General features: G+C 50.0%; 95 protein-coding genes, 1 tRNA gene and 2 pseudogenes (1 of these 98 running past the window's edge). 55 read left to right on the forward strand and 43 right to left on the reverse strand.

What is annotated here, in order from left to right; translation table 11 throughout:
- Positions 1–181: pseudogene (locus tag ABO04_RS00005) on the reverse strand (hypothetical protein); the annotation flags it as partial.
- A 1,145-nt stretch (positions 182–1,326) separates the two neighbouring features.
- Entirely contained in the window at positions 1,327–2,520 is a 1,194-nt protein-coding gene (locus ABO04_RS00015) for a pyridoxal phosphate-dependent aminotransferase (RefSeq protein WP_160808582.1), read from the reverse strand.
- Positions 2,521–2,598: 78 nt separating this feature from the next.
- Between ABO04_RS00015 and uvrB the strand changes: the two genes are divergently transcribed.
- Positions 2,599–4,698 (forward strand): excinuclease ABC subunit UvrB, encoded by a 2,100-nt coding sequence (gene uvrB, locus ABO04_RS00020; RefSeq protein ID WP_160808898.1) that lies wholly within the window; start codon positions 2,599–2,601, stop codon positions 4,696–4,698.
- Positions 4,699–4,918: 220 nt separating this feature from the next.
- Here the strand turns inward: uvrB and ABO04_RS00025 are convergent, their stop codons facing one another.
- The 12 genes from ABO04_RS00025 to ABO04_RS00075 all read right to left on the reverse strand — a co-directional run bounded on the left by ABO04_RS00025 (position 4,919) and on the right by ABO04_RS00075 (position 18,236).
- On the reverse strand, positions 4,919–6,196 hold the full coding sequence (locus ABO04_RS00025) for a cytochrome P450 (protein ID WP_160808583.1): 1,278 nt from the start codon (positions 6,194–6,196) through the stop codon (positions 4,919–4,921).
- 43 nt (positions 6,197–6,239) lie between these two features.
- Positions 6,240–8,246 (reverse strand): di-heme-cytochrome C peroxidase, encoded by a 2,007-nt coding sequence (locus ABO04_RS00030; RefSeq protein ID WP_345852731.1) that lies wholly within the window; start codon positions 8,244–8,246, stop codon positions 6,240–6,242.
- A gap of 306 nt (positions 8,247–8,552) precedes the next feature.
- The gene (locus ABO04_RS00035; protein WP_160808584.1) at positions 8,553–9,281 is read right to left on the reverse strand and encodes a lysophospholipid acyltransferase family protein; all 729 of its coding nucleotides are present in this window, start codon (positions 9,279–9,281) and stop codon (positions 8,553–8,555) included.
- A complete protein-coding gene (gene gmhB / locus ABO04_RS00040; RefSeq protein ID WP_160808585.1) occupies positions 9,281–9,823 on the reverse strand; it encodes a D-glycero-beta-D-manno-heptose 1,7-bisphosphate 7-phosphatase in 543 nt (180 codons plus the stop codon). Before gmhB ends, ABO04_RS00035 begins: the two co-directional genes overlap by 1 nt.
- An 11-nt stretch (positions 9,824–9,834) precedes the next feature.
- Entirely contained in the window at positions 9,835–11,982 is a 2,148-nt protein-coding gene (gene glyS / locus ABO04_RS00045) for a glycine--tRNA ligase subunit beta (protein ID WP_193565774.1), read from the reverse strand.
- Positions 11,979–12,902, reverse strand: coding sequence for a glycine--tRNA ligase subunit alpha (locus ABO04_RS00050; protein WP_160808586.1), 924 nt, complete (start codon positions 12,900–12,902; stop codon positions 11,979–11,981). The genes glyS and ABO04_RS00050 overlap by 4 nt, the downstream gene beginning before the upstream one ends.
- Before the next feature lie 55 nt (positions 12,903–12,957).
- Positions 12,958–14,451 (reverse strand): apolipoprotein N-acyltransferase, encoded by a 1,494-nt coding sequence (lnt, locus tag ABO04_RS00055; protein WP_160808587.1) that lies wholly within the window; start codon positions 14,449–14,451, stop codon positions 12,958–12,960.
- A gap of 44 nt (positions 14,452–14,495) precedes the next feature.
- On the reverse strand, positions 14,496–14,864 hold the full coding sequence (locus ABO04_RS00060; protein ID WP_160808588.1) for a DUF6164 family protein: 369 nt from the start codon (positions 14,862–14,864) through the stop codon (positions 14,496–14,498).
- 213 nt (positions 14,865–15,077) lie between these two features.
- Complete coding sequence (locus ABO04_RS00065; protein WP_160808589.1) at positions 15,078–16,136, reverse strand: PD40 domain-containing protein; 1,059 nt, start codon at positions 16,134–16,136, stop codon at positions 15,078–15,080.
- A gap of 39 nt (positions 16,137–16,175) precedes the next feature.
- Positions 16,176–16,304: a hypothetical protein gene (locus ABO04_RS12225; RefSeq protein ID WP_275689196.1), complete on the reverse strand. Its 129-nt coding sequence runs from the start codon at positions 16,302–16,304 to the stop codon at positions 16,176–16,178.
- A 77-nt stretch (positions 16,305–16,381) separates the two neighbouring features.
- A complete protein-coding gene (locus tag ABO04_RS00070; protein WP_240141346.1) occupies positions 16,382–16,951 on the reverse strand; it encodes a TetR/AcrR family transcriptional regulator in 570 nt (189 codons plus the stop codon).
- A gap of 82 nt (positions 16,952–17,033) precedes the next feature.
- Positions 17,034–18,236: an NAD(P)/FAD-dependent oxidoreductase gene (locus ABO04_RS00075; protein WP_160808590.1), complete on the reverse strand. Its 1,203-nt coding sequence runs from the start codon at positions 18,234–18,236 to the stop codon at positions 17,034–17,036.
- Between the two features lie 135 nt (positions 18,237–18,371).
- Between ABO04_RS00075 and ABO04_RS11830 the strand changes: the two genes are divergently transcribed.
- Positions 18,372–18,575, forward strand: coding sequence for a hypothetical protein (locus ABO04_RS11830; RefSeq protein ID WP_193565775.1), 204 nt, complete (start codon positions 18,372–18,374; stop codon positions 18,573–18,575).
- Positions 18,576–18,797: 222 nt separating this feature from the next.
- Entirely contained in the window at positions 18,798–21,170 is a 2,373-nt protein-coding gene (locus tag ABO04_RS00085; protein ID WP_160808591.1) for a phosphoketolase family protein, read from the forward strand.
- A gap of 36 nt (positions 21,171–21,206) precedes the next feature.
- On the opposite strand, the gene ABO04_RS00090 is transcribed toward ABO04_RS00085, so the two are convergent.
- From ABO04_RS00090 to metG, 4 genes are all read right to left on the reverse strand, one after another.
- The gene (locus ABO04_RS00090; protein WP_160808592.1) at positions 21,207–21,383 is read right to left on the reverse strand and encodes a hypothetical protein; all 177 of its coding nucleotides are present in this window, start codon (positions 21,381–21,383) and stop codon (positions 21,207–21,209) included.
- Positions 21,384–21,421: 38 nt separating this feature from the next.
- Entirely contained in the window at positions 21,422–22,747 is a 1,326-nt protein-coding gene (locus ABO04_RS00095) for an MFS transporter (RefSeq protein ID WP_240141347.1), read from the reverse strand.
- 54 nt (positions 22,748–22,801) lie between these two features.
- A complete protein-coding gene (gene lhpI, locus ABO04_RS00100; protein WP_160808593.1) occupies positions 22,802–23,758 on the reverse strand; it encodes a bifunctional Delta(1)-pyrroline-2-carboxylate/Delta(1)-piperideine-2-carboxylate reductase in 957 nt (318 codons plus the stop codon).
- Positions 23,759–24,062: 304 nt separating this feature from the next.
- Positions 24,063–26,174 carry a methionine--tRNA ligase gene (metG, locus tag ABO04_RS00105; RefSeq protein WP_160808594.1) on the reverse strand — a complete coding sequence of 704 codons (2,112 nt, stop codon included), beginning with the start codon at positions 26,172–26,174 and terminating at the stop codon, positions 24,063–24,065.
- A 103-nt stretch (positions 26,175–26,277) separates the two neighbouring features.
- Here metG and apbC point away from each other — a divergent pair, with 103 nt between their 5' ends.
- From apbC to ABO04_RS00160, 11 genes are all read left to right on the forward strand, one after another.
- A complete protein-coding gene (apbC, locus tag ABO04_RS00110) occupies positions 26,278–27,363 on the forward strand; it encodes an iron-sulfur cluster carrier protein ApbC (RefSeq protein WP_160808595.1) in 1,086 nt (361 codons plus the stop codon).
- A gap of 9 nt (positions 27,364–27,372) precedes the next feature.
- Positions 27,373–27,939, forward strand: coding sequence for a dCTP deaminase (dcd, locus tag ABO04_RS00115; protein WP_160808596.1), 567 nt, complete (start codon positions 27,373–27,375; stop codon positions 27,937–27,939).
- Positions 27,940–28,365: 426 nt separating this feature from the next.
- A complete protein-coding gene (locus ABO04_RS00120) occupies positions 28,366–30,735 on the forward strand; it encodes a penicillin acylase family protein (protein ID WP_160808597.1) in 2,370 nt (789 codons plus the stop codon).
- Positions 30,736–31,030: 295 nt separating this feature from the next.
- Positions 31,031–32,389, forward strand: coding sequence for a PEP-CTERM-box response regulator transcription factor (gene prsR / locus ABO04_RS00125; RefSeq protein WP_160808598.1), 1,359 nt, complete (start codon positions 31,031–31,033; stop codon positions 32,387–32,389).
- Between the two features lie 41 nt (positions 32,390–32,430).
- Entirely contained in the window at positions 32,431–34,020 is a 1,590-nt protein-coding gene (locus ABO04_RS00130) for an acyl-CoA ligase (AMP-forming), exosortase A system-associated (RefSeq protein ID WP_160808599.1), read from the forward strand.
- A complete protein-coding gene (locus tag ABO04_RS00135) occupies positions 34,017–35,252 on the forward strand; it encodes a pyridoxal-dependent decarboxylase, exosortase A system-associated (protein WP_345852743.1) in 1,236 nt (411 codons plus the stop codon). Before ABO04_RS00130 ends, ABO04_RS00135 begins: the two co-directional genes overlap by 4 nt.
- A gap of 159 nt (positions 35,253–35,411) precedes the next feature.
- Positions 35,412–37,268, forward strand: coding sequence for an asparagine synthase-related protein (locus tag ABO04_RS00140; protein ID WP_160808601.1), 1,857 nt, complete (start codon positions 35,412–35,414; stop codon positions 37,266–37,268).
- A 307-nt stretch (positions 37,269–37,575) separates the two neighbouring features.
- On the forward strand, positions 37,576–38,382 hold the full coding sequence (locus tag ABO04_RS00145; protein ID WP_160808602.1) for a PEP-CTERM/exosortase system-associated acyltransferase: 807 nt from the start codon (positions 37,576–37,578) through the stop codon (positions 38,380–38,382).
- Positions 38,383–38,457: 75 nt separating this feature from the next.
- On the forward strand, positions 38,458–38,859 hold the full coding sequence (locus ABO04_RS00150) for a substrate-binding domain-containing protein (protein WP_240141348.1): 402 nt from the start codon (positions 38,458–38,460) through the stop codon (positions 38,857–38,859).
- Positions 38,852–40,078, forward strand: a complete 1,227-nt coding sequence (locus ABO04_RS00155) for a hypothetical protein (protein ID WP_160808603.1) — start codon at positions 38,852–38,854, stop codon at positions 40,076–40,078. The genes ABO04_RS00150 and ABO04_RS00155 overlap by 8 nt, the downstream gene beginning before the upstream one ends.
- Before the next feature lie 11 nt (positions 40,079–40,089).
- A complete protein-coding gene (locus ABO04_RS00160) occupies positions 40,090–43,029 on the forward strand; it encodes an EAL domain-containing protein (RefSeq protein WP_345852735.1) in 2,940 nt (979 codons plus the stop codon).
- 62 nt (positions 43,030–43,091) lie between these two features.
- On the opposite strand, the gene ABO04_RS00165 is transcribed toward ABO04_RS00160, so the two are convergent.
- The 5 genes from ABO04_RS00165 to leuS all read right to left on the reverse strand — a co-directional run bounded on the left by ABO04_RS00165 (position 43,092) and on the right by leuS (position 48,142).
- The gene (locus ABO04_RS00165) at positions 43,092–43,271 is read right to left on the reverse strand and encodes a hypothetical protein (RefSeq protein WP_160808605.1); all 180 of its coding nucleotides are present in this window, start codon (positions 43,269–43,271) and stop codon (positions 43,092–43,094) included.
- Between the two features lie 248 nt (positions 43,272–43,519).
- Positions 43,520–43,936: an OsmC family protein gene (locus ABO04_RS00170; RefSeq protein WP_160808606.1), complete on the reverse strand. Its 417-nt coding sequence runs from the start codon at positions 43,934–43,936 to the stop codon at positions 43,520–43,522.
- Complete coding sequence (gene holA / locus ABO04_RS00175; protein ID WP_345852736.1) at positions 43,937–45,070, reverse strand: DNA polymerase III subunit delta; 1,134 nt, start codon at positions 45,068–45,070, stop codon at positions 43,937–43,939. It abuts the gene before it with no gap.
- Positions 45,021–45,515 carry an LPS assembly lipoprotein LptE gene (lptE, locus tag ABO04_RS00180; RefSeq protein ID WP_160808607.1) on the reverse strand — a complete coding sequence of 165 codons (495 nt, stop codon included), beginning with the start codon at positions 45,513–45,515 and terminating at the stop codon, positions 45,021–45,023. Before lptE ends, holA begins: the two co-directional genes overlap by 50 nt.
- Positions 45,516–45,535: 20 nt before the next feature.
- Positions 45,536–48,142 carry a leucine--tRNA ligase gene (leuS, locus tag ABO04_RS00185; RefSeq protein ID WP_160808608.1) on the reverse strand — a complete coding sequence of 869 codons (2,607 nt, stop codon included), beginning with the start codon at positions 48,140–48,142 and terminating at the stop codon, positions 45,536–45,538.
- Between the two features lie 244 nt (positions 48,143–48,386).
- Here leuS and queA point away from each other — a divergent pair, with 244 nt between their 5' ends.
- The 7 genes from queA (at position 48,387) to ubiE (ending at position 55,131) form a co-directional block, all read left to right on the forward strand.
- On the forward strand, positions 48,387–49,427 hold the full coding sequence (gene queA, locus ABO04_RS00190; protein WP_160808609.1) for a tRNA preQ1(34) S-adenosylmethionine ribosyltransferase-isomerase QueA: 1,041 nt from the start codon (positions 48,387–48,389) through the stop codon (positions 49,425–49,427).
- Positions 49,424–50,527, forward strand: a complete 1,104-nt coding sequence (gene tgt, locus ABO04_RS00195; RefSeq protein WP_160808610.1) for a tRNA guanosine(34) transglycosylase Tgt — start codon at positions 49,424–49,426, stop codon at positions 50,525–50,527. The genes queA and tgt overlap by 4 nt, the downstream gene beginning before the upstream one ends.
- 46 nt (positions 50,528–50,573) lie before the next feature.
- Positions 50,574–51,038: a preprotein translocase subunit YajC gene (gene yajC, locus ABO04_RS00200; RefSeq protein WP_160808611.1), complete on the forward strand. Its 465-nt coding sequence runs from the start codon at positions 50,574–50,576 to the stop codon at positions 51,036–51,038.
- A gap of 87 nt (positions 51,039–51,125) precedes the next feature.
- A complete protein-coding gene (secD, locus tag ABO04_RS00205; RefSeq protein WP_160808612.1) occupies positions 51,126–52,973 on the forward strand; it encodes a protein translocase subunit SecD in 1,848 nt (615 codons plus the stop codon).
- A 26-nt stretch (positions 52,974–52,999) separates the two neighbouring features.
- Entirely contained in the window at positions 53,000–53,932 is a 933-nt protein-coding gene (gene secF, locus ABO04_RS00210) for a protein translocase subunit SecF (protein WP_160808613.1), read from the forward strand.
- A 38-nt stretch (positions 53,933–53,970) separates the two neighbouring features.
- Positions 53,971–54,348: a DUF971 domain-containing protein gene (locus ABO04_RS00215; RefSeq protein ID WP_160808614.1), complete on the forward strand. Its 378-nt coding sequence runs from the start codon at positions 53,971–53,973 to the stop codon at positions 54,346–54,348.
- 51 nt (positions 54,349–54,399) lie between these two features.
- Positions 54,400–55,131, forward strand: coding sequence for a bifunctional demethylmenaquinone methyltransferase/2-methoxy-6-polyprenyl-1,4-benzoquinol methylase UbiE (gene ubiE, locus ABO04_RS00220; RefSeq protein WP_160808615.1), 732 nt, complete (start codon positions 54,400–54,402; stop codon positions 55,129–55,131).
- Between the two features lie 151 nt (positions 55,132–55,282).
- Here ubiE and speB read toward each other — a convergent pair whose 3' ends face one another.
- From speB to ABO04_RS00245, 5 genes are all read right to left on the reverse strand, one after another.
- Positions 55,283–56,251, reverse strand: a complete 969-nt coding sequence (speB, locus tag ABO04_RS00225; protein WP_160808616.1) for an agmatinase — start codon at positions 56,249–56,251, stop codon at positions 55,283–55,285.
- 201 nt (positions 56,252–56,452) lie between these two features.
- The gene (gene lspA / locus ABO04_RS00230; protein ID WP_160808617.1) at positions 56,453–56,935 is read right to left on the reverse strand and encodes a signal peptidase II; all 483 of its coding nucleotides are present in this window, start codon (positions 56,933–56,935) and stop codon (positions 56,453–56,455) included.
- Between the two features lie 40 nt (positions 56,936–56,975).
- Positions 56,976–59,789 (reverse strand): isoleucine--tRNA ligase, encoded by a 2,814-nt coding sequence (gene ileS, locus ABO04_RS00235; protein WP_160808618.1) that lies wholly within the window; start codon positions 59,787–59,789, stop codon positions 56,976–56,978.
- A 1-nt stretch (position 59,790) separates the two neighbouring features.
- Positions 59,791–60,768 (reverse strand): bifunctional riboflavin kinase/FAD synthetase, encoded by a 978-nt coding sequence (locus ABO04_RS00240; protein WP_160808619.1) that lies wholly within the window; start codon positions 60,766–60,768, stop codon positions 59,791–59,793.
- Positions 60,769–60,851: 83 nt separating this feature from the next.
- A complete protein-coding gene (locus ABO04_RS00245) occupies positions 60,852–61,283 on the reverse strand; it encodes a group III truncated hemoglobin (protein ID WP_160808620.1) in 432 nt (143 codons plus the stop codon).
- A gap of 160 nt (positions 61,284–61,443) precedes the next feature.
- Here ABO04_RS00245 and ABO04_RS00250 point away from each other — a divergent pair, with 160 nt between their 5' ends.
- The 19 genes from ABO04_RS00250 to cphA (ABO04_RS00340) all read left to right on the forward strand — a co-directional run bounded on the left by ABO04_RS00250 (position 61,444) and on the right by cphA (ABO04_RS00340) (position 83,514).
- A complete protein-coding gene (locus tag ABO04_RS00250) occupies positions 61,444–63,699 on the forward strand; it encodes an ABC transporter substrate-binding protein (protein WP_160808621.1) in 2,256 nt (751 codons plus the stop codon).
- A 17-nt stretch (positions 63,700–63,716) separates the two neighbouring features.
- On the forward strand, positions 63,717–64,694 hold the full coding sequence (locus ABO04_RS00255) for an ABC transporter permease (protein ID WP_160808622.1): 978 nt from the start codon (positions 63,717–63,719) through the stop codon (positions 64,692–64,694).
- Between the two features lie 140 nt (positions 64,695–64,834).
- On the forward strand, positions 64,835–66,487 hold the full coding sequence (locus ABO04_RS00260) for a diguanylate cyclase (protein ID WP_160808623.1): 1,653 nt from the start codon (positions 64,835–64,837) through the stop codon (positions 66,485–66,487).
- Between the two features lie 224 nt (positions 66,488–66,711).
- The gene (locus ABO04_RS00265) at positions 66,712–67,656 is read left to right on the forward strand and encodes a DnaJ C-terminal domain-containing protein (RefSeq protein ID WP_160808624.1); all 945 of its coding nucleotides are present in this window, start codon (positions 66,712–66,714) and stop codon (positions 67,654–67,656) included.
- A 14-nt stretch (positions 67,657–67,670) separates the two neighbouring features.
- On the forward strand, positions 67,671–67,967 hold the full coding sequence (locus ABO04_RS00270) for a chaperone modulator CbpM (RefSeq protein ID WP_160808625.1): 297 nt from the start codon (positions 67,671–67,673) through the stop codon (positions 67,965–67,967).
- A 63-nt stretch (positions 67,968–68,030) separates the two neighbouring features.
- Entirely contained in the window at positions 68,031–68,903 is an 873-nt protein-coding gene (locus ABO04_RS00275) for a DUF2914 domain-containing protein (protein WP_160808626.1), read from the forward strand.
- A 15-nt stretch (positions 68,904–68,918) separates the two neighbouring features.
- Positions 68,919–69,458 carry an NUDIX hydrolase gene (locus ABO04_RS00280; RefSeq protein ID WP_160808627.1) on the forward strand — a complete coding sequence of 180 codons (540 nt, stop codon included), beginning with the start codon at positions 68,919–68,921 and terminating at the stop codon, positions 69,456–69,458.
- Positions 69,459–69,515: 57 nt separating this feature from the next.
- Positions 69,516–69,592, forward strand: a tRNA-Met gene (locus ABO04_RS00285).
- A 938-nt stretch (positions 69,593–70,530) separates the two neighbouring features.
- Complete coding sequence (locus ABO04_RS00290) at positions 70,531–71,346, forward strand: PEP-CTERM sorting domain-containing protein (protein ID WP_160808628.1); 816 nt, start codon at positions 70,531–70,533, stop codon at positions 71,344–71,346.
- A gap of 227 nt (positions 71,347–71,573) precedes the next feature.
- Positions 71,574–71,915 (forward strand): BolA/IbaG family iron-sulfur metabolism protein, encoded by a 342-nt coding sequence (locus tag ABO04_RS00295; protein ID WP_160808629.1) that lies wholly within the window; start codon positions 71,574–71,576, stop codon positions 71,913–71,915.
- A 51-nt stretch (positions 71,916–71,966) separates the two neighbouring features.
- On the forward strand, positions 71,967–72,590 hold the full coding sequence (locus ABO04_RS00300) for a LemA family protein (protein ID WP_160808630.1): 624 nt from the start codon (positions 71,967–71,969) through the stop codon (positions 72,588–72,590).
- A gap of 19 nt (positions 72,591–72,609) precedes the next feature.
- Positions 72,610–73,491 carry a YgcG family protein gene (locus ABO04_RS00305; protein ID WP_160808631.1) on the forward strand — a complete coding sequence of 294 codons (882 nt, stop codon included), beginning with the start codon at positions 72,610–72,612 and terminating at the stop codon, positions 73,489–73,491.
- Between the two features lie 147 nt (positions 73,492–73,638).
- A complete protein-coding gene (locus ABO04_RS00310) occupies positions 73,639–74,139 on the forward strand; it encodes a TPM domain-containing protein (protein WP_160808632.1) in 501 nt (166 codons plus the stop codon).
- A gap of 213 nt (positions 74,140–74,352) precedes the next feature.
- On the forward strand, positions 74,353–74,928 hold the full coding sequence (locus tag ABO04_RS00315; RefSeq protein ID WP_160808905.1) for an RNA polymerase sigma factor: 576 nt from the start codon (positions 74,353–74,355) through the stop codon (positions 74,926–74,928).
- Entirely contained in the window at positions 74,925–75,623 is a 699-nt protein-coding gene (locus ABO04_RS00320) for a DUF3619 family protein (protein WP_160808633.1), read from the forward strand. Before ABO04_RS00315 ends, ABO04_RS00320 begins: the two co-directional genes overlap by 4 nt.
- A gap of 132 nt (positions 75,624–75,755) precedes the next feature.
- Positions 75,756–78,068: an ABC transporter ATP-binding protein gene (locus ABO04_RS00325; protein ID WP_160808634.1), complete on the forward strand. Its 2,313-nt coding sequence runs from the start codon at positions 75,756–75,758 to the stop codon at positions 78,066–78,068.
- A complete protein-coding gene (locus ABO04_RS00330) occupies positions 78,065–78,532 on the forward strand; it encodes a DUF1854 domain-containing protein (RefSeq protein WP_160808635.1) in 468 nt (155 codons plus the stop codon). Before ABO04_RS00325 ends, ABO04_RS00330 begins: the two co-directional genes overlap by 4 nt.
- A gap of 88 nt (positions 78,533–78,620) precedes the next feature.
- Positions 78,621–80,921 (forward strand): cyanophycin synthetase, encoded by a 2,301-nt coding sequence (gene cphA, locus ABO04_RS00335; protein ID WP_160808636.1) that lies wholly within the window; start codon positions 78,621–78,623, stop codon positions 80,919–80,921.
- A 16-nt stretch (positions 80,922–80,937) separates the two neighbouring features.
- On the forward strand, positions 80,938–83,514 hold the full coding sequence (gene cphA / locus ABO04_RS00340; RefSeq protein ID WP_160808637.1) for a cyanophycin synthetase: 2,577 nt from the start codon (positions 80,938–80,940) through the stop codon (positions 83,512–83,514).
- 106 nt (positions 83,515–83,620) lie between these two features.
- On the opposite strand, the gene ABO04_RS00345 is transcribed toward cphA (ABO04_RS00340), so the two are convergent.
- The 4 genes from ABO04_RS00345 to ABO04_RS00360 are packed head-to-tail and all read right to left on the reverse strand — an operon-like array spanning position 83,621 to position 86,791.
- The gene (locus ABO04_RS00345; RefSeq protein WP_160808638.1) at positions 83,621–84,565 is read right to left on the reverse strand and encodes a multicopper oxidase domain-containing protein; all 945 of its coding nucleotides are present in this window, start codon (positions 84,563–84,565) and stop codon (positions 83,621–83,623) included.
- Positions 84,566–84,607: 42 nt separating this feature from the next.
- Positions 84,608–84,997, reverse strand: a complete 390-nt coding sequence (locus tag ABO04_RS00350; RefSeq protein ID WP_240141349.1) for a cytochrome c — start codon at positions 84,995–84,997, stop codon at positions 84,608–84,610.
- A complete protein-coding gene (locus ABO04_RS00355) occupies positions 84,994–85,695 on the reverse strand; it encodes a cytochrome c (RefSeq protein ID WP_164504192.1) in 702 nt (233 codons plus the stop codon). The genes ABO04_RS00350 and ABO04_RS00355 overlap by 4 nt, the downstream gene beginning before the upstream one ends.
- Before the next feature lie 34 nt (positions 85,696–85,729).
- Positions 85,730–86,791, reverse strand: coding sequence for a multicopper oxidase domain-containing protein (locus tag ABO04_RS00360; RefSeq protein ID WP_160808639.1), 1,062 nt, complete (start codon positions 86,789–86,791; stop codon positions 85,730–85,732).
- A 300-nt stretch (positions 86,792–87,091) separates the two neighbouring features.
- On the opposite strand from ABO04_RS00360, the gene ABO04_RS00365 reads away from it, so the two are divergent.
- Positions 87,092–87,547: an Rrf2 family transcriptional regulator gene (locus ABO04_RS00365; protein ID WP_160808640.1), complete on the forward strand. Its 456-nt coding sequence runs from the start codon at positions 87,092–87,094 to the stop codon at positions 87,545–87,547.
- On the opposite strand, the gene ABO04_RS00370 is transcribed toward ABO04_RS00365, so the two are convergent.
- Positions 87,544–91,437 (reverse strand): translocation/assembly module TamB domain-containing protein, encoded by a 3,894-nt coding sequence (locus tag ABO04_RS00370; protein ID WP_160808641.1) that lies wholly within the window; start codon positions 91,435–91,437, stop codon positions 87,544–87,546. The two genes, ABO04_RS00365 and ABO04_RS00370, sit on opposite strands and share 4 nt — an antisense overlap.
- 1 nt (position 91,438) lies before the next feature.
- Positions 91,439–93,349, reverse strand: coding sequence for an autotransporter assembly complex family protein (locus ABO04_RS00375; RefSeq protein WP_240141350.1), 1,911 nt, complete (start codon positions 93,347–93,349; stop codon positions 91,439–91,441).
- Positions 93,350–93,398: 49 nt separating this feature from the next.
- Here ABO04_RS00375 and ABO04_RS00380 point away from each other — a divergent pair, with 49 nt between their 5' ends.
- Positions 93,399–94,079 (forward strand): uracil-DNA glycosylase, encoded by a 681-nt coding sequence (locus tag ABO04_RS00380; RefSeq protein ID WP_160808642.1) that lies wholly within the window; start codon positions 93,399–93,401, stop codon positions 94,077–94,079.
- 282 nt (positions 94,080–94,361) lie between these two features.
- On the opposite strand, the gene cls is transcribed toward ABO04_RS00380, so the two are convergent.
- Positions 94,362–95,834: a cardiolipin synthase gene (gene cls, locus ABO04_RS00385; RefSeq protein WP_160808643.1), complete on the reverse strand. Its 1,473-nt coding sequence runs from the start codon at positions 95,832–95,834 to the stop codon at positions 94,362–94,364.
- A gap of 506 nt (positions 95,835–96,340) precedes the next feature.
- Positions 96,341–96,823: a hypothetical protein gene (locus ABO04_RS00390; RefSeq protein WP_160808644.1), complete on the reverse strand. Its 483-nt coding sequence runs from the start codon at positions 96,821–96,823 to the stop codon at positions 96,341–96,343.
- A 104-nt stretch (positions 96,824–96,927) separates the two neighbouring features.
- Between ABO04_RS00390 and ABO04_RS11855 the strand changes: the two genes are divergently transcribed.
- From ABO04_RS11855 to ABO04_RS00420, 7 genes are all read left to right on the forward strand, one after another.
- The gene (locus ABO04_RS11855) at positions 96,928–97,434 is read left to right on the forward strand and encodes an FAD-dependent oxidoreductase (RefSeq protein WP_205012718.1); all 507 of its coding nucleotides are present in this window, start codon (positions 96,928–96,930) and stop codon (positions 97,432–97,434) included.
- The gene (locus tag ABO04_RS00395) at positions 97,435–98,574 is read left to right on the forward strand and encodes an FAD-binding oxidoreductase (RefSeq protein WP_205012719.1); all 1,140 of its coding nucleotides are present in this window, start codon (positions 97,435–97,437) and stop codon (positions 98,572–98,574) included.
- Positions 98,571–98,936, forward strand: coding sequence for a cytochrome c (locus ABO04_RS00400; RefSeq protein ID WP_205012720.1), 366 nt, complete (start codon positions 98,571–98,573; stop codon positions 98,934–98,936). The genes ABO04_RS00395 and ABO04_RS00400 overlap by 4 nt, the downstream gene beginning before the upstream one ends.
- Positions 98,905–99,714, forward strand: a complete 810-nt coding sequence (locus ABO04_RS00405; RefSeq protein WP_205012721.1) for an SDR family NAD(P)-dependent oxidoreductase — start codon at positions 98,905–98,907, stop codon at positions 99,712–99,714. The genes ABO04_RS00400 and ABO04_RS00405 overlap by 32 nt, the downstream gene beginning before the upstream one ends.
- 160 nt (positions 99,715–99,874) lie before the next feature.
- Positions 99,875–100,474 (forward strand): HdeD family acid-resistance protein, encoded by a 600-nt coding sequence (locus tag ABO04_RS00410; protein ID WP_160808645.1) that lies wholly within the window; start codon positions 99,875–99,877, stop codon positions 100,472–100,474.
- A 328-nt stretch (positions 100,475–100,802) separates the two neighbouring features.
- Positions 100,803–101,135: a YnfA family protein gene (locus ABO04_RS00415; RefSeq protein WP_160808646.1), complete on the forward strand. Its 333-nt coding sequence runs from the start codon at positions 100,803–100,805 to the stop codon at positions 101,133–101,135.
- 118 nt (positions 101,136–101,253) lie between these two features.
- Complete coding sequence (locus ABO04_RS00420; RefSeq protein ID WP_160808647.1) at positions 101,254–102,267, forward strand: NAD(P)-dependent alcohol dehydrogenase; 1,014 nt, start codon at positions 101,254–101,256, stop codon at positions 102,265–102,267.
- Positions 102,268–102,341: 74 nt separating this feature from the next.
- On the opposite strand, the gene ABO04_RS00425 is transcribed toward ABO04_RS00420, so the two are convergent.
- Entirely contained in the window at positions 102,342–103,241 is a 900-nt protein-coding gene (locus ABO04_RS00425) for a pirin family protein (protein WP_160808648.1), read from the reverse strand.
- A gap of 54 nt (positions 103,242–103,295) precedes the next feature.
- Positions 103,296–104,315, reverse strand: coding sequence for an aldo/keto reductase (locus ABO04_RS00430; RefSeq protein ID WP_205012722.1), 1,020 nt, complete (start codon positions 104,313–104,315; stop codon positions 103,296–103,298).
- Positions 104,316–104,808: 493 nt separating this feature from the next.
- Here ABO04_RS00430 and ABO04_RS00435 point away from each other — a divergent pair, with 493 nt between their 5' ends.
- Positions 104,809–105,423 (forward strand): NAD(P)H-binding protein, encoded by a 615-nt coding sequence (locus tag ABO04_RS00435; RefSeq protein WP_160808649.1) that lies wholly within the window; start codon positions 104,809–104,811, stop codon positions 105,421–105,423.
- 183 nt (positions 105,424–105,606) lie between these two features.
- Complete coding sequence (locus ABO04_RS00440) at positions 105,607–105,849, forward strand: DUF6868 family protein (protein WP_160808650.1); 243 nt, start codon at positions 105,607–105,609, stop codon at positions 105,847–105,849.
- 6 nt (positions 105,850–105,855) lie between these two features.
- Here the strand turns inward: ABO04_RS00440 and ABO04_RS00445 are convergent.
- Positions 105,856–105,990, reverse strand: a pseudogene (locus ABO04_RS00445) (IS5/IS1182 family transposase); the annotation flags it as partial.
- A gap of 411 nt (positions 105,991–106,401) precedes the next feature.
- Here ABO04_RS00445 and dksA point away from each other — a divergent pair.
- On the forward strand, positions 106,402–106,827 hold the full coding sequence (gene dksA / locus ABO04_RS00450; RefSeq protein ID WP_160808651.1) for an RNA polymerase-binding protein DksA: 426 nt from the start codon (positions 106,402–106,404) through the stop codon (positions 106,825–106,827).
- 163 nt (positions 106,828–106,990) lie between these two features.
- Here the strand turns inward: dksA and murA are convergent, their stop codons facing one another.
- On the reverse strand, positions 106,991–108,244 hold the full coding sequence (gene murA / locus ABO04_RS00455) for a UDP-N-acetylglucosamine 1-carboxyvinyltransferase (protein WP_160808652.1): 1,254 nt from the start codon (positions 108,242–108,244) through the stop codon (positions 106,991–106,993).
- An 88-nt stretch (positions 108,245–108,332) separates the two neighbouring features.
- On the opposite strand from murA, the gene ABO04_RS00460 reads away from it, so the two are divergent.
- Together ABO04_RS00460 and recG are read left to right on the forward strand one after the other, a co-directional pair.
- A complete protein-coding gene (locus ABO04_RS00460; protein ID WP_160808653.1) occupies positions 108,333–108,722 on the forward strand; it encodes a RidA family protein in 390 nt (129 codons plus the stop codon).
- 30 nt (positions 108,723–108,752) lie between these two features.
- On the forward strand, positions 108,753–110,810 hold the full coding sequence (gene recG, locus ABO04_RS00465; RefSeq protein WP_160808654.1) for an ATP-dependent DNA helicase RecG: 2,058 nt from the start codon (positions 108,753–108,755) through the stop codon (positions 110,808–110,810).
- Here recG and rapZ read toward each other — a convergent pair.
- Entirely contained in the window at positions 110,795–111,661 is an 867-nt protein-coding gene (gene rapZ / locus ABO04_RS00470; protein WP_160808655.1) for an RNase adapter RapZ, read from the reverse strand. The genes recG and rapZ overlap by 16 nt on opposite strands.
- A gap of 186 nt (positions 111,662–111,847) precedes the next feature.
- Between rapZ and greB the strand changes: the two genes are divergently transcribed.
- A complete protein-coding gene (gene greB, locus ABO04_RS00475; RefSeq protein WP_160808656.1) occupies positions 111,848–112,396 on the forward strand; it encodes a transcription elongation factor GreB in 549 nt (182 codons plus the stop codon).
- Positions 112,397–112,530: 134 nt separating this feature from the next.
- Here the strand turns inward: greB and ABO04_RS11860 are convergent, their stop codons facing one another.
- Both ABO04_RS11860 and ABO04_RS11865 read right to left on the reverse strand, forming a co-directional pair.
- Complete coding sequence (locus ABO04_RS11860) at positions 112,531–113,859, reverse strand: hypothetical protein (RefSeq protein WP_205012723.1); 1,329 nt, start codon at positions 113,857–113,859, stop codon at positions 112,531–112,533.
- Positions 113,834–115,343: the 3' portion of a DEAD/DEAH box helicase family protein gene (locus tag ABO04_RS11865; protein WP_205012724.1), read on the reverse strand. It continues 242 nt past the right edge of the window; 1,510 of the gene's 1,752 nt are visible here — the last part of the coding sequence; its start codon lies beyond the right edge, outside the window; its stop codon occupies positions 113,834–113,836. The genes ABO04_RS11860 and ABO04_RS11865 overlap by 26 nt, the downstream gene beginning before the upstream one ends.

Below are 115,343 nucleotides of genomic sequence, written 5' to 3' on the forward strand. Positions count from 1 at the left end.
TATTGCTGTCAGCAGTGTTGGTATTGCCATTAGCTGTGCTGGCTTGGCTTCCATCACCCTTGACAGCAGCGGAATCTGCTGCATTTGCCAATGGTACTGCATCAGCAGCCCAAGCATTACCAGCGAAACCAAAAGCCAGAACGATACTGGCAGCCAGAATTTTTTTAGAAAATTGATCCATGGTATTTTCCTTAATATCAATTATTTAATTAAAAAATATAGATATTACAAACATCTATTTTACAACTCCGACAAGGTCAGCGGTCAGCACCATCGCCAACCATACTCCTTGTGGAATTGGAATAGTAGAAGCATTCCAAGACAAGAACAATACTGCAATTGCATACAAGCCATACTGATTTAAAAATAAAGAGCCATGCAATTTGGCAGAGAACTTTTATGCGGATATGCAGTACACAATCCATGCTCAAGTAACCTCTGATCAAGTCTTTCATGAACCGCATTGCAGGAAAAATCGTAATAATCGCAAGAAGCGCGACACAGTGAGTGAGTGCATAATTTTTCCGTAACCCTTTGGGACACTATGGAATTGAATCAGAGGCCCCTTCACTATATTTTATATCTATTCAGGTGAATACATTTAGAAAGACATGTTTGCTCATCATGAAACTAATATCCTAACGTCGAAAAATTTTACAACCACCAACAAAATACGTTTCCCAGCAGAGAATTATGATTAAAAATCATTGAGTTGCATTTATTGGCATAAATTCTGCTTGTTATAAGATATGCATTGATAGCACGCATCAAGATGTTCTTATTGCCTTGGCTCACATGGCATTCACAACAGCCCAAATGGCCATAGCAAGAGTAAAGCTTTGACAAAACTGGAGTGGAATTTATGGACTATAAAAAACATGAGCGCTTACCTCGATCGCATTACACTCTGCTTGAGGCCAGCCATGAAATAAAAACAACCAGTACAAAAATCCTCGCACAGTATCTCAACCGATCTCCAGCAACCATTCGGACTCAATTCCAGAGAATTATGGCGCTTCTTGGAGTTCATTCCAGATACGAGGCACTGCGCAAAGCAGAGGAAGCAGGTCTAATCAGACAAAATATACGTTCTGCCCCTGCCTGGGAAGAAAGAAGAAAGAAATTCACCACAAGTTTGGCAGTTAACTCCAGACCATAGAGCATTTGTATACAGCCAATTTTTCAGCAGCATCTTATTTCTAAGTGTTCTGACAGAGAATCATATTTTTTATGGCAGCCTGCACGGGTGTGTCACACACGACTTCTGCCCATATTGCGATGATCTGATAAAAACAGGCATCACTTGCATATGATTCAGTAGGCTGATCAGCCCAACAAACTGGCAATACGCTTGACAGCTTCCCGGAGATTTTCCATGGAGGTTGCAAATGATAGCCGTATATATCCTTCGCAACCAAAGGCTGACCCTGGCACAACAGCTACTTCGGCTTGTTCCAGTAAATAACCACAAAATGCTACATCATTGCTATCCCGCAAAATCTGCTGCGACTGTAACCGGCTGATTGCCTGTCTTGCATCCACAAAAGCGTAAAAAGCGCCTTCGGATAGCAAACAATGAATACCTGTTATGGAATTCAGGGCATCTGTCAGAAACCGGTTACGTTCCTTGAAAGCTTCCACCATTGGAATCATGCAGGATTGATCGCCATTTAATGCAGCTTCGGCCGCCATCTGGGCAATAGAGTTCGGACTGGATGTGCTTTGTGACTGAATATTTTCCATCGCGGTAACAATCGCTGACGGTCCGCCACAATAACCAATTCGCCAGCCGGTCATAGCATAAGCCTTGGATACACCATTGAGGACAACAGTGCGTGTCTTGAGATCAGGACAGGCATTCAGAATATTAACGAATTCATCTCCGGCCAGAAGAACATGCTCATACATATCATCGGTCGCGATCAGAACTTCCGGGTGTTTGCGCAATACCTCCCCCAACGCCTGCAATTCTTTCAAGCTGTAAACACTGCCGGAAGGGTTGCCCGGGCTGTTGAGAACAAACATGCGGGTTCTGGGTGTGATCGCCTGCTCCAGCTGATCAGCCGATATTTTGAATTTCTCTTCAATGCCTGCGTGGATAAATACAGGTTTCCCCTGTGCAATTAATACGATATCCGGATAAGAAACCCAGTATGGTGCCGGGATAATGACTTCATCACCCGGATCAATCGTAGCCAATACCAGATTAAAGAAACTTTGTTTACCTCCGCTGGAGACCAAAATTTCTCCAGCAGTAAAATCCAGAAAATTTTCCCGCTCGAATTTCGAGATGATTGCCTGCTTCAAGGATGCAGTGCCACCCACAGCTGTATACTTAGTAAAGCCATTCCGAATTGCTGTAATCGCCGCATCCTTGATATGCAGTGGCGTATCGAAATCCGGCTCACCCGCTCCCAGGCCAATAATATTTTTCCCTTCTGCCTTGAGCCTGGCCGCTTTGGCAGTGACTGCCAGGGTGGGTGAAGGTTTTATAGCCTGAACGCGTTGCGAAAGTTTCACGAGACAGCTCCTGATGTGTGTGATTTGCACATGTTAAAATCAACAACCAACTAAGTTTAGGATGTGACGATCAAACCTGTGATTATTACCTTTCCGGACAGTCCTTACAAGCTCAATCAGGCATTTCAGCCGGCGGGTGATCAACCGGAAGCAATCCGTAAGCTGGTGGATGGCATAGAATCAGGCCTGTCATTCCAGACGCTATTAGGCGTAACCGGATCCGGCAAAACATTCACCATTGCCAACATGATTGCGCGGCTTGGACGTCCCGCCATCATCATGGCCCCCAACAAGACACTGGCAGCGCAGCTCTATGCCGAAATGCGTGAGTTTTTTCCGGAAAATGCAGTCGAGTATTTTGTCTCCTACTACGATTACTATCAACCGGAAGCCTATGTGCCGTCCCGCGATCTGTTCATTGAAAAGGATTCAAGCATCAACGAACATATCGAACAGATGCGTCTCTCTGCCACAAAGTCCCTGCTTGAGCGGGATGATGCCATCATCGTTGCCTCGGTATCCTGTATTTACGGTATCGGCGATCCGGTTGATTACCACGGTATGATTCTACATGTGCGTGAACACGAAAAAACCACGCAGCGCGATATCATTCAGCGCTTGGCAGATATGCAGTATCAGCGCAACGAATTTGAATTTGCGCGCGGCACCTTTCGTGTACGGGGGGACGTGCTGGACGTCTTCCCGGCAGAAAACTCGGAAACTGCTCTGCGCATTTCCCTGTTCGATGACGAAGTGGAGGGCATGGCGCTGTTTGATCCACTCACCGGACATACCCGACAGAAAGTTTCACGCTATACAGTCTATCCCTCCAGCCATTATGTCACACCACGCAGCACCACCCTGCGTGCGATCGAAACCATCAAAACCGAACTTGCCGAACGATTATGCCACCTCTATGAAAATCAGAAGCTGGTAGAAACCCAGCGTCTGGAGCAACGTACTCGTTTCGATCTGGAAATGTTGAACGAGCTGGGTTTTTGTAAGGGAATCGAAAATTATTCCCGTCATCTATCCGGCCGACAGCCGGGCGATCCCCCTCCCACACTTATCGATTATCTGCCGAAGAATGCGCTGATGATCATTGATGAAAGCCATGTCACTGTTCCCCAGATCGGTGGCATGTATAAAGGAGATCGCTCAAGAAAGGAAAATCTGGTGGCGTATGGATTCCGCCTGCCTTCTGCGCTGGATAACCGACCACTCCGGTTTGAAGAATTCGAAAAACTGATGCCGCAAACTATTTTTGTTTCCGCCACACCGGCAGAGTATGAAATACAGCACAGCGGCCAGATCGTCGAACAGGTCGTTCGGCCAACCGGTCTGGTGGATCCGGTAGTCATGATCCGTCCGGTTGCCACTCAGGTAGATGACCTGATGTCAGAAGTATCGATGCGTACCAGACAAGGCGAGCGCACATTGGTCACTACCTTGACCAAGCGCATGGCAGAAGACCTGACAGACTACTTCTCTGATCATGGTATCCGGGTACGTTATCTGCATTCTGATATTGACACCGTCGAGCGGGTTGAAATCATTCGTGACCTGCGTCTGGGAAAATTTGATGTCCTGGTCGGAATTAACCTGTTGCGGGAAGGATTGGATATTCCAGAAGTGTCACTGGTCGGCATACTGGATGCAGACAAGGAAGGTTTTCTGCGTTCGGAACGCTCGTTGATCCAGACCATGGGTCGCGCCGCCCGGCATGTTAACGGCACAGTCATTCTCTACGCTGACCGGATAACCGGCTCCATGCGGCGCGCCATCGACGAAACCGAACGGCGGCGCGACAAACAGAAACAGTTTAACCAGCAACACAATATTACGCCACGCGGGGTCAGCAAACGGATCAAGGATTTGATCGATGGTGTTTACGACATCAGGGGGGCGACAGAACACCAGAAAGTTGCGCAGATTCAGGCGCGCTATGCAACCATGGATGAAACGCAGCTTGCAAAAGAAATTCAGCGGTTGGAGAAAAGTATGTTGGAAGCAGCTAAAAACATGGAATTCGAGCAAGCTGCCCGGTATCGTGATGAGATAAAAAACCTCAAAAGCAAACTGTTCACCGGCATGATAGATCCCGCCGAGATTGAGGAAATTCCACAGCCAGCCATCAAAAAATCAGGCAAAAAACCCAGAAAATCTCTGCGGACCTGATTGAAGAAGGGTAAGTAAGCATACCACGACGTGCCAGCGCCACTTTCGCGGCGCTGCAGCAACAGTGCCTTGACACAATCCAGATAACCGATGCATTCCAATCTGGCAGAAAGAAAGGCTGCAAGTCAATCTTGTAGATGCCGTGCAACCATTCTGATGCTCATTTCAATATATATATTTATGCAATAACGATTGAACGGGATATTCTGATCCACATGAGTCAACCGGCCCAACGAAGAGTGTACGATTCTGGAAATGGCCCGGATTTATAATCCATATTTCCTTGCGGTTCCACATCCTGCTTAAGCAATACCTGCCGCACCATCTCCGGAATCATTACCATACCAACATAACGCCCCAGACACTCATGTCCACCAAAACCAAAATGGAAATAGTTGTACCAGTTACGCTGTGGAATAAATGTATCCGGTGATTCGAATGCCCGGTCATCAAACATGGCCGATAATGTCACTGGCAACACAAACGAGCCGGCTTGCAAAACTGTTTCACGCTCTGTGCCCTTAGCAACCGTATAATTGCTGACCGCCGTACGAAACAGGTAAGGAGTAATTGGTACAAATCGCAGCGCCTCCCACACAATGCCGTCAAACTCTGTTGTGTCTTCTTTTTGTGCTGCCATTTTTGCAATAGTCAGCCATTCCTGGTGCTGAAACAAATATTGCAGGATTTGTGCCACAGCCTGCGAAGTTGTTTCAATAGCGCCGATTAATAACCCTCCAGCATTGATCCCCAGACGTTTGATATCGAAATCCAGTTCTTTGGCAAAACTGGAACGCAGCATCCGGGTCACGATATCGTCGCGCAACCTGATAAGAATAGAAAGGGTCAGTTTCTCTGCTATGACAGCCAGAAACCGTTTAGTAACCAGCATCGTGATATAGGCTGACAATTTTTTTGAGGTTTCATTGTGACGCTCAATGATCTGCTGCGATAACTCCTTAGGCAAAAGATCAAAAGGTTGATTATGAAATGTATCGTATTGATTCCAATAAGACCATTCGATCAAATCTGCCAGTTTAGCACCGGTCAATCCAAAATAATCCTGCACCAGTGTGGCCGGAACCGTACGGCAAAACTCATTGACCACTTCGATTTGTCCATTTTTGTGGTCGAGAATCCTGCGTGAAATATCAGCCACCATGGCCCGTACCCTGGGCAAATCATCACGGTTCAGCATAAATTGCATTAAGGATTTTTCCCTTGTGTGCAAAGCATCATCATCGTGTGCCATCAGGTAGTTATCCATTTTTGGTACATAAGGCTTGACGCTAAATACTTTGTACATCAGTAGAATTTCTCTGACATCGTCAAACCGGGTTACCAAAGTACACTCCGGCGTTACCAGAATGGGACGTTTGTCACGCAATTCCTTGAAAAATGGCAAAGGCTCCGTATCGATCCAGCGGCGCACCAGTGAAAATTTATCAATCTCTGCTGCTGCGTCATATTGTTCCAAGTAACTTGTTGCTGCATTCATCGTATCACTCCATTCTCGTTATTGATCTTGGAAACTGTTTCTGTTACAGAGTCTTCAGGTATTCAAGCAAATCAAGCCGGTCTTTTTCATTCAAATTATGCGCCGCATACTCGTGACCAGCATTACTATTTCCGATCTTACTGGTATCAAAGGAAAATCCCTGATCATTATCTTTCAAGCCCACCTTGTATGGATCGAACTCGCGTGATCCAACATTGAAATAATCAGGACGATATTCACCGTCATCAGGATCATTTGCCCGTTTTTTAGGCAGCAGCAGATCATAAAGTGTAGGTACCGAACCATTATGTAGATAGGGGGCCGTTGCCCAAATGCCATTCAATGGTCTTGCCTTGTAGGAATTCAAGGATGCTAATGGCATGGCAGTTGTATCTGGATCATAAAACCCCTGCTTGATCGAAGGCTTGATCTCATTGGAAAAAAAAGTCATTACAATATCCACGATCCAGTCTGCCCAGCGCTGGAAAAACCATTTATCTGCATCCGGTGTGGCAACCACATTCAAGGTAGCCTTGGTCAGCAAGGCTGCAACCGGTGCTTTCTCATCAAGCAGAATATCGCCGGCCCCCACACTGACATACCGATTGCGCAAAATGCCGGAATAACCACTCGCATTGATGCTATTGGCTGCCATGATAGGGTCTGTACCCACATCGCTGACTCTGGACATACGCGCGACCACACGACGACCGGGATCTGCACGCTCTATTCGGGTATGGCACTCAACACAATGCTTATCGTACAGCGACCCGCCACGCTCGGCACTTTGCTTGTCGATAGCACCCAGAATATCTTCCGGCCACTCGGGAGACTGCAATTTGCCCAGATGTGATTCAATCTGACGCAGGTTGTGCACATTCACCGACGAAGAAAAATTGATATTCGTGCTGCCGATGATGGTTGACAACGTCGTCCGTTTTTCTTCTTTCCAATCTAGCATGCCAAATACTCCAATTACCTCGCCAGCATTGCGACCGATCGGCCCCAGCCCGGCATTTTCCGCCAGGCCGTTCCATTGCACGTAATCATGCTGCGCAATATCCCACAGGAAAGGATAACTGACCGGGGCATTCGGCTTGTTGAACAACGCCTGACGTAATCTTCCCAGTTGCCAGCCATCAAGCGTCTCGATCAGGCGACCTACCAAATCATCACGTTGTTCGCCGGTCATCACATTGTCGACATTCAGCATCAACTGATCGAACTCCTCCGGGGACATCGGATTATCCCCCATGATCTGGCCATCCAGAATCAACTCCTTCAATACACGCTTGTTCACCAAGTGTTCAAGTACCCGGTTATAGATGCGACCGAAGGCATCCAGTCGAGCATAACCGTAGGCAACATTACTACGATTGACATCGATGTAGCTGATCAGGCGCTGCTTGAATCTTTTCAGATCTTCCAGCACTTCAGATTCCGATTTGTAGTTGCCTCGTGCCAGTACATTTTTGACAAAGCGATTACGTGTTTCTTCATCCTCAAATGTATGTTTCAACGCTTTTGCCAGATCCTTCATGATGGTTTCCATATCCGCAGTAGCCGGACCACCGTCGATACGGATTCCCACGCCGTTGTAATTAATTTGTCCGGTATGGCAGGCAGCACAGGTCAGACCAATATATTCCTTGCCTTTATAGTCGTCCTTCACCCACCCGACCGGTAATGCATCCGGATTAGTTCTGGTCGCCTTTTGTGGTAGATAGCGATAGAAATTCATATTATTATCTGCACGAAATAGCTCGGTTTTTCCCGGTTGTTCCAACACCATGAAGAAATCATAGGGCATCAGATCCGAACCTTGTGTCGTCGTGTAGAACCATAAACTATCTGCAGCATCCCACCCTTGCTCCAGATATTTAACAGTAGTGAAACTGTCACCAAATTGATCCTGTTGGACAGTCGCAGCACCTCGTTCCGGCTCATTTTCCGGGATCAGCCTGCTGGAAGGTGCTTCAATAAGTATGGTAACAAGCATGAATAGAGCCATGAAAACCAGGGTATAAACCAACACACGACGACGTAGCACAATAATTCTCCTAAACTCCTAAATTGACACTGGCATGAACACCAGATCGCCCCATATTTTTCTCATAAAGCTTTATTATGAAAATTGAATGCACTGTGAGAATTCCTCAGCGGCACGTAAATGCCGTTTTCGTGACCGTGATCCTTGTTCTTGTCTAAATTAACCCGCTTACTGCCAAGTTCATTTGATTGAACCGGATCCAACTATGCTGATTAAATAATACTTTCTGCCTGCTGCAGTAAGTGGATTATTTACAACTCTGCCAGGAAGAAAAGAAAGCGGCACAAACGGCCGTTAACTTTACATTTATTTGATCGGCCGGTTTGTCAGGCGGCTGATGCGTGCGGTTTCGGCTTCTATCCATGCTTCTGCCTGGATCATCAGCTCGCCCGCTTCGATTCCGTCCGGATGAATCGGCTGGCCAATACTCAGGGTGATAGTACCGGGGTATTTGATGAAGGAGTTTCTGCCCCAAAATTCCCCGGCATTGTGCGCCACCGGTACAATCACTGCACCGGTATGCACGGCCAACCAGGCGCCGCCGATGCGGTACTTACCCTTGCTGCCGGGTGGAACGCGCGTGCCTTCTGGAAAAACGACGATCCAGAAATTCTGTTTCAGTCGCTCTCTCCCCTGCTCCACGATCTGCTCCAGTGCAGCTTTACCGGCACTGCGATCGATCGCGATAGGGCTGGTCATGGCAAGCCCCCAGCCGAAGAATGGAATGCGCAGCAGTTCTTTTTTCAGCACCCATACCTGTGGTGGAAAAATCTGCTGCAAAGCCAGTGTTTCCCAGGCGGACTGGTGTTTAGAAAGGATGATTGACGGCTGATCCGGGATGTTTTCCCGTCCCAGCACTTCATAACGCAAGCCGCAAATAGTACGCAGCATGAACAGCATCAACCGAGTCCAGCCATAGGTAACCTGGTAGCGACGATGGGGAGGCAGCGGGAAACACATCAGCGTAAACAGTGCATACGGTGGTGTAATGATCGCCTGCAGCAGCATATAGATTAGAGAACGCAATCTGGCCATTACAGCGCCTGTGTTTCGAGGCTATCCGCCACTGTAGACAGATCCGGGTAGATTTGCGTACCTGCAGGCAGATTGTCCTTCGTCAGCGTGATCTGACCCTTACCGGTCAGCACCAGTACCGGTATGGCTCCTGCCTTGGCAGCCGCCTGCAGGTCCCGCAATGAATCTCCCACGGCAGGCACATGGCCGAGCTCGACACCATAGCGTTGCCGGATTTCCTTGAACATACCGATACCCGGCTTGCGGCAAGCACATTTGTCGTGCCGTGTATGCGGGCAGAAAAACAGAGCATCGATGCGCCCCCCTTCCTGCTGGACAGCACGCAACATTTTGTCATTGATCAAATTGAAAGTGGTCATGTCGAGCAGACCGCGGCCGATACCGGACTGATTGGTAGCAATCACTACTCGATAACCGGCATGAGTCAAACGCGCGATTGCCTGTAAACTGCCCGGAATGGGCTTCCATTCATCGGGTGTTTTAATGCGGGTATCACTCCCCTGATTGATGACGCCGTTCTGGTCGAGAATAATCAGTTTCATTTCCAGAATGTTCAGGCAGCCAGTCGCGAAATATCCGCGACGCGATTCATCGTCGCCTGCAATGCCATCAGTAGCGCCAGACGATTGCGCCGCAGCGCCTCATTCTCATCATTCACCATCACCTGATCAAAAAAGGCATCAATCGGTGCTTTTAAAGCAGCAAGCGTTTGCAGGGCGGCCACATAATCACCTTTCTGGAAAGCTTGCCTGGCATCGGATTCGATTTCGGATAAAGCGTGATACAAGGCGATTTCAGCCGGAGCCTGCAAACAGGCTTCATCGATACCGACAGTCGCATCAAATTCCGATTTTTTAAGGATATTGCCAACCCGTTTATTGGCTGCCGCCAGACTGGTTGCTTCAGGCAAGGCGGCAAATGCACGCACTGCAGCCAGCCGCCGGGGAATTTCACACAACAGCGCAGGCCGCAGATTCAGAACAGCATCCACTTCCTGAACCGTGTAACCCTGATCGCGCAGACTGGCGGCAAGGCGATCGTAAAAGAAATCCTGCAACTGCTCTGTCAGTTGTGGTGTTACCGGACGTGCATGACCTGGTTCTGAATCCTGTGTTCCGATCGTTTCATCCTGCAACACATCAGCTGCACGTGAAATCAGCACATCCAGCCCGACTGGCAGATCTTTCTCGATGAGGATGCGGATGACGCCCAAAGCATGTCGCCGCAACGCGTAAGGATCCTTGTCACCCGTCGGAAGCTGGCCAATACTAAACAGACTGATCAAGGTCTCCAGCTTGTCCGCCAGTGCCACGCAGACTCCCGCCATGCTGCGCGGCAACACATCCCCGGCAAAGCGAGGTTTATAGTGATCCTCAATGGCAAACGCAATCGTTTCATCCATTCCCTCGAACTGGGCATAATAACGTCCCATAATGCCCTGCAGCTCAGGAAATTCCCCAACCATATTGGTCAGCAGATCAGCCTTGGCCAGCATCGCAGCCTGATCCGCCTGCCTGGCCAGGCTATCGTCGCCCAGCAGTTGCCCGAGAATGCGTGCCAGTATCTGCACATAGCGGGTGCGCTCCCCTTGCGAGCCCAGTTGATGATGGTAGATCACCTTGTCCAGATCAGGCAGACGTGAAGCCAGTGTCCGCTTGCGATCATGATCGAAGAAAAATTTTGCATCCGCCAGCCGCGAGCGGATCACCCGCTCGTTACCCGCAATAATCCACCTCGGATCAGCCGGCGTGATATTGGCAACAATCAGAAACCGGTTAGTCAGTTTTCCAGCGGTATCCAGCAGAGGAAAGTATTTCTGGTTAATTTTCATGGTCGAGATCAGGCATTCCTGCGGCACTTCCAGAAAATCTGCCGGAAATGTTCCCATCAGGATATTGGGATACTCCACCAGAGCTGTCACCTCATCGAGCAGTGCTTCATCGCTGACACAACGCAATTGCACCGCACTTGCGGCAGTCTCCAGCCCTTGCCTGATCCGGCTGCGACGCTGATCAAATCCTGGAATCACTGCCCCTTCCGCCTCCAGCAGCAGCGCATAGCGATCTGCGTGATCAATGACCAGTTCAGCCTGTTTTGCTTCAAAACGATGCCCGCGAGTCGTATTCCCGGCAGCAAATCCAAACGCACTGACCGGTACGATTTCCTGTCCGTGCAATGCAACCAGCCCATGCACCGGCCGTACGAAATGTACGTTCTCCCACCCATCATCGAGCTGGTAAGTCATGACCTTAGGAACAGGCAGTTGTCGAATGGCATCATCCATCGCCTTCTGCAAACCCGTCGCCAGCAGGATCCCGGTAACATTCTGTTCCAGAAACAGCATTTCCGCCTTACCTTCCTGCACGCGTTTGAGTGCAGAAGTGGCGCTATTTTCCATACCCAGTGCAGCCAGCTTTTTATGTAATGCCGGTGTCGGCTGCCCTTGCGCATCCAGTCCAACGGCAGCTGGCATCAGTTTGCGCGCTACGATCTGATTCGGCGCCTGGACAGGAATGGCAGTCAGATGCACTGCCAGCCGGCGAGGGGAAGCAAAGGCAGTCAGGACAGTATCTGATGTGGTCAGATTCTGGCTTTTCAGACTATCGGCAATGGCGACAGCAAAAGCATTACCCAGTTTGTCGAGTGATTTAGGTGGGAGCTCTTCGGTCAGAAGTTCGAGCAGTAAATTTTCAATCATCATGCTGATTCCGTCTGATTCAGAATCTGAGTAACCCATTCACGCGGTGCCAGTGGAAACGGCGGCTGTAAGCGCAGGCGACTGTCATAATAAGCTTGTGCCACCCGGCGCGACAGATTGCGGATACGGCCAATGTAGGCTGCGCGTTCAGTTACTGAAATCGCGCCACGTGCATCCAGCAGATTGAAAGTATGCGCGGCCTTCAGCACCTGCTCATAAGCCGGCAGCGCCAATTGCACATCAATCAGCCGGTTGGCCTGTGCTTCCAGTTTATCGAAAGCAAGCAGCAGAAATTCGCTATCGCTGTACTCGAAATTGTAGGTGGACTGTTCCACTTCGTTCTGATGATAGACATCACCATAGGTCAGGCCATCCGTCCAGGTCAGGTCGAATACGTTTTCCACGCCCTGCAGATACATGGCGAGGCGTTCCAGCCCGTAGGTGATTTCCCCTGTGATCGGCCGGCAGTTGATCCCGCCCACTTGCTGAAAATAGGTGAACTGGGTCACTTCCATACCATTCAACCAAACTTCCCAGCCCAATCCCCAGGCCCCCAGGGTAGGATTCTCCCAGTCATCCTCGACCAGGCGTACATCGTTCTGCTGCAAATCCAGTCCCAGTATCTGCAGCGAACGGAAATACAAATCCAGAATGTCATGTGGCGCGGGCTTCAGCACAACCTGAAACTGGTAGTAATGCTGCAGGCGGTTGGGATTATCACCATAGCGGCCATCCTTGGGACGACGGGAAGGCTGCACGTAGGCAGCACGCCAGGGTTCCGGTCCAAGTGCCCGCAGAAAAGTTGCAGTATGGCTGGTACCGGCACCGATCTCCATATCATAAGGTTGCAGCAACGCACAGCCTTGCTGCCCCCAGTAGTGTTGGAGGGTAAGAATGATTTTCTGAAAAGTGGGAGTAGGCATGTTACGACGGTTTAATGAGGGTTTGATAGCGACTCGATGATAAACCGGGCCCATTCTACAGAGTTTTGTGTCTCCCGGAAAATGCCGCCAAGCAGCCAGCCAGCAACAACAGGCCAATCAGCGCGAACACGAGACTGTTACCGAATCGAACATAAGGGGTAGCACCGCCAAATCCCTGTGCGGTGCTGTGCAAACCGGCAGTGGTAAACATCTCCAGCTGCTCCAGTACCCTGCCCCGTTCATCGATGATGGCAGTCACACCGGTATTGGTTGCCCGCAGCATGTAGCGGCCTGTTTCCAGTGCACGCATCTGCGAAATCTGTAGATGCTGCCGTGGGCCGATCGAGCGGCCAAACCAGGCATCATTACTGACATTGACCAACAGGCTGGCCTGTGGCAGCTGCATGATAATTTCCTCACCGAACACATCCTCGTAGCAGATATTGATCGCCACCTGCTGTCCAGCCAGATTCAGTGGTTGTTGATCCAGTCTGCCACGTGAAAAATCCGATAGCGGGATATGCAGCACGTCAATCACCCAGCCAAACACCGATTTCAATGGAATGTACTCACCAAATGGAACCAGATGATACTTACGATAACTTTGCTCGGGTGAAGAGCCAAAACTGAACATGGTGTTGTAATAGCCGCCATCAACCGGAGAACGTTCCACCAGGCCAACCAGCACATCACCCTGGCGGGAGCGGGCATGTTCAGCCAGCAATTCCAGATAATCTCGCGGTGCCTGTTCGTAATACAGAGGAAATGAGATTTCCGGAGTCACAATCAGCCGGCTCGGACTTTCCTGCACCAGCCGGACGTACGTCCGCATGGTGGTTGTCAGATGTTCCGGCACCCATTTCTTATTCTGTGGAATATTGCCTTGCAACAGACTGACCGTCACCGGCTCTCCTTCTGGCTGAGTCCAGTGAATCTGCTGCAAGCCGAAACCAACAAGCCAGATACTGCCCAGCCACAACCAGAAACGACGGTTTTGTCTGTTCTCCAGCCAGCAGGCCAGCCAGGCTGCACTCAGCATCAGCAACAGCGACAAACCATACACTCCGATTACCGGAGCAAAACCTGCCAGAGGACTGTCAGGCGCCTGCGAATAACCGATCGTCAGCCATGGAAAGCCGGTGAATAGCGTACCGCGCAACCACTCCATCAGTGCCCAGAGGGCAGCCACCATCCCCGGCCACGCCCAGGATGCACGAACATATTGGTAAGCCGTGATACCACCGGCCAATGCCGGAAACAGCGAAAGATAGGCACACAACACGATCAACGCCAGTATCGCCTGCGGCGGTGCCATGTGACCAAAATCATGCAAACTGATATAAAGCCAGGTCACCCCTGCTCCGAACAATCCCATGCCAAAGACAAATCCTGTTACTGCTGCCTGCAGTGGTGTTTTGCTCTGGCGCCAGAGCAAGGCAAGCAACGCCAGCGTGACTATCGGCACCGGATAAAAATAAAAAGGCGCAAAACCGGATACCGTCGCCCCGCCCAACAGGAAGGCAGCAAGCAGCCTGTAATAACCGTTCAATTTATTGACGCTCCGGTTTAATCACAAAAAGGAAATTGAAATTTTTACGACTGACCAAGTCCGGTAATGATCTTGTAAGGAAGATACAACAAGGCGTACACGACAAACAGGTAGGCAATGAATGCAAAGGGGTTTTCCCGAAAACTGTCCATGATCGTTTTATGTCTGCCCTCCCGTTTGAGGCGCGCGTATTCCTCACGTACCCGCGCACTGCGCTCCGCCTGGTAGACATCCAGTAGTTCCCTAACTTGTGAATATTGCGTTTCATCACGTATCCACAGTGCCGGCAAGGAAATCCCCCAGTTACCGGAAGAAGTCTCATAAAAATCGATCTGGTGCTCGTTCAGCAGCGCCCGTACTTCTTCTGCTTCATCATCCGGTACGTTTCGCAGCTTGAATAACAGTTTTGACATTGCTAATGACATCTCACAAACCAAACCTAAACCCTGAATTCTCTATCAGATTCAGGTCGGAGTAAAACCCGCTGTTTTGAATCAGAAAGACAGCAACACATATCTTCCAAAAACAGTCCGGGATATTCTTATCAAAGAACGACAATGGTACCCCGGATTTTTGAGCAGGCTGTATGTTCAGCTGCTGAGAATATCAACCATTAAAAGAATGATTCAATCTCCGGCATCAGCTGTGTTGGTAAGTAAATTAGGGGGTGGACCGATGGGCTCGAAATCTTTCAACAATGGAATTTCATCTTTGTTTATCCATCGAAAATCGGTATCGAAAGTATTTTGAGGTCCCCAGCTGCCGGTAAATTTCTTCCCGTCAGGTGTAAAGGTCCAGCACATTTCTTCCCCGGATGTGTTGATGACATCACCAAGATTGACCGGCTCCTGCCATTCACCTTTTGCATCCTGATGAGAAATCCACATGTCATGCCCGCCGCGGGAACCCAGATCAGTCCGCATACTGGTGATAACCATACTTTTGCCATCTTTTGACACGCCAGTCCAGTGCATGTGGTCACGTTCCGGAGAATTGATTTTCGCCCCCAGGCTGACCGGTTTTTGCCAGGCCCCATCTTTCTTCTCGACCTTCCAGATATCACTCTCCTGCGTTACCCCTGGCTGGCTGTAGTTGAAGTAAATCAGGCTATCAGAAACAATAATCGGACAGTGCTCTTCACCGGACGGCGTATTGATGCTGGGAAGCTCCGGAACATCATTCCAGTTTCTGGCCGACTGCCATACGCCATCTACCTTCTGAACGACGTATAAATCACCCGACAATAAATTACCAGGCTCATATCTGGTGAAATAGATGACATTGCCATCATCGGAAAAACTGGGCTCAAGTTCCCAGGCGGATGTGTTGATATTTGGCCCGACGGTGGGATCGATATCGGGCCCCAGATGAATCGGTGTTTGCCAGACACCGTCTACATTGTGAGACATCCATATATCGAAGCTATACGGGTTACCGGGGGATTCTATGCTACCTTCACGGGTCGACACAAAAATAGCTGTTTTGCCATCTGCACTATAGGTAATCTCGATTTCAGAACCGGGTGAATTAAGGGGGGCTCCCATATCCTTCGATGCGACAGGGGGCTCGGCCGCTCCACTGCCTTCGGCGCCATGCATACCTGGCATCGCGTAAGAAACACCATATGCCAGTGTACCTATCAGCGATAGGGAGCAGAGCTGCGGAATAAAAAACTTGTTTTTCATACTGATCTCCTTTTTGATTTAACTGCGGCTATCTGATCATCAACCTGATAAGGTAACCGTATTGCCTGATTTACAGTTGGGGGGTTTTTCGGGTTTTTCCGTTTCAAACGGCACATGTCTCAAATCGCGATCATAAGCGGTGGCAACATTACCAACATACTCTGCCATTGAATTCTCCAGTAAACGTTAATCAACGTCTGTCTGCTTCCTGTCTGCCTCCACTCCTTCATCATGCAAGTGCGGATTCATTCTGCATGGCGCAAAATATCCTCGGCAGCCATACGACCTATATGCGCAATTCCGCTGTTACCGGTAACCATTGCCGTCACGATGGTGCCATCGATCAGCAAATTCAGTTTCTCCGTAACCATCCCTGGGTCCCGTGCACCACACTCTGCAACCATTGCTTGAAGCCTGGCACTGATTTTCTCTCGGTGACCGTTGGCAATTTCCTGTATCCAGCTGTTACTCTTTTCATGTTCAGCTACCGCATTGATAAACACACAGCCATAAAAATCTTCACTGGAGAACCAGATTCGCATCAAATCAAACAGCGCCAGAACACGGTTGACTGGAGAACATTCGATGGCCGGAAGATCTGTATCGAACCAACGAAACCATATATCTGCTTCCGCTTCAAATACAGCCTTGAGCAGATTTTCCTTTGAGCCGTAATGGGTATAGAGACTGCGCCGGGATACACCAGATTCTTCGATGATTCTGGCAATTCCTGTCGCATGAATACCCGCACGGCAGAACAAACGGCGTGCCGTCTGCAGTATTTTTTCCTCAACAGAGATCTTTTTAGACATCATTATCAAACTAGCCTGGTATGCCGGTATCATTTTCTGCGCCAGCAGAATCACAATTCTCAGCTATTGAAGCGCGTAAATTTCTTCAAATACTTCTGCTTTGTTTTTCCCCAAGCCGATTCCTGATCTTTCTGGCGATTCTGCCGGCTTCAAGACGGATTTCCCGTAGCTGGCCACTGAGCGGATTGATTTGTCCAATAAAATAAAGGCGGGGAGCACCTTCAAATTCCTGATCGCCAGAAACTTTTGATCTACCTTTCTCATCAGCAATCCCCGGTATCTGGACAAGCTCCGGAATCCCAGTACGAAAACCGGTTCCTGCAATGATGACGTCAGGCTCCAGCGTTGTTACGGCAGCATCATGCTTCTCCTGTGCTGTTCCAACAGTGCTTTGAACATGTACTGTCCGGCCTGAAATTTTCTGTATCGGCCCGACAATTTTGATCCGGCCGGCACGCACATCATCAGCGAACGGGCCGTACAGGATTGGCACCACATTGCTTAGAGCGTATTGCCTGGTAAGCGGCACTGCTGGAAACGGCAAACCATAAGCTGTCAGATCGCCTGTTGTTCTGCGCTGCAAAAAACTCAGCAGCATGTTTATCAAATTATCGGGTAAACGTTTCAACCATATACCCCAGCCTACAAACGGGATGCCGCCAAGACTTTTTGGTAGAAAGTATGGCGGCGTTCTTACAGATACCGTTACCGAGCTTGCATATTCAGTCAGCCGGCTGGCGATTTCTGCTGCGGAGTTACCACTGCCGATTACAAGTACATGCTTTCCCGCATGATCCTGTGCGCGTTTGAATCGGGAAGAATGAATGATCTCCCCCGGGAAAGTCTCCTTTCCCTCCCATTCAGGAATCAACGGAATACGACATGTCCCGATCGCCATGACAACTGCCCGTGATTCAAATTGCTGATTATCATTACTCGTAATCAGCCAGCTGTCACGATCACGGTCATAGCTGACTTTTTCAATTTCTATTCCGGTTTGTACAGCAAAGCCGCCACGGGCAGGAAAGGTTTCGAGCAAGCGTACAACCGCATCGCGTGAAGGCCATGCGCCAGCAGATCGTGGAAATTTACTACCGGGCAGCATCGAAAAAAAACGGCCTGTATTGAGACGCAGACCATCATAATGGCTGCGCCAGACATCCCCCACAGCCGGCGTACGTTCCAGTACTAATGGGGTCAACCCTGCTTTTGTCAGCTCATATGCCACTGACAAACCTGCCGGACCTGCACCGATTACTGCCACATCATGGATATCGCCGACTTTCATTTCGTTTATCCTCTTTCCAGTTTCAACCAAAAAGTTTATTGACATAGCAGGAATAGATCTCACATTTGTTCCTGATATATCTGTGATTGCTTGATATTATTTTCATTAACAAAAAAATACACCGATCGTTCTCTTTTGAAAAATAATATACCTGAAACAAAAGAATGGCAAGATCAGGTACATAATGGAGACGAATTTACCGGCAGGCTTTTGCCAATCGGAAGCATCAAGCCGGCGGAAATCACAAATTCGACCGGTTGTGCGAGGCTCGGTATTGAGCACCCTATGATCAAGCCACGCACCCCGCAAACCAATGACGAGGTAGAACGGCTCAATTAATGGGTTGCTATGTCCTGCAGAACGCATTGATCGACAGCAGATACTGTTACGCGATGTCTTCATACAACCAATATTTGCTCTAATCCTCACTCAGGAGTAAAACACCTGTATAAACCATAAGGGAATGGTACATTTCTCATTCTCACCTGTTCCATAAAATCCGGATGATCAGGCGGGACAGGGCAGATATTTACCCTCAACCAACCTTCACGAGGTATTCACATGACCCAGATTCCATCAGCACTTACACCCGATGAATTGCGGAACATTGATGCTTACTGGCGTGCCGCCAACTACCTTTCAGTCGGCCAAATTTATCTGCTAGACAACCCCCTGCTGCAGACCTCGCTGACATTGGAGCACATTAAGCCTCGTTTGCTGGGGCATTGGGGAACGACTCCGGGGCTCAACTTCATCTATGCCCATCTCAATCGCGTCATCAAACGTGATGATCTGAACATGCTCTATATCGCCGGACCCGGTCACGGCGGACCCGCGCTGGTTGCCAATACCTACCTCGAAGGCAGCTATTCCGAACATTACCCTGATGTTTCACAGGATACCCGGGGTATGAAACGCCTGTTCCGCCAGTTTTCTTTTCCGGGCGGTATCGGCAGTCATGTCACACCGGAAATTCCCGGCTCCATTAATGAAGGAGGCGAGCTCGGTTATTCGCTTTCCCATGCCTTCGGTGCGGTGTTCGACAACCCTGATCTGATCGCAGCCTGCGTCGTGGGTGATGGAGAAGCTGAAACCGGACCATTGGCGGCTGCCTGGCATTCCAACAAATTTCTCAACCCGGCTCAGGATGGCGTAGTTCTGCCGATCCTGCACCTCAATGGGTATAAAATCGCCAACCCCACCATCCTGGCACGCATCAGCCGTGAAGAGCTGGATCAACTGTTCCGCGGCTATGGCTATCGGCCCTATATCGTCGAAGGAGAAGATCCTCTGACCATGCATCAACTTATGGCCGACACATTGGATCAGGTGCTCACTGAAATTCGGTCGATCCAGGCACAGGCCCGTCTTGATGGTATGGCACAATATCCCCACTGGCCCATGATCATCCTGCGCACCCCGAAAGGATGGACCGGCCCCAAAGAAGTTGATGGCTTGAAAACAGAAGGTTCCTGGCGTTCTCATCAGGTACCGCTCTCAGAACTGGCGAAAAAGCCGGAACACATTCGACAGCTCGAAGGCTGGCTCAAAAGCTACCGACCGGAAGAATTGTTTAATGCCGAAGGCACGCTAATTGAAACACTGCAGGCGCTGGTGCCGGCAGGTACTCGACGTATGGGCGCCAATCCACACGCAAACGGAGGCCTGTTGATAAAACAATTACGCATGCCGGATTTCCGGGAATATGCGATCGAAGTCGCGCAACCCGGTCAAACTGAAGCCGAATCAACCCGAATTATGGGCAGTTTCCTGCGAGATGTCATGCGTCTGAATCTGAAAACCCGCAATTTCCGGGTATTCGGACCGGATGAAACCGCTTCCAACCGGCTGGGAAATCTGTACGAAGTCACACCCAAAACCTGGTTTGCCGAAATGCTGCCCGAAGATGAAGATCTGGCACCGGATGGCCGGGTAATGGAAATCCTCAGCGAGCATACCTGCCAGGGCTGGCTGGAAGGTTACCTGCTGACCGGACGCCATGGCTTGTTTTCCTGCTATGAAGCATTCATTCATATCGTCGATTCGATGTTCAATCAGCATGCGAAATGGATCAAGATCAGCAAGGAAATCCCATGGCGCAGACCCATCGCTTCGCTTAACTACCTGCTGACTTCTCATGTCTGGCGTCAGGATCATAATGGCTTTTCCCATCAGGACCCTGGCTTCATCGATCATGTGATCAACAAAAAAGCCGATACCATCCGTATTTATCTGCCACCTGATGCCAATTGTCTGTTGTATGTCACGGACAAGTGTCTGCGCAGTCGCAATTTTGTTAATGTCATCGTTGCCGGCAAACAGCCGCAACCGCAATGGTTGGATATGGATGCCGCAATCAAGCACTGTACTACGGGTATCAGTGTATGGGGATGGGCCAGCAATGATCAGGCCGATGAACCGGATGTTGTTGTTGGCTGCGCTGGAGACGTTCCCACCACCGAAGCCCTGGCCGCTGTCAGTATCCTGCGAGAACATCTGCCCAGTCTGCGTATCCGTGTAATCAACGTCGTCGACCTGATGACACTGCAGGATGAGCGGGAACATCCACAAGGCCTCTCCGATCGGGAATTCGATGCGCTGTTTACCACGGACAAACCCATTATTTTTGCCTATCACGGCTATCCCTGGCTGATCCACCGTCTGACCTACCGTCGCACCAATCACCATAATCTGCACGTTCGCGGTTACAAAGAGGAAGGCACTACTACCACACCATTCGATATGGCAGTACTCAATGACATAGACCGTTTCCACCTGGTCGATGACATCATCGATCGCGTTCCTCATCTGGGGTACAAAGCGGCCTATCTCAGGCAGATCATGCGGGATAAACTGGTCGAGCACCGCGAATATATCAACCGCTATGGTGAAGACATGCCGGAAATCAGAGATTGGAAATGGGCAGTACCTTGATCCCACTGTACCAAAGAAAAACACCCTCATTGCAAGCTACACAGCGGCATTGGGGAAAACCAGAGCCACGTTTCCCATAAAATCAAGATGCAGAGCAACAGGCTCGATCGCAATAGCAGACAAGTAGCCGCCGAGTAGATCGGGCAACAGCACTCCACTGGAATCAAGCTCGTCCAGTTCATTATTTATCAGAGACTTAAAGGGATCAACCATCGTTGGCTTCTTTCTCCTTCGTCAACCCGGTTAAAGTATTACAACATTTGATCCCTGTTATTTTTATAGTATGCCTGTACCAGCATGGCTCGCCCGGCCCCCCAGCCGCTGATAGCTGCTCCCAGACACAGCGCAGTAAACAGCCAGCCACTGGCGGCGTATCCTCCGGTCAGACTATGCAGCACACCGATCAGCAAGGGACCCAGTGCGGCCATCGTATAACCAACGCTCTGCGCCATGCTGGATAGATGTGCCGCAATATAGGAATCAGGAGAACGCAGAACAATCACGGTCAGTGCCAGAGCAAACAAGCCACCCTGACCGATCCCCTGCAGAACACTGAATTCCCAAACCAATTCAATCGGACCAAACAGCATTCCCAGAAAGCCGATTGCAGCAGCCAGCGCCATTGCCGTATTAATCAGACTCTGATTCCTGAAGCGCACTGCCAGAGAGGGCAGGACAAAACAAGCTATCAGTTGAACGATGATGGAAACAGACAGCACCAGTCCGGCTTGTACCCCATCCAATCCCCGATCGTGCAAAATGGGCACAATCCAGCCAAAAACACTGTAACCCAGTGCAGACTGCAGCCCCATGAAACATGTTACCTGCCAGGCCAATGAATCTCGCCATAAACCGGCCACCTGCAGCGATCTGCTGCGTCGCACCCGCTCCGGCGCAATAGCATACGGCAACCATAGCAGCATCACCAGCCCCGCGGGCAGGGCCCATAGCGCCAACCCGACTGCCCACGTTGTTTCCAGCGATCGGACAAGCGGTAAAGTGCCGGCTGCCGCAACCGCCGCACCAGCACACAACGCCATGGTATATAACCCGGTCATCAAAGCGGGCGCGTGCGGAAATTCCTTTTTGACGATGGCCGGCAGCAAAACATTACCGATTGCAATCGCCATGCCAGCTACCGCCGAGCCGAGAAACAGCGGCAGGAGATCTCCCAGTCCGCGTATGGCCGTGCCCGCAGTCAACAGTACCATGACGACCAGAAGGGTCCGTTTATTGCCTATTCGTTGTGATAACCAGGGCGCCAGTGGCGCAAAAATACCAAGACACAGCACCGGCAAGGTTGTCAGGTAACCCGCCTGGGAAACAGTTAATATCTGCTGATGCAACATATCAGGCAGCAGGACGGAAAGACTGGCAAACAAAGGGCGCAAATTGAAAGAAATCAATATCAATCCGAACCCAAGCATGAATCGTCCCATGGAACCTCGTAATAAGGATACATGCTGGCTTCCGGGGTGCTCAGGAACTGCAAAAGTTTCTGTATGCGCCGGATCCTGTGCAGTAGCAATGCAGACAATTCCTGATTCACTCTGCTCTGCCAACCGAGATTGAAACATGTATTTAAGGAACCTCTGATTAAATCCCATATTCAGGAGAAAAACGGGGGCGCATCAGTGTTCAGCCTGAATAGCCTTCAGTGCCACGCGCGCCGCGGCAAGATCCCAGGCTCCGGTGCCAATACTCTTGAAAATCCTGGGATGGGATTCGTCGATTCGGCCTTGCAGGCCATCGGCCAGCGAACGCACGCAAGACCAATCCACACCCGCCTGAATGAGATCACCAGCCTCATGGCGCGCACTGACCGGATCATCCGCGAAAATATCGCTGCCATCAAGCGTAACCTTGCCAAGTTCAGCCATTTCCGGCGTAAAGGCACCGACTCCGATTACCAAACGATCACACAAAGCAACTTCATTATAGACAGCCCGTGTACTGGTCGTGACAGTGATCACAACGTTTACGTCATCGGAAATCGTATGTGCTGCGGGAGCAAGCTTGTCATGGAGAAGCTGATGCCGATCGCAGAAAGCCACCGAAGAAGCTTCACTACGGCCACGCACCCGGATTTTTGACTGCGGATACAACGCATAGAGCGCCTGAACATGGTAGCGCGCCTGCACACCTGTCCCGATGAGAAGAATTTCACGCGGTGTTTCCTTCAGCAAGGTGCGGATCGCAAGCAAGGTGACAGCAGCCGTTCGTCGTCCGGTGACTTCCGGGCCATCCAGCAGACAGATGAGCCGGCCCGTTTCCGCATCACACACAGTGACAGCACCGTGGATGGTAGGCAGTTGTCGCGCTTTGTTTGCAGGCTGCACATTCACGAGCTTGTGAATCCCGATATCATGCGCAGTGGCCGGCATGCTCAGCATCACACCACCAGAACCCAAGGACACAACCATACGTTCTGGGTTCTGAATCCGGCCGGCAGCGTACTCCAGGGCCGCAGTGGCAATGGCATCCACCAGTTTGCTGAAATCCAGAGCGTTGGCAGTGTGTTCCCTGGACAACACAACGAGTTCTTCTGTATCGGAAAACGCGAGGGCTGGATTGATGATCGTATTCATGCTCTTTTCCTGAAAATAAACGGAGTGCATCCTGGCGAATAGGGAGCCTCTGAAAAACGTCAGCGAGAAAACGGAGTTTATACGTAATCAATGAGCATTTTGATGCCGACTTTTAACGCAGAAATGACAACGCAGGTGGTTTTTCAAAGGTTCCGTAGTGGAAAGAAAAGCCTTTACCCGGGATGATCAAGGGCCCCGATGCAAAACTTCTGATACCGGTATCAGAAGAGTTTTCTGGCAATGGACCTGACTTCCAGCCTGGCCACAAAATCGGATCGCTCACCTGCCAGCAGATCAGAAACAGCTATTTCACCCGCATGCCCGGTTGTGCACCGCTATCCGGGGTAAGCAGAAACGGCCCACCGTGCACATCACCAGCGGCCAGTACCATACCTTCGGATAAGCCGAATTTCATTTTGCGCGGAGCGAGGTTGGCAACCATCACGGTCAGCCGTCCTTTCAGAGCTTCCGGGTCGTAAGCGGATTTGATGCCGGCAAAAACGGTACGCTGTTCCGAGCCGATATCCAGCGTCAGCTGCAGCAGCTTGTCGGCCCCGGGAACATGCTGTGCATCCAGAATACGGGCGATGCGCAGGTCGAGTTTACCAAAATCTTCAATGGAAATAGTGTCCGCAATCAGTGCGATGGCGGATTGTTGTGCTTCACCATGCCGTTGCAGGGAGTATGACTCGGTATTCATGGCTGCTTGCATAGTCTGCTGATTGGCGGCAATCAGTGCGGCGATCTGCTGAGGATCGATCCGTGTCATCAGATGCTGATACGAGTTGATTACATGACCGGGCGGCAGCAGCATACTGGATAAAGGCTGTCCGGCCCGCTGGTTCTGCCAGCTTAATTCACTCAGGTTGAGAAAACCTTCGATCTGTGCGGCAGTACGCGGCAGAATCGGTTTCAGATAGCAGGACAGCAAATAGAACATTTGAATCCCCAGGCTGCAGGCGCGGTGCAGTTCGCGTACCCGGGCCGCATCTTTGGCGATTTCCCACGGGGCAAGTGTGTGAATCAGTGCATTAACTTCATCTGCGCGCCGCATGATATGGCGCACTGCGGCTGCAAAATCACGCGCTTCATATGCAACCTCAATCACCCCTGGCTGCCAATCGGCAAAGTGTTCATCCACCTCTTGTTGCAGCAGGCGGTAATCCTCGCCTTCCACCAGTTTGCCGTCAAAACGCTTACTGATGAAACCGGCGCAACGACTGGCAATGTTGATGTATTTTCCCACCAGATCGGAATTGACGCGCGCGACAAAATCGTCCAGGCTGAGGTCGATGTCTTCCATACTGCCGTTCAGCTTGGCGGCGTAGTAATAGCGCAACCATTCCGGATTTAATCCCTGTTGCAAATAGCTTTCTGCCGTAATGAACGTACCGCGCGACTTGCTCATTTTTTCACCATTCACGGTCAGGAAGCCATGGGCAAAAATCTGCGTGGGTGTCCGGTAACCGGCATTTACCAGCATCGCCGGCCAGAACAGTGCATGAAAATAAAGAATATCCTTGCCGATGAAGTGATACAGCTCGGTCGTGGAGTCCTTGTTCCAGTAGGTGTCGAAATCAATTCCTTTCTCGGCACACAGTTTTTTGAAGCTGCCCATGTAGCCGACGGGTGCATCCAGCCAGACATAAAAGTACTTACCGGTTTCGCCGGGAATCTCAAAACCGAAATAGGGTGCGTCGCGTGAAATATCCCAATCGGAAAGCTTGTTTTCATCCGCTTCACCCAGCCATTCATCCATCTTGTTGGCTGCTTCTGCCTGAAGATGATTGCCTTCGCGCGTCCATTGGCGCAGAAAATCCACACAGCGTGCATCCGATAATTTGAAAAAGAAATGTTCTGAAGCTTTGCGAACAGGTGTTGCGCCGGAAACGGCAGAATAGGGATTTTTCAGATCGGTCGGTGCGTAGGCTGCACCACAGGATTCACAGGAATCACCGTACTGATCGGTTGCACCGCATTTAGGACATTCTCCCTTGACGAAACGATCCGGCAGAAACAGATTTTTGACGGGGTCATACAGCTGCTCTATCGAGCGGGTTACAATCAGCCCGCCTGCCTTCAGTTTCTGGTAGATATCCTCGGCATAGTGGCGTGTTTCATCAGAATGCGTGCTGTAATACTGGTCAAATGCAATATGAAAACCGGTAAAATCACGCAGGTGCTCTGCATGCACCCGCGCAATCAGTGTTTCCGGTGAAATACCCTCCTTTTCGGCACGCAACATGATGGGCGTACCGTGCGTATCGTCCGCACAAACATAATAGATGGTATGCCCCTGCATTTTCTGGAAACGAACCCAGATATCAGTCTGGATGTATTCGACCAGATGCCCCAGATGAATACTGCCGTTGGCATACGGCAGCGCGGAAGTTACCAGAATATTGCGTGCGATCATCAGTTACCTGTCTACTTAAAACATGGAATAAGGAAGGATTGTAGCAAACCAACAGCGCGATATTTGCTAACATCAATAGTTTTGATCACAGGAGTTTTCTCAATTGATCACACGACAACAGATTGAAACGGCGCTGGAACAGACGATCGACCCCACGACCGGCAAAGATTATATGACCAGCAAAGCGGTCAGTGATATTCAGATTGACCAGAGCAATGTAACGGTCAATATCGAGCTGGGCTATCCAGCCAAAAGCGTGCTGGACGCCGTCCATCAGCAAATCGAACACGCCTTGCGCAGTTTGCCAGGAATTGGATCGGTCACAATCCATATCACCAGTAACATTATCGCGCACAGCGCACAGCGCCAGCTCAAGCTGCTGCCTGGTGTCAAGAACATTATTGCTGTCGCTTCCGGTAAGGGCGGTGTCGGTAAATCCGCGACTGCAGCCAATCTGGCACTGGCGCTGGCCGCTGAAGGTGCGACAGTTGGCATTCTGGATGCCGATATTTACGGTCCTTCACAGCCACAAATGCTCGGCGTCAGTGGCCAGCCGGAATCGCCGGATGGTAAAACCATCGAGCCGATGCGGGCGCATGGTATCCAGATGATGTCGATCGGGTTGCTAATCGATGTGGAAACCCCAATGGTCTGGCGCGGCCCGATGGTGACACAAGCTTTGCAGCAGCTGCTAAACGACACTCGCTGGCATGATCTCGACTATCTGGTCATCGATCTGCCGCCCGGTACCGGTGATATTCAACTGACACTTGCCCAGAAAATCCCGGTGACTGGTGCGGTCATCGTCACCACGCCGCAGGATATTGCTCTACTGGATGCCCGCAAGGGATTGAAAATGTTTGAAAAAGTCGGCATTCCCATTCTGGGCATCGTGGAAAACATGAGTCTGCACACCTGCTCGAAATGCGGCCACACTGAACCGATTTTCGGCACTGGTGGAGGTGAAAAAATGTGCCGGGACTATAATCTTGAACTGCTCGGTGCGTTGCCACTGGATATCCGCATCCGCGAACATACCGATGCCGGCAAGCCCAGTGTCGTGGCTGAACCGGATGGGCAGATCGCCGCAACCTACCGCATAATCGCCCGCCGGGTGGCCGCAAAAATATCCGATATGGCGCGTGACTGTTCGGATGTATTTACCCAGATCATCATGGAAGACGATTAAAGGCCGCGAATGTCAATCAAATCAGACAAATGGATTCGCAGGATGGCTGCCGAATACAACATGATCGAGCCGTTCGAACCCAGCCAGATCAAGCAGCGGAATGGCGAGAGTATCGTTTCCTATGGTACGTCCAGCTACGGCTACGATATCCGCTGCTCAGATGAATTTAAGCTGTTTACCAATCTGAACTCAACCATCGTTGACCCGAAGCGCTTTGATTCCAACTCGTTTGTCGATGTCAAAGGCGATATATGCATTATCCCACCCAACTCGTTTGCGCTGGCGCGCACCGTCGAATATTTTCGTATTCCGCGCAATGTGCTGACGATCTGTCTCGGAAAATCGACCTACGCCCGCTGCGGCATCATCGTCAACGTTACACCGTTTGAGCCGGAATGGGAGGGCTACGTCACACTGGAATTCTCCAACACGACACCTCTTCCCGCAAAAATCTACGCCAATGAAGGCGTGGCGCAGGTCATTTTCTTCGAATCAGATGAAGTATGTGAAACATCATACAAGGATCGCAACGGCAAATACCAGTTTCAGCAGGGCGTGACACTGCCGAAAATATAAGCTCGGGCAATACCCGCCACTGATATTTTCATCTACTTATTTCCTTTTCCATCCCTGACTTCCTGAAAACTGATGGATCGGGTTTTCTATCTGCCATAAATATTCTTCTTGACAGATAGAAAAATATCCACATTTTTTTATAAAAAAGCATGGATACCCCCAAACCCGTATCGATACTGTCATGCAATACAACATACTGTTTTTAATGAAAAAATAAGTGTACAAAATTTCATCAGATTTTAAAATCCTGTTTGAAAAGACACTCTTAAACGAATCATCCTCAAGTTGCACACAGACTTATCCACAGGAATTGTGGATAAGTCTGATATGATCCGGCATGTTATCGTCTGAGCGGGCTCTCCAAAAAGCTGCCATCCTGCTTGTTATAATCCCATCAGTTCTAATTTTTCCGAATTTATTGTTGATATGGTACGCAAATTTCTGATTTTTCTATTCATTCTCTCGGCAATTATTCCAGCTGCCGCGTGGCTGCTTCTTGAAGGCAGTCTGCCCGTTTATGAAGGAAATCAGCCTCTTCCTGGTTTGACTGACACAGTGGCTGTCGAACGGGATGCGCTCGGCACGGTAACAATCAGTGCCCGGAACAGGCTTGATCTGGTACGCGGTCTGGGTTTCGTCCATGCACAGGAACGTTTCTTTGAAATGGATCTGATGCGCCGCAAGGCTGCTGGAGAGCTGGCGGAATTATTCGGTGTCACCGCGCTACCGATGGATCGCAAAACACGTGCCTACCGCATGCGTGCCCGTGCACAGACAATGCTGCAACACCTGCCGCAGGATCAGTTTCGCTTGATTGAAGCATATCGGGATGGTGTCAATGCAGGACTGGATAACCTTGAAATCAGACAATTCGGCTATCTGCTTACGCAAACTTCTCCCCAGCCCTGGCGTAACGAAGACAGTCTATTGACCGTGCTGGCCATGTATCTAACGCTGCAGGAAGCCAGTATTGATCGCGAACTGGGATTGTCAATGATGCATGCTTCACTACCGGAGTCCGTCTATCGTTTTTTGACCGCCAGCGGCGGAGAATGGGATGCCGCTCTGGATGAAAGCCAGTTTGAATGGCCCTCCTACCCTCCCGTTACCGATATTGATCTGCGCTCAATCAGCCAGCAAGCCTTGTCAGGCAACAGCTTCCAGGAATCGCCTGCGATCGGCAGCAATGCTTTCGCAGTGGGAGGCAATCTGGGCAACGGCAATGCGCTGGTCGCCAACGACATGCATCTGTCTCTACGGGTGCCGGATTTATGGTTCCGTACCCGCCTGATTTATCCGGCCCCCTCGCACACTCACCGGAAGATCGATATAACGGGAGTCAGCCTCCCTGGTGTCCCGGCTATCGTTGCCGGTTCCAACCGTCATATCGCCTGGGGATTTACTAATTCTTACGGTGATTTTTCCGATTGGATCAGAGTCAGACTCGATCCGGATAATTCTGACCGTTATGCCGATCATGATGAATGGAAGCCAATCCAAATAGAGCGGGAAACGCTACGGGTGCGTGACGCACCCGATGAAATACTCGAAATCCGTGAAACCAGGTGGGGCCCTATCCTTGCCAAAGATCATGATGGCACACCTCTGGCACTGGCTTGGACAGCGCTCCAGCCAGATGCCATCAACCTCGATATTACCAGGCTGGAACAAACAGACAGTCTGGAGGAAGCAGTCAAAATTGCGCAAGGTGCTGGCATCCCGGCACAAAATTTTATTGTGGGCAGTAAAAATGGCGATATCGCCTGGACAATTGCCGGCCGTATTCCTTTGCGCGTGGGTGGTTACGATGCCAATCTGCCCACAGAATGGAACCAACAGACAATCGGCTGGCATGGCTGGCTGGCACCTGCTGATTATCCGCTGGCTATCAATCCGCCGGGAATGCGACTCTGGAACGGCAATTCCAGAATGATCGATGGCCCCTTGCTGAAAAAACTGGGGGATGGCGGGTATGATCTCGGTGCACGCAGCCGGCAGATCCGTGATCAATTACGTGCGCTCGATCATTTTTTACCGGAAGATCTGCTCGCCATCCAGCTGGATGATCGTGCGCTATTGCTCACCCGCTGGAAGCAGCTGCTGGAAGAAACATTGCAAAAAACCTCACCAGCCACGTGGAGCCGGGAAATGCAACTCGCTTTGCATGACTGGAACAATCATGCTGCACCCCAATCAGTAGCGTATCGCGTTGTACGCAGCTTCCGTCTCGCTGTTATGGAACACCTCCTCAATGCTTTTACAGCTACAGTGAGGCTCGATTATCCCGATTTTGTACTGCCGCGTCTGAGTCAGGTTGAACATGCAGTCTGGGCGCTGATCAAGCACCGTCCACCGCATTTACTGCCTTCCAGCGACGCCAGCTGGGATGAGATGCTTGCAGCCTGTGCACAACGCGTGACAGAGCGGCTGCAGGCTCAGCCAGGCGGTATTGCTGCGCGTAACTGGGGTGAGGAGAACACTGCTGCAATCCGGCACCCTCTCAGTCGCGCCTTACCGTCATGGCTTGCGGCATGGCTGGATATGCCGGCAGATCAGTTGCCCGGGGATCACCACATGCCTCGCCTCCAGACACCAAACTTCGGCGCATCCATGCGCTTTGTTGTTGCGCCGGGAAAGGAAGAAGAGGGGTATTTTCAGATGCCGGGAGGCCAGAGCGGCCATCCGCTCTCTCCTTACTATGGCAGCGGTCATGCCGATTGGGTGGCAGGGAATGCCAATCCGTTTCTGCCGGGCCTGCCACAACAAACTTTGTATCTACACCCCACCGATCTATAAGAGAGCTTCTGATCAAATCCTCCATCATCCTGGCTGATACATTATGCTGCTCTGCCTGGATCCAGACATCGTCACGTTACTGCTTCCTTCCCGATCAATCCGATTTAGCTTAATATTTTTGAAAAAGTGTCGATAGAACTTACACAATTTAATGACAACTTGATACCAGCATACTGAAATCGGTTAATTTTTACTTTTGGCAAAAAACCGACTGTGGCCCTGACGTCAGTAAATTACGCATAGAACAGCAGGATTGTTCCGTTATTTATGTTAAATTCATGAGAGCAGTCGCAATATGAAAGTAAACGAAACACAAAAAAAATTGCTTGTTGTAGAAGATGATCCCGGGCTCCAGAAACAATTGCGCTGGAGTTTTGATGATTGCAGTGTAGCTGTTGCTTCTGACCGTGAAAGTGCGCTTGCGCAAATCCGCCGGCATGAACCCGCAGTCGTAACCATGGATCTTGGCTTGCCTCCCGATCCGGACGGGGCAACGGAGGGGCTGGCCACTCTGCAACAGATTCTTGCCATGGCTCCCGACACCAAAGTCATCGTGCTGACCGGTAACCAGAATCATGAAAATGCGCTGAAAGCAATTGACATGGGCGCTTATGATTTTCATCAGAAACCTCTTGATGCGAGTGTACTTAATCTGATTGTAAATCGGGCCTTTTACCTGCATCGCCTGCAGAGAGAAAATTACAAGCTGCAGCAATCCGGTCTGATTTCATCCATTCCCGGGTTTATTACCGGAGATCCGGGCATGGCTAAAATCTGCCAGCAGATCGAACGCATTGCATCTTCCGATGTAGCGGTCGCCTTGCTGGGCGAAAGTGGCACCGGGAAGGAAGTGCTGGCCAAAGCACTTCACCAGCTCAGTGACAGAAACGATAAACGCATGATTGCGGTAAATTGCGCGGCGATTCCGGAACCACTACTGGAAACTGAATTATTCGGTTACGAAAAAGGTGCCTTCACCGGCGCTGCAAAACAAACTCCAGGGAAAATTGAAACCGCGCAAGGAGGCACATTTTTTCTGGACGAAGTGGGTGATCTGCCCCTTTCGCTGCAGGCCAAGCTGTTAAGGTTTCTGCAGGAACGGGTTATTGAACGCATTGGAGGCCGAGAAGAAATCCCGGTTGATGTACGGATTGTCAGTGCAACCCATCAGGATCTGAAAAAAATGATCGATGCTGGTACTTTCCGTGAAGATCTGTTTTACCGGCTATGCGAGATAAGCATTCACATACCGCCGATACGTGAACGTGTTGGTGACGCTGTGTTACTTGCTCACCACTTCAAAAATCAATTCCGCGCCAGGGAAAAGCGCCAGACACTCAACTTCAGCCAGGATGCTCTGGATGCAATCAGCAGTCACCGCTGGCCGGGCAATGTTCGCGAAATTGAAAACTGTATCAAGCGCGCTGTCATCATGGCGGAGGGTTCACAGATCACAGCTCTGGATTTGGGATTAAAACCGGCAGATAATCCCGGGCAACCAGCCACCCTGCGCGAAGTTCGGGATCAGGCGGAACGCGAGGTAATCGCCAAGGCTCTGGCCCGAGTGGATGGCAATATTGCCAAAGCCGCAGAATTGCTTGGTATTACCCGGCCGACACTTTACGATCTGATGAATCGCCATGGATTCAAGTAAACTATAAAATTCATCCGCCTCGCTAGTTACCGGACCGACCCATGACTTCTCTTTTCCACGAACTGGTCTACCAGTCTGCCGATCGGGCTATAAACCCTGTCGCGCTGATTGATCAGAAACGACATTTATCTTATCCAGCACTGGCCGAGGCAGTGCAATCATTCGCCGGCATTCTGCACACATTCAACCTGAGCCGGGGAGAGCGCGTAGCCGTCTATCTTGAAAAACGGCTTGAAACTGTCATTGCCCTGTTCGGCACATCTGCCGCTGGAGGGGCATTCGTACCTGCCAATCCGCTGTTAAAAGCCGAGCAGGTCGCTTATATTCTCAATGATTGCAATGTCAGAATACTGGTTACTTCTGCGGATCGACTCAACCTGCTCAGTCCAGTATTATCGCAATGTCATGATCTACATACTGTGATCACCGTTGACGAATTCCAGGGATCACCGCCAGCATCTGGCCCGAATATTGTTTCATGGCAGCAGGCGCAGACATCTTCTTCCAAGGCTGTACGCCTGCCGCGGTGTATCGACAGTGACATGGCGGCAATCCTGTATACCTCCGGCAGCACCGGCAAGCCCAAAGGAGTGGTACTGTCCCACCGCAACCTGGTAACCGGTGCCAAAAGTGTTTCCCAGTATTTGAGTAACCGGGCGAATGACCGAATTCTGGCAGTGCTGCCGCTTAGCTTCGATTACGGCTTGAATCAGCTGAATACAGCATTTTATGTGGGCGCCACCGCCGTTCTGATGAATTATCTGCTGCCTCGCGATATTCTTTCCATTATCAAACGCGAGCAGATTACCGGATTGGCTGCTGTCCCTCCCCTGTGGACACAACTGGCACAACTGGACTGGCAAGGTATACAAACGCTGCGTTATATTACCAATTCCGGTGGTGCAATGCCTCGTTCCACCTTGTCACGTCTGCGCAACGCACTGCCCGACACGGAAATTTTTCTGATGTACGGCCTGACGGAAGCCTTTCGTTCGACCTATCTACCCCCCGAAGAAGTGGATAGCCGCCCGGACTCCATGGGCAAGGCCATCCCCAATGCGGAAGTCATGGTATTACGGGAAGATGGCACTCACTGCGCATCAGGCGAACCGGGCGAACTGGTACATCGCGGCCCGCTGGTCTCTATGGGTTACTGGAATGATCCGGGTAAAACATCCGCTCGCTTTCGGCCGCTTACGCCGCGTCAATCCGGATTGACTCTCCCGGAGCTGGCGGTATGGTCGGGTGATACCGTGCGTATGGATGAAGAAGGCTATCTGTATTTTATCGGCCGGCGTGACGACATGATCAAGACCTCTGGTTACCGTGTCAGCCCAACAGAAATCGAGGAAGTTATCTACGCAACAGAAACCGTTGCGGAAGCTGCCGCGTTCGGGGCACCTCATCCCACACTCGGTCAGGCAATCGTCGTGGTTGCAGTCCCCAAAACAGGGCTCGAACTGAATCAGGATATCTTGTCAGCTGCCTGCAAAAACCACTTACCTGCTTTCATGCAACCCGGTCTGATTACGTTACGGCAGACCAGTCTGCCACGTAACCCGAATGGAAAAATTGATCGAAAAAATCTGGCCAGTGAATTCCAATACATTTTTCAAACAGAAGAAACATAGCGATGAATCAACCCAAACATGCGCCGACAACCCAGTTTTCCGTACAGGATCATTGCCTCGTCGTTGGCGGTATTCCGCTCACGCGCCTGGCTCAGCGAGTTGGAAGCACACCTTTCTATGCCTATGATCGTCAGTTAATTTCCGCACGTATACGATCTCTGAGGCAACACCTGCCGGCTGGCCTGCTTCTGCACTACGCAATGAAAGCCAATCCGATGTCGGCTGTGGTACAGCATCTGGCAGGTCTAGTGGATGGAATTGATGTCGCTTCGGCTGGCGAAATGAAAGTGGCACTGGATGCGGGCGTAACTCCGGACAACATCAGTTTTGCGGGGCCCGGCAAAAGTCGCCAGGAACTGGCCTGTGCCATCGCGGCCGGTATTGTGATTAACATAGAATCCGAATACGAACTGGAAACCATCGCTCAACTGGCAGGCGAAACAGGCTTTCACCCCAGAGTAGCAGTACGGGTCAATCCCGATTTTGAGCTGAAATCTTCCGGCATGAAAATGGGAGGTGGCTCCAAACAGTTTGGCATCGACGCCGAATGCGTCCCGGCCGTGTTACGGCGTATCGCTCAACTGCAGCTGGATTTAGAGGGATTGCATATTTTCAGCGGCTCGCAAAATCTCAGAGTGGAAGCCATTCAGGAAGCACATGAAAAGACGCTGCAACTCGGCTTGCAGCTGGCTTCGATCTCGCCCGTACCAATGCGCACTATCAATATTGGCGGCGGGCTTGGTATCCCTTATTTCCCCGGGGAAAAGCCGCTTGACTTGAATACTGTTGGAGTCAACCTGAAACAACTGCTGGCAGGGATTTCCCCTTCCTCTCCAGATGTCCGGTTCGTGATCGAGTTGGGACGCTACATAGTAGCGGAAGCAGGTATCTATGTGTGCCGTGTACTGGAAAAGAAACTGTCGAGAGGACAGATTTTTCTCATCACCAATGGAGGTTTGCATCATCATCTTGCAGCATCGGGCAATTTTGGTCAGGTCATCCGCAAAAACTACCCGGTCGCAATCGGAAACAAAATGTACATCGACGAAACCGAGATTGCTTCAGTAGTCGGGCCACTCTGTACTCCGCTGGATTTACTTGCCGATCGAATGGAGCTATCCAGAGCCGAACCGGGAGATCTGATCGTGATTTTTCAATCCGGTGCCTATGGATTAACAGCCAGCCCCACTTCTTTTCTTGGCCACCCTGCTCCACTGGAAGTTTTAGTCTGAAAACCTGCTGTCAAGTGGATACTTATCTCTGTAACAGAGATGGCATACAAATCAAATAGCTGCAAGAAACAAGCACAAAGAAGTAAGAAAATTGGAATCGCGCCAAGGTGTTATCATGATACTAGCATTCAAGGCAATCCGGAAAGATGAGGAGATGATATGAGTGGTATATGTGGCTGGTTGAGTGTTGATCATTCGACAATAGAGAATCAGCAGATTATTGATCGTATGGCGCGTTTGCTCACTCGCTTTGACAGCAATCCTGCACAAACAGCAGTGCAAGGCAATGCTGCTCTGTCTGTTGCTGCAAAAACAAGTCATGCTCACCTCTATGAAAAAGATGGCTTATTAACAGGCGTCTGGGGAAGGATAAAATCAAGAAATGAACATCTTCAGGCAGATATTGATGCTAAAGGAATGGCTTTGGCGCTTGCAGATCTATGGTTGCAGCAAGGCGAAAAATTATTTTCCGATCTTGCCGGTGAATTCGTGTGCTGCGTCGTGGACAGCCGCGCGCGCAAGGTTGCCCTGGCGATTGATCCATTGGGCACACATACGCTCTATTATCAGCAATTAAGTGACGGAATCCTGTTTGGAACCTCAGCTGATGTCCTGCTTGCCCATCCACAAGCCAATCAGGAAATCAATCCACAGGGACTGTTCAACTACCTCTATTTTCATATGATACCGGGACCAGGCACCATTTATCAGGCCCAGCAACGCCTGCTCCCCGGTGAATGTCTGTACTTCGACAATAGCCACGCAGAGGCCAAGCGCTACACACAAGCTCAATTCAATGAGAATATAAAACGTCCCTTTCCAGAACTGCAGCAGACATTTCTTGCTTTGCTCAGAAAAAGCGTCAGTGAAGTGATACAAGGCCAGAAAGCCGGAACATTTTTAAGCGGAGGAACGGACAGCTCCACTCTCGCGGGAATGCTGACAGAAATTACCGGCGAGCCCGCCAAAACGTATTCAATCGGCTTTGAAGCAGCCGGTTATGACGAGATGCATTATGCGCGGATCGCTGCCCGGCATTTCTCGACGGATCACCATGAATACTACGTCACACCAGATGATGTTGTCGAAACGATCCCATTGATTGCCTCAGTCTTCGACCAACCTTTTGGCAATGCATCGGCACTGCCGGCTTATTATTGTGCGCGCATGGCCAGGAATGATGGCCTGGATTTACTGCTTGGCGGCGACGGTGGAGATGAGCTGTTCGGTGGCAATGTACGTTATGCTAAACAATACATTTTTTCTCTGTATGACCGGATTCCCGCTCCTGTGAGAAAGCACCTGCTCTCCCCTCTTATCCTGTCCATTCCGTCTGATACCGGCCCAAGACTACTCCGCAAGGCACGCAGCTACGTCACACAAGCAACTGTTCCCATGCCTCACCGGATGGAAACTTATAATCTATTAGCGCATTACGGTTTCGAAACTGTGTTTTCTCCAGAATTATTGGAACAGGTGAATATCGGACAGCCTGCGCAACTGATTGAACAAACCTATCGTGATGCTTTTCGTGCACACAGCCTGATCAACCGTATGCTGGCCTTTGATTGGAAATTTACATTGGCGGATAATGATTTTCCAAAAGTGGTTCAGGCTTGCCGTTTGGGTGGCATGGAAGTGGCTTTCCCGTTTGCCAATGATGAAATGATTGCCTTTTCTCTCGCACTGGATCCGAATCAGAAACTAAAAGGGACGCAGCTGCGCTACTTCTTTAAACAGGCGTTACGAGGCTTTTTGCCAGATGAGATCATTGTCAAGCAAAAACAGGGATTTGGCTTGCCATTTGGTGTCTGGCTTCAATCGCACAAACCGTTACGGGAAATTGCTGCAGACAGCATGAGTGACCTCAAATCCCGCAATATCATACGGAATGATTTTATCGACAGGCTGCTTGACCAGCATCTTCACGAGCACGCCAGCTATCACGGCACTATGGTGTGGCTGTTGATGATGCTGGAATACTGGTTCAAACAACATCATTCGGAAAAAGTGTGAAATTTACTCAATTGCCACAAAAATAACATTGAAAATGTTATCAATTTGTCATGTTATAGCGACATAAATATAACTGATATGTCGTTATTTTAACGACAAGATTATTCGGCTCCTGGTTTTAGGATTGATGTTCCCTGGAAATACAATCGATTGCAATAATGTCAGCATCAAAATGCAAAAAATATAAAGTCGTATCGCTCGCATATTCCTCAGATTGAAAACTGACCCAAACAGTAAAATTAATGACTGTTTGGGTAGCATTTGGTGCGCTGTTTTTTTGTGTAAACAAAATCTTGTCGGAGAAAATATGAATGATCTCGAAGCAGCTTTTCATCAGTATTTTGAAATCATAAATGCAGACACCTCAGAATTGCTCAAAGAAGCCTTCAGTCTACGTTTTCGTATCTTGTGCATGCATAACGATATTCCCGGCTTCAATTCAGTAGATTATCCGGGCAAACTTGAAAACGATGAATATGATCACCGCTCTGTGCACCTTCTGCTACGTCATCGGCCAACCGATACGTTCATTGGAACCACCCGCCTGATTCTGCCTGATTTGCAACATCCGGAAAATAAACTGCCAACAGAACTGAATACCCGGTTTTATCCTGAGTTCGAGATAAGCTCGTCATCTCGCAAACACACCGCCGAAATATCCCGCTTTGCCATACTTGGTGATTTCTTTAAACGCAAAAGTGAACACTATACGCTGGTCGGGCCAGCCGATATACCCACTCAACCTGCTGGCACACCACACGAACGCCGTCGTTTTCCTCATCCGATGTTAGGGCTTGTTATTGGGATTGTACAGACATGCGCCCAGTATGAAATTTATCATCTGCTTTCATCCATGGAGCCCGCTCTGAACAAACTGTTGGGATTTTACGGTTTGCAATTGGATCCCGTTGGTCCACCGGCTGATTATCATGGACTCCGCAGGCCTTACTATGTTTGTCTGTTGGATGGCCTGGACAGAATTCGTCACGATCAACGGGCGATGTGGGAGCTCGTCACTGATCATGGAAAGATCTGGCCAGCTGATCTGACTTCTTTGCGTTCGCAAAGTAACCTGCAATCAGTCAGCTCCGATCGCATCTCCATACCAGGATAATCAAAACATCACACTATTGTGACGGGAAATTTTATTTGCTGCCTTCGGGGTGTTCTTCTCCCCCTATTGCTAATCATGCTTTTTTTTGCAGATAGCGCTCTATCTTCCGATAATGCAGTCGAGGTAGTTACTCATCCCGGTACCAATGTAAAACAATATCTTTCCAGAAATTTATTGCGCTCCGTCTTCAGTATGCGCCTCAGAACCTGGCAGAACGGCATACCTATCCGGGTTTTTGTGCTGCCCGACGACGCGCCGTTACACAGCATATTCTCCAAAAAAAAGCTTAATCTCTTCCCCTATCAATTACGCTCTGCTTGGGATCGCCTGGTCTATTCAGGAACCGGCCAGGCACCCTTCGTCGTACACTCTGAAGAAGAGATGCACACAAAAATTGCAACGACGCCGGGATCAATCGGCTATTTAAGTAGAGCCAGGATTGATGGAAGCGTCCAGGTCATTCATGTCAATGAATAGCAGAAAATTTTTTACTAATATTTTTAAGGGCATCGCAGGGTTGGCTCTGATTTTTTCTGCATCTCCGGGTTATGCAGATGAACACCAGGTAGCACAGATCCTGAAACAGCTTCAAGTACATGGTTTCCTCAGCCAGGGGTATGTCAAGACAACCGGAAACAATTTTTTCGGTCACAGCAACAATTCGGGCAGCTTTGATTTCAGGGAAATCGGCCTGACTGCTTCTCTACGCCCATTACCCAGACTGCAACTCTCCGGACAGCTACTTCATCGCAGAGCGGGAGAAGGCAGCGACGGTGGCATTCGTATCGATTTTGGCTTCCTTGATTACAATTTCATGAATACACCCGCTGTAGAATTCGGTGTGCGCCTGGGTAGAATGAAGCATCCACTCGGATTCTATAACGATACTCGCGATGTACCCTTTACCCGGCCAAGTATACTGCTGCCCCAATCAATCTATTTCGATCGGACCCGCAACCTGGCACTGGCTTCGGATGGTGCTCTGTTGTATGGGGAATCACGTACGGATTGGGGGAACATTGCCATTCAGGCAGGCGCTGCTTTTCCGCAGGTGGGTGATAAAGATACCGAAACATCTATTTTTGGCAATACAGTGCCTGTACGGGGAGATTTGAAAAGCAGACTTTCGTACCTCGGCCGCATCACCTATGAACGGCCTGATGGACGGCTACGGCTGGCTGTCAGTAGCACTCAGCTCAATGTTGGCTATAGTCCCGGCCAGAATGATATCTTTGAATCAGGCTCATTCAGATTCTCTCCCCTGATCCTGTCAGCGCAATATAATGCAGAACGTTGGAGCGTAACGTCGGAATACGCGTTACGCTACTCTCGCCATCATGGTTTTGGCAATTCCGGGCTCGATAGAAGTTCTACTGGGGAGAGCTTCTACCTGCAGGGCATCTACCGCCTTTTCCCTGGCTGGGAAGCCGTGCTGCGTTACGATTGGCTCTTTGCCAACAGAAAAGATCGCAACGGCAAGAAATTTGCAGCTGCAAGTGGTTATCCGGCACACAGTCAATACGCCAAGGATCTGACAATAGGATTACGTTGGAATATTACGCCGTCCATCATGCTGAGTACCGAATACCACCGGGTCAATGGAACGGCCTGGCTTTCACCACTGGATAACCCGGACATCAATGACACCAAGAAAAACTGGAATCTGTTCGCCGCACAAATCTCCTACCGGTTCTAATGCAAGATCAAGTGAAATCCACCTTTTCCAGGGAATTGATTAATCCCAAGAATATCAGCCGGAAATTTTCCCGGATATTCGTCGGGCTGAGCTGGAAAATTTCCCTGCTCAGCAGTCTGATCTTGCTGCTTGTGGTCGCAACATTCAGCATGATCAACTACAGCAGCCTGATCAATGGCATTGAACAACAAAGAAAAACGCAATATGAGCGCTACACCAGAGAAATAGAAAGCCTGATTGGACGTAATTCTGAGAATCTGCACGGACTGGTCAGAATCATTCCCTATCTGAAAGGAATGAAGGTCAGTCTGCTTGCAGATAACTCGCAGGAAATACTGACGACCTTTGAACGATACTGGACATTATTTCAGATTCAGAGTGATATCGAAGATATTCGTTTTTACAGCGCTTCCGGATCACTCCTCGCGAACTGGGGCAGCTTCGATGCCAATACATACCGGGATAATCTTATTCTGGATTACGTCAACGAAGTCAATGCACGTGAACAGCCTGCCACGCTCATGATCTGTGTTGAAAGCTGTACTCAGTATATCGTCGAACCATTATTGATTGATGGATCACGAGTAGGGGCTGTTGTCATCGGCTCTTCTCTGGTTGATGTTTTTCTGAATTTCAAGCGCGCCTCCGGCTCCGATATCGGTCTGTTTGTCGGAAATACTGTTAACGGTTCGTACGATATTCTGTCAGATCACGATACCTTCATAGGTATACCCGAATGGCATGTCTCCATTACAGCTTTGACAAACAGCAGCAGAAATCTCGCCATTCTGAGCAAAGCGGCGCAAAGCTACCCGAATCTCGCAGAAATCGAGCAGGGAATCCAATATGAATGGAATAACAGGCATTACCAGATCAAGTTACTCCCGTTGCATGGTATCCGTACACCTGACCAGGGGCAACTGGTTATCATTACCGAAGTAACCGACATCGTTCAGGCAATCCAAAACTCCATCTGGCAAATCATCGTCATTGGGCTGATAGGGATGGTGCTTTCAGAAATCATTTTGTTCAGCATTATCTCCAGGCCATTGTCCCGGCTCAAATACATCGTATCCGTCCTGCCGCTGCTGGCCGGAAGAGGGTTCGGCGATTTTCGCAGCGCACTCTCCTCGCACTGGCGCAAGCGCTGGTTGAATGATGAGATTGATCTTCTACACGATGCATCATTAGCACTTTCGCATAAACTTGAAGAGCTGGAGGAAAAAGTTGCCTACCGTACCCGTATGCTGGTTCAGCAACGTGATGAGCTCGGCAGGGAAAAGGATTTCATCGAAAACCTGCTGGATACCGCACAGGTAATCGTCTTGACACAAGACGCCAGCGGAAAAATAGTCATGACCAATACATACGGTGAAATGCTGACCCGATACAGCGAAACAGAACTGCAAAGCAAGTACTTCACAGAACTACTGGCACCCGATAGTGAGCAATACAGTCTGGACGTGTATTTACTAGAAATCTGCAAAGGGAACCGTGATCAATTACGGCATGAAGCAATCGTACTGTGCAAAGACGATTCAAAACGGAATGTTGCCTGGCTCCATTCACGCCTGACGTGGCAGTCCAAAGAAGATCCTTCTGTGATCCTGTCTGTCGGGCTTGATATTACCGAATACAAACGGGTAGAGGGCCATCTGGCGTGGCTCGCTGATCATGATCCATTGACAAATCTGTATAACCGTCGTCGTTTCAGCGAGGAGCTTGAGCAAATTCTCAATTGGGCGGAAAGATATCAGCATCCTGGAGCATTGCTGTTCTTCGATCTTGACCGATTCAAATTTGTAAACGACACCAGCGGTCACCAGGCAGGCGACGCGATGTTGAAAATGGTTGCTGACATGTTATTCTATACAATCCGTACTGCTGATATAGCGGCCCGGCTGGGCGGAGACGAGTTTGCCGTTATCCTGCCTGAAATTACACCCGATGCAGCGATTGAAGTTGCCAAAAAAATTCTTGCACGACTGGAAGAAACCCAGCTTTCGCTGAATGGCAGAACACATAGTATTTCAGCCAGTATCGGAATTGCAATCTTTCCCGAGCATGGAAACAATGTGCATGATCTGCTGGCGATTGCGGATCTGGCGATGTACCAGGCCAAGGAAACAGGGCGTGGAACCTGGCATCTGTACTCCAATCAAGATCTGGCACGTGAGCGCGTGCGTACGCTGGTTTACTGGAAAGAAAAAATTGAGTACGCCAATGCGCACGATCGGTATCTGCTTTATCTGCAACCAATTCGAACCTTAAATGACGGAATGATCCATCATTATGAAGTCTTGCTGCGCATGCAGGATCGGGATGGAACAATTCATACTCCCGGCGCATTCATTCGCGCAGCTGAACATACCGGACTCATCCACAAAATTGATCATTTGGTACTGCACAAAGCGATTACACTGGCTGCAAGAATCAATCAAACAAGCAACAGACGCATCGACCTATCCATTAACCTGTCGGCACATGCCTTTAACGATCCGGAATTATTGCCGGTGATCCATCAGGCGCTCGTGATTAACAAGGTCGATCCTGATTTGCTGATGTTTGAAATAACGGAAACTGCCGCCCTGGATAACCTGCCCGGGACACGCAGTCTTTTACGCGATCTCAAGCAACTTGGCTGTGGTTTCGTATTGGATGATTTCGGAGTGGGATTCTCTTCCTTCTATTATCTTCGCGAATTACCGGTTGACGCGGTTAAGATCGATGGCTCGTTCATCCGTAACCTGGCGAGCAATCCCGATGATCAGATACTTGTCAGTGCATTATGCAGCGTAGCAAGGGGGTTCGGTAAAAAAATCACTGCGGAATTTGTTGAAAATAAGGAAATACTGGCTATTCTGGACAAACTGGAGATTGATTTTGCACAAGGCTATTATATTGGCGCGCCAGCTCCGGCAGAACAGCTCTTCCCCGATGATAATGATTAAAAATCATGCAGATAAAAAAACCGCCCCGAGGGGCGGTTAGAAAACTTGAATCATATCGCTTCTCAATTTTTGTTTTGTTCTTTTTCCTGTTCAGCCTTATCTAAGTTATCAGGCATGGAATCACGTTCCATTGACATGCTTGGCGGATAATTGGCAGGTTTGTCTGTATCAATACAGCCCGTCAAACCAGTTAAAGTAGTAGCGGCAATCAATGCAGTAAGCAGTACATGTGAAATTTTCATTTTTCCTGTCTCCCTGTTGAAATTTAAAAATATATTGTCTTTCTTTACGTTTTTGCTGCCTGCCTTTCCTTCCAGAAAAAACAGCGCTCGCTATTATTATCAGAATCAAAATTTATTGTCCAGAAATTTATAAACGGCTTGTAGACTGACTTTAAGATTATTTTGGAACTCATTGAAAATTTGTAAAAATCAATATTCCAACTTTATTCCGCTTCGTAACGGTTTAGTCGTTTAGTCTGAAAACTGATTCAACCGGCAATAATTTCATAGTCATGTGTGATGTTTACTGTCGCTCTCAGCATCATGGAAGCAGAGCAGTATTTTTCAGCTGACAGCCTGATTGCCCGCTCCACCAGTCTGGAATCCAGATTTTTACCGGTAATAATGAAATGCAAATGGATATGGGTGAATACTTTCGGATCTTCGGTCGCGCGCTGAGCATCCATTTCAACCTGGCACCCGGTGATTTCCTGGCGTCCCTTACGCAGAATATATACGACATCAAAAGAAGTACACCCGCCCAGGCCCAGCAATATCATTTCCATCGGGCGCGGTCCCAGATTCTTCCCGCCTGCTTCTGGCGATCCATCCATGAGTACAGAATGTCCGCTCCCAACCTGTCCGAGGAAACTGACTCCTTCCTGCCATATAATGTTTGCTTTCATTTATTTTAAAGATGAGTTGATAACAGATTGAAAATCCTTTCTTCCGGCAGCCTTGAAACGGCCATCAGCAACAAAACAGATCCCGAGATTCAACAATTCTTCCCAGACATCCCCTTTCACGACGCCCTTGATGATCCGGTCGATGACAGCCGCCTGCAACAAAGCCTGTACCAGTAACGGATAGCGAGTACGATGAAAAATGCCTGCAATCAGTTTTTGCCTGGAAGGCCACACACGCAACGTCGTCATGACTTGTTCAAGTGTCATCCCCCGATTGGCGTTCTTAACCAGATAGATTTTTAGCAACAAACGGATCTGTTCCGCCAAAACAGCCAGGATCAGCGGGGGTGCCATTCCTTCCCCCTGCAATCCTTCCAGAATACGGCGATAACGCACCATATCGGCTGTCAGCATGGCTTCCGGTAACTGCAGCACATCAAAGCGCGTAACGTCCAGAATGGCGTTCTTGACCTGCTCAAAAGTCAAGCGACCAGAAGGATAAAGTAACCCCAGCTTGCTGATTTCCTGATGTGCCGCCAGCAGATTGCCTTCAACCTTATCCGTGAAGAATTGTAATGTATCCCGATCCACTGTTTGCTTCTGCTGCTCAAGACGCTGCTTTATCCAGGAAGGCAGGTGGTCACGCCTGACCGGTTTTATTTCGGTGATCCGACCGGCATATTCAAGCGCCTTGAACCATTTGCTTGCGCGCGCCTGCCGATCAATTTCCGGTAACGTAACAATAGTCACCGTATCACGCGGCAGATCCTGACAGAATTTTTCGATCGCCATACCTCCTTCTCTGCCCGGTTTTCCGGAAGGAATACGTAAATCAAGCATGCGTCGTTCGCTGAACAGAGAGGATTGACGTCCCCAATGAGACAGGCTGGTCCACTCAAATCGCTGGTCAACCGTAAGGATTTTACGTTCGATATAACCCTGATCCCTGGCATAAGTACGAATCCGGTCGACTGCTTCCATCACCAGCAGCAGTTCGTCCCCCAATACCACATACAGAGAAGCAATATTACTACCAGGCTGTCTGGCAAGCGGTTCCGGATCGCGTCGCATCAATGCACACAGCTCACCCGGAGGTGACAGCTGTAATCTGGCGAAGAATCTGTTGCACAGCATCTTTCTGCATATCCTTGTACAGCATTTCCTCCTCCGCTGCCTTGGCCAGCTGCTGCGCATCCAGGTATGGGAGAATACGTGTCAGCCTGATTTCCTGTAAGGGCGCCAGCTCGGTATTGTGCGGATCCAGCAATCGGGCGGCCACCCGATAGATCAGCTCAAACTCGCGTACCCTGCCCCCCTCTGAGAGAGACAGGATTCTTTTTTCCCGGATTGCATACACAATCTGGATGACCGCCTCAGATTTTTCGATCTTTTTTACTATCTGTGCCTGTGTATGGGTGCTGATTACCCGCTCAAGATCAGAGCCAATGGTCATCCCTGCAGGTGCTGTAACATAAATTCGTTTAAAGGGAAGTTCGGAAATCTGTCCCCGCAACTTGAAGCCACAGGCAGTCAAACTCAATATCAGTAAGACAGACAGCAGGATTCGCAATGTCATCATCACAGCAGAATATCTGTTCGTTAAACAACAATATTGACCAATCTTCCCGGTACGATAATCACCTTCCTGACTGGACGACCCGCAATATTTTTTTGAACATGCTCATGCTCCAGAGCAGTCTGTTCAATAATGGCCTGATCTGCTTCCCTGGCAATGCGTATCTGCCCGCGCAGCTTGCCATTGATCTGGACGACGATCTCGATTTCATCCTGAACCATTGCCTGCTCATCAGCCTGCGGCCAGGGCTGATCAAGCAGCTCGGTACCTGGCCTGAGTTCACGCCACAATACGTGACAGATATGCGGAACAATAGGGGAAAGCAGCAGCACGATGTTTTCAAGTGCCTCCTGCGTGAGTTGGCGCGCAGCTGAACTGCTATCCTGCACGCCGGCCAGTTTGTTCATCAGCTCCATGACGGCTGCAATTGCGGTATTGAATGTGTGGCGCCGTTCAAGATCATCCGTCACCTTGGCAATCGCCTGATGTAACTGGCAGCGAAAATCCCGCAGATTGTCCGGATATTCCTGGTGCGGTATCAAGCCGGCTGCAGGAACGTCACTACCCTGCTGTCCATGCAAATAGACCTGTCGCCACAATCGCTTGAGGAAACGGAAAGCTCCTTCAACACCGGCGTCCGACCATTCCAGTGTCTGCGTGGGCGGACTGGCAAACATCATGAACAAGCGGGCGGTATCTGCTCCGTATTGCTCGATGATTTCCTGTGGATCGATCCCATTATTCTTCGATTTCGACATGGTGCCGATGCCACCGGATTCAACCGGCTGGCCATCTACCCGCAAAATGGCACCTATTCTTTTTCCTTCTGCATCATGTTGTACATCCACTTCTGTCGGATTGAAGTATTGAATGCGTCCGCTGCCAGTTTTGCGAAAAAATATCTCGTTCAGCACCATGCCTTGCGTCAGCAGATTGGCAAATGGCTCGTCAAACGATACCAGGCCGAGATCACGCATGACTTTGCTCCAGAAACGCGAATACAGCAGATGCAGGATGGCATGCTCGATTCCACCGATGTACTGATCAACCGGCAGCCAGTAATTGACACGTTGATCAGTCATGGCGGCATGCTGGTCCTGACAGGCGTAACGGATGAAATACCAGGAGGAATCAACAAATGTATCCATGGTGTCGGTTTCACGCCGCGCAGGCTGCCTGCAGCGTGGACAGGCACATTCATAAAACGAGGGCGTTTTTGTCAGTGGATTGCCGGAACCATCCGGTACCAGATCATCAGGCAATACGACGGGCAGCTGATCATCCGGCACTGGCACTACGCCGCAATTGTCACAGTGAATCAGTGGAATCGGGCAGCCCCAGTAGCGCTGGCGTGAAATGCCCCAGTCGCGCAAGCGATACCGTACGCGCTTCTCACCCTGTCCCTTCAATTGCAGTTTCGCAGCAATCGCATTGATCGCATCTGTCGATTTCAGATCAGAAAATTCACCGGAATCAAACGTGACCCCATAGTCGGTAAACGCCTGCGCAAGCGGTACGGATAATGCGTCATTTTCCGGTCTGATGACCCCTTTGATTGGCAGGGAGTACTGACGGGCAAACTCGAAATCACGCTCATCATGTGCCGGCACCGCCATCACTGCGCCTTCGCCATAGCCCATCAGCACATAGTTGGCCACCCAGACCGGCAAACGTTCACCTGTGAGTGGATGCAGCACATACAATCCGGTGGCCATGCCTTGTTTATCCAGGGTAGCCAGTTCAGCTTCCATGGTGGCGCCCTGTCGGCAGGATTCAATAAAAGCAGCCAGATCAGGCCGCTTTTGTGCGGCATGCAGGGCAACCGGATGCTCTGCGGCAATTGCCACATAGGTCGCGCCCATCAGCGTATCTGCCCGGGTGGTGAACACTTTCAGCGCTTGTGGCATGCCGCAGGCAGGATCCGGAGGAAAAACGACATCCACCCCAAAACTTTTACCAATCCAGTTAGCCTGCATGCTTTTCACGCGCTCCGGCCAGCCCGGCAGTTTTTCCAGATCGGCCAGTAATTCATCCGCGTAGCAGGTTATTGCCAGGTAATAACCGGGAATTTCCCGTTTTTCCACTGTGGCTCCAGTACGCCAGCCACACCCGTCGATGACCTGTTCATTCGCCAGTACGGTCTGATCTACCGGATCCCAGTTGACCACCTGCGTTTTCCGATAAGCGATCCCTTTTTCCAGCATGCGCAAAAACAACCACTGATTCCAACGATAGTACTGTGGATCGCACGTAGCCAGTTCTCGTCGCCAATCGATGGCAAACCCCAGGCTTTGTAACTGGCTGCGCATGTAGGCGATATTGTCATAAGTCCATTTCGCAGGGGGCACCCCCTTCTGGATCGCAGCATTTTCAGCCGGCAGCCCGAATGCATCCCAACCCATTGGCTGCATGACGTTATACCCCTGCATGCGACGATAGCGTGATAATACATCCCCGATCGTATAGTTGCGCACATGCCCCATATGCAACTTGCCAGAAGGATAAGGAAACATGGACAGGCAATAATATTTTGGCTTATCGGGTATTTCAGTCGTGTTGAAAATGCCTGTTTTCTGCCAACTTTGCCGCGCCTGTTGTTCTATTTCCTGTGGATGGTATTTTTCTTGCATGGATAGGGTTTTTGCCAGACTGATAAAACTGCGATTATACCTTTAAGAAACCTCCGATTAAGTTCTCCATGAGCCGCATTGCAGACAAAATCGTGAGATCGCAAGAAGCGCGACCAAGATCGTAGCGTTATGAAGGACTGACCATTCGGCTGATGGAAAGCCTCTGGCGAAAAATCTCTTGTTGCTGTGTATTCTTTTCTCAAAAGATAGGGCTACCTTACCGGCCATCGGTATAATCCGCAGCATGAAAACGGATGATTTCGATTTTTTCCTGCCCAGTGAGTTGATTGCACAATTTCCGCTCGCAAACCGGATAGACAGCCGAATGCTGCACGTAAGCAGTAATTACCTTGATCTGCATGATGCTGCTTTCAAGGATCTGCCTGCCTACCTCAAACAAGGTGATGTCATCGTGCTCAACAATACCCGCGTCATCAAGGCCCGTCTGTCAGGCGTAAAACCCACTGGTGGTAAAGTTGAAGTCATGGTCGAGCGCATTCTGGATGCCCATCGGGCACGGGCATTGATTCGTGCCAGCCACGCACCCGCGACCGGCTCCACATTGCTGCTGGAAAACAGGATAACCGCGCGGGTGGAAGCACGCGATCAGGATATGTATATCCTGTACTTCATGCACTCGCTGCCACTGATCGAACTGCTTGATCAATACGGGCATACGCCGTTGCCACCCTATATTGAACGGAGTGCCACAATTGCTGATGAAAGCCGTTATCAGACTGTTTTTGCCCAGGAAAGCGGGGCCGTTGCAGCGCCCACTGCCGGTCTGCATTTTGATGGAATCATGCTGAAAATGCTCCAGACGCTGGGGGTAAAAATTGCCTGGATCACGCTGCACGTCGGAGCCGGTACGTTCCAGCCAGTACGCGTGGAAAATATCGATCAGCACATCATGCATATCGAGCAATACCATATCCCGGTGGAAACAGTGGAAATCATCCGGACATGCAAGGCAAATGGCGGCAGTGTGCTCGCGGTGGGCACCACCAGTTTGCGCGCGCTGGAGGCCTGTGCACTGACTGGAAATGGTGGATTGACTGCTGGATCGAACGAGACCAGTTTGTTCATCACGCCTGGTTTCCGCTTTCGCATCGTGGATCGATTGCTGACCAATTTTCATCTGCCTCGCTCCACTTTATTGATGCTGGTATCTGCTTTCGCCGGAATAGAAACCATTCGCCATGCCTATCAACACGCCATCGATAATCGGTATCGTTTTTTCAGTTACGGTGATGCCATGCTCATTGAGCGTGATAACCGATCATGAAATTTCAGCTGCATTGCACCGATCATGAAGCTCGGCGCGGGACGCTGACACTTGCCCATGGCACAGTGGAAACCCCCGCTTTCATGCCGGTTGGTACTTATGGTGCAGTCAAGGGATTATCTCCGGATGAATTGCAAACCCTGAATGCCGAAATCATTCTGGGCAATACTTTTCATCTGTGGTTGCGCCCCGGGCTGGAAGTAATTGAAGCCCACGGTGGATTGCACCGGTTCATGCACTGGAACGGGCCGATCCTGACAGATTCAGGCGGATTCCAGGTATTCAGTTTGGGCGCATTACGCAAAATCAGTGAAGAAGGCGTACGTTTCCGTTCGCCGGTCAACGGTGATACTTGTTTTCTGACTCCGGAAGAATCCATGCGCATCCAGCGCGTGCTGAATTCGGATATCGTCATGATCTTCGATGAATGCACCCCTTATCCGGTTGATATGCAGATGGCCGAAGCTTCCATGCAACTGAGCCTGCGCTGGGCAGAGCGTTCCAAAGCTGCTCACGCGGGGAATGCAAACGCACTGTTCGGTATCGTACAAGGCGGCATGTATGAGTCATTGCGTGATCGCTCAGTAGCCGGTCTTTGTGATATCGGTTTTGACGGATACGCCATTGGCGGATTGTCTGTAGGAGAACCCAAACCGGAAATGCAGCATATTCTCAGCCATACCGCGCCACAGCTGCCGGCAGACAAACCACGTTATCTGATGGGGGTAGGCACACCAGAAGATATCGTCCATGCGGTTGCACAGGGTATCGATATGTTCGACTGTGTACTGCCTACCCGCAACGCGCGCAATGGCTGGCTCTATACCAGCCAGGGCATCCTCAAGCTGCGTAACAGCCGTTACCGGCTGGATACCTCGCCCCCGGATGAACACTGCGAATGCTACACGTGCCGTCATTTTACCCGCGCCTATCTGCATCATCTGCAGCGTACCGGGGAAATGCTCGGTGCCCGTCTCAACTCACTGCATAACCTGCATTACTATCAGCAGCTCATGTCCAACATCCGCGAAGCGATCGAAGCGGGTCAGTTTGAACAGTTTGCACGCAGATTTCCCGGCCAGAACTTCATGCTAAAATAGCCGACGATTCAATTCCCATTCATATCCGCTTGAAGGAGAAAATCTGATGCTCATAAACGAAGCTTTCGCCCAGGCCGCCAATGGCGCAGCCCAGGCTTCCGACCCTACTCTGATGAGTTTTCTGCCCATGATTGGTATCGTGGTCATTTTTTACTTTTTGCTGATCCGTCCGCAAACCAAGCGGGCCAAAGAGCAAAAACAAATGCAGAACGAATTACAGAAGGGCGACGAAATCATTATCAGCGGAGGAGAGCTGGGCCGGGTTGTAAGCGCGGGTGAAAGCTACATCACCATGGAAATTGCAATCGGCGTTGAAATCACTGTACTCAAATCCTCTGTTCAAACATTATTGCCCAAGGGAACACTCAGAAGCATAGAAACCGGCAAAAGCGGTCGGGCACTCAAAAACGGCAAACAAAAATCCACCGAATCCCGCCAGGCCGAACCGGAAAACAAGGAAACCGAAACCAGCGAGGCCGGATCCCCAACACAGGACAACGAAAAGAACTAATTCACCGGCACATTCCGCTCTTTTTTGATTATCTAAAATTGTAGCGTAACTTCCGGCATTCCCCTTTCTTCTGAAATACTGGCCATTATGAATCGCTACCCCCTCTGGAAATATATTGTTATCGCCATTTCAATTCTGCTTGGATTGCTGTATACCCTGCCCAACTTTTTTGGTGAATCCCCTGCTGTCCAGATCTCGCCACTGCGAGCCGGCGCACGGACCGATGCAGCGCTCTTGCAACATGTAGAGCAAGTGCTCAACCAGCAAAATCTCTCCTATAGCGAAACAATCCTAGAATCAACTGGAATCAAGATCCGGTTCACCGATACGGACACCCAGATCAAGGCAAAGGATATTCTAAGTTCCGAGGTTGGCAGCGATTATGTTGTTGCGTTAAACCTGCTATCCAATTCCCCGCAATGGATGCGTCGTATTGGTGCTTTACCCATGTATCTGGGTTTGGATCTGCGGGGAGGCGTTCACTTCATGCTGCAAGTGGATATGGCCGGCGCACTCACGAAATCACTTGATCGATTCAGCGTCGATCTGCGCAGTACATTACGTGAACAAAGAATCCCGTCTGCCGGAATCAGCCGGGAGCGATCAAAAATCGTGATCAGATTCCGGGACGGACAAGCGCGGGAAAAAGCAATTACAGAACTCGGAAAAGCATTCGAGGATCTCGTCTTTCAATCGGAAGATACTGGTGGGGAGCCGCGTCTGGCAGTTTCAATCAAACCGGAAGCGCTGGTACATATGCAGAATACTGCCGTCCAGCGTAACATCACCACGTTGCGCAACCGGGTCAATGAGCTGGGTGTAGCAGAACCCATCATCCAGCAGGCGGGAGTCGACCGGGTAATCGTGCAGTTGCCGGGTGTACAGGATACTGCCAAGGCAAAAGATATACTGGGCAGGACTGCCACATTGGAAGTACGCATGGTGGATGAGGATGGTGATATTGATGCCGCCTTGCGTGGATCGGTTCCTCCAGGGACCGAACTGTTCACTGAGCGTGGAGGCGGCCCACTGCTGGTGAAAAAGCAGATCCTGCTCACCGGTGATCGTATTACGGATGCCCAGCCCGGATTTGATCAGGATCACCAGCCTGCCGTCCACGTCACGCTGGACAACAATGGCTCGCGTATTTTCAAGCAGTTAACGCGCAATAATATAGGCAAACGCATGGCCATTCTGCTGGTGGAAAAAAATCTGACAGAGGTGGTTACCGCACCCGTTATTCGTGAAGAAATCGGCGGTGGGCGCGTACAAATCAGTGGCAAGATGAGTAGTACCGAGGCACGTGATGTTGCGCTGCTGTTGCGCGCCGGTGCATTGGCCGCCCCCATGGAAATTGTTGAGGAGCGTACAGTCGGACCCAGTCTGGGAGCTGAAAATATCTCCAAAGGCTTCAATTCGATCTTGTATGGTTTCCTGGCGGTAGCCACGTTTATCATAATTTATTACTCAGCGATCGGTGTGATCTCCGTTGTAGCGCTCGCTATCAACCTGCTGTTTCTCATTGGATTACTCTCGATCCTGCAAGCGACATTAACGCTCCCCGGTATGGCTGGCATGGCGCTGACTGTCGGGATGGCCATTGATGCCAACGTGCTGATTAACGAGCGTATCCGGGATGAAATACGCCATGGCGCTGCACCACAGGCAGCTATCCATGCCGGATACGAGCGTGCCTGGGATGCAATTATCGATACCAACCTCACCACAATGCTTGCCGGTCTTGGTTTGATGATATTCGGCAGCGGGCCGATCAAAGGGTTCGCCGTCGTGCTGTGTCTGGGAATTCTGACCACACTCTATAGCTCAGTCACTGTTTCACGTGCGATGGTCAATCTGTTGTATGGCAACCGCAAACTCGAGCGCGTTCCGATTGGAACCATCAAAATGCCGAAAAAAAGTAACAACAAACTTTAAATCACACTTACTGAAACCGGATAATCATGGATTTTTTCAGATTCGAACGCGATATTCCCTTTACCCGCTGGGGAAAGTTATCAATGACTTTTTCCCTGATCATTTCCATCTTGGCGATCTATTCCCTTGTGACAAAGGGGCTGAACCTCGCAGTAGATTTTACAGGCGGCACCGTGATGGAAATCAGCTACCAGCAACCTGCTGATCTCAATAAAACCCGCAAAATCCTTGCCGATATCGGAATGCCTGATGCGATCGTGCAGAATTTTGGTACCTCCCGGGATGTCTTGATCAGGTTGCCTGTCAGGGCGGAACATGTCGGAGGCAATCTGTCCGAGATGGTGATAAGTGCGCTCAAGGCAGATGATCCTTCGGTTGAAATGAGACGGGTGGAATTCGTGGGCCCGCAGGTGGGAGATGAATTGCTGGAAAACGGTTTGTTGGCGATGCTGTTTGTTTCCATAGGTATCGTAGCTTACCTGGCTTTCCGGTTTGAATGGAAATTCGGAGTTTCCTGTATTATTGCCAACCTGCATGATGTACTGATTATCCTGGGGTGTTTTTCCTTTTTTCAGTGGGAATTCGATTTGACCGTGCTGGCTGCTGTGCTGGCCATTCTGGGTTATTCAGTCAATGAATCTGTGGTCATCTCCGACCGAATTCGGGAAAACTTCCGCAAGCTGCGCAAAGCTGATGTAACAAAAGTAGTCAATAACGCCATTACTGAAACCATGTCACGCACTGTGATTACGCACGGAAGCACGCAACTGGTGGTGATTTCCATGTTTTTATTCGGTGGAGAAGCATTACATAATTTTGCGTTAGCACTCACGATTGGTATTTTGTTCGGTATTTATTCTTCTATCATGATTGCCAGCCCGATACTTATATTGCTGGGCGTCAAACGGGAAGATCTGGTCAAAATCGAGCGTAAACCGCAGGAAGAAGCGGTGCCATGATGTTGTGATGTTGTTTTGACAACCTGAGCAAAAATTTTATGGCTGGACTTAATCCACAAACACCCATTCCAACGGAGTTAAAGCTGCACCGCAAATCCGGTGTATTGAACATCACGTTCAATGACGGCAAATCATTTCGCTTCCCTTGCGAATTCCTGCGGGTTTACTCTCCTTCTGCTGAGGTACGCGGCCACGAGCCTGGCCAGGAAATTTTACAAACCGGCAAAAAGGATGTAACCATTACACATATCGAACCGGTAGGCCGCTACGCGGTTAGACTGGATTTTTCTGATGGCCACAATACCGGTTTATATTCCTGGGATTTACTCTATGATTACGGATTGCATCAGGAAAGCATGTGGCAAGATTACCTGCACCGGCTGGAATGCTCTGGCAGCAGCCGCGAATCGAAATAGGAATACGTTTTATCAGATATCAATCATTCGTTCATATAGATCTTCAAAACCATGAATACCACACACTTTGGCTTCACAACGGTTTCAGAAACAGAGAAAGCCCGCAAGGTTGCGAAAGTTTTTCATTCGGTCGCGGCACGCTACAATTTGATGAACGATCTTATGTCCATGGGATTGCATCGCTTGTGGAAAAAATTTGCAATTGATGTCAGTGGTGCCAAGAAAGGGAACAAGGTACTGGATATTGCTGGTGGAACCGCTGATCTGACCGCTTTATTCCAGGAAAAGGTAGGCGACACAGGGGAAGTCTGGTTGACCGACATCAACAATTCCATGCTATCGATCGGCCGGGATCGTATGCTGAATGATGGTAAAAACATACCGGTTGCACAATGTGATGCCGAGAAACTGCCCTTCCCGGATAATTATTTTGACCGGGTTTGCGTTGCTTTCGGCTTGAGAAACATGACACACAAGGATATAGCCCTGCGAGAAATGTGGCGCGTACTGTCACCGGGAGGATCACTTATCGTGTTGGAATTTTCCAAGGTATGGAAACCCTTGCAGCCTTTATATGATACCTATTCCTTCAAGGCGCTGCCGTTCATGGGAAAAATCGTAACCCAAGACGATGCCAGTTACCGCTACCTCGCCGAATCCATCCGGATGCATCCTTCCCAAAAAGAACTGAAACAGCTCATGGAGCAGGCCGGTTTTGAACGGGTTGAATATTTCAATCTGACGGCAGGTGTCGTAGCACTCCATCGCGGTTATAAATTCTAGAACGTTTCTTTGTATCAAGTGTTTACAACCTGATTTATCAGAGAGCCTTATTTCTTTCTCTCTGCCCTACTTGTCCGGCAGGCTGTGCTTGCGCTGCAAGCTGTCCGGACAGTTCCCCTCCAAAAAAAATCGTAACAGACAGCATAAGATCCTATAACATCCCGTCTGCCTTACGTTTCGCCAGTAAGCAAATCAGATCACAGGCAATATGGGCAGCAGCAAGTGCTGTTATCTGACCGTGATCATAGGGAGGAGACACTTCCACGATATCCATCCCGATCAGGTTAATTGCGGTAAGACCACGAATAATTGCCAGTACCTGTGCAGTGGACAATCCTCCACACACCGGAGTACCGGTACCCGGAGCATAAGCGGGATCAAGGCAATCAATGTCAAAGGTGAGATAAGCCGGCTGCACGCCGACAATTCGTTCAATTTCAGCAACCACTGCATCTGTTCCCTGCCGATGTACCTGGTCAGCATCCAGGATACTGATACCCATAAAATCGTCATTCCAGGTGCGAATACCAATCTGAACAGAATGCCTGATATCAATCAGACCATCCCGCACTGCTTTATAAAACATGGAACCATGATTCAGTGAAGCGGGAGAATCATCCGGCCAGGTATCGCAATGTGCATCGAAATGGATTAATGACAAGGGCGCTCCCGTTTTCTCCACATGCGCTTTCAACAGTGGATAAGAAATCGAATGGTCGCCACCAAATGTCAACATGCGTGCGCCAGACGCCAGAATATGCCGGGCATGATCAATAATCGCTCCATGAATCGTCATCGGGTTATGCACATCGAGAAAGCAGTCTCCAGAATCAATCACGGCAAGATTCTCGAATGGATCAAACCCCCATGGATAGGGCTTGAGCGAAGCCACTTCAGCGGAAGCCTGACGAATTGCCAGTGGCCCGAAACGGGCACCGGAGCGATAAGATACCGCCAGATCCAATGGGATACCACTGATCACCAATTCAACTCCTGTCAGATCCTTGCGAAAAGGACAGCGCATAAAGGAAAGCATACCCGAGAAAGTTGGCTCCCGTAGCATGCCGTAAGATGTTTTGCGTGCTATCGCACCATCAATCTTGACAGGATCATTCGACATGATTTGATTTTGTTTCCTTTATCACTGAATGCGCTTGTATGACGCGACTGGAGTATTGCTGCCATGACGGCAGATATTATAGAAGAAACTGTTGGCTCTAATGTCACACTGCGAATCAGCTTACGCTGATCACACGAAATTTCTCCAATCTCAGCCAGAGGGCTGCATATTCGCTCAGATGCATCTCTGGCGAGCATTACTTCATCCTTCCTGATTGGAATCTTTCTTGCCATTCCAAATACTGTCCAGAATTAATAGGCATGCACCGCATACTATGGCTGAATCAGCAAGATTAAATGCCGGCCAATGGTAACCACTCACGTGGAAATCCAGAAAATCGACGACATGCCCCAACATGATCCGATCCCAAAGATTACCCAGTGCCCCTCCCAGAATGAGACTCAGTGCAATGCAAAACAGCCGGTTTATCGTATTTTTGTACAGAAGATAAACAATCAGAACAGATACAAAAAAAGCAATTGCGCTCAGAAACCAGCGCTGCCAGCCAGAAGCATCACTCAGAAAACTGAAAGCTGCTCCCGCATTGTAAGCAAGCACAAGATTGAAGAATTCGGTGATGACAATCTGCTGACCGTAAGACAGGTTAAGCTCAACCCAGCGTTTGGTAAATAAATCCAGCAGCAGAACAATTGTGGCTAAACTCAAACTGAAATACAGCTTCATCACGTGCTCTTATATGTTTTTTGGTGATTTTTTATGAAAATCAGGCATAACACCGGTGTTCACCAGGCCCCGAGAGATTGCTCACGCAACGGCTACACAATGACGGATGATCAGCAATTGATCCCACGTCCTGCCGATAATGCCAGCAACGCTCACATTTCTGATGAGGGCTGGCTGTTACAACAATCGTTTCTTCAGCAACGCTATCCACATACTGCAAATGCACTTCGGATGTAATCAGTACAAACCTGAGATCCTCTCCCAGCGAATTGAGCAACGCATAATTTTCCCCGGTTGAGTAAATTTTTACCGTAGCAGCCAGCGACGAACCGATTTCTCCCCGAATACGCGCATCTTCCAGCTGTTTCAGCACCCGGGCGCGTAACTCACGCAATTGCTGCCAGCGCTGTACCAGAACGCGCGTATCTTCCGGTTGTTCCGGGAAACGATGCCAGGTATGCAGAAAAATACTGTCCTCTTCCGATCCACCCAGTTGCTGCCAGACTTCTTCCGCGGTAAAACTCAGTGTCGGTGCAAACAGGCGCGCCAAACTGTGAACAATATGATAGAGCGCACTCTGGGCAGAGCGCCGTGGAATTCCATTTGTCATCGTGGTATAGAGACGATCCTTGAGGATATCCAGATAAAAACCACCCAGATCTTCAGAGCAGAAATGATGTAACCGGGCAATTGCCTGATGAAATTCATATCGTTCGTAAAACTGGATAAGTTCATCCTGCAATGCTTCTGTGTAAACGAGCATATAGCGGTCGATTTCCATCCATTCCTGTACCGGCAATGAATCTGTAGTTGGATTGAAATCAGCCAGATTGGCCAGCAAGAAACGCAAAGTATTGCGGATACGCCGATAGGTCTCGACTGTGCGTTTGAGAATTTCATCGGAAATGGACAGTTCACCGGAATAATCCGTAGAAGCCACCCAAAGTCGCAGAATATCGGCACCGAGTGTGTCGGCAATTTTTTGCGGAGCAATAACGTTACCTTTCGATTTGCTCATCTTGTAACCTTGTCCGTCTACCACAAAACCATGTGTCAGCAAGGCGGAATAAGGCGCATAACCATCGATGGCGCATCCCGTCAACAGTGAAGATTGAAACCATCCGCGGTGTTGATCAGAACCTTCTAGGTAAAGATCGGCCGGATGCTTCAACTGTGGGTCCGTTTTAAGTACGGTTTCATGTGTCGTACCAGAATCAAACCAGACATCGAGTGTGTCCGTCAGCTTCTGGTAATGCTGAGCTTCTTCCCCCAGCCATTCAGATCCGGTTGCATCAAGGCTGAACCATGCCTCGATTCCTTGTTGCTCAACCAGATCGGCCACTTTTTCCAGCAATTCCTGCGTCCGGGGATGCAATGCATGCGTTTCCCTGTGAACAAAAAGGGTCATTGGAACGCCCCAGTTACGCTGGCGAGAAATACACCAGTCGGGACGGTTGCTAATCATAGCTTCCAGCCGTGCCCTGCCCCACGCCGGATAAAAGCGGGTAAGTTCTACTGAATGGAGAGCAAGATCACGCAACGATTCTCTGGCTGATTGCGAAGCGGCAGAGTGTTGCATACCGATGAACCACTGCGGTGTCGCACGAAAAATGATCGGTGTTTTATGGCGCCAGCAATGCGGGTAGCTGTGTTCGATTTCTTCTGCATGCAGTAAATGACCACTACTCTGCAATGCATCGATTACAACATTATTGGCTTTCCAGACAAACAATCCTCCAACCAGTGACGTCTCCTCCCGGAATTTACCGTCTCCCTGAACCGGACTGTCACTGGGCAGGCCATACTGCTGGCCAATGAAGTAGTCATCCAGCCCGTGAGCCGGTGCGGTATGAACGAGACCAGTACCTGCCTCCAATGTCACATGTCGTCCGCAGATCACTTTAACGATGCGATCAGCAAAAGGATGATGTAAAGACAACGCTTCCAGTGCCTGCCCCTTGCAAGTCGCCACTACCTGTCCTTCAAGCTGGTAGCGGGCAAGACAGGCGTTCATCAGTTCGGAAGCCAGCAATAGCCATCCTTGGGCGGTACTGACTAGGCTGTATTCGAATTCAGGATGTACGCATACTGCCTGATTGGCAGGAAGCGTCCAGGGTGTCGTTGTCCAGATCACGGCAAGAATACGGATATCCGCTGGAATGGGTATATTCATTGCTTTGGTCAGCAGATGATCAGCACCCTCCCCGCCTGCCACTTCAAACCCAACGTCAATTGCCGGCGAACGCTTGTTTTCATATTCCACCTCGGCTTCCGCCAGTGCCGAGCCACAGTCGATACACCAGTTAACTGGTTTCTGCCCTTGGTAAAGATAGCCGTTCCGGTAAATTTTCCCGAGCGCACGGATGATGCCGGCCTCAGTTGCATAATTCATCGTGAGATAGGGATGCTCCCAGTCACCCAGCACTCCTAATCGGATGAAATCAGCTTTCTGTCGATCCACCTGTTGCTGCGCAAAAGATCGGCACAATTTCCGCACTTGGTCTGCGGGCAGATGTTTGCCATGTTTCTTCTCGATCTGATGTTCGATCGGCAGGCCATGGCAATCCCAACCTGGTACATAAGGTGCGTCAAAACCGGATAGAGTCTTGCTTTTGACAATGATGTCCTTGAGGATTTTATTAACAGCATGGCCGATATGAATGTCGCCATTAGCGTAGGGAGGGCCATCATGCAGAATAAATTTGGGCCGCCCCTGACTGGCAACCCTGATTTTCCGGTAAAGGTTCTTTTCCTGCCAGGCCTTGAGCATGACAGGTTCGCGTCGAGCCAAATCGCCGCGCATGGGAAAAGGAGTATCAGGCAGATTCAGCGTTTTTTTGTAATCGATTGTCATATCAGCAATCCAGGCAAACCGTTGCGTGCATGGAAGAATCTACCTGAGAAAAATAGGCTTTGGCACGAACAACGTCCTGTTCTATCTGTTTCACCAGCATTTCCATGTCTGGAAATTTTTCCTCATCCCTGAGTTTTTGCAGAAACTCGACTCGTAAACGTTGTCCATAAATATCTTCATCAAAATCAAACAAATGCACTTCAAGCAGGGGAAGGGCAGATTCGAGAACAGTTGGCCGGATGCCCAGGCTGGCTACCCCCCTCACCCGCCGGGAATGACCAGATTTCTTGCTCCAACTCGCTTCCACCACAAAAATACCTCTCAACAAAGAATGATGATTTTCCAATTTGATATTGGCTGTCGGGAAACCCAGTTTTTTACCTAATTTGATGCCATCCACCACCCGCCCACTTATACTGAAAGGACGTCCAAGAAGTTTTGTAGCCAAATCGAGATCATCAGAGGCCAGTGCATTACGCACTGCCGTACTTGAAACTCTCAGTTCATCCAACATAACCGGAGACATCACCTCTAGCACGCGCGCTCCCGATTCCGGGAAAAACTTTCGCAACAAAGCAATATCTCCCGATCGTCGGGCGCCAAAGCGGAAATCCTCTCCTATCAGCAACCAGCGAACATTCATTTCCTGCAACAAAACGCGTGTAACAAACAATTCCGCACTGATTTTCGCAAATGCATGATTGAAGCGATAAATCTGTACTCGGTCTACACCCAAACCTGCCAACAGTCTGAGTTTTTCACGCAGATTGGTCAATCGTGCAGGCGCACAATCAGGTGCCAGGAGCTCCCGTGGATGCGGCTCAAATGTCATAACGCAGGATGTGACATCCAGGCGGCGTGCTGCCCGTTTCAACCGTGCAATCATCGCCTGGTGACCAAGATGAACTCCGTCGAAGTTCCCGATCGTCAGGGCAACAGGCCCCTCCTTGCAGGATATGGCCCGCCTGCTTATACGCATGTCATCAATCCAGCTGAACGGTTACCCGGTGACAGCCTGACAATTTTTCCATGACAACTTTGGCAGCCCAAATTTATTATCCCTTATACCTCAGCGGCATCGAGGCCAACTGGCTCACGCTGCGGAAAATGACTCATCTGATAACCCATCCAGAGCCGTCCGGCAATAAATTCAGCAACGGTATCTGCATGCTGCTTCAGCATCGGGTTTCCCAGTTCATGGGTCGTTTCCCGGAAAAGCTGCAACCAACGGCCGAAAAGGGCAGCATTGAGTTCAGGCAAAGCAATATGCTTGGGCATGGGCGCACCGCGAAAACGGCTGGTACCACGTAATTGTGCTGACCAGAAGTTGATCATTTGTACAAAATGTGCATCCCAGTCAATTACATGTTCCTCAAAAATAGGGCCTAATGCAGCATCTTTTCTTGCCTTGGCATAAAATTCGTGCACTAGTTTCGAAATTTCTTCTTCGGTATACAGATCGGGGCTGGGCTCTGGAATAGGACGAGGTATCATGGCACTGTGTTTTATATATTCATATGGATTAAAGTTTCGCATGCCGGGTGGCTGAGGCAATGATCCGGCTGCCTGAAGCTAGTATTTTCGCATATTTGCAATACAGCTTCGAGTCTTTGTATATAGGGTCTGAATATTGCTCAACTCCCATCGATCATTCATGAAAAAAAACCGGACACAGCCAATTGATACAAATTGTCTTTCTGCGCTGGCAGGCTTCTTCCTGAAAACGAAATTCAATACAACTTTCTGTGTCAGCCTGTTCTTACTGGGCCTGGTACTGTCCGGCTGTTCGAATGTCTGGAACAACCCCTATCCTGCTTCGGATGCTGGCAAGAACATTCTTTACAATGCCTTCGCTGAACGTCCGAAACATCTGGATCCCGTACAATCATACAGCTCGAACGAAATCCTGTTCACTGCCCAGATCTATCAGCCACCCCTGCAGTATCATTTTTTGAAGCGCCCACTGGCCCTGGTCCCCCAAACAGCCAGCAAAATGCCGCTTGTAAGCTATTTTGACAACAACGGCATACAACTGCTCCCCGGTTCGACTGACACCCATATCGCCTACTCCGTTTATGAAATCACCATCAACCCCGGCATTCTCTATCAACCTCACCCGGCATTCGCCCAGGATGAGCACAAGCATCTGCTTTATCACACACTAACGCCACAGGACATACAGGCGATCCAGACAATCAGTGATTTCAAGCACACAGGAACGCGGGAATTGATTGCCGATGATTTTATCTACCAGATCAAGCGGCTGGCCCACCCTCGGTTACACTCCCCGATCTTTGGTTTAATGGCGGATTACATCGTAGGGCTGAATGAATACGCTGATGTTCTGAGAAACCAGGATAAAACCCAGCCTGAAAACAGCTTTCTGGATCTACGAAAATTTCCTCTGGACGGAGTCGAACGGGTAGACAACTACACGTATCGCATCCGCATTAAAGGCAAATATCCACAATTTATCTACTGGCTGACGATGGCATTTTTTGCACCGGTTCCATGGGAAGCCGATCACTTCTTCTCACAACCCGGTATGGCTGAAAAGAATTTCACGCTTGACTGGTATCCGGTAGGAACCGGTCCGTACATGCTGACCGAAAACAACCCGAATCGGATTATGGTACTGGAACGTAACCCTAATTTCAGAGGGGAATACTATCCGGATGAAGGCATGCCGGAAGATATGGAAAACGATTTATTACGCGATGCCGGAAAACCACTGCCATTTATTGACAAAATTGTGTTCAGCCGTGAAAAGGAGAGCATCCCTTATTGGAATAAATTTCTGCAAGGCTATTATGACGCCTCCAGCATTGGCTCAGACAGTTTTGATCAGGCTGTGCAGATAACCGGTCAGGGTGAAGCAACCATCACTGAAGAAATGAAGGCACAAGGTATTCGTCTTGGAACAGCAGTCGCCCCATCCACCTACTACATGGGGTTTAATATGCTCGATCCCGTAGTAGGTGGCCGTACTCCAGAGGAAAAAGCTTCTGCACGCAAGCTGCGCCAGGCCATTTCCATTGCAGTTGATTATGAAGAATTTTTGTCTATTTTCGCGAATGGCCGTGGCATCGCTGCGCAGGGCCCTATCCCGCCAGGGATCGAGGGTCACCATGAAGGCAGCGAAGGCATGAACCCAATCGTCTACGAATGGCATCATGGGGAAGCGCAACGCAAACCAATCAAACAGGCACAAACATTGCTTGCTGAAGCCGGTTATCCTGGGGGCATCAGCCGCAAAACCGGCAAGCCACTGGTGCTGTATTACGATGTTACTGCCCGCAGCGCGGATGACAAATCAATTCTGGACTGGATGCGTATGCAATTTCGAAAACTCAATATCCAGCTGGTAGTGCGCAGCACCGACTACAATCGCTTCCAGGACAAGATACGTAAGGGAAATGCACAGATTTTTGAATGGGGCTGGAACGCAGATTACCCGGATCCGGAGAATTTCCTGTTTCTGTTGTACGGGCCACAGCGCAAAGTGGGTAACAGTGGCGAAAATGCCGCCAACTATGACAATGCCGAATACAACCGGCTGTTCGAACAAATGAAAAACATGGAACATGGCCCGCAGCGCGTACAAATTATTGACCGAATGATCACCATTTTACGGAAAGATGCTCCGTGGCTATGGGGCTACCATCCTAAAGATTTTGCCTTGTACCATTCCTGGTACCAAAATGTAAAACCCAACAGAATGGCCTATAACACGCTCAAATATTACCGGATAGATCCCAAGCTGCGCGACCGGAAACGTTATGAATGGAACACGCCTGTAATATGGCCAATTGGCACGGGAATAGTACTGCTGGCAGTTGTTCTGTTGCCGGCGTGGATTACCTACCGTCGCAAGGAGCAGCGCCGGGTGTTACAAAAACAGACAGCTTGATTTAAGCTTGCGTAATTATGCTAAATTACATTATTCGACGGTTGTTTTATGCGATTCCGATTCTTGTCGGTGTCAATCTCATCACATTTTCACTCTTTTTCGTGGTTAACACGCCTGATGATATGGCACGCATGCATCTGGGAACAAAACACGTTACAGAGGAAGCCGTATGGAAATGGAAGCAGGAACATGGTTACAACAAACCCCTGCTCTACAACGAAACAGCTCACGGAATCAAACAACTCACCGATACAATTTTTTTTGAAAAGTCCGTTTCGATGTTTGTTTTCGATTTTGGTCGCGCCGACGATGGACGCGATATCACACATGAAATCCAGTCACGCATGTGGCCCAGTCTGGCAATTGCGCTACCTGTATTTCTATTGGGTTTGCTGTTCTACATTACCTTTGCCCTGATAATGGTTTTTTTCCGAGCCACCTACGTCGATTTCTGGGGGGTTATCCTGTGCGTTATGCTCATGTCCATCTCCAGCCTGTTTTATATCATTGCCGGGCAGTTCCTGATCGGGAAGCTATGGCATCTGGTACCGATATCCGGATTTGGCAACGGGTTGGATGCCATTCGTTTTCTTCTGTTACCGATTATTGTGGGCGTCATCAGCAGCGCCGGTGCCAATACACGCTGGTATCGCACCCTTTTCCTGGAAGAAATCAACAGGGAATATGTACGCACCGCCCGGGCCAAAGGATTATCGGAAAATATTGTACTGTTCAGGCATGTTCTCAAGAATGCAATGATACCTATACTGACTGGAGCGGTTGTCGTCATTCCCCTGTTATTTCTTGGAGGATTAATTACTGAATCATTCTTTGGTATTCCAGGACTGGGTAGTTACACCATTGATGCCATTCAATCACAGGATTTTGCAGTAGTACGCGCAATGGTGTTTCTAGGGTCATTGCTGTATATCGCAGGATTAGTACTAACGGATATTTCCTATACTCTGGCAGATCCGAGAGTACGATTGGAATAATCATTTTTCCTGTAGTTTTACCGCTTTTCTTTTCTGGAAAAAGGACAATATCTATTTAATTGACGCGATACACCGGATATATCAGGCATGTACATCCAAGTTACATGGTTTTTATCACTTTATTTATGGTTTAGCGCATCTTGAGACCGGTTCTGTACAGTATAAAAGGCAAGATTGTAATTTTTGCCGTGATTGCCACCTTGCTGCCCACAACCGGTCTCGGCTTATTGTCGTTCAAGCAGAACGAAATGCTGATCAGCGACAGCATTACTCGTGAATTACGCACACTCACCGACAATATCAACCGTCAGCTGAATCAATGGGTAGAAGAGAATACACTTACCATCCGCGCATTATCGACATCCAGCCCTGTTATTGAAGGATTAACCACTTTAAAACAGTTTTCGAACGACAAGAATAGCGATGCCATAAAGCAAACGCAATTCGTTATGGCCAGTTATTTGCGCTCGGTACAGGTGAAGCTGGACGAAATACTTGAATTAACTGTTTTCGACGATCACCGGAAAATTGTGGCAAGTAGTGCCAGTACGCCTGAAGTACGTGAATCCCCTGAACAATGGACTCATACTTCCCTTACCTCGGGAACCATCGCAATCCTTCCTGCCTGGAATGAACGTTATGCTACGGCAACCGTCAGTTTCGTTTACCCGGTACTGTCGTATGACAGCCGATTAATCGGCGCCATCGCTGCCACCTTGGATTTAGGAGCCTTCAAAAACAAACTGACTGAAATCAAAAAATTTTCGTCAAGTGAAATCGTCATACTGAACCAGAATGGTAAAGTACTGCTGGGCAGCGCTCCTGGTGTTGATCATCAGGCAGCACTCAGTCCACATCAATGGGAATTAATCCAGATGTTTGAAGAATCCATATCCTATGATGGATTGTCTTACCCTAAAGCAATCGGCCTGGCCTACGCATCAGAAAGCATCCCGGTAACAATTCTGGTAGAGCAGGATCACAGTGCTATACAAGCTGCATGGATAAAACTACGTAATCGTTTTCTTGAGTTTGTCGGCATGTTTATCATTATCGTAACCAGCGTAGCTTTGTATATGGGGCGTTCTATCGTTATACCACTGAAGCAGCTGATCAATGCAGTCAAGGGAATTGTGGAAGGCAATCTGGATATTCATCTGCCCGCCAAGCGGAAAGACGAGGTGGGTCAGTTGACCAACATGTTCAATCAAATGACCGACGCATTACGCAACAAACATGCGGAAATCATAGCGGCCAATCAGGCCATGCAACGACAAAACCAGCTACTGCAGAAACTTTCGATAACAGATGGTCTGACAGGTCTGTATAACCGTACGAGGCTCGATACCATCCTGTCAGAACAGTTAGCCAGATTCAAACGTCATGATCGCCCCTTCTGCCTGTTAATGATAGACATTGATTATTTCAAAACCATAAATGATAAACTTGGCCATATCGTGGGAGATAGAATTTTGGTCGCAGTAGCTTCCGTTTTACTGAAGTCAATCAGAACGATAGACTATGCCGCACGTTTTGGAGGCGATGAATTCATGGTTATCCTGACTGAAACCAACTCCGGTGCAGCGATCAAAACAGCGGAACGGATCCGGACCGCAGCCAGTGCTGCCTGTCTTTCATTCAAAGAACACCCGATTCAGATTACGCTGAGCATTGGTATTGCCCAGAGCCGTCACGACGATACAACACCGAATGATCTGATTGCACGCGCAGATGCAGCACTGTATGAAGCCAAGGAATCGGGACGTGACCGGGTATGCTGTATCGACACATAAACGCTCTGGCTGACTTAACCCAAATGATCCATCAGGGTGCAAAAAATGATGAAACACGTTGCGAGACAGCTTTACTAGGAGGGAAGGTCCATAACCGGACCTATGGACATCGGGCAAGCAGCCAAAATAGCCGCAAATAGATCATCACTGCCCGCGCAAACAGCAGGTGCCGTCTAACAAATTATTCGGGTCCAATATAACCACTTTGCCCAGACACATTAAAAATGGAATACAAGGATTACTATCAGATCATGGGCATCCAGCGTGATGCAACGCAAGATGCTATCAAACGCACATATCGCAAACTGGCGCGCAAGTACCACCCTGATGTCAGCAAGGAACCGGAAGCCGAAGCACGCTTCAAAGAAATCGGGGAAGCATATGAAGTGCTGAAGGATCCTGAAAAGCGAGCTGCTTACGACCGCCTGGGCACACGCTGGAAAAGCGGACAGGAATTTCAGCCCCCGCCGGAATGGAACCAGGGGTTTGAGTTTCATGGAGGCGAATTCGCACAATCAGCCGCCTCGCAGTTCAGCAGTTTTTTTGAGGCGTTGTTTGGGAGAAACCAGCACAACCACCAGCGTGGCCATCAGGGGTTTAACCTGCAAGGAGAAGATTCCCATGCAAAAATTTCAATAGATCTTGAAGATTCTTTCCATGGCGGCGTTCGCAGCCTGACTCTGCAACATATGGAACCTGGCCCTGATGGGCGACCACATGTCCGGGAACGTACATTGAATGTTCGTATCCCCAAAGGGATACAACAGGGACAGCATATCCGGCTGGCTGGCCAGGGAAGTCCCGGAGCAGGTCACGGCAAAGCGGGAGATCTATACCTTGAAATCATATTCAAGTCTCATCCGTACTTTAGTGTGGAAGGCAAAGATATTTTGCTGGAATTGCCTGTTGCTCCCTGGGAAGCCGCGCTGGGCACTACCATCCCGATTCCAACTCCCGCTGGCAAGGTTGATCTTAAAATCCCGATTAACTCTCGCCCAGGACAAAAGTTGCGTCTGAAAGGCCGAGGCATTCCAGCTTCATCACCAGGTGATTTGTATGTAGTCTTGCAGATTGTTTTACCCCCTGCTGATAATGAACAAGCTCGAGCGCTTTATCGCGAGATGGAGCAGAAACTTGCATTCAATCCACGCGCCGGATTCAATATCTGATATACCTGATGCATATGGAACATGACATACTAAATGGCACTATTCTTGAGGAAAATAAGGAAATTTCGCTGCCAGAGCTTTGCCAGGTCTGTAAGGTCGATGCTGAGTGGGTGATAGCACTGGTGCATGAAGGCATTCTTGAGCCCATTGGGACTGGGCCGGAGTACTGGTTTTTCAGCAGAATTGCACTGCGGCGGGCGTTGATTGTTAACCGCTTGCAACATGACCTGGACATCAATCTGGCAGGTGCTGCACTGGTGGTGGAGTTACTGGAAGAGCGAGATACTCTGCTTGCCAGGATAAATTTGTAATAATTTATAGAGCAGAATTATATTAACGGTATTGAAAATGATCCCATACAATACCCGACCACTATGTCCAACGATAATACCCAGTTAAAAATTCGTATCCGGCTGGATCAGCCAGTTAATTACCCTGCTATTGAACAGGATTCATCAGAACTGGCGGAAGAATCTCTGCTACCAACCACCCCTCCTGTTTATATATATAACTGGTCCAGGATCATTGGAGTGTCACTGCTACTCCTACTTGTATTAGCAGCAATTTTCTGGCTTGTTTCAGAGAGTATGTCCAGCAGCGATGAAGCAGTTGAGATAAATCCGGCTGAAACATCCTTATCGACAACGCTTCCGGCCAGCTCTGATATCCTCTCTGCTGTACCAGCACAACCTGCGCCAGCCACCGAATTTTTGCCGGATCAACCCGCTGGCAGCAATCCGGAATCTGATGAATTTTCCGGTGCACATACCAAATCCGGGTACATTGAGAACATACCCAATGCAACAACGTCTGATTCAATTTCTTCAACCGTACCGGCTCCACCCATCAGACCTGAGTTCAAACCGGAATCCCCTGCTTCTCAGCTCCCTCAAAACGAGATGCAAGACATCAAGCATCCTGCTGGTCTGGTCAATGCACAGCTGACTTCAAATATCCGACAGAGAGCCCCGCTTGATAACATCGGCAGAATTTCTCTCGCAGGGAAACCAAGTAGGCCAATCTTTCTTTTTCTACACTTCAACAAATTCAAAGGTGGCAAAGTATTTGTCAATTGGTATTACCGTGACAAACGCGTTGCCAGGGTGATGCTTCCAATTGGCGACAGCGATTGGCGTACTTATTCCAGCAAGGTACTTAATCAGAACAGATTGGGCTCGTGGCGCGCTACAGCCACGGATCAATCAGATAAACTGCTTGCTGAATTCAAATTCAAAGTAACACGTTAATCATATTTTTCAGACATGAAATTCTGTAGCGAATGTGGCAGTAAAGTTATTTTACGTATCCCGGAAGGAGATACGCTGCCACGATATATCTGCCCAGACTGCCATGCTATTCATTATCAAAATCCGAAGGTAATTGTCGGCTGTATTCCGGAATGGGAAAACAAGATTCTATTATGCAAGCGTGCAATTGCGCCTCATCGAGGTAAATGGACCTTGCCCGCAGGATTCATGGAAAACAATGAAACCCTGATTCAGGGTGCAACACGGGAAACACTTGAAGAAGCCAATGCTCGAGTGGAAATTCAAGAACTCTATGCAATCTACAGCCTGCCGCATATCAGCCAGGTTTATCTTTTATTTCGAGCAAAATTACTGGATATTGATTTTTCTCCAGGAATTGAAAGCCTGGAAGTCAGGCTTTTTGAAGAACAGCAAATTCCCTGGAATGATATTGCTTTTCGTGTGATTCATGACCCGCTAAAACGTTACCTAAAAGAACGTCATCATGGACTGCTTGAGCCACACATGGGCATAATCGACAAGCATCAGGATTGATCCCGTAAAATTATTGTTTGACTAAAATCAGCCTTGCTTTATAATATTAGGTTCAGTCGCGGGGTGGAGCAGTCTGGCAGCTCGTCGGGCTCATAACCCGAAGGTCGTAGGTTCAAATCCTGCCCCCGCAACCAAACGTATCTACCAATCGGTAGTACATCACAAGCCAAACATCCAGCTAAGGTTCGCTGCAATTGATTCTTTTCTATCGTTTCGTTGTGGTTAAGAATCTGCCAGGCTGCTCCATCTGTCAGAACGTCATCTTTAGAAATGCAGATAAAATGTACTCATTCGCAGGACGTGTCGATTATTTGCGAAATTTCAGTCACCTGAATACTTATCGCACAACCGCTTGCTGCGTGGGAGCTGTTTATACTCAAGGCATTCGGTAACGGCTAACGAAAGAAATCCCTGCTACTTGGGAGTGGCACAGGGATTGAAAGGCCTTTTGCTCGCAGGAGGGAACTAAGGCTGTGAGAGAACCAATCACGCAACCATACTAACCTTCAAATATTTCTAGCATATGACATCGACAGAAATTTACTATGGGTTTGCAGCAGGAGGCCTCGGCCCGCCAGACATTTTATAAGCAAGAGACTCAACTCTGTTCATCGGACTGTCCAACATAAATGAACGATGATCGTGTTGTGACGCAAATAAGCAATAAAGGTAGCACTCTTTCATAGCGCCAGGCATGCAACTCCACTTTCTTGCCGAATTTTGCCTGAACTGACTGTTACATTCCACCCGCAAAACACAGTGTGCAGCCATACAGGACTTTATCAGAGGGCCCCTAGTGTTTTTCGGAGTTTCCTGCACCGTTGATAGCCGAAGATTTCTGTACAAATCAAAGGCTGTCAGGAAAGTTTACAAGCAGAAAATTATTTCTGCCGAACCATTTCCACAAATCAATAAATTCCATTTTATATCAATAACATATACTATTAATGCAGCCTTGGCATGCAATGTGCTTCCTATCAATCATGATTGTTCAAGATCAATGCTTACTCCAGCTGTTGGTATTGACACGATGTATTAAAAATAAAAACTTTTGATTGAAAGGAGATTTACCATGCAAAAAGCATTTATTGCAGCAGCCTTATTTGCCGCAATCGGAACAGTTCATGCTGACCCGGTTACACTGACCCTCACGTCTACACTCGGAAATGGAACTACAGGAACCCTTCCCCATAATTCATCCTGGTCAGGAAACCCATGGAATCAGGGAAAACCCATTCAGGGAAACGTATACGCAGGAGAATTCAAGTTTAAAACAGATGAAGGACTGGATTTTTATGCGTTTTGTGCCGATATTTTTCATGCCCTAAAATCTGGAACAACATACCAAATGGATGCTCTGACAGCGGGAAGTGTTGCTGGTATTAGTTCTTGGGAAATTGCCCGGATTGGTTATCTGTTTGATAACTATGGCGGCCACCTCAACGATTCGGCAAATGGAAAAGAATTAACGGCATTCCAGCTCACATTGTGGGAAATTCTGTTTGAAAATAATGGTAGCCAGCACACAAACCCGCTTGCGAAAGGGAATTTCAAAGTAACAGGATTTGGTGATGCAGATGATCTGGCAAATACCTGGATAAAAAATATCTATGAAAATGCTGAAAATGGAACAGAAAGTGAGTTGTATGATTTGTTTTTCCTGACATCGAGTTCTACTTGCATTAGCAAATATACAAGTGGTACTAAAAAGGGACAATGTCAAAAATGGTTACAAGATTCACAAAACCTGATTTCCTGGGCAAGCAAACCAGAAAATCCACAAGATCCGGCAGAAATTCCAAATGAAGTCCCCGAACCAATGCCACTGCTTCTTCTGATCGCCGGTTTACTGGCACTGGGATTCACCAGAAAGCTGCGCTGCTGTTGAAGAACTTCTGAAGACTGTCTGCGTTACCATTTCTGTGACAAAATTTGGTTCAAAACGCTTATTTATGATGCATAATCCCTGCTTCTTCACCAACTTTTTTGCCTCGAACTGATGGTATATTAATTGATACTATTCACAGTGTTGATTGAACCTGTTTTCCATGAAGAAATCTCAACGGAAGCACATCAGTTTGAGTCAAGGAATCATGACGGGAGACCACTATCATCATGGCAGGTATAAAAGAACAAATTGAAAACAGCCTGCAGTTGCTGCAGCCGCAGTTTCTGGAAGTGGTCAACGAAAGTAATCATCATGCTGTACCCGCTGGATCTGAATCTCATTTCAAGGTAACGATCGTTGCGGAAGTATTCAACAGCAAACCACTGGTAGCTCGCCATCGTCTGGTCAACACCACGTTGACACCAGAAATTATCAACTCGATTCACGCGCTGGCACTGCATACACTGACACCCGCAGAGTGGCAGGCGCGCAGCGAAACAGCACGCAAATCCCCGCCTTGTCGCGGCGGTTCGAACACAGAAGAACGGGTTGGAGCACGGAAGGAATAACCTCCTGTTTCACCCAGCCCGGTTTTTCCAGAAAAATCCAGGAAAATAGTCATGCATACACTCTTACGATTAAATTTTTCGACACTTGCGATGCTGTTAATCAGTACTGCGTTATTGAGTGGCTGCGGCTACAATACATTGCAGACCACCGATGAGCAGGTTCAATCGAACTGGTCGGAAGTACTCAACCAGTATCAGCGACGGGCGGATCTGATTCCGAATCTGGTCAGTACGGTAAAAGGCTTTGCTGCCCAGGAAAAGGAAGTGCTGCTGGGTGTAACACAGGCCCGCTCAAAAGCGGGTAGTATTCAGGCAACTCCGGAATTGCTTAATGATCCGGCAGCTTTTGCTCGGTTTCAGAGTGCACAGGACACACTGACCGGCGCATTGACACGATTGCTGGCAGTAGCGGAAAACTATCCGGAACTGAAATCCAATAACAATTTCCGCGATTTGCAGGCACAGCTGGAAGGAACAGAGAACCGCATTGCTGTTGCCCGTAATCGCTATATCAAAGCAGTGCAGGAATACAACGTAACAGTGCGCTCGTTTCCGAGCAACCTGACCGCGAAGTTATTCGGATTCCAGACCAAGCCCAATTTCACAGTAGAAAATGAACAGGCAATTTCCACTCCGCCTGTTGTAGATTTCAGCGCACCGGCAGCCACTCAATAGATTGGCCAGATAAGCAGAGATGTTGATTTTATTTACAAGAATCAAACGATACAGCAGTTTACTGTTTATTGCTCTGCTGTGTACTGTTGCTACCGGGGTACAGGCCGATATTGCCATTCCTCCGCTTAAATCACACGTTACTGATCTGTCCGGAACGCTCTCGCAAGCAGAAATCACACAGCTGGAACAACAGCTGGCTGGTTTCGAGACCCAGAAAGGCAGTCAGATCGCTATATTAGTCGTTCCGACCACACACCCCGAAACCATCGAGCAATATTCGATACGGGTAGCTGAAACGTGGAAGCTTGGCCGTAAAGATATCGATGACGGCGTATTGCTGCTGGTTGCAAAAAACGACAGAACCCTGCGTATCGAAACGGGTTACGGACTTGAAGGTGTGCTGCCGGATATTCTTGCCCGACGTATTATTGACCAGGGAATCATTCCTGAATTCAGGCAAGGCAATTTTTTTGGCGGATTGCAGACAGGCGTCAATCAGATTATCAGCGTAATTAAAGGTGAACCTCTGCCCACCCCCACACAACATGGGCAATCGGCTGGAGCAGGATTTATTCTGGAAAATATCATTCCTGTTTTATTTGTCATACTGATGTTGGGCAGAGTGCTGCAAACCACATTCGGAAAAATGGCAGGCGCAGCGATCACCGGTGGTATCGCAGGTTTGCTGATCTGGCTGATTTCTTCCTCACTGCCGATCGCCGCCCTGATTGCCATTGTGGCATTTGTCATCGGCCTGTTTGAACAAACGGGAAGAATTATCCACCAGGGCGGATACAGGAATGGATACCGGAACTGGCCGAGAGGAGGGGGGCTAGGTGGCGGTGGATTCCGGGGTGGAGGAGGTGGTTTTGGCGGTGGCGGCGCCTCGGGAAGATGGTAATGAGAATTTGTTCAAAATTTCAATTAAGGGATGCAGTGCAAGACAAGATTGAACAAGAAAGCGGAGCGTACTCGAAGTATGTGAGCATTTTAAGTTCAATTTCAATGCGCCCTTCAGTGAGATATTGAACAGATTTTGAGGAAAAATATGGATTCTATGCGTATCCTCCGGCATCTCATCACGGGCCAGTCAGCGCTAAAGCGTGCATTTCCACCTACCACGCTGACAGTAATCGAACAGGCTATTGCGCACTCTGAAACCCTGCATGGCGGTGAAATTGTCTTCGCGATGGAAGCCTCACTCGATCTGCCCCTGCTGCTGCAGAAGCAGATTGCTCGTGAACGGGCCATCGACGTATTTTCCCTGCTACGGGTATGGGATACCGAATACAATAATGGTGTGCTGATTTATCTGTTGATGGCAGATCATGATGTGGAAATCGTAGCGGATCGGGGCATTCATGCCAAAGTCGACCAAACCGTCTGGGAAACGGCATGTACTACCATGAAAACTGCCTTTGGACACGGGCAATTCGAGCAAGGTGTGCTTGCCGGAATCGATCTGTCAACCCGGGTTTTACAGCAGTTTTTCCCGACCAGCACCCATCAAAGGAAAAGTGAGCTCCCCGACAGACCAGTAGTACTGTAATCAATCCAAACAACCAGATTATATAACCCCGCAAAACTGAAACAATACGAACCGATCTCGATATGGCTGTTTCATCGCTGGTAAAGCTATAATATCACTTGTCTTTGCTGCTCCTGCCCGCACTCAAGTCTGTATAAAAACGAAAAACCGCCAGATGGCAGCATCGCTGAAAACGATTCACAAGCATATTAAAAAACTCCAAGGCAGGTCACTCTGGCTACTCGGCAAGAACTTTCTGATTTTCTAAGCGAAGTTGAGCTGCGTGCATACAAGCAGGCATTATTCGCCGTACAGGATGAACACATTGCACTGGACATTGTGCAGGATTCAATGATGAAGCTGACGGAAAAATATGCACATAAATCGCTTGCCGAACTCCCTCTGCTGTTTCAACGCATTCTGCAAAATACTATTCGTGATTTTTACCGGCGGCAGAAATCACGTTCACTCTGGGTAACCCTGTTTTCAGCATTCACACCTGCCTTGGGCGAAAAAAACACTGAATATTCCGATCTCCCCGAATCACTACTGGTAGTGCAGGATTTTAGCTATAAGAACAATCCTGGTATTGCAGCGGAACAATCCGAGCTCATCGAGTTGATCAGCAAGGCGCTGGAAACTTTGCCGCCACGTCAACGGGAAGCCTTCCTGCTGCGTTACTGGGAAGAGATGGATGTATCCGAAACCGCCAAAGTCATGGATTGCTCGGAGGGCAGCGTAAAGACACATTGTTCTCGTGCCACACACACACTTGCTGCTCTGTTGGAAAGTAAAGGAGTCAAACAATGAATGAAGAGGAAAAAACAGGAAGAATCATAGCAAATCTGTTGGATCACAGTCTGAATGACGCGACTCCGGGTACCCGCTATCGATTGCAGGCAGCACGCAGGGCTGCTCTGGAACGTTACCAGTCAACAGAAGTACTGCATGCAGGCACCGGCATTTCAACCCAGAGCGGCTATCACTGGTTTTCCGCACATGCTGGTAGATTGCTGCTGACAGCCAGCCTGCTGCTTTTCCTTGCGATCCACAGCTATTGGCAAGTGAATAACGGGATCGATGATAATATTATGCTCGCTCCGCTAATCCTGATCGAGGATCCTCATGCCGGATCACAGGAAATTAAAAATGCTGATAATGATTATGAAGCAGCTGATGAAGCTGATGAAACTGCTGAAAATACTGTTTCCGGTGAGGATGCTGATCATGGCAATTACGGTGGAGAAACCAATACAGCTGACACCTCAGAAACCGAGGCCGATACCGGCGATACGGCAGATTTCGATGAAATTACCCGCCCCTTTAACCCTGCCGAGATTCAAGATACTGAAAATACAACCGTCCCAATCAACGCGGCTCAGGATTCAGTAACTGAAGACAACACGGATATTACCCGCGATTATTTGCAAGATGCTAAAGAAAACATTACCGATTCCCATGATGCAGAAAATACCTGGGATTCAACTACCACAATTGATGAATGATGCATTTCTCCAGTAATCTGCAGAATAAATAACTGAAGAAAATGGCCGGATTCAATCCGGCCATTTTCTTCAGGTGGATGTACTGTTCCAGCAGCCGCTCTTTCCGTATTACGCCCAACTTTTTTGTGATCAATGCAATCCAATACCGGTGATCTACCTCATACAACCTTTCCTGATTTTCCATCACGCTGGCAAACACAGATTAATTCCACACTCAGCGAGCATGAACAGATTCATGCCTGGCTGGAAATCGATCTCGACAACCGATTGAATTTTTCATCGGGGCTGGTAGTGATTACCGCACACCGCGTTCTCGCCAGAATGGCAAACGATGAAAATTGGCAGGAATGGCTTTGTCGGGAGGATATGAAACTGACTTGTCAGGATCACGCCGGCGTTTACAGTATCGAATTGTCCGATACCCACGCACGGCTTGCTTGCTGGCATTGCACACTGGGCAGGCATCAGGCGGTGGATCAACTGATTTCCTGTTTTTCCCGACTGATTGCCACGCATACCGTTCGGCCGAATACTGCTGCGGCAGAATCAGCCGGAAGCAAAGCCCCAGATGATACATCGGCTTCAATGGATAATGGCGAACGTTCCTCAGCTAGCGATCAGGAAGCAATCACTGCCCCTCCCTCCAGCTGGACGCTGTTCCGCCTCTGGCGTTTTGCCAGACCATACAGATGGCAGTTGTTTACCGGTTTCATGCTGATGTTGGGCAGCACTGCAGCTGCACTAGTACCACCCTACCTGACCATGCCATTGATGGACAATGTGCTGATTCCGTATCAAAACGGTCACCCGATTGATGTCGATCAAGTGACGCTTTATCTATCTGGCCTGCTGGCAGCGGCAATAGTAGCCTGGATACTGGGCTGGGCACGCACCTATACGCTGGCCAAAGTATCAGAGCGCATTGGTGCGGATTTGCGAACCACAACCTACGAACATCTGCTCAAACTGTCACAAGCCTATTTCGGCGGCAAACGTACCGGCGACCTGATGGCGCGTATCGGCGCGGAAACCGATCGGATCAATCTGTTTCTTTCGCTCAATCTGCTCGATTTTGCCACTGATGTGCTCATGATCACCCTGACTGTCGTCATCCTGGTATCGATTGATCCATGGCTGGCGCTCGTCACTCTGCTCCCTTTGCCGATCATCGGCTGGCTGATTCATCTGGTTCGTGACCGGTTGCGTGTCGGTTTTGAAAAAACCAATCGGGTCTGGGCCGAAGTCAACAACGTCCTGGCAGATACCTTACCTGGCATTCGCGTGGTCAAGGCATTTGCGCAGGAAAAAAGGGAGATCGAGCGTTTTCGTACAGTCAATCGGCGCAATGTGGAAATCAATGATCGTGTCAATAAAGTCTGGGCGCTGTTTACGCCTACGGTAACACTACTAACAGAATGCGGTCTGCTGGTCGTCTGGATTTTTGGTATCTGGCAGGTATCGCAGGATCACATCACCGTGGGCGTGCTCACTGCTTTCCTGGCCTACATCAGCCGCTTCTATCTGCGGCTGGATTCAATGAGCCGAATTGTCTCGGCCACACAAAAGGCAGCAGCCGGCACCAAACGGATTTTCGATATTCTCGATCACGTTTCCAGTGTTCCTGAACCGGTAAAACCTGTTTATCTGCCAGCGATGAAAGGTCATATCGAATTGCATAACGTCAGTTTTCGTTATGGAACTCGCTGGGTGATCCAAAACCTTGATTTCACGATTGAATCTGGTGAGATGATCGGACTGGTCGGGCACAGCGGCTCAGGCAAAAGCACGCTCATCAACCTGATTTGCCGCTTTTATGATGTCACCGATGGTTCCATTCTGATCGATGGTGTCGATGTCCGTACGCTTCCCATCGCAGAATATCGAAAACATATCGGGCTGGTACTGCAGGAACCTTTTCTTTTTTTCGGCACCATTGCCGAGAATATCGCCTATGGCAACCCTGCTGCTTCCCGCAAGGAAATCATCGCAGCAGCACGTGCGGCCCATGCTCATGAATTCATTCTGCGTCTGCCTTATGGTTATGATTCCCTGGTGGGAGAACGCGGTCAGGCATTGTCTGGCGGTGAAAGGCAACGGATTTCCATCGCCCGGGCACTACTGATCGATCCGCGTATCCTGATACTGGATGAAGCCACGTCGTCAGTCGATACCCAAACCGAGCAGGAAATCCAGAGCGCGCTCGATAACCTCGTCTCCGGCCGGACAACCATTGCAATCGCTCATCGTCTGTCAACCTTGCAGGAAGCAAGCCGGCTGGTTGTACTGGATCACGGCAGAATCGTGGAAACGGGAAGCCACGAAGAGCTGATGGCTCGCCAGGGACACTATTATCAGTTGTATCAATCCCAGTCGCGTAGTAGCAATGATGAAAACCGATCTGATACAGCCGAGAAAACCATGGATATCCGGAGCAACCGTGTATGAACCTATTTGATTGCAAACTAAGCCGGAACGTCTTTGGCAAACTGACCATCATGACACAAAATCAGATTCCCGAAGAGGTGGTGCCTGTGCGCGCATTCCCGATCACCGCTGCCGGTGAAGGTATTGCACTGGTCGACAACCAGGGTCATGAAGTCGTCTGGATAGACAATTTGGCTGAATTACCCGCAACAGAACGTATTCTGATTGAACAGGAGCTTGTCAGCCGCGAATTCATGCCCGAAATAAAGTGTATTGACAGCGTTTCTAGTTTCGCCACACCCAGCACCTGGCAGGTACAGACGGATCGGGGAGAAACCTGTTTTATTCTCAAAGGTGAGGAAGATATCCGTCGACTGTCACCCACTACCCTGCTGATTACTGACAGTTGCGGTATCCATTTTCTGATTCGTGACCGGTCAGCACTGGATCGCCATAGCAATAAATTGCTGGATCGTTTTCTTTAAACCGTTTTTTTAATATCTGCGTTTTTGCTGTAAACCGATTTGGCATATCCTGCGTTAATTGGAGAGTGTACATTCAGATCATCCCTTCATGTCAACGCATACTGCAATTCATACCGAACCCGCTGTTCACAGTAGCAAAGATCTCAAATTTCTTGAAATACGTCATCTGAACGGTCCCAATATGTGGACATATCACCCGGTTCTGGAAGCCATCGTCGATATTGGCGAGCTTGAGAACTACCCCTCGGATACAATTCCCGGTTTTTATGAACATCTGTCATCGTGGCTACCCTCACTGATTGAGCATCGCTGCAGTTATGGCGAACATGGTGGCTTTTTGCGCCGGGTGCAGGAAGGAACCTGGCCCTGCCATATTCTTGAACATGTCACACTTGAATTGCAGAATCTTGCCGGAATGCGAGGTGGATTTGGCCGAGCACGTGAAACCTCGACTCCCGGGATATATAAGGTGGTCGTCAGCGCGTGGCATCAGGGAATAACGCTCAAGGCACTGCATTTGGCGCGGGAACTGGTACTGGCCGCAATGGGATTCGATCGGATACAAGCCGCCTACGATGTGCAGGATGCTCTCGGACAGTTGCGTGACATGATCGATTCGCACTGGATCGGCCCTTCAACCGCCTGCATCGTCGATGCTGCTGCCACGCATAACATCCCGGCGATCCGTCTACTGGACAAAGGCAATCTCATTCAACTGGGGCAAGGATCATGCAGCCGCTATATCTGGACAGCGGAAACGGATCGGACCACCGCCATTGCTGAAAGCATTTCGCGTGACAAGACATTGACCAAATCACTGTTACGCGCCTGCGGCGTGCCCGTCCCGGAAGGGCGTATCGCGACCGATCCAACCGATGCCTGGCTGGCCGCCGAAGCCATCGGTTTTCCTGTCGTGCTCAAACCCGGCGACGGCAATCATGGACGTGGCGTTTTTATCGAGCTGAACACTCGCGAGGAAATCGAATCCGCTTTCCCGGCTGCGCTGCGGGAAGGCAGCGATGTATTGATTGAGCGCTATATTCCTGGAATCGAACATCGCCTGCTTATCGTTGGTGGGCAACTTGTAGCCGCTGCACGGGGAGATTCGGTTTTCGTGACAGGAGATGGTATTTCCAGCATCGCACAACTGATAGAAGAACAGATCAATTCCGATCCACGCCGGGGCAGCACTGAAAATCATCCCCTCAATCTCATCAAGCTGGGCGATACAGTCAAAGTGGAACTTGCACATCAGGGTTTCACCTGTGATTCCATTCCCCCCGCTGATTTAGCAGTACGGATACAGCGCAACGGTAATCACGCAATCGATGTTACCGACGACGTCCATCCAACCACGGCTGCCCTGGCTGCCCTGGCAGCACGAATCGTCGGCTTGGACATTGCCGGAATTGATCTGGTGGCGGGGGATATCTCACGACCGCTTGCCGAGCAGGGCGGCGCTATTGTTGAGGTCAATGCCGGCCCCGGGCTGTTGATGCATATCAAACCTGCCATCGGCAAACCGCGACCGGTGGGCGAGGCGATTATCAATCACCTGTTTCCTGATCAGGATCAGGGTCGCATCCCCATCGTTGGCATTGCTGGTAGTCACGGCAAAACCATGATTGCTCGTTTTGTTGCCCATTTATTCATGCTTTCAGGCAAACGCACCGGATTAGCATGCAGCAGTGGGCTTTACCTTGATCATAAAAAGATCGATCACAATGACTGTGCCAATTACAGTTCGGCGCGTCGTATCCTGATGAATCGCACCGTTGAAGCTGCTGTATTCGAAAACGGGTTCAACACCATGCTTAAAGAAGGTTTGGCGTATGACAGTTGTCAGGTCGGAATCGTTACCCGAATCGAACCCGCATTACATCTTGATCATCAGTGGATTGAAACGTCTGAACAGGTTTTCAAGGTACTGAGAACCCAGGTTGATGTGGTTTCTCCGACCGGGGGCAAAAAAGACGATATTTTGCCGGGAGTTGCACTCTCAACCGGTGTCGCCATTCTGAATGCCGAGGATCCCATGCTGGTTCAGATGGCGGATTTATGTCAGGGCGAAGTCATTTATATCAGTTGTGATCCTGCCCTGCCTGTAATCAGCATCCATCGGCGGGAAGGCACCGGCCCCACCCACGGCAAGCGGGCTGTTACCGTGTGTAACCAGGAAATCCTGTTAATGGATGGCTTTGCTGAAACACTGCTTGTCCGGCTGGATGAATTGCAGGCAGAAACCGGCAATTATGCCGTGGAAACGGTACATCTTCTGGCAGGCATTGGCGCGGGCTGGGCACTGGGCATGTCATCCGATCTCATCAGAACCGGCCTGACCGTATTCCTGCAGGATCAAGCAAGCCATCCACTCTCGAAGGTTAGATAATTTAAGGAAAGTATCCATGAAGGTATTACAGGTTCGTGCACTGCGGGGCCCCAATGTCTGGAGTAAACATACCGCCATCGAAGTCACGCTGGATCTGGGGCAAAATGAATACACGCCTGCCCGTATTGCCACCCTGGAAGCACATTTGCATCACTGCTTTCCGGATATCACACAACTACAGCCGATTGATTGGCAGGAAACAACACCAGCCACTATTCTGCTCTTTATCGCACTGCGACTGCAGAAACAGGCTGGCTGCCCGGTGAGCTTCGGACGTGTAGCCAAAATGGCAGAGCCAAACACTTGTCGTATCGTCGTGGAATATACCGAGGAAGCTGTTGGAAGACTGGCATTTGAAGAGGCGCTTGCGTTATATCAGGCAGCACTGGAGGCTATTCCGTTCAATGTAACCGAAATAATAACCCGTTTGCATGCGTTGTATGAGGATGTTCGCCTTGGACCCAGCACAAACGCTATTGTGCAGGCTGCTGTCAGACGCAACATTCCTTATCGTCGTCTGACTGATGGCAGTCTGGTTCAATTTGGCTGGGGAAGCCGGCAGAGACGTATTCTAGCATCCGAAAGTGATCAAACCAGTGTAGTGGCAGAATCCGTTGTGCAAGACAAGGATCTTACCAAGATACTGTTACACGCAGCTGGCATTCCCGTTCCGGCCGGACGACCAGTTGCCAATGCTAACGATACCTGGGCAGCGGCCTGCGAAATCGGTGCACCTGTCGTTGTCAAGCCGCAGGATGGGAACCATGGTAGAGGCGTTACGGCTAATCTCACTGACCGTGACCAGATAAAAGCGGCCTATCATGTTGCAGCAGAGGAAAGTAGCAATGTACTGGTCGAGCGTTATATCAGCGGATGTGATTACCGGTTACTGGTCGTGGGCGACAAGCTGGTTGCAGCCGCGAGACGCGATCCACCTCAGGTAATGGGAGATGGTATTCACAGCATTGCCTGGCTGGTGAACCAGATCAATAGCAACCCGTTGCGCAGCGAAGGGCATGCAAACCTGCTGACCAAAATTCATCTGGATGAAATTTCTCTGATGCATCTTGCATCGCAGGGATTGAACGCTATGTCCATCCCCCAGGAGGGCAGACAAGTCATATTGCGTAACAATGCTAATCTATCCACCGGAGGCACCGCAACGGATGTCACGGATGCAGTTCACCCTGCTATTGCTGATTGCGCAGTGATGGCTGCCCAAATGGCTGGTATTGATATTTGTGGTATCGATGTCATATGCAACAACATCTCGCATCCGCTGGAAGAACAAGGGGGGGCAATCATTGAAATTAACGCCGCTCCAGGTTTGCGCATGCATCTGCAACCTTCATACGGCAAACCACGCGCAGTGGGAGAAGCAATCATCAATCATTTGTTTGCACCGGACGAGGATGCTCGTATTCCGGTTATTGCAGTAACCGGCACTAATGGAAAAACCACTACGGTGCGTTTGATTGCCAATATGCTGGAAAACAGTCGGTTACGAGTAGGTATTGCCTGTACCGATGGTGTATTTGTGAATGGCCAGTGTGTGGATACCGGCGATTGCAGCGGCCCTCAGAGTGCCAGGAATATTCTGTTCCACCCCGATGTGGATGCTGCAGTACTGGAAACCGCACGCGGCGGTATTCTGCGCGAAGGGTTGGGTTTTGATTACTGCAATGTAGCCGTTGTCACGAATATTGGCCGGGGAGATCATCTTGGTCTGGCCAATATCAATACAGCCGAGGAATTGGCTGCTGTCAAACGCACCATCGTGGAGAACGTCAATCCGGAGAAAGGTGTTGCCGTGTTGAACGCGGATGATCCTCTGGTTCTGGACATGGCAAACCATTGCCCGGGTAGCGTCACATTTTTTTCCTGCAATTGCCGCCACCCGGTGATTCTGGAACAGCGTATCCAAGGCAAACGTGTGATCTATCTGGAAAAACAACAGATTGTTGTGGCTGAAGCCGGAACCGAACGACGGATACCGCTCGATAAAATCCGGTTGACGAAGAATGGCATGATCAGCTTCCAGATCGAAAATGTTATGGCAGCCATCGGCGCAGGATTGGCATCCGGTCTGGACTGGATAACTATTTGTGCCGGATTGAGCGATTTTGTCAGTGATACGCAGACTGTTCCAGGCAGATTCAATCTGTTCAATTACCGTGAAGCCACGCTGATTGCAGATTACGGGCACAACCCGGATGCGATGGAAGCGCTGGTATGTGCGATTGACCATATCCCGGCCAAGAAACGTACCGTTGTCATCAGTGCAGCAGGTGATCGCCGGAATGAAGACATTCGGCTACAAACCCGGATTCTGGGGGATGTGTTCGATGAGGTTGTTCTGTTTCAGGATCAATGCCAGCGCGGACGTGCCGATGGCGAAGTACTTGGGTTGCTGCGAGAAGGTCTGGAGAATGCGAAACGTGTACGCAAGGTCAGTGAAATTCATGGTGAATTCAAAGCAATCGATATTGCATTGACCAACCTGGAAGCCGGAGAACTTTGCCTTATTCTGATCGATCAGGTGGAACAGGCGCTGGGATACATTCACTCCCGCATTGCCACTGCCACGGTCTGACAAAAAAAGAACCATCTGAATTCTACATCCTTCAGGTGGTTCCTTCGTTACTGCTCATCACAACTGCTGCAATACGAAACTAGAGAAGCATTTCGTTGTGAGTGGCTTACCTAATCAGGATATTGTCACCCTTGCCAGCTTCCGGATCAGCATCGTCGCTGAACATGATGACAGCAATTGCACCGGACAGCGCATGATGCATAGCGTGATCAACGATTGCGTTAGCACCTTCAACCGGCGAAATCAGGTCTAAAGTTGCCGCATCACCGGGTCCAATCGTATAGGATTGCAGAGCATGCTGAACATTCTTGGGATTCCCGCTGGCGTAGACATTTTCCCAGATCCCGGCGATAGGATGCAGTGAGGAAAACTCGTTGGGACCAGCGTTGACGAAGTAAATACGTACCCGCTCACCCGGTTTAGCCTGCAACCAACGCGTAGCTTCAGCATCATGCACCGGGCTGTACTTGAAAATACCACCATTGAAAACAACATTAGCCCACTTGTTTTTCATCATGGCTGTTTTATCGTCCGGATTTTCATAGTGCTCGGCCTGGATCAGCACATATTCACGATCCGCCTTGGGTAAAGCATTTTCATCCTTCGGATCGACGATAATGACGCCGTACATTCCACGGGCGATATGCTGAATCATCGGATCTGAGCCGCAGTGATAGAAATACACACCAGGATTGTCCGCAGTAAAAGTGAATTTTTTTGTTTCGCCTGGTTTGACAGAATCAAAGTCCCCTACGACGTCCACTCTGGCAGCATGAAAATCCATGCTGTGTGAGTTTTTGTTACCTTCCTCATTGACCAGAGAGAATTCGATTGTGTCACCTTCAGTAATGCGCACAACCGGGCCCGGCACAACACCGCCAAACGTCCAGGCATGATAGGTACTGCCCTTGTTATCGTAAGGCACGTCTTTTTCTACGGCATGAATCGTTACCGGTACCGTTTTGGCTACAGCTGCTGCATGGAATCCTGACAGAGCAACACTGGCAGCCAACGCGACAAAACTTGCATTAAACAGTTGCTTATATTTCATTTTATTCTATTTCCTCTACTTTATTTACAGATCCAATTTGGATTAATTTGAACCACACTTACAAATATGACGCAGATAAGCAGTCAGCTGATCAATTTCTTCATCGCTGAAAATCTCTCCCCATGCTGGCATTAATACTGACTTGTTGGCAGCAAGACCTCCTTTTTTAAGTACTTCGGCAATCTCTTCCAAGGGAATATCGCCCATCCCTTTCGGATCACTGTGATCACGCGGCTGAACTGACATATAGGTACTATTGAGACCGTTACCATCACGATTCATACCATGACACTGCACACAATATGTATCGTAGAGACGTTCCGCATGTTTGAACTGATCATCATCCGCTGCAATAGCCGGATTGGAAAAAGAACACAGGGAAATAAGAGTAATTCCCGCAAGTTGTGAAATAATACGATTGATATTCATCATTTAGCCTCCTTCTTTCCACTCAGTTGAACGATATAACTGGTGAGGTTCTGCAGATCCTGCTCGGAAATTGCGAGTTTCGGCATCCAGACGCCTTTGTCGATTTTCTGTGGATCCTTGGTATAGCTATAAATAAAATCAGGTTGCAGGCGTTCACCCGCTGTCTGCAGCTCTGGCCCTGACAAACCACCTTTTCCATCACCAGTCGAATGGCAGGCAGAACAACCACGGAGTTTCACAAAGAGCATTTTTGCCATCGGTGATGCTTTTTTGTCTTTGTCGAACTTCCCTGTTTCGATCAGCCCTTCCGGTCCGGTCAGTGCCATCAGTGCATCAGCGGCGGCCTCAGCATCAGCCTGTGTCAGTTTCATATGGTCTATAAGCGTGGATTCATCCACAACATCTGCCTTTTCACCCTTTTTAATATGGGTACGATAGAACACACCGGACGGCCGGATTCTAACCGGATCCTGCAACCATTTCACCAGCCACGGTTTGTTGAATTTAACCCCGGCATAATAAAGATCCGGTCCCTTACGTTCCCATATGTGATCCAGGGTAACTTTTTCAGGCTGCGTCAGCGCATGGCAGGAAGCGCATTGTGACTGCAGTATTGCGGAACCGTCCGCAGCAAAAGTCGTCACCGATGATGCAAGAAACCCCGCACCGATTATCGCCGCAAGCAAATGGGCTTTTATCATATTTTCTCTCCTTTGATTGCATTACATATACACATCATTCTTCGATGAGTTCCCCTTTGAAGACGTCGGAATTATGCATTCCGAAATCTTTTTTCAGAGATTCCTCATAGTAAAAATCAGGTACAAATTTCTTATTTTTCCATACATAGAAATCATAATCGCGCCCGACTTCTTCATACTCAATTGTCGTCATGATTCCACCGTCAACTTTGTTTCCATTAGTGGTATGTGTATCAACGTGGTCATGTATCATCCATAAACCGGGGTTATCCATTTCAATGAACACGTCATAACGTTCACCCGGACCGACAAGAACGGTATCTCCCTTGATCGGATTGGCCAGAGGAAATCCATCCTTGAACACGATTTGTGAGATGTGCCCGTGAGTATGTATAGAATGGACCTGATCCCCTGCACCAAAGAGACGGAGCCGTATAACATCTCCTTTTTTGACGCGTATTGGCTGTGTTTCAGGGAAAGATTTGCCATTGATGGTGTAGTAATCGAATACATCTCCAGGAATACCACCTTCACCCGGTTTATGCGCCCACGCTGATACCCAGTCGGAAAACATCATGATGTAGTCTTTAGTTACCCTTTTTTCGATCGGGAGAGGATTCTTGGGTTCCACGATGAAAGGCCCCCACATACCACGCATGGTCACGTGCTCATTTACGTTAACGTGACAGTGATACCACATGGTACCGGAAGGTTCTGCCTTGAATTTGTACGTGAATGTTTCCCCTGGCTCTACTGCATGCTGAGTAGCATGAGGAACACCATCATTCTGCCAGGTGCCATGCTGCAACATACCATGCCAGTGAATAGTATGGGTCAGGGTGGTCATATTGGTTAGGTTTACCGTGATATCATCCCCTTCCTTGACATGAATGAGAGGGGCAGGAACCTGACCATTGTAAGCAAAAGTGTGGAAATCCCTGTTGCCGACCAGAACAATCCGGGTATCTTCGATTGTCATATCGAATTCATGTTTTTCGGCCCAGCTTGTTGCAGGAATCATTACCAGCGCATACAGTCCAAAAATAATGCCGGTAATAAACCGATAATGCCAAAGTATCGAATTTGAATTTCTCATAAACCATGTCCTTTTAGTGTATATTTAATACGCCTTGATGCATAAGGCTCTCTTAGACACTGCGGCAACGCCTCATCACAACTATCATCAATTATTGGCGACTCCCTCCTTGTAGCGACAAAGATATCTTTTAAATATATCTTTATGCGAATTTTACTTGCATCAATTCAATTGTCAATAACTTTCATCGGAAGCCGATGAAATGATCAGCCCGGAGCTTCCGATATCTGCACTTTCTGGCTGAAATAAAACGTGGGGATATGTCATTATCCACGCCTATTACTAAAGGGGGTATACCTCATGAAAATGACGAATTACAGCGATTACGCTTTGCGCATCCTGATTTATCTCGGTTTAAAGAGAGAGAGATTGTCTACCATTACTGAAATTGCTGATTGCTATCACATTTCACGTAATCATGTCGTCAAGATCGTGCACCACCTGGGTCAGCTTGGTTACCTGGATACAATGCGCGGAAAACACGGCGGTATTCGTCTGGCACGAGCACCTGAGACAATTAATATCGGAGAAGTAATACGCCAAACGGAAGCTTCCATGGAGCTTGTTGAATGCTTCAGTGATCAGAATGCATGCATTATTTGCGATAGTTGTGTGTTGCGTTCAATAATCTCGGACGCACTTTTGGCATTCATGACTGTACTGGATGGCTATACTCTGGCTGATCTGATGATTCCCAGACGTCAGCTGAAGAAACAGCTGCAAGTCACGGAAATGGCCAACAATCTGGCAGATTAATCAAACTGAAAATTATAAAACAGATCAACCGCGCTATCATCTCCCGCCCGGGTCACTACTGAAACTTGAGGAAACAAACTATAGGTCAGCTTGGCGACTCCGGCCGATGAAGAAGTCAATCCATGTTCAAAACTCAGATAGGCGCGTGATGAAAGCCGTTTACCGATCATGCCTACTTGGTCGGTTAACGAACCGCCCTCCTGCTGCCGGATCGAGAAATCATCAATACCCAGACCCTGGGTAATACTGTCCAGGACGCCTTCATCTGATCCGCCCAGAATACTGCCAGCAGCATTCAACAATAATCCGCTATCCAAACCACTCTTATCGGCAGGCCGCCCCAATACAATCCAGGACAGCTTCTCAAGATCAGGAACCTCCGGCTGCGATATCAGCTTGATTTTAGGGTGTCTGACGGTGCCGGTAACTTCCACTCCTGCTTCAACGCCCAAGCCACCGCGTACAGCCAGAACATTGAGGCCCGGATTATCAAGTGGTCCATCAAAATTGACAATACCACGCCGCACTTGTAACTGCTGGCCATAGGCTTCAAAGCGGGTGTCACGCGTAGCAATGGTTCCCGTTGCACTGAGTAATTGTCCAGGTTCACTGTGCAGATGCAGCTGCCCGGCCAACCGCCCTTCCAATCCGGAAGCACGCAAAAAGAATCGTTCCCCAAAATCCAGCGTTGCATCCAGATTCATTTTCAAAGCCTGTGATTCCGGCTTGGAATCTGTTCTGCCCGTAATGATGACATCATCTGCCAGGCCAGGCGTTCCGGCCTTAGGCTGCTTGATAAAACCGATATCTGTCATGAGTTCTCCGGTGATATCGAGCGCTTGATCCTTGAAACCAATCACACTGTTTCCGGAAACAACAATCCAGCGATCTTCCTGCTGCGCAACAGGCAGATGATCCAATTCAATCGTCAGATTGCTTTGCTGACTGTGAATATCTACACCACCACTTGCATGCAGATGACCAGATTTTTGCTCCAGTTCCAATCCTTTAAGCAACTTATCCTTAGAAGGTTTTTCAAGCGGAGCAGTAAAATCAAGTGTTTCAAGTGCAATTCTGTCCTGATTGAAATCCACTAAGAGCTTGCCTTCTTTTAACTGCAATCCCTGATCCAGTAATGCAATTGCCAACGTGTCCCCTGTCACCTTGCCTTGCAACTCGGGTTGTTCCAGTGTTCCTGTCACCCGTGCATGCGCAGTCAAGCGCCCTTCGCTGCGCAGATTGTCGCCTGCCAACGAACCGATCCAGGCAAGATCAGGCAGATTCAGTTGCAGATCGCCATTCAAGGGAGCATTTTTACGAATTTCCCAGGCGGCACCGACTGGCTGCAGCGGGATACTGATCCTTGCAGTGGTTTCACCGACATGCTCTCCGCGAACGGCCAGCTGTCCATTCAGATTATTATTTTCAGCCAGCAGATTAAGTGTGAGCGCTTGCAAACCCAGCGCAAAGGGAGATTCTGTGGGCAGGATGAAGTCTCCTTTTTCCCGCTGTATGCGCAAGTGCCCGGCCAATTGCTGATCAGCCGTAAATTGCCAGCTTCCACCAAGTTTCAGCGGTTCGGTACTTTCCGGAGGCAATCCGCCTGACCGCAACGCAATGCCGGAAAAATCACCCTGGGTAGACCAGCGTTTGGGTGTCCACTGCGCATCCTGAATATCGATTTCACCTGCTGCAACCGCGATGCGAGCATGCCCCAGCTTAACCGCTTCCGGACTGATCCGGATGCTTGGCTGGGTCATCAGATCAAAGGGTACCGCGCCGGTCACAGCAAGTTTCTCAATGACCCCATCCCATTGAAAACGTTGCATGTCTCCGGATCGGGCAATTAATCCGCCTCTTGCCTGGAACCGTGCCTCGGTTGCCTGATCGATCTGGCTTGTCAGTAACAGCTGATGCTGAGCCTGTGTACCGCTCAACCCGATTGACAGTTTCTGCAAGCGTGTCTCCGTGCCTTCCTGATACATTCCTGTCTGAAGATCAAGTTGGACGGCAGTACCGCGCAAGCTCCCCCTGGCATCAAGATGAGCAAGCTGATGCTCATCACGAAAATTGAAATGATTTGAATCAAGCTCAAACGCCACATCCGGATGATCAACGATGCCGCTCAGCTCGATATGAGAGCGAATGTCTCCCTGCAAACCAAATCCTAGCTGAGCGAGCTTGGGCGCGGCCAGTATCACGGACAAACGATCTTCCGGATGACCCAGCACCCCCTTGATTTCGAGTTGATTGTCACCCAGACGTAAACGGGCGTCACTTTTGATCCGACCGGATTGCAGCAGAGCAAAAGCACCTTGACCGGTAATCGGCTGATTGGCAAAGCGGCTGGGGTCAAATGCAAAATCGATATTGGCGGCAGGCTGCGGGGCAAGCTGGCCTGCCAGCTTGAATGTTGCGTTCAGATTGGAAGGCGACACATCGGCAAAGGCAGAAACATCGAACTGTCTGAGCAATCCTTCAAAAGTAAACGGTTGTGACTCATCCAGTTGTAAAGTGCCATGTCCTGACATACTCGAATCACCATGCGTCAGATCGAGTTTCTCGATGGTAATGGCTGAGGCCACACGCATCAGAGCCATATCCATGTTCATTTTCAAGGTTTCATCACGGAGTTTGATCCACCCCTGCTGGGAATCCTGATTACCTGAAAAATACAAATTCCCGGATAGATTGGCCGGGTGCAGGTTACTTTTCAAGGAAGCTGGATTCAATCGCCGGACCTGAATATCTGCCTGTCCCGTCCTGGTGCTGATTTGCCAGTTGGCCTTTCCTGTCAGACTGCCAGGTACTGCTTCCTGCTCAGACAAACGCAGTGCAATATCATCCAGATGAATTTCATCACCCGTCCATAAAAGCTGCACACGTGCCTCTTTCAGCGGAATACCTTCCTGATCCAGCGGACGAGCCTGCGTATTGCTGATAGCAATATGACCCGTGAGTTGTCCGGCCTGCTTTTGCTCCAATCGGCTGATAAAACTCAGATCAGCCTTGGGCAAATCTCCGGAAAACACATTGGGATCCAGGCCGTTGAATACCAGATTGGCATTCAGCAATGGTAATTCATCAAAAGGGTGAATGGTGAATATGCCATGACCATCCAGCTTGCCATCCCTTACAGTCAATGCAGCCCGCACTTTCTGCAGATTACCGGCCAGATGAACTGCTGCATAGCCAGATCTGTCCCTGGTATTGGCAGCATCTGCCCAATTGTAAAATACCAATTGTGAAGTCAGGTCAAACGGTGGATCCGGGGCAATCTGCAGGTTGCCCGCTATTTTTCCCTGCTCCAGTTCAAGTGCCAATGTTTGCAGACGATGACGCTTGCCATCACTATCCAGCCGCAAGGCAAGATCAGTGACAACCAGATCTGGCTGGTCGTTACCCAATGTATAAGTCTTCAGCGAGCGGATACCCAGTTTCTCGATCACCATGCTGACTGGAAGTGAAAGGCTTTCGGGTTGCTGAATTGGTTCTTCATCTTCAGAAGGTGCACTATGTACTTCTACGGATTGAATCATCAGTGCCTCGATCAACAAATTCCCCGTCAGCAAATGCTGTGGTTGCCAGCGGAAAGTCATATCTTCGACTCTGGCAACCAGTTCATCGCTTTGATAAGCAATCGTTCCAGCATGAACGGTATGATGCAGGCTGCCGGAGACATCGGAAAATGTCAGCGCCCCTCCCGTGGCCCGGGCAGCAGTCGCAAGCAACCAGTGCAAGCCGACAGAAGTGAAAGTCAGCCAGTAAATGCCTCCTGCCACAATCAGTATCAGCGCCGCCAGTATTCCTGATAGCCACCTCCCGAAATGCCACGCAGATTTCACAGAAGGTTGCGGTGCCGGATTTTCGTTATCTGCCTGATGATCCATATCAGAATGCCACTGCAATGGAAAAATGTACCCGTAATGTGCCGGTATCATGCCGCCTGGCCAGATCAAGCGCAAAAGGGCCGGCCGGACTGCGCCAGCGTGCACCGACACCATAACCCACTGCCAGATCAAATTCCTTCCATTTATCCGCTGCATCACCGATATCCGTAAATACAGCGCCCCCCCAATCGTTCGTGAACCAGTGCACATACTCTGCTGTCCCGGTTGCAAGAACACGCCCGCCAACAATGGCATTTCCTTCACGCACGCCGAGACTCAGAAAATCATACCCACGAATGGATTGAATTCCCCCCGCACGAAACAGGTATTCCTGCGGAATCCCTTGACGCGAAGAAGCCAGGGTATAACCCGCTTCTGCACGAAAATAGAGCGTATCCCGCCGACCGATCGGCAGCCAATGCTGATGCCGCAGATAGCTACGGATAAAACTCCGGTCAGACAGTGCATAGCTGGAACCGCCCCCCAGCCGCGCCTCCGAAATAAAGCCGCGGCGAACATTCACCGGATCGTCAATATCGTGATAGCGATACCACGAGTCCAGAGCCAGAGTCTCATTCACGGTTTTAGGTGCACCGGAAGGTTCCCGTTCCTCACGCTGCCAGTTGACTCCCACCTGCAAAATGGAATGGGTCGTGGTTCGTATTCTGGAAAAATCCACACGCTGATTGAAGGTTTTCAGATTCTTGATATCGGTCATCTCAACACGCACCCCGGATGAATACCGGTAACGATTGGCATCGGGCAAGGTGTCTATTCTCGTGGAAAAAGTCTGGCGTTTTTGTTCCAGGCGCAGCAGACTGCTCAGATTCCAGGCGCGTCCAAGGAAATTATAATCACGATAATTGATTTCACCACGTGCACCGTTGTTGGAGCTGTAGCCAATGCCTGCACCAAATTGTTTAGATTTTGCCTCGGTCAATGTGACGATCACCGGCACAGCCTCGTGCAAAGCTGGATCCGGTTTGATCGTCACAGCAGCCGCATTGAATAGCTTGCCATTCTGCAACGCCACCTGAAAAGCCAGCAACTGATCCCGGCGATAGGGATCACCTGGACGAAAAGGTGCGCTGTTTTGAATCACATCCGGCCGATAACGCTCCAGTCCGGTAATCTGCAATTCGCCATAACGGTATGCCGGGCCGGAATCGATGATGATTGACAACGTTGCCTGGGCAGTATCCGGATCCACTTTTGCCTGGCTTTCGACGATACGGGCAGTAGCAAAATCTCTGCTCGCCACACTGGAAAGCAAAGCAGATTTGGCATCTTCCCAGCGTGCACTGCGAAAAATCTTTCCTGGCTTCAGCGGCCACTCAGCGCGTAACTGTTCTACACGAGCACGGTACACGGGTTCATCCGTCGCCAATGCTCCCTGGAATTCGATTGCCACGGCAGCTACACGCGTGCGTGGGCCTGGCTTAACACGCAACTCATATGCCTTGGCTTTACCGTTTCCCTTTTTCTTGTCAAATTCAACTTCAGGGGTGAAATAACCTTCCGTTGCCAGCAGCTCAACAGATTCCTGTCTGATTTTGCGCGCATACGCTGCCAGATCAATTTCATCCTTGAATGGTTTGGGTGGAAGCGTAATATATTTTTCCAGCAGTTTTTTAGCAGTAGATGGTGCGATAATCGCCACCTCAACAGGATCCGGCTTCTTTTCCATTTTCGCCTCTTTTCCAGTAGCGGAAGCTGCCAGGACAATTCCGCAACAGGACAAATACAATAGGCCGGACAGCAGTAATACGGCATTCCAATTATATTTTCCCTGATGGAAAACCTCTTTCAGCCATTTCATGCGAATGAAATAACATTCGAACATACACCACAAACACATCGTCTGCTTGCCTTGGATGCGCGTATAAATTTTCAGAGTGAAAGGGAAATTCATGAATAGCCGACTGCGGTAAGTAGCGAGCATTTTACAATAAGAGAACAACATGTTTGTATCAAGACCATTCCAGCCAGACTGTCGTCATTGCCCTCGCCTGGCACAGCATCTGGATCAGATTAAAATCGACCATCCTGACTATCATGCCCGACCAGTCGCCTCTTTTGGCGATCTCCCGGCAAAATTACTGATTGTTGGTCTTGCGCCAGGCCTGCATGGTGCCAACCGAACCGGCCGCCCGTTTACCGGCGACTATGCGGGTATCCTGCTGTATAAAACGCTGTATAAATTTGGTTTTGCCAGTCATTACGAATCACTTGCCGCTGACGATGCGCTCCGCCTGATCGATTGCCGGATTACCAATGCGGTCAAATGCCTGCCACCCGCCAACAAACCTCTGCCGGCAGAAATCCGACAATGCAATCCTTTTTTGGCTGCAGAACTGAATGATTTCGCTAAAAATGGCGGACAGGCTGTGCTGGCGCTGGGCACTGTTGCTCATCAGGCCGTGCTGATGGCACTGAAATGTCGCAATGCTGATTTCCCCTTCAGTCATGGCGCCATTCATTCTATACCGGTCGGGCTAAGGCTCTATGACAGCTACCATTGCAGTCGCTACAACACTCAAACTCGACGCCTGACTGAAACCATGTTTGAACAGATTTTCGATAAAATCTGCCGGGATACAGCAGCTGTCAATCCTCCCTCATCACCTCCATCGGCAAAATAGGCATACGGGAGTTGCCAGCGTAGCGCGGACGCATGAGGAATACGCCCCAATGTCTGCTATACCAGCAACGATAAACCACCGGCCCGCCACGCTTTGATATGCAATCTCCATTGTTGCGATGATATCGCCAGTTATCCTCCTGGAAACAACTGAAGACAACTGTAATCATTCTTTATTTTTAGACGGCAAGGACAAAGCTTGCGCATAAGCAGGCATCCGGGAATGAATCAGTCTGGCAATACCGGCTTATTGCAATTGTTTTGAATTCTTCATGGCTATCTGTCAGAGCATAGGAGCCAGGAGACTTACTGCTCGTGATGAAAGCTTCTTATAGAGAGGGAGCGCCTCCATATCTGAATAGCTGAGTTTTTGCGAAGTGAGCATATCTTCTCTCAAGGCCAACTCTAACTGGCGATTGAGCCCCTGGTCTTTTACCAAAGCAGCAATCTCAAAGTTCAGAAAAAATGATCTCGAATCCAGGTTCATTGAGCCAATCATCGAGATATCATCATCGATCAGCAAAGTCTTTTGATGCAGGAATCCGCTGTTGTACTGGTAGAACTCCACCCCCACTTTAAGCAGTTTTTCCAGGTAGACCTTCGAAGCAAGTTTTACCCAGCGGTTATCACTCGGTCCCGGTACTATGATTTTAACCTCAACACCTCTTAAAACCGCCAGGGTTAAAGCATCCATCAATCCTTCTGGAGGAACGAAATAAGGGGTTGTCATCCAGATTCTATTTGTGGCTGATTTTATCAACTCCAGATGAGCCAGCGAACAAGCCTCAATATGATCCGCCGGGCCCGTGTGCAACACCAGTGCATCACTCCCTTCGGTTGCATAGTCACCTGGCCAGTCCAGCTCTAAAATCTCTTCGCGAATCCAGTACCAGTCTTTCATGAAGGCTATCTGAGCGGCCATTGCGCCGGGACCCGCCAGCTTCACGTGGGTATCGCGCCACGCTCCCAGTCGGGGATTATTTCCCAGATACTCATCGCCTACATTATAGCCACCAACGAACACAACTCTTCCGTCGATCACAACATTCTTGCGATGATTGCGAAAATTAACCTGGAAATGGGCAAACCATCCTTTTATTGAGAAAAAGTAGCTGGACCGAATGCCAGCCGCACTCATTTTCTCAATGATTCTTTTATGAATATTACCGTTGCTGCCGACTTTGTCACACAGGAAATAAACCCGCACGCCAGAACTCGCCTTCTGAATCAGAAGATCGATGAAGCGGGTTCCGATTTCATCCGCTTTAAAAATATAAAACTGAACCAGTATGTAATGTCGGGCTGCTTCGATCTCTGCAAACATCGATGAAAATGTCTGCTCTCCACTCAGCAGCAGCTCGGCTTTATTGTATTTCAGGAAGCCGGGCTGTGCCGTTTGGGCAGTGATCGCATCAAAAGCCCTTAAATTCCAGGGTGCAGGGGCTTGAAAGGCAGAGGCGCTTTCCAGTTCCGCAAGTTTTGCTTCTGCTGTTTTATCATGTTCTTTCCGGTCTTTGATATAGCCAATGAATCGATTACGTCCAAAAACCAGAAAGAGTGGAACTGCGATAAAAGGAAAACTGACAAGAGCTATAATCCAGGCAGTCGTTCCCTGGGGAGTCCGTGTACGCCATAGCGCCAGAATAGCGCAGCCTAACCCCGCCAGATAAAACAGCGGTGTAATGACATAAAAGATTAACTCCAGCGGCCAGTCGGCAATGAGCTGTTTAATTGAAATTGAAACTTCAGCAGCCATTCTTTCCAATATCCTTTACTCGTATCAGCCCGCCCTTTGTGTGGGAATTTCCTGTTTTTTTATATCCTGCGAAGATGGCGACCTGAAATGGTTTTTAAGAAACCTCCGATTAAAAATCCTTTGCACATGCCCGGGAATGGAGATGCCTCATTTTAACAGACAGCTTTTTACTCAAACTCAAGCAGTATCAACTGTGAGAAAGGATTGCAGTTTATCGCGGTTTGATTTTTCTCATTCGGTTTTTCCTTTCAAATTGTTGAAAACAAATATATCGGCCCCAAATATCGACGGAATGGCCTGGTGATAACTTATTCATCGAGGTTACCAGAGGCGGATAAACGATTCGCTGTGGTGTCCAGATCCGATTGACGCCCGAATTACATCTTGATACATTCAACGCATCTATAGAAAGAGGCATTTAGGATTTCTATAGATTCCTCTGTGAGATCGTTACCTGACAGGAGTCTGTGAAAATGGCTACTCGCCGACAATTCCTTCAGGGCTCGCTAGCTGCAGCGGGTCTTGCCATGGCGACCGATACCCTTGCCGATAGCCGGATCCTTGCAGCGATGCAAGATCCTGCTAAAGATTGCCTCAAACTGGAAGCCGCACTGTTCGAGCCTGCACACGCATACAGCGCAGCGTTTGGCGCCGCCGCCCGGCGCATGGGTTTGCCCGCCTTTGCCATCGACCATGACATCACACCAGTCTGGCTGCATGTGGTACAACTCTGGCGCAACATGCCGGTTGCGATTGGAGGGCTGACCTCGCAGACGCCACTCCTGCTGCTCGAACAATCGGCACGCGATTACGGGCTGCGGGTAAGGTTTCGTGGCGAACATCACCCTGCCGGGCAAAACATGGTCAGCCACTTGCTGGAAGGGCCCGGCGACATTCTCCATGCCTTTGAGGCCGGAACGATCCACGGAGCTGATTATGGCACCTGTATGGCGCATGCCCTCATCCACTGCCCCATGGCCACCAGCCATCAGCAAACTGCGCGGCTGCAGATCACCACAACTGCGAACGACCGCACTGAGCTGGCACCACTGTACTCTTGGATCATGGTCCCTCGTGAACAAGGAACAACCACATGAAGCTTCCCTTTGATGTAAGCCAAACCAGCTTCGACGCTGCAGTGCAGGAATTCCGCAAGATCGTCGGCACCGAGTGGGTCTTCACCGGTAGCGAAGACGTAGCACTGTATCGCGATGCATATTCGCTGATATGGGATGAAGCACACGAACTGGTACCATCCGGCGCCATCGCCCCTGCCTCCACTGAAGAAGTACAAGCTGTGGTGCGCATCGCCAACCGCTACCGGCTGCCTCTTTTCCCCATTTCCACCGGCAAGAATCTGGGCTACGGCGGCTCGGCACCCAACATGACCGGCACATTCATCGTCGACCTTAAGCGGATGAATCGCATCATCGAGGTCGATGACCGCAGAAACTTCTGTATTGTCGAACCCGGCGTGTCGTACTTTGATCTGTACAACCATATTCAAAAGCATGGCAAGCGGCTGATGATGGACATTCCCGATCCAGGCTGGGGCAGTCCGCTTGGCAACGCGCTCGACCATGGCGTCGGCTACACCTAGATGAACTACCGTGACCACTTCGGTTCGCATTGCGGTATGGAAGTGGTACTGCCGGACGGCGAAATCATGCGCACGGGCATGGCAGCCGTACCAGGTGCCGAAACCTGGGCTGAGAACAAGTACGGCTATGGCGCTTATGTCGATGGACTGTTTGCTCAGGCAAACTTCGGTATCGTCACCAGAATGGGCTTTTGGATGCAACCCGCGCCGGATCATTTCCTTTCTGCCATGGTCAGGGTGCCCCGCTATCGCGACCTGGCCGCATTGATCGATGGCGTCAACCTCATGGAAGACCAGGGCCTGGTCGGCCATCCGCGCTACTCCTGCCCGATGGACCCGCTGATCCTGCAGATGGAGCCGGAGGTGTACAAACCCACGCCGGAGCTGATGCAGCTCAACAGCCAGCCGGGTGGCGCCAGCGTGGAGAAATACGAAGCATATGCACGTAAGCAGGGACATGAGTTCTGGAATGTATTGCTTAACTTTTACGGCCCGAAGGAAACCATCTACGCAAGCTGGGCTTATGCACAAAAGCTGTTTGGAACTATTCCCGGCGTGAAGTTCGAGGAAATTGAGAACTATCCGGATCCCTTGCGAAACCAGAAAGCTACTTCCGGAGCTCGACACAAGGTGGCACTGGGCATCCCCAATATGTCGATTTTCTCCATCGGTGCACGCTCAGCCGCGATGCCGCAACCCAGTGACGGTCACGTCTGGTTCTCGCCCATCATTGCCCGCTCCGGTGAATCTTTCATGCGTGCGCATGAAGTATTCAGCAAGGCGGCGCGCGAGCTGAATATCACCTCTGCTCCGATTGGCGTCACAAACGTGCCCCAGACCTGGCAATACCGCACCTATGTGTATCTATTTCCGGTGTTCGTCTCGCGTTCGAACAAGGAGCACAATCGCAAAGCGGTGCAGGATTTCCACAACCTGATCCGAATCGCCGCCGATCACGGCTGGACAGAATACCGTACAGCACCGTCGTTCCAGAATGCTGTAGCAGGAACATATTCATTCAACAACAACATTCTCATGCGCTTCCAGGAGCAGCTGAAAGACACCATCGACCCGGAAGGTATCATGGCGCCGGGCCGGGGCGGCATCTGGCCACGCCGATACCGGGAGAACAAGTCATGAAAAATATAACCTCCTCGCTTGCACTGGTATTCATGCTGCTTGCGCCTCTTGCGTCCTCAGCGCAATCACCCGCACCGGCTGTGGATGAAACCCTGCTACGGCGAGGCAATGAACTGTATCAGTACTGGTGTGCCACTTGCCACGGTCGTGGTCCGGGCCATCCGGGCACACAGGCGCTGGAAACCCGCTACGGCGGCGCACTGCCTGCTGTACTCGAAGATCGGCCCAACCTCACTCCGGATTTTGTTGGGGCATTCGTGCGCAATGGGATTTCCATCATGCCGTTCTTCCGCAAGACAGAGATCAACGACGAGGAATTGGCCGCCATTGGTGCCTACCTCTCACATACCCCAATTAAATAACCGGCTGCAAAATCATAGTAGATATACCATCATGATCCTTGAAAACAAAACTGCTATCGTCACGGGTGCCGCTTCCGGACTGGGTCGCGGCATTGCCCTGAAACTGGCCGAAGAAGGTGCCAATATCGTCATCGCCGATATTGATGAGGAAGGCGGCAACACAACCCTGGAAGCCATTCGCGCGCTCGGCCGAGAAGCCATCGTAGTAATCGGCGATGTCTCTGATCCCGAATACCATGTCGAAATCATCAATCGTACTAAGGAAGCTTATGGCCGCCTGGATATCGCAGTTAACAATGCCGGTATCAGCCACAATTTCGCCCCGACCGCCGAGATTCCGCTTGCAACGTGGGATCGGGTGATCCGCATCAATCTGTCTGGCGTGTTCTATGGTGTGCGTGTGCAGATCCCGGCCATGCTTGAGACGGGCGGCGGCGTAATCGTGAACATGTCCAGCATTGCCGGTGCAGTAGGTTTTCCGGGCCTGTCACCGTATACCGCCGCCAAACATGGCGTGGTGGGACTGACAAAAAATATCGCTGTGGATTACGGCACACAGGGCATTCGCGCCAACGCAGTGGGTCCCGGTTTCATCAAAACCGAACTGATCGACTACGTACCAGCCGAGCAACGTGCCACGCTGGAAGACGTGCACGCCATGCGCCGGCTGGGAGAAGTAGAAGAGGTTGCTGAACTGGTCCTGTTCCTTGCCAGCCCGCGGTCCACCTTCATCACCGGGGCCTACTATCCTGTTGATGGCGGCATGCTCGCCCGCTGAAGTATCGTGTCGACGCACCTTCATCAGTATCAAGGTAAATATAATACATGCTGCCTTGATGCACCGTATACAGGGGTATACTTAAATTTCTGCAAAACTATCTGCGTTGTCATATTGCGTTACCTGCCTCTTAACTATCACCTGATGGAGTAGACTAACCATGAACACTGAAAACACTGGAAATATTGCAAACACTGAAGAAAAACAGCTGGCAGGTATTTTCGCCCGCAACTGGTGGCTCATCCTGCTGCGTGGTTTTTTCGCCATCATATTCGGCTTCCTGACCTGGTTTCAACCCGGAATATCGCTCACAGCACTGGTATTTCTCTTTGGTGCTTATGCCATAGCAGATGGTGCCATCGGTACCTGGATCGCCATTAAAGGACGTAAGGAGCATGATGACTGGTGGGTCCTGCTTCTCTGGGGGCTCCTCGGCATTGTTGTTGGGATCCTGACCTTTCTGGCGCCGAGTATTACCACGCTGATACTCCTGTTCTATATCGCAATCTGGGCGATTTCCACAGGTGTTCTGGAAATAGTAGCTGCGATCCGCCTGCGAAAAGAGATAAAGGGCGAGTGGCTGCTCATTCTTGGTGGCCTCATATCCATCGCATTCGGCGTATTTCTCATCGTGGAACCAAGCGTAGGCGTTCTCGCGGTGCTGTGGATGATTGCGGCATATGCTGTCCTCTTCGGGATCCTTCTCGTTGCTCTGGCACTCAGGGTACGCACCCACAATAAGCAGTCAAAGAGCTCATAAAAAGGAAATACCAGCACTGTAGATCAGTAATATGTGCGATCACGCGATAAATCTGCACAGGCAGGTGATGCGATAAAACAGAATCAGCCAATCCCAGTGGCCGGAGAGTCCCGAGAGTGGCCCGGTCACCACATCACCCGCCATGCTGATCCGTAGTGAACAGTTCAACGAGGAACAATCAAACAAACTGAAAAATACAATGTAGAGACACGAAACTATTACCTGGAATCCTCTATCTTTGGTTGTCTGTTTGTGACTGCCCGCGTAAGAAACAGGGATTAGTACATCACATTCCCCTCAGTCAACGTCAGACATATAAAAACAGAATATGGAAATAGTAAAAACTTTCGGTCTTTTCGTTATCACGGCAGCAGCAGAAATTGTTGGTTGCTACCTACCGTATCTATGGCTCAAGCAAGATCGGTCAATTTGGCTGTTAATTCCCGCAGCAATCAGTCTGGCTACTTTTGTCTGGCTGCTCACACTGCATCCACATGCTGCGGGACGTGTCTATGCAGCGTATGGCGGAGTTTACGTCAGTGTCGCCCTGATGTGGTTGTGGCTCGTGGATTCGGTCCGACCAACATTGACTGACTGGGTGGGAGTTAGTGCCGTGCTTCTCGGTATGCTAATCATCATGTTCGGCCCGCGAAATGTTTAATCGATGCCTGTTTGGATACAAGCTACGCCGCGTTTGTACCACGCCACCTGGTCAAAACTTGAGGATTTATTCTGAACTCAGCGTAATTACTGTTCTCACCTTCTAAGGAACCAACATCATGAAAGCTGTTGTCGTTCGCTCACCCGGCGGCCTTGACCATCTTGAAATTCGTGATCTGCCGGACCCCGGGGCACCTAGGCCAGGGCAGATACGAGTAAAACTCCATGCCACGTCGCTGAATTATCATGACTTGCTGGTGGCCAATGGCGGCATGCCCACGGCTGATGGTCGGATCCTCATGGCCGATGCTGCAGGCGTGGTCGAGGCGGTTGGTGAAGGGGTGATGGAGTTCAAGACAGGTGATGCAGTCGTATCCTGCTTTTTCCCGCAGTGGCGGGATGGCTTGCCGTTTGCCGGTGTCACCCGCTTTGCAGAAACACCGGGCGACGGCATCGATGGTTTTGCCTGCGAATATGCGGTACGGCAGGCTTCCGCCTTTACGCTGGCGCCCCGCGGCTGGCGTCACGCTGAAGCCGCCACCATTACGACCGCAGGGTTGACGGCCTGGCGGGCACTGATCGTCAACGGTTCACTCAAGGCGGGCGAGAAGGTTCTGCTGCTGGGCACCGGCGGGGTATCGATCGCCGCCCTGCAACTTGCCAAAACCATGGGCGCCGAAGTGCTGCAGACCTCATCTTCGAACGAAAAGCTCAAACGTGCCAGCGCACTGGGAGCTGATCACACCATCAACTACAGAGAAACGCCAGAATGGGGTCAGAAGGTGCTGGAACTGACACGCGGGCATGGCGCTGATCACGTGGTCGAGGTAGGTGGTCCGGGCACTCTGGCTCAATCCATTACGGCGATCAGTCCCGGCGGTCACATCGCCCTGATTGGTGTACTGACAGGACAGCAAGGCATGGTTCCCACGCTGCAACTGATGGCCAGGCAAGCAAGAATACAGGGTCTGATTGTCGGCAGCCGCCGCCAGCAGCAGGATTATGTGGCCGCGCTGGAACAAAATGATATACGCCCCATCATTGACCGCAGCTTTGCGCTGGAAGAACTGGCCGATGCTTTTCGCATGCAACAGGACAATCGGCACTTCGGCAAAATCGTGGTTGAATGGTAACGAACCGCCCCAACCCGGCCTAGTGCATTATTGGAATGAGGTACTCATCCGAATGCTTCCCGGTTCAACAGGATTCACGACTTTATTCTCACGGGTGAGTCCGGATCAGGTGGCAGCGGTATAAAACTATCATGATCGAGATCGGGCAGTTTCATGCGCCCGGCTCGCCAGTCAGCCTTGGCCTGCTCGAGCCGAGCCTTCGAGGATGAAACAAAATTCCAGTCGATGAAACGCTGCCCCGGAGATTCGCCGCCCACCGCTATGACAATCGACTGGACCAGAGCCGTAACCGTTATCGGCTGACCGGATGAGAGCACCAGCATCTGTCCGGCCTCGAAACGCCGGTTATTCACCTCGATCGCACCCGTGATAACATAGAGTGCGCGCTCGGGATATTCAGCAGGCAGCTGCGTTCGCGCACCGGCGGCAAGCGCCCAATGCAGATAGAACAGCGGAGAATGTGTCTTGACGGCGGCGCGAAGACCCAGTGCCTCACCCGCCACGAGCCGACCCTGAATGCCTGTTTCGTCGAAAGTCGGAAGATCGTTCAGATCATAATGAGCAAAAGTGGGAGCACATTCTTCATCGGCATCCGGCAAAGCAACCCAAGCCTGGATACCATGGGCCCGCCCACCCTCACGGCGCGCACGTTCAAACCGTTCACTGTGGGTGATGCCTCTGCCCGCCGTCATCCAGTTAACCTCACCCGGGCGGATTACCTGCTCAGAGCCAACGCTGTCACGATGCATAATCTCGCCCTCGAACAAATAGGTGAGCGTCGAAAGCCCAATATGGGGGTGAGGGAGAACGTCCAGATCATCGGGAATACCGGCGGGTAGTTCAACCGGCCCGATATGATCAAAGAAGATGAAAGGCCCGACCATCCGCCGTTTCGCAAAAGGCAGCACACGTCCTACTTCGAATCCGCCCGGTGCCAGGCGCCGGCGGCGCTGATCGATTACCAGCTCAATCATTCCTATGTTCTCCAATAAGATTGTGAGAAAGCGCAAAGACAGCACCCGCAACGGTTATTGGCTGGCGGTTTCCAGCTTTTCAACCGCTGCGGCGGGCAACGATAGTTCGGCGGCGCCCAGGATGTCGTCGAGCTGTGTCAGGCTGGAGGCGCTGGCAATTGGCGCCGTGAGATTTGGGCGGCCCATCAGCCAGGCAAGCGCGACTTGGGCAGGCGTAGCCGATACATCAACGGCAACCTGGCGCAGCACGTCCAGCAGCTTCAGCCCGCGCCCGTCGAAATAGCCTCGCAGAAAGTCTTCACGCGCCCTGCCCTTCAGGTCTTCTACACTGTGATACTTGCCGGTAAGAAAGCCGCTGGCCAGCGAAAAATAACTAACCACGCCCAGTTCGTGTGCCTGCGCCACGCCCGCGAGCTCAGACTCGAAGTCGGCGCGGTCGTAGAGATTGTATTGCGGCTGAATAACCTCGTAGCGCGGCAGGTGCTGCTCCTTCGAAGTCGCCAGCGCCTCGCGCAGACGTTCGGCACCGTAGTTGGAAGCACCGAGCGCACGCACCTTGCCGGCTTCCATCAGCTTGCCGAAGGCGCCCAGGGTTTCAGCCAGCGGCACGTCAGTATCGTCAATGTGGGCAAAATAGACGTCAATGTAATCGGTTTTCAGGCGCCTGAGCGAATCGTCTATGGCGACGGCGATGTTGGCGGCCGACAGGCCCTTGTGCGGCTTCCACATGCCGACTTTGGTCATCAGCACCACATCGTCGCGGCGGCCGCGTCTGGCCAGCCAGTTGCCGATAACGGTTTCCGATTCACCACCGGACAGACCGGAGCCCCAGGCCGAATAAACGTCGGCGGTGTCGATAGCGTTGAAGCCACGCTCGACGAAGCGATCGAGCAGCTTGAACGAAGTGGCTTCATCGATGGTCCAGCCGAACACGTTGCCACCGAAGACCAGTGGGACGATTTCAAGGGCAGTACGGCCAAGTTGACGTTTTTTCATGATCAATTCCTCAATGTTCGTTGAAGGTTCAATCGCCAATATTATCAGGCGATGATTTCCATCGATGCCGCCATTCATGCGCTGCGTCGGTGGTAGCGCTGACCTGTCTGTGGGACGCTGCGGTTAGCGACTTTATCCAGATCCGCGAATCATCCGAGCAGGCTGGACGGATGATTCCAGGCCAAGCCAATATCGCCGGTGGAGGTTGTCGACAAACAGAAAAATCAGGCAGCCTGCACCGGGCAGCCACAAAATTCACCGTATCACATTTCATCGTCATCGAATTCAGGCAGCACAGGTATCGCGCCCCAAATTGTTCTTGACAAACTGCGATGGTTGATTAATCAGTGTACCATTGATCTCAGGAACGTTATTGCGGTCTTCACGCTGTCCGTCCCACCAACGGAACTTGTAGGATCAGCCTCGTTGGCTGCGATGGAAACCATCCTCTGGACAGCGCCCACAAACGAACAAAACATCAGGCTGCAGCAGGTTCTCGATGGCAGAAAGACGTTATCACCCGGGGTTGCCGTCGTCATGGGCGGTATTATTTATACACAGGAGCCTAACAATGAAAATTACAGTTATCGGAGCAACAGGGATGATTGGATCAAGGGTTGTTGCAGAAGCGGCCAGCAGGGGGCATACCGTCACCGCCATGAGCCGATCCGGAGCAATGCCTGACGGTGCCTCACAAGCCAAAGCCATTGAATTCAGTGACACCGTGAGCATTGTGCAGGAAATTAACGCAGCCGATGCAACCGTCATCGCTATTTCACCCGATCGTGCCGGCGGGCCGCATGAACCGCTCATAGAGGCGCATCGCAATCTTATTGCTGCGAAGCCACAGAGGAGGCTGCTGGTAGTGGGTGGAGCCGGTTCTCTTGAAGTGAATGGCGTCCCTCTCAAAGATAGCCCTGAATTTCCGGCAGCCTATTACAAAGAAGCAGCTACGCTTTCAGAGGTGCTGGATGCGTACCGGTCATCTAATGGACTTTCCTGGACCATGCTTTCCCCCGCCCCGATGATTGCACCTGGACAGCGCACGGGCGTTTATCTGACAGGATCCGACATTCCCGCTGGAAACACTATCAGCGCAGAAGATTTTGCGGTTGCAGTTGTCGACGAGCTCGAAAAGCCGTCCCATACAGGGCGGCGATTCACTGTTGCCAACCCAAATCAATGAAATAACTACGAAAGATGAATATCCCTTTGCCGGAGCATTGCAACATAGTCTCGCTGCACGCCACTGGTTCGACTGGATCCGCCTCGACCTGATATTCTGCATGCTTCCGCTTGACGATACAAAGGAGTTCAACAATGGTAATCGGTAATACAGTCCAACGCGGCACTCGCCGGAGGGATAAAGATGAATCTTGAAGTCCTGCGCAACTTCCTCTTGTGGTGCACAGTTATCAACTACGGAATTTTGCTCGTGTGGTTTCTGTTCTTCATGTTCGCGCGTGAATGGATGCAGCGCTTACACGGCAGGTGGTTTCACCTGTCCCCTGAAAGATTCGACGCTCTTCACTACGCGGGGATGTCCGTTTACAAGATAGGAATACTGCTGCTCAACCTGGTGCCGTATATCGTTCTATCCATCATTGGCTGAAGGCGAGATGATTCTGACCGGCATACCATGCGTATTCACGGCCAGATGTATTTTTGTGTTGAGCCCCCTTTATCCGGCTTATATCCTGATTGCCACCTGTGCCCCGCTGGTATGGGGGTGAACTTTACAATGGCCGGCATCATCAGTCATACATTATCCGGAATATCATGTCTGTGATGTGACTGCGTCATATTGAAAACCTTTTGGTTCTTAAAAATCATACTCTTAATCTCATGGCTACACTATCTGGCGATCATCACGCTTCTTCCTGCGATGCGGCTCATGGAGGAGGAGAACTCCTGATCAGAAGTTCTCAATGTCATGCTCAAGCGTTGGATTGTTGAGCGTAGCTTTGCCCGGCAATTTATCCATATGACCTCCTGGCTCTGCTACTCAAACAGGTTCTGAGGGAAAAATACGCTGAATCGTCACAAAAATACAGATTTTCTGTCTGAAAACTTGCCATCCTCCATTCTTTCTGGTATTGATGGCAGGTTTCTTTTCCTCAACCCTATAATTATAAAACGCACTATCCGAAGGAGTTTGTTAAGAATGGGTAAACAACTGGAATCAAACGCCATTCCCCCTTATGAACCCAAAACAGGTGAGGAGTACATGAGCCCGGAGCAGCTGGCTCATTTCCGGAAAATACTGGAAGTCCAGCGGGCTGAACTTAGTAAGGAAATAGATCGTACCGTGCATGTCATGCAGGAAGGATCCACGATCTTTGCTGACCCGGCTGACCGAGCCACCCAGGAATCCGATATGGCACTGGAGCTACGCAGTCGGGATCGCGAGCGCAAGCTGATCAAGAAAATTGGTGACATCATTACCAAAATTGATGAAGGCGAGTACGGTTATTGCGAAAAATGCGGTATCGAAATCGGCCTGAAACGACTGGAGGCCAGACCAACAGCAACACTTTGTATCGACTGCAAAACCCTGGATGAAATCCGGGAAAAGCAAGTTGCCAAATAACACCCGTATTGACATGATCTGATCATTACACACGATTCCGGCACCCCACCGGGATCGTGATCACATCCTTTTACCCTCCCTGTTTTCCATCAAGTTACAGATCCGCAGAAGCCAGCACCATAATGGCGGATTAACAAGCCACAGCTCAACACTTGATCTAATCTTAATCGGTGCGTTTGATAGATGCGCCCACTTTCACCAGTTTTTGTTCGATTCGCTCATAGCCGCGATCCAGGTGGTAGATCCGGTCAACAACAGTTTCACCTCGCGCAACCAGTCCGGCGATGATCAGACAGGCGGAAGCGCGCAGGTCAGTTGCCATCACCCCGGCACCATCAAGTTGGGAAATGCCGTGCACGATCGCAGTATTGCCCTCGACCTGAATATCTGCATTCAGCCGCTTGAGCTCCTGTACATGCATAAAGCGGTTCTCGAAAATCGTTTCCGTCATAACAGAAGTGCCGTCAGCAATGCTATTCAGCGCCATAAACTGCGCCTGCATGTCAGTGGGGAAAGCCGGATAGGGGGCCGTACGCAAACTGACCGGCTGTGGCCGATGCTGCATGCGCAGATGAATCCAATCTTCACCCGTATCAATGATCGCACCTGCTTCGACCAGTTTGCCGAGTACAACATCAAGCGTATCTGCGCGTGTCCGGGTCAGGATGATATCGCCACCGCAGGCGGCGACAGCAGTCAGGAATGTGCCGGTTTCAATGCGATCCGGCATGACAGTATGTGAACAACCATGCAGTTGATCTACTCCTTCGATGGTGATGACGTCACTACCTGCTCCTTCGATTTTGGCTCCCATGCGAATAAGACAATCTGCCAGATCAACCACTTCAGGCTCACGGGCGGCATTTTCCAGAATAGTGGTACCGGAAGCGAGTGTGGCAGCCATCATCAGATTTTCGGTGCCGGTGACGGTGACGAGATCCATCACAATACGCGCACCCGAAAGGCGCCCGGCCTGAGCACGGATATAGCCTTGTTCCATGCTGATTTCCGCTCCCATGGCCTGCAGTCCCTTGATATGCTGATCGACCGGACGCATGCCGATCGCACAACCACCCGGCAGCGAAATATATGCCTGCCCGGTCCGTGCCAGCAACGGACCCAATACCAGGATTGCAGCACGCATGGTTTTGACCATATCGTAAGAAGCAGTCGGATTGCTAATATTGGCTGCAGACAGTTCTGTGATGCCCGGCTCATTTGCTAGAATGCGCACACCAATCTGTTCAAGCAGTACCAGCATGGTAGTAATATCTCGCAGATGCGGGAGATTCTGTATGGTAAATGGATCGGCAGTCAGCAGTGATGCGCACAATACCGGCAAAGCTGCGTTTTTAGCTCCGGAAATACTGATTTCACCGTGGAGCTTTGCCCCTCCGTGAATGACGAGTTTCTGCATGAATTTATACTTTATCGAGAATTGAGACCGCTGCCTGCCAGTGCGGGCGCCAGACATTTTATTCTATCGTACTATCCAGGGAGTCAGAATGAGCAAATTTATTATCCAGACCAACGATGCCCCACAAGCGATTGGCACCTATTCGCAGGCTGTTCGCGTGACGGACGGTGAGACCGTTTACCTTTCCGGCCAGATTGGGCTCGATCCGGTCAGCATGGAAATGGTGTCAGGAATCGATGCACAGATCGAGCAAGTCATTGCCAATCTCAAGGCAGTCATCACTGCCAGTGGTGGCAGTTTGGCCGATGTGGTCAAACTGAACGTTTATCTGACTGACCTGGGTAATTTCTCCCGGGTCAATGAAATCATGGGCAAGCATTTCAGCCAACCGTACCCCGCGCGTGCAGCCATTGGTGTGGCAGCCTTGCCGCGCGGCGCGCTGGTGGAGATAGATGCCGTGGTGGTACTGGATAAATGACCCTGTTTACCGTTCACGCTCTTTTTTCCATTGGCCACTCAAGCTTTCGATTCTCTGGATGAGACGCTACGCAGGAAGCTTGAAAAACTTGGCCTGTTCAGCGATTTCGATCTGGTTTTACACTTGCCGCTGCGCTATGAGGATGAAACACGACTGTCGCCCATCAGTGAAGCAGCTCCTGGGAATACAGTACAAATAGAAGGGACTGTTATCGGGCAGGAGGTGTTGATTCGCCCTCGGCGGCAGCTCATCTGCCGGATAAATGATGACAGTGGCACGCTTTGTTTGCGCTTTTTAAGTTTTTACGCTAACCAGATAACCCGCTGGCCACCGGGCACACGGCTGCGTGTGCTGGGCGAAGTGCGCGCCGGTTTTTACGGGATGGAGATGGTGCATCCAAAATGCCGGGTGGTGCGTGACAACATGGCGCTGGCAACCTCCTTGACACCGGTTTATCCGGTAACGGCTGGATTACCGCAGCGCACACTGGTACGGCTGATCACACAAGCTTTCGAGCGCTTACGCAGAAAGCAGCTTCTGCAGGAAATCCTGCCAGCAGCGATCCTGTCTGCCTGCCAGCTTCCCACATTCGAAGAAAGTTTGTCCACACTGCATTGCCCACCGGCTGAAATATCCCTTGCAAGCTTGCAGCAACGCTCCCATCCGGCCTGGAGCCGGATCAAATTCGACGAATTACTGGCTCAGCAGATTTCCCTGCGCTGTCATTACCACCAGCGGCACAGCCAGCGGGCACCTGCTTTGTCACAACGATCTGATTTGCGGCAGGCATTACTGGAAAAGCTGCCATTTAACCTGACCGCGGCGCAACACAGGGTGGCAGCTGAGATCAGCAAAGATCTTGCACAGCCCTATCCTATGCAACGGCTGTTACAGGGGGACGTGGGCAGCGGAAAAACAATTGTGGCGGCACTGGCGGCGTTGCAGTCAATCGGGCATGGTTATCAGGCTGCCATTATGGCACCGACAGAAATTCTGGCCGAGCAACATTTCAGGAAGTTATCCAGCTGGCTGGCGCCGCTCGGCATAGAGATGGGATGGTTGTCCGGCAGTCAGAAAAAAAGCTTGCGCAGCCAGACACTGGAAAAAGTAACAAATGGTACAGTCATGCTCGTCGTCGGAACGCATGCGCTGTTTCAGGAAACGGTTCAGTTCAAACGACTTGGGCTGGTGATTATCGATGAACAGCATCGTTTCGGTGTGGGTCAGCGACTGGCGCTGCGTATGAAAGGAGGAAACGAAGGCTCAATACCACACCAATTGATGATGAGCGCTACACCGATTCCACGAACGCTTTCAATGAGCTACTTTGCCGATCTGGATGTTTCTGTCATCGATCAATTGCCACCTGGCAGAGCGCCGATAATAACCAGGCTGATTGACAATAACCGGCGCGAAGAAATTGTTGCGCGCATCCGGGAAGCCTGTCTGGAAGGCCGCCAGGCATACTGGGTCTGCCCGCTGATCGAGGAATCTGAAGCGTTGCAACTGAAAACGGCAGTGGCAACCCACGAAACATTGAGTCAGGTTTTCCCAGAGTTGAAAATTGCGCTCATTCATGGCCGGCTGAGCAGTGATGAAAAATCCACAATTATGGCGGAATTCAGCCAGGGAGAAATACAACTGCTGGTTGCCACCACTGTGATCGAAGTGGGCGTGGATGTGCCTAACGCTTCGTTAATGGTGATCGAGCATGCTGAACGGATGGGATTGTCGCAACTGCATCAGCTGCGCGGACGGATCGGCCGCGGAGCCGCCACTGGTGTGTGTGTCCTGATGTATCAGCAGCCACTGTCCGCAGTAGCACGTAAACGATTGCAGATCATTTTCGAGCACACCGACGGATTCGAAATTGCACGTCAGGATCTGCTGCTGCGTGGCCCCGGAGAATTCCTCGGTACTCGACAAAGTGGCGTACCCTTGTTACGGTTTGCCAATCTGGAAGAAGATATCGGTCTGCTTGAAATAGCACGCAACGCTGCCGAGGACATGTTGCGCGATCATCCACATGCAGCGCAGCGCCACATGCAGCGCTGGTTGGGAAAAAGAGAGGATTATCTGCGCGTGTAGTACGGGTTATATTCTGCCAGACCACGATGACGTACCAGAACATGGGCGGCATCACGAAAATGTAATGCGAGCTTTTCGGCAAAATAAACCGAACGGTGTTGCCCACCGGTACAACCGATGGCAACCGTGAGATAGGCCCGGTTATCCTGCATATAAACAGGTAACCAAGTATCAAGAAAACGGCTGATATCACCCAGCATCTTTATAGCATTCGGCTGGCCTTCCATAAATCGGATGACTTCCGGATCGTGACCGGTGAGTTCCTTGAGCTGTGGATCATAAAAAGGGTTGGGCAGGCAGCGAATATCGAACACCAGGTCCGCATCCAGCGGAATACCATATTTATAGCCAAATGACTGGAACATGAGCGTTAACTGGGAGGGATCCCGGCTATCCGAGATAAAATCCCTGATAAAGGCTCGCAGCACATTGGGCCTTAACGCGCTGGTGTCGATATGATGTCCGAGATTTGATACGGTTGCCAATACCTCACGCTCATGCTGGATAGCTTCCTCCAGGGTGATATTTTTGTCGCTCAGAGGATGCCTGCGGCGTGTTTCAGAGAAGCGTTGTATCAGCGTATCCGTGCGTGTATCCAGAAATATGAATTCTGTCCGGATGCTTTTGTCGATCATTTTGAACTGCCAAGGCAGCACAGTAATGCTATCGCCGCTACGCATATCAATTGCCACTGCAACATGCGAGTGACGCTGCGTTTGCAGGTGATTGATAAGGATGACGAGTAGTGATGCGGGAAGATTATCGACGCAGTAATAGCCGGAATCTTCCAGCGCTTTAAGTGCAATCGATTTTCCAGAACCAGACAACCCGCTGATAATGATAATTTGCATAGCTTGGAGTATAGCAAAGCAGATAATCCGGGAGTGTCTGCAAAAGCAGCTTTTATTTTAAATCCAGTCGTTCATCGCTTCCGACCACCTCAAAGTTCGCATGAACACTGGCCTGTGCCACTGCGATAGGATGCATTCAACTGCCGGATCAGATTTATTTGCATAAAACAATTGGTGAATTCAACAATGAATAAGGCTTTTATCAAAGAAAATGATGGTGAAGAAACGCTAGATGACACACCACAGCTGCCGCAGGGAGTAAAAAACTATATTACGCCAGGCGGTTATCAGCGACTGAAGGATGAGTTTGATCAGTTATGGAAGGTAGAGCGCCCGGAGCTGGTCAGGATCGTATCCTGGGCGGCATCAAACGGTGATCGCTCGGAAAATGGCGACTACATTTATGGCAAGCGACGCTTGCGTGAAATTGATCGCCGTTTGCGATTTTTATCCAAACGGATGGACGCTGCAGAAATCATCGATCCACTACAACGCGGTGAATGCGACCAGGTATTTTTTGGCGCAACGGTAACGGTGCGTGATGCACAAGGCAATGAACAAACCTACAGCATCGTCGGCATGGATGAAATCGAGCCTGCCCAAGGCCGCATCAGCTGGATTTCGCCGCTGGCCAGAGCATTGCTGAAAGCACGTGAGGGTGATGAAGTGTCATTACACACGCCAGGAGGCCTGGAAACGCTGGAAGTAATGGAAATTCGTTATGAGCTGTTGTGATATATGTGAAACTGAAGAAAAGCTGGCACCATTCAGAATCGAGGTATACCACCTGAACCGGGCGCTCACATCATTGCGATATGCGCAGAAAGTAGTGAAGGATATGGAAGGCATAAGCGGCTAACTATTTACTACTACTTCACCACCTCCATCAACTTTCCGAAGCTGTCGACCACGTCGTACCTGACGTTTTCCGGGGCGAAGCGGCGGTTCATCTCATCGAAGAACTTGCGGGCGCATTTGATCTTGGTTTTCTCGATTTCACGAAGATCCATCGACGACATGGAACCTTTGGTTTCCGCCACGAAATAGATGTGCTTGACCGCGCCTTCCTTGAAGCTGATCGCCCAGTCGGGGTTGTAGTCACCGACCGGTGTGGGAATCAGGAAGCCGCGTGGCAACTTGGCGTAGACCACTACCTCGTTAGCTGTATCCAGCTCTTTTACAAACTCCCGTTCCACCTTCGAGTCGGTCACCACATAGTCATAGATATGCCGCTGGAGCTTGTCACCGGCATTGCTGAAGTCCTGTTTGGATTGTCCAGCAGTGAAGATATCCAGATCGAACGTGTCCTCGACCGGATCGTAGGCCAGATGTTCGATGATGACGGTCGCCTTCTGCTCGTTGATCAGGCGTACCGCCTCGGCAATGAAACTCTCCGGATTGGTCTTGAACTGCGCAAAGACAGCGGCGTTGATCCCCTTGAGGATTTCCGTCACCGTCCTGCGTGTCAGCTGCGTGCCCTCGGCCAGCTTGCCGATCAGGTCGTATTTGACCGCTGAGTGGATCGACTGCTTGTTGTATTCGATCTCTGTTTCGGAAATCTTGAAGCTATCTCCGCGTTTGAGTGCCTCATCGGTTACCTGGTCAATCTGCTCACCTGCCTGGATGGTGTACTGCAACGGCGTGACGTGCAGGCTGGCGTCCAGCTCCTTGACCGCCTTCAGCACCAGTTCATCCGAGTCAAAGTCAACGCTGTAGGCCGCCTTACGGTTGATGCGGCTCCACAGCGCCTTGAACTCCTGCTTGTCGAAGTTGGCGTTGAGCGGGTTTTTCTTCGGCTTGCGGTCGTCACTGATGTCGGGCAGCTGGCTTTCGCTAAATACACTGTCGATAAGCTGGAACACTTGATCGTTGTATGGCTGCAATTCCTCCGGTAGCTCCGCCAAGGCCCCGTCTTTCTTGGCCTGATGGTACTTCTCGGTGATGGCGCGCTTCTTATCCACATAGCCGTTCTGGATCAGATAGAACTCAATATCCGTCGCCTGATCGTCCGACACCGTAAGTGGCCCTTCAGCCGTGCTCAATGTCTTGCCAGTGAAGTACGCTTTGTCGGCGACCCTCGGCCTCGCCGACAGCGACTTGCTGATGTCGTCCTGCAGCGCTGCCACAAAATTTTTGTAGCTCTCGCTGGCCACTACCGTCAGCACGTTCACATCATGCACCGTTGCCGGGTGATCCATCCGGTCGCCATTCTGATTGATCGATAGACGCAGGCCTCGGCCCACTTCCTGGCGGCGCGTGACTTCGTTGTTGTAATCCGGCTGTTTGAGGAAGCAAAATTACAAACACGTTGGGGTTGTCCCAGCCCTCCCGCAGGGCCGAATGCGAAAAGATAAAACGCACCGGCTCGGCAAGCGACAGCAGCCGTTCCTTGTCCTTCAGGATCAGATCATAGGCGTCTACATCATCGGAGAGGCCGGCGTTCTCGCCGCGCTTGGCAACCGTGGGGTCGGCCAGTCGCTTGGTCTTCTTGTCGATGGAGAAGTAGCCGCTGTGAGTTTTATCTGCCGCAATACCCTTTAGGTATTTGATGTAAGGCGTTTCATCCAGATCAAGTATCTCGTTGAGGTACAGGTTGTACTCCTCTTCGAAGACACGGGCGTACTCGCCTTTCTCGTCGGCCACGGAATAGTCCCGGTACTTGGCCACCTCATCAATAAAGAACAGGGTGAGCACTTTTATGCCCTGCAAGAACAGCACCTGCTCCTTGTCGAAATGCGCCTTGATCGCTTCCCGAATCTGGATGCGTCGCAGGGCCGCTTCGGTCACGTCGCCGGTGGCATCACCCACCGTCAGTTCCACGCCATTGGTGAAGCTCAGGGTATCGGTATTGGCATTGATATCCGAAACGACAAAGCCATCGCGATATTGATCGAGCCCATTAGACAGCTCGAACAGGTTGTCGCCTTTGCCCAGCTTGCGCACCACGCGCTTGATGTTACCGCCCGCCAGCTTCTGTTCGAACTCCACCCGTACCTCGGGCGGTTTCTTGCTGGAAATCTCGACGGATTGCAGGTACAGATAGCCTGCCGTGCCCGCCAGCCCCTTTACCGCAATACCGCGCACGGCGATCTTCTTCACCAGCTTCTGGTTGTAGGCGTCCAGTGCATCCAGCCGGTGAATCTTGTTATGGGTGGTCTTGTGGGTGGCCGAATAGCGCAACACCATCAGCGGCTTAAAATTGACCAGCGAATCCAATGTCTTACCGCCTTCCATCTTCTGCGGCTCGTCCAGAATCAGGATCGGACGGTTGGCACTGATCACGTCGATGGGTCTGCGCGACTGGAAGTCGTCCAGCTCCTCGTAAATGCGCCGGTTGTCCTTGCCGGTGGCATTGAACGCCTGCACGTTGATCACCATCACGTTGATGCCGGCATCCGACGAAAAACTTTCCAGGTGGTGCAATTGCTTGGAGTTGTAGATGAAAAACCGCGCCTTCTTCTGGTAAGTCTGTAGGAAGTGCTCAGCGGTAATCGCCAGCGACTTGGCCACACCCTCGCGGATCGCGATGCTGGGCACCACGATGATGAACTTGCTCCAGCCATACAGCTTGTTCAGTTCGAAAATGGTCTTGATGTAGCAGTAGGTCTTGCCCGTGCCGGTTTCCATCTCCACGTCCAGATTCACGCGGGCGATCTTGGTTTTGGCCAGCGCGTCGGAAACG

Source organism: Nitrosomonas sp. HPC101 (assembly GCF_009833125.1).
Classification (GTDB): Bacteria; Pseudomonadota; Gammaproteobacteria; order Burkholderiales; family Nitrosomonadaceae; genus Nitrosomonas.

What these genes read in the sequence shown, in the direction of transcription:
- prsR (WP_160808598.1), top strand. Translation starts at nt 31,031, where the DNA reads ATGAAAGTAAACGAAACACAAAAAAAATTGCTTGTTGTAGAAGATGAT.
- secF (WP_160808613.1), top strand. Translation starts at nt 53,000, where the DNA reads ATGGATTTTTTCAGATTCGAACGCGATATTCCCTTTACCCGCTGGGGA.
- ABO04_RS00390 (WP_160808644.1), bottom strand. Translation starts at nt 96,823, where the DNA reads ATGGCTGGTGGCCATGGGGCAGTGGATGAGGGCATGCGCCATACAGGT.
- lhpI (WP_160808593.1), bottom strand. Translation starts at nt 23,758, where the DNA reads ATGAATACGATCATCAATCCAGCCCTCGCGTTTTCCGATACAGAAGAA.
- murA (WP_160808652.1), bottom strand. Translation starts at nt 108,244, where the DNA reads ATGCAGAAACTCGTCATTCACGGAGGGGCAAAGCTCCACGGTGAAATC.
- cphA (WP_160808636.1), top strand. Translation starts at nt 78,621, where the DNA reads ATGTCAACGCATACTGCAATTCATACCGAACCCGCTGTTCACAGTAGC.
- ABO04_RS11860 (WP_205012723.1), bottom strand. Translation starts at nt 113,859, where the DNA reads ATGGATCACCCGGCAACGGTGCATGATGTGAACGTGCTGACGGTAGTG.
- ABO04_RS00145 (WP_160808602.1), top strand. Translation starts at nt 37,576, where the DNA reads ATGAATGATCTCGAAGCAGCTTTTCATCAGTATTTTGAAATCATAAAT.
- ABO04_RS00130 (WP_160808599.1), top strand. Translation starts at nt 32,431, where the DNA reads ATGACTTCTCTTTTCCACGAACTGGTCTACCAGTCTGCCGATCGGGCT.
- ABO04_RS00245 (WP_160808620.1), bottom strand. Translation starts at nt 61,283, where the DNA reads ATGATACCTCGTCCTATTCCAGAGCCCAGCCCCGATCTGTATACCGAA.
- ABO04_RS00440 (WP_160808650.1), top strand. Translation starts at nt 105,607, where the DNA reads ATGAATCTTGAAGTCCTGCGCAACTTCCTCTTGTGGTGCACAGTTATC.
- dksA (WP_160808651.1), top strand. Translation starts at nt 106,402, where the DNA reads ATGGGTAAACAACTGGAATCAAACGCCATTCCCCCTTATGAACCCAAA.
- ABO04_RS00330 (WP_160808635.1), top strand. Translation starts at nt 78,065, where the DNA reads ATGAACCTATTTGATTGCAAACTAAGCCGGAACGTCTTTGGCAAACTG.
- ABO04_RS00255 (WP_160808622.1), top strand. Translation starts at nt 63,717, where the DNA reads ATGCTAAATTACATTATTCGACGGTTGTTTTATGCGATTCCGATTCTT.
- leuS (WP_160808608.1), bottom strand. Translation starts at nt 48,142, where the DNA reads ATGCAAGAAAAATACCATCCACAGGAAATAGAACAACAGGCGCGGCAA.
- ABO04_RS00425 (WP_160808648.1), bottom strand. Translation starts at nt 103,241, where the DNA reads ATGATTGAGCTGGTAATCGATCAGCGCCGCCGGCGCCTGGCACCGGGC.
- ABO04_RS00460 (WP_160808653.1), top strand. Translation starts at nt 108,333, where the DNA reads ATGAGCAAATTTATTATCCAGACCAACGATGCCCCACAAGCGATTGGC.
- ABO04_RS00155 (WP_160808603.1), top strand. Translation starts at nt 38,852, where the DNA reads ATGAATAGCAGAAAATTTTTTACTAATATTTTTAAGGGCATCGCAGGG.
- ABO04_RS12225 (WP_275689196.1), bottom strand. Translation starts at nt 16,304, where the DNA reads ATGGCAGAGTATGTTGGTAATGTTGCCACCGCTTATGATCGCGATTTG.
- dcd (WP_160808596.1), top strand. Translation starts at nt 27,373, where the DNA reads ATGTCAATCAAATCAGACAAATGGATTCGCAGGATGGCTGCCGAATAC.
- queA (WP_160808609.1), top strand. Translation starts at nt 48,387, where the DNA reads ATGAAAACGGATGATTTCGATTTTTTCCTGCCCAGTGAGTTGATTGCA.
- glyS (WP_193565774.1), bottom strand. Translation starts at nt 11,982, where the DNA reads ATGATGATTGAAAATTTACTGCTCGAACTTCTGACCGAAGAGCTCCCA.
- ABO04_RS00310 (WP_160808632.1), top strand. Translation starts at nt 73,639, where the DNA reads ATGGATTCTATGCGTATCCTCCGGCATCTCATCACGGGCCAGTCAGCG.
- ABO04_RS00395 (WP_205012719.1), top strand. Translation starts at nt 97,435, where the DNA reads ATGAACTACCGTGACCACTTCGGTTCGCATTGCGGTATGGAAGTGGTA.
- ABO04_RS00085 (WP_160808591.1), top strand. Translation starts at nt 18,798, where the DNA reads ATGACCCAGATTCCATCAGCACTTACACCCGATGAATTGCGGAACATT.
- ABO04_RS00150 (WP_240141348.1), top strand. Translation starts at nt 38,458, where the DNA reads ATGCTTTTTTTTGCAGATAGCGCTCTATCTTCCGATAATGCAGTCGAG.
- ABO04_RS00170 (WP_160808606.1), bottom strand. Translation starts at nt 43,936, where the DNA reads ATGAAAGCAAACATTATATGGCAGGAAGGAGTCAGTTTCCTCGGACAG.
- ABO04_RS00305 (WP_160808631.1), top strand. Translation starts at nt 72,610, where the DNA reads ATGTTGATTTTATTTACAAGAATCAAACGATACAGCAGTTTACTGTTT.
- gmhB (WP_160808585.1), bottom strand. Translation starts at nt 9,823, where the DNA reads ATGAAACTGATTATTCTCGACCAGAACGGCGTCATCAATCAGGGGAGT.
- ABO04_RS00120 (WP_160808597.1), top strand. Translation starts at nt 28,366, where the DNA reads ATGGTACGCAAATTTCTGATTTTTCTATTCATTCTCTCGGCAATTATT.
- ABO04_RS00375 (WP_240141350.1), bottom strand. Translation starts at nt 93,349, where the DNA reads ATGAATTTCCCTTTCACTCTGAAAATTTATACGCGCATCCAAGGCAAG.
- ABO04_RS00360 (WP_160808639.1), bottom strand. Translation starts at nt 86,791, where the DNA reads ATGAGAAATTCAAATTCGATACTTTGGCATTATCGGTTTATTACCGGC.
- holA (WP_345852736.1), bottom strand. Translation starts at nt 45,070, where the DNA reads ATGCTGTGCAACAGATTCTTCGCCAGATTACAGCTGTCACCTCCGGGT.
- ABO04_RS00065 (WP_160808589.1), bottom strand. Translation starts at nt 16,136, where the DNA reads ATGAAAAACAAGTTTTTTATTCCGCAGCTCTGCTCCCTATCGCTGATA.
- ABO04_RS00400 (WP_205012720.1), top strand. Translation starts at nt 98,571, where the DNA reads ATGAAAAATATAACCTCCTCGCTTGCACTGGTATTCATGCTGCTTGCG.
- ABO04_RS00050 (WP_160808586.1), bottom strand. Translation starts at nt 12,902, where the DNA reads ATGCCTACTCCCACTTTTCAGAAAATCATTCTTACCCTCCAACACTAC.
- lptE (WP_160808607.1), bottom strand. Translation starts at nt 45,515, where the DNA reads ATGATGACATTGCGAATCCTGCTGTCTGTCTTACTGATATTGAGTTTG.
- ABO04_RS00290 (WP_160808628.1), top strand. Translation starts at nt 70,531, where the DNA reads ATGCAAAAAGCATTTATTGCAGCAGCCTTATTTGCCGCAATCGGAACA.
- ABO04_RS00275 (WP_160808626.1), top strand. Translation starts at nt 68,031, where the DNA reads ATGTCCAACGATAATACCCAGTTAAAAATTCGTATCCGGCTGGATCAG.
- ABO04_RS00270 (WP_160808625.1), top strand. Translation starts at nt 67,671, where the DNA reads ATGGAACATGACATACTAAATGGCACTATTCTTGAGGAAAATAAGGAA.
- ABO04_RS00090 (WP_160808592.1), bottom strand. Translation starts at nt 21,383, where the DNA reads ATGGTTGATCCCTTTAAGTCTCTGATAAATAATGAACTGGACGAGCTT.
- ABO04_RS00355 (WP_164504192.1), bottom strand. Translation starts at nt 85,695, where the DNA reads ATGATAAAAGCCCATTTGCTTGCGGCGATAATCGGTGCGGGGTTTCTT.
- metG (WP_160808594.1), bottom strand. Translation starts at nt 26,174, where the DNA reads ATGATCGCACGCAATATTCTGGTAACTTCCGCGCTGCCGTATGCCAAC.
- ABO04_RS00240 (WP_160808619.1), bottom strand. Translation starts at nt 60,768, where the DNA reads ATGCGTATAAGCAGGCGGGCCATATCCTGCAAGGAGGGGCCTGTTGCC.
- ABO04_RS00250 (WP_160808621.1), top strand. Translation starts at nt 61,444, where the DNA reads ATGAAAAAAAACCGGACACAGCCAATTGATACAAATTGTCTTTCTGCG.
- secD (WP_160808612.1), top strand. Translation starts at nt 51,126, where the DNA reads ATGAATCGCTACCCCCTCTGGAAATATATTGTTATCGCCATTTCAATT.
- ABO04_RS00300 (WP_160808630.1), top strand. Translation starts at nt 71,967, where the DNA reads ATGCATACACTCTTACGATTAAATTTTTCGACACTTGCGATGCTGTTA.
- ABO04_RS00215 (WP_160808614.1), top strand. Translation starts at nt 53,971, where the DNA reads ATGGCTGGACTTAATCCACAAACACCCATTCCAACGGAGTTAAAGCTG.
- ABO04_RS00035 (WP_160808584.1), bottom strand. Translation starts at nt 9,281, where the DNA reads ATGGCCAGATTGCGTTCTCTAATCTATATGCTGCTGCAGGCGATCATT.
- ABO04_RS00320 (WP_160808633.1), top strand. Translation starts at nt 74,925, where the DNA reads ATGAATGAAGAGGAAAAAACAGGAAGAATCATAGCAAATCTGTTGGAT.
- cls (WP_160808643.1), bottom strand. Translation starts at nt 95,834, where the DNA reads ATGGCTGCTGAAGTTTCAATTTCAATTAAACAGCTCATTGCCGACTGG.
- ABO04_RS00365 (WP_160808640.1), top strand. Translation starts at nt 87,092, where the DNA reads ATGAAAATGACGAATTACAGCGATTACGCTTTGCGCATCCTGATTTAT.
- ABO04_RS00415 (WP_160808646.1), top strand. Translation starts at nt 100,803, where the DNA reads ATGGAAATAGTAAAAACTTTCGGTCTTTTCGTTATCACGGCAGCAGCA.
- ABO04_RS00380 (WP_160808642.1), top strand. Translation starts at nt 93,399, where the DNA reads ATGTTTGTATCAAGACCATTCCAGCCAGACTGTCGTCATTGCCCTCGC.
- yajC (WP_160808611.1), top strand. Translation starts at nt 50,574, where the DNA reads ATGCTCATAAACGAAGCTTTCGCCCAGGCCGCCAATGGCGCAGCCCAG.
- tgt (WP_160808610.1), top strand. Translation starts at nt 49,424, where the DNA reads ATGAAATTTCAGCTGCATTGCACCGATCATGAAGCTCGGCGCGGGACG.
- ABO04_RS00095 (WP_240141347.1), bottom strand. Translation starts at nt 22,747, where the DNA reads ATGTTTCAATCTCGGTTGGCAGAGCAGAGTGAATCAGGAATTGTCTGC.
- ABO04_RS00140 (WP_160808601.1), top strand. Translation starts at nt 35,412, where the DNA reads ATGAGTGGTATATGTGGCTGGTTGAGTGTTGATCATTCGACAATAGAG.
- ABO04_RS11855 (WP_205012718.1), top strand. Translation starts at nt 96,928, where the DNA reads ATGAAGCTTCCCTTTGATGTAAGCCAAACCAGCTTCGACGCTGCAGTG.
- lspA (WP_160808617.1), bottom strand. Translation starts at nt 56,935, where the DNA reads ATGAAGCTGTATTTCAGTTTGAGTTTAGCCACAATTGTTCTGCTGCTG.
- ABO04_RS00070 (WP_240141346.1), bottom strand. Translation starts at nt 16,951, where the DNA reads ATGATGTCTAAAAAGATCTCTGTTGAGGAAAAAATACTGCAGACGGCA.
- ABO04_RS00435 (WP_160808649.1), top strand. Translation starts at nt 104,809, where the DNA reads ATGAAAATTACAGTTATCGGAGCAACAGGGATGATTGGATCAAGGGTT.
- ABO04_RS00265 (WP_160808624.1), top strand. Translation starts at nt 66,712, where the DNA reads ATGGAATACAAGGATTACTATCAGATCATGGGCATCCAGCGTGATGCA.
- ABO04_RS00280 (WP_160808627.1), top strand. Translation starts at nt 68,919, where the DNA reads ATGAAATTCTGTAGCGAATGTGGCAGTAAAGTTATTTTACGTATCCCG.
- ubiE (WP_160808615.1), top strand. Translation starts at nt 54,400, where the DNA reads ATGAATACCACACACTTTGGCTTCACAACGGTTTCAGAAACAGAGAAA.
- ileS (WP_160808618.1), bottom strand. Translation starts at nt 59,789, where the DNA reads ATGACAATCGATTACAAAAAAACGCTGAATCTGCCTGATACTCCTTTT.
- ABO04_RS00370 (WP_160808641.1), bottom strand. Translation starts at nt 91,437, where the DNA reads ATGGATCATCAGGCAGATAACGAAAATCCGGCACCGCAACCTTCTGTG.
- ABO04_RS00025 (WP_160808583.1), bottom strand. Translation starts at nt 6,196, where the DNA reads ATGAATGCAGCAACAAGTTACTTGGAACAATATGACGCAGCAGCAGAG.
- ABO04_RS00420 (WP_160808647.1), top strand. Translation starts at nt 101,254, where the DNA reads ATGAAAGCTGTTGTCGTTCGCTCACCCGGCGGCCTTGACCATCTTGAA.
- ABO04_RS00410 (WP_160808645.1), top strand. Translation starts at nt 99,875, where the DNA reads ATGAACACTGAAAACACTGGAAATATTGCAAACACTGAAGAAAAACAG.
- ABO04_RS00350 (WP_240141349.1), bottom strand. Translation starts at nt 84,997, where the DNA reads ATGATGAATATCAATCGTATTATTTCACAACTTGCGGGAATTACTCTT.
- ABO04_RS00295 (WP_160808629.1), top strand. Translation starts at nt 71,574, where the DNA reads ATGGCAGGTATAAAAGAACAAATTGAAAACAGCCTGCAGTTGCTGCAG.
- ABO04_RS00430 (WP_205012722.1), bottom strand. Translation starts at nt 104,315, where the DNA reads ATGAATGGCGGCATCGATGGAAATCATCGCCTGATAATATTGGCGATT.
- ABO04_RS00075 (WP_160808590.1), bottom strand. Translation starts at nt 18,236, where the DNA reads ATGAAAGTCGGCGATATCCATGATGTGGCAGTAATCGGTGCAGGTCCG.
- rapZ (WP_160808655.1), bottom strand. Translation starts at nt 111,661, where the DNA reads ATGCAAATTATCATTATCAGCGGGTTGTCTGGTTCTGGAAAATCGATT.
- speB (WP_160808616.1), bottom strand. Translation starts at nt 56,251, where the DNA reads ATGTCGAATGATCCTGTCAAGATTGATGGTGCGATAGCACGCAAAACA.
- greB (WP_160808656.1), top strand. Translation starts at nt 111,848, where the DNA reads ATGAATAAGGCTTTTATCAAAGAAAATGATGGTGAAGAAACGCTAGAT.
- cphA (WP_160808637.1), top strand. Translation starts at nt 80,938, where the DNA reads ATGAAGGTATTACAGGTTCGTGCACTGCGGGGCCCCAATGTCTGGAGT.
- ABO04_RS00345 (WP_160808638.1), bottom strand. Translation starts at nt 84,565, where the DNA reads ATGAAATATAAGCAACTGTTTAATGCAAGTTTTGTCGCGTTGGCTGCC.
- ABO04_RS00325 (WP_160808634.1), top strand. Translation starts at nt 75,756, where the DNA reads ATGCAATCCAATACCGGTGATCTACCTCATACAACCTTTCCTGATTTT.
- ABO04_RS00165 (WP_160808605.1), bottom strand. Translation starts at nt 43,271, where the DNA reads ATGAAAATTTCACATGTACTGCTTACTGCATTGATTGCCGCTACTACT.
- ABO04_RS00060 (WP_160808588.1), bottom strand. Translation starts at nt 14,864, where the DNA reads ATGTCAAAACTGTTATTCAAGCTGCGAAACGTACCGGATGATGAAGCA.